The 115,343-nt window shown below is 51.1% G+C and carries 115 protein-coding genes and 4 tRNA genes; 51 read left to right on the forward strand and 68 right to left on the reverse strand.

Annotated elements, in window-relative coordinates:
* The first annotated feature begins 297 nt into the window (after window positions 1–297).
* Both ACLD11_RS06700 and ACLD11_RS06705 read left to right on the forward strand, forming a co-directional pair.
* A complete protein-coding gene (locus ACLD11_RS06700; RefSeq protein WP_411014701.1) occupies window positions 298–1,227 on the forward strand; it encodes a VirK family antimicrobial peptide resistance protein in 930 nt (309 codons plus the stop codon).
* A 293-nt stretch (window positions 1,228–1,520) separates the two neighbouring features.
* Window positions 1,521–2,417: an antimicrobial resistance protein Mig-14 gene (locus ACLD11_RS06705; protein ID WP_079943992.1), complete on the forward strand. Its 897-nt coding sequence runs from the start codon at window positions 1,521–1,523 to the stop codon at window positions 2,415–2,417.
* A gap of 721 nt (window positions 2,418–3,138) precedes the next feature.
* On the opposite strand, the gene ACLD11_RS06710 is transcribed toward ACLD11_RS06705, so the two are convergent.
* The 3 genes from ACLD11_RS06710 to tctD form a co-directional block, all read right to left on the reverse strand.
* Window positions 3,139–4,152, reverse strand: a complete 1,014-nt coding sequence (locus ACLD11_RS06710; RefSeq protein ID WP_076727043.1) for a HoxN/HupN/NixA family nickel/cobalt transporter — start codon at window positions 4,150–4,152, stop codon at window positions 3,139–3,141.
* 132 nt (window positions 4,153–4,284) lie between these two features.
* Window positions 4,285–5,700, reverse strand: coding sequence for a sensor histidine kinase (locus ACLD11_RS06715; RefSeq protein ID WP_411014742.1), 1,416 nt, complete (start codon window positions 5,698–5,700; stop codon window positions 4,285–4,287).
* Window positions 5,687–6,361 carry a transcriptional regulator TctD gene (gene tctD, locus ACLD11_RS06720; RefSeq protein WP_001237934.1) on the reverse strand — a complete coding sequence of 225 codons (675 nt, stop codon included), beginning with the start codon at window positions 6,359–6,361 and terminating at the stop codon, window positions 5,687–5,689. Before tctD ends, ACLD11_RS06715 begins: the two co-directional genes overlap by 14 nt.
* Before the next feature lie 154 nt (window positions 6,362–6,515).
* Between tctD and ACLD11_RS06725 the strand changes: the two genes are divergently transcribed.
* The 9 genes from ACLD11_RS06725 to csiR all read left to right on the forward strand — a co-directional run bounded on the left by ACLD11_RS06725 (window position 6,516) and on the right by csiR (window position 17,055).
* Window positions 6,516–7,493 (forward strand): Bug family tripartite tricarboxylate transporter substrate binding protein, encoded by a 978-nt coding sequence (locus ACLD11_RS06725; protein WP_000744416.1) that lies wholly within the window; start codon window positions 6,516–6,518, stop codon window positions 7,491–7,493.
* Window positions 7,494–7,504: 11 nt separating this feature from the next.
* On the forward strand, window positions 7,505–7,939 hold the full coding sequence (locus ACLD11_RS06730) for a tripartite tricarboxylate transporter TctB family protein (protein WP_001574835.1): 435 nt from the start codon (window positions 7,505–7,507) through the stop codon (window positions 7,937–7,939).
* A gap of 10 nt (window positions 7,940–7,949) precedes the next feature.
* On the forward strand, window positions 7,950–9,464 hold the full coding sequence (locus tag ACLD11_RS06735; RefSeq protein WP_000382034.1) for a tripartite tricarboxylate transporter permease: 1,515 nt from the start codon (window positions 7,950–7,952) through the stop codon (window positions 9,462–9,464).
* 302 nt (window positions 9,465–9,766) lie between these two features.
* On the forward strand, window positions 9,767–10,744 hold the full coding sequence (gene glaH, locus ACLD11_RS06740; RefSeq protein ID WP_411014702.1) for a glutarate dioxygenase GlaH: 978 nt from the start codon (window positions 9,767–9,769) through the stop codon (window positions 10,742–10,744).
* Between the two features lie 25 nt (window positions 10,745–10,769).
* Window positions 10,770–12,038, forward strand: coding sequence for an L-2-hydroxyglutarate oxidase (gene lhgO, locus ACLD11_RS06745; protein WP_023136556.1), 1,269 nt, complete (start codon window positions 10,770–10,772; stop codon window positions 12,036–12,038).
* A gap of 21 nt (window positions 12,039–12,059) precedes the next feature.
* Window positions 12,060–13,508 (forward strand): NADP-dependent succinate-semialdehyde dehydrogenase, encoded by a 1,449-nt coding sequence (gene gabD, locus ACLD11_RS06750; RefSeq protein WP_023136555.1) that lies wholly within the window; start codon window positions 12,060–12,062, stop codon window positions 13,506–13,508.
* Window positions 13,509–13,522: 14 nt separating this feature from the next.
* Window positions 13,523–14,806, forward strand: a complete 1,284-nt coding sequence (gene gabT, locus ACLD11_RS06755; RefSeq protein WP_023214629.1) for a 4-aminobutyrate--2-oxoglutarate transaminase — start codon at window positions 13,523–13,525, stop codon at window positions 14,804–14,806.
* Window positions 14,807–14,935: 129 nt separating this feature from the next.
* Window positions 14,936–16,336, forward strand: coding sequence for a GABA permease (gene gabP / locus ACLD11_RS06760; protein WP_000531288.1), 1,401 nt, complete (start codon window positions 14,936–14,938; stop codon window positions 16,334–16,336).
* Between the two features lie 41 nt (window positions 16,337–16,377).
* Window positions 16,378–17,055 carry a DNA-binding transcriptional regulator CsiR gene (csiR, locus tag ACLD11_RS06765; RefSeq protein ID WP_000126152.1) on the forward strand — a complete coding sequence of 226 codons (678 nt, stop codon included), beginning with the start codon at window positions 16,378–16,380 and terminating at the stop codon, window positions 17,053–17,055.
* Between the two features lie 21 nt (window positions 17,056–17,076).
* On the opposite strand, the gene lysM is transcribed toward csiR, so the two are convergent.
* Both lysM and ACLD11_RS06775 read right to left on the reverse strand, forming a co-directional pair.
* Window positions 17,077–17,526, reverse strand: a complete 450-nt coding sequence (gene lysM, locus ACLD11_RS06770; protein WP_000522406.1) for a peptidoglycan-binding protein LysM — start codon at window positions 17,524–17,526, stop codon at window positions 17,077–17,079.
* A gap of 99 nt (window positions 17,527–17,625) precedes the next feature.
* Window positions 17,626–17,784, reverse strand: a complete 159-nt coding sequence (locus tag ACLD11_RS06775; protein ID WP_000508175.1) for a YqaE/Pmp3 family membrane protein — start codon at window positions 17,782–17,784, stop codon at window positions 17,626–17,628.
* Between the two features lie 182 nt (window positions 17,785–17,966).
* Here ACLD11_RS06775 and ACLD11_RS06780 point away from each other — a divergent pair, with 182 nt between their 5' ends.
* The 3 genes from ACLD11_RS06780 to ACLD11_RS06790 all read left to right on the forward strand — a co-directional run bounded on the left by ACLD11_RS06780 (window position 17,967) and on the right by ACLD11_RS06790 (window position 19,061).
* Window positions 17,967–18,266 (forward strand): ArsR/SmtB family transcription factor, encoded by a 300-nt coding sequence (locus ACLD11_RS06780; RefSeq protein ID WP_000137433.1) that lies wholly within the window; start codon window positions 17,967–17,969, stop codon window positions 18,264–18,266.
* Between the two features lie 9 nt (window positions 18,267–18,275).
* A complete protein-coding gene (locus tag ACLD11_RS06785; RefSeq protein WP_000022011.1) occupies window positions 18,276–18,803 on the forward strand; it encodes a rhodanese family protein in 528 nt (175 codons plus the stop codon).
* A 78-nt stretch (window positions 18,804–18,881) separates the two neighbouring features.
* Window positions 18,882–19,061, forward strand: a complete 180-nt coding sequence (locus ACLD11_RS06790) for a hypothetical protein (RefSeq protein ID WP_000494935.1) — start codon at window positions 18,882–18,884, stop codon at window positions 19,059–19,061.
* Window positions 19,062–19,150: 89 nt separating this feature from the next.
* Here ACLD11_RS06790 and stpA read toward each other — a convergent pair whose 3' ends face one another.
* Entirely contained in the window at window positions 19,151–19,552 is a 402-nt protein-coding gene (gene stpA / locus ACLD11_RS06795) for a DNA-binding protein StpA (RefSeq protein WP_001051100.1), read from the reverse strand.
* Between the two features lie 1,024 nt (window positions 19,553–20,576).
* Between stpA and alaE the strand changes: the two genes are divergently transcribed.
* Window positions 20,577–21,026: an L-alanine exporter AlaE gene (gene alaE, locus ACLD11_RS06800; RefSeq protein WP_000492669.1), complete on the forward strand. Its 450-nt coding sequence runs from the start codon at window positions 20,577–20,579 to the stop codon at window positions 21,024–21,026.
* 34 nt (window positions 21,027–21,060) lie between these two features.
* Here the strand turns inward: alaE and ACLD11_RS06805 are convergent, their stop codons facing one another.
* The gene (locus ACLD11_RS06805; protein WP_000281304.1) at window positions 21,061–21,411 is read right to left on the reverse strand and encodes a DUF2002 family protein; all 351 of its coding nucleotides are present in this window, start codon (window positions 21,409–21,411) and stop codon (window positions 21,061–21,063) included.
* A 161-nt stretch (window positions 21,412–21,572) separates the two neighbouring features.
* On the opposite strand from ACLD11_RS06805, the gene ACLD11_RS06810 reads away from it, so the two are divergent.
* Complete coding sequence (locus ACLD11_RS06810) at window positions 21,573–21,899, forward strand: DUF883 domain-containing protein (RefSeq protein WP_001519557.1); 327 nt, start codon at window positions 21,573–21,575, stop codon at window positions 21,897–21,899.
* An 83-nt stretch (window positions 21,900–21,982) separates the two neighbouring features.
* On the opposite strand, the gene ACLD11_RS06815 is transcribed toward ACLD11_RS06810, so the two are convergent.
* Window positions 21,983–23,317: a PLP-dependent aminotransferase family protein gene (locus tag ACLD11_RS06815; RefSeq protein ID WP_108638751.1), complete on the reverse strand. Its 1,335-nt coding sequence runs from the start codon at window positions 23,315–23,317 to the stop codon at window positions 21,983–21,985.
* 88 nt (window positions 23,318–23,405) lie between these two features.
* On the opposite strand from ACLD11_RS06815, the gene ACLD11_RS06820 reads away from it, so the two are divergent.
* The 12 genes from ACLD11_RS06820 to emrB all read left to right on the forward strand — a co-directional run bounded on the left by ACLD11_RS06820 (window position 23,406) and on the right by emrB (window position 36,757).
* The gene (locus tag ACLD11_RS06820) at window positions 23,406–23,837 is read left to right on the forward strand and encodes a carboxymuconolactone decarboxylase family protein (protein ID WP_000209807.1); all 432 of its coding nucleotides are present in this window, start codon (window positions 23,406–23,408) and stop codon (window positions 23,835–23,837) included.
* 271 nt (window positions 23,838–24,108) lie between these two features.
* Window positions 24,109–24,354, forward strand: coding sequence for a glutaredoxin-like protein NrdH (nrdH, locus tag ACLD11_RS06825; RefSeq protein ID WP_000028870.1), 246 nt, complete (start codon window positions 24,109–24,111; stop codon window positions 24,352–24,354).
* Window positions 24,351–24,761: a class Ib ribonucleoside-diphosphate reductase assembly flavoprotein NrdI gene (nrdI, locus tag ACLD11_RS06830; RefSeq protein WP_001275401.1), complete on the forward strand. Its 411-nt coding sequence runs from the start codon at window positions 24,351–24,353 to the stop codon at window positions 24,759–24,761. Before nrdH ends, nrdI begins: the two co-directional genes overlap by 4 nt.
* Complete coding sequence (nrdE, locus tag ACLD11_RS06835; protein ID WP_411014703.1) at window positions 24,734–26,878, forward strand: class 1b ribonucleoside-diphosphate reductase subunit alpha; 2,145 nt, start codon at window positions 24,734–24,736, stop codon at window positions 26,876–26,878. Before nrdI ends, nrdE begins: the two co-directional genes overlap by 28 nt.
* Before the next feature lie 10 nt (window positions 26,879–26,888).
* A complete protein-coding gene (nrdF, locus tag ACLD11_RS06840; protein WP_000777903.1) occupies window positions 26,889–27,848 on the forward strand; it encodes a class 1b ribonucleoside-diphosphate reductase subunit beta in 960 nt (319 codons plus the stop codon).
* Between the two features lie 354 nt (window positions 27,849–28,202).
* Entirely contained in the window at window positions 28,203–29,405 is a 1,203-nt protein-coding gene (gene proV / locus ACLD11_RS06845; RefSeq protein WP_000985529.1) for a glycine betaine/L-proline ABC transporter ATP-binding protein ProV, read from the forward strand.
* Entirely contained in the window at window positions 29,398–30,462 is a 1,065-nt protein-coding gene (gene proW / locus ACLD11_RS06850) for a glycine betaine/L-proline ABC transporter permease ProW (RefSeq protein ID WP_000775021.1), read from the forward strand. Before proV ends, proW begins: the two co-directional genes overlap by 8 nt.
* 69 nt (window positions 30,463–30,531) lie before the next feature.
* A complete protein-coding gene (gene proX, locus ACLD11_RS06855) occupies window positions 30,532–31,527 on the forward strand; it encodes a glycine betaine/L-proline ABC transporter substrate-binding protein ProX (protein WP_001216613.1) in 996 nt (331 codons plus the stop codon).
* A 164-nt stretch (window positions 31,528–31,691) separates the two neighbouring features.
* Window positions 31,692–32,876: an MFS transporter gene (locus ACLD11_RS06860; protein ID WP_000165772.1), complete on the forward strand. Its 1,185-nt coding sequence runs from the start codon at window positions 31,692–31,694 to the stop codon at window positions 32,874–32,876.
* A gap of 496 nt (window positions 32,877–33,372) precedes the next feature.
* A complete protein-coding gene (gene mprA, locus ACLD11_RS06865) occupies window positions 33,373–33,903 on the forward strand; it encodes a transcriptional repressor MprA (protein WP_000378431.1) in 531 nt (176 codons plus the stop codon).
* A gap of 126 nt (window positions 33,904–34,029) precedes the next feature.
* On the forward strand, window positions 34,030–35,202 hold the full coding sequence (gene emrA, locus ACLD11_RS06870; RefSeq protein ID WP_001275602.1) for a multidrug efflux MFS transporter periplasmic adaptor subunit EmrA: 1,173 nt from the start codon (window positions 34,030–34,032) through the stop codon (window positions 35,200–35,202).
* A 16-nt stretch (window positions 35,203–35,218) separates the two neighbouring features.
* A complete protein-coding gene (emrB, locus tag ACLD11_RS06875; RefSeq protein ID WP_001187298.1) occupies window positions 35,219–36,757 on the forward strand; it encodes a multidrug efflux MFS transporter permease subunit EmrB in 1,539 nt (512 codons plus the stop codon).
* Window positions 36,758–36,805: 48 nt separating this feature from the next.
* On the opposite strand, the gene ACLD11_RS06880 is transcribed toward emrB, so the two are convergent.
* From ACLD11_RS06880 to pncC, 14 genes are all read right to left on the reverse strand, one after another.
* On the reverse strand, window positions 36,806–38,176 hold the full coding sequence (locus ACLD11_RS06880) for a carbohydrate porin (RefSeq protein ID WP_183060279.1): 1,371 nt from the start codon (window positions 38,174–38,176) through the stop codon (window positions 36,806–36,808).
* A gap of 346 nt (window positions 38,177–38,522) precedes the next feature.
* Window positions 38,523–39,038, reverse strand: a complete 516-nt coding sequence (gene luxS / locus ACLD11_RS06885) for an S-ribosylhomocysteine lyase (protein WP_001130194.1) — start codon at window positions 39,036–39,038, stop codon at window positions 38,523–38,525.
* Window positions 39,039–39,187: 149 nt separating this feature from the next.
* Window positions 39,188–40,744: a glutamate--cysteine ligase gene (gene gshA / locus ACLD11_RS06890; RefSeq protein WP_108638746.1), complete on the reverse strand. Its 1,557-nt coding sequence runs from the start codon at window positions 40,742–40,744 to the stop codon at window positions 39,188–39,190.
* Window positions 40,745–40,820: 76 nt separating this feature from the next.
* Window positions 40,821–41,246 (reverse strand): YqaA family protein, encoded by a 426-nt coding sequence (locus tag ACLD11_RS06895; protein WP_411014704.1) that lies wholly within the window; start codon window positions 41,244–41,246, stop codon window positions 40,821–40,823.
* The gene (gene yqaB, locus ACLD11_RS06900) at window positions 41,243–41,809 is read right to left on the reverse strand and encodes a fructose-1-phosphate/6-phosphogluconate phosphatase (protein ID WP_411014705.1); all 567 of its coding nucleotides are present in this window, start codon (window positions 41,807–41,809) and stop codon (window positions 41,243–41,245) included. Before yqaB ends, ACLD11_RS06895 begins: the two co-directional genes overlap by 4 nt.
* Before the next feature lie 230 nt (window positions 41,810–42,039).
* A tRNA-Arg gene (locus tag ACLD11_RS06905) sits at window positions 42,040–42,116 on the reverse strand.
* Between the two features lie 197 nt (window positions 42,117–42,313).
* Window positions 42,314–42,390: transfer RNA gene (locus ACLD11_RS06910), tRNA-Arg, on the reverse strand.
* A gap of 197 nt (window positions 42,391–42,587) precedes the next feature.
* Window positions 42,588–42,664 (reverse strand) — tRNA-Arg (locus ACLD11_RS06915).
* 3 nt (window positions 42,665–42,667) lie between these two features.
* Window positions 42,668–42,760: transfer RNA gene (locus tag ACLD11_RS06920), tRNA-Ser, on the reverse strand.
* A gap of 303 nt (window positions 42,761–43,063) precedes the next feature.
* Window positions 43,064–43,249, reverse strand: a complete 186-nt coding sequence (gene csrA / locus ACLD11_RS06925) for a carbon storage regulator CsrA (RefSeq protein WP_000906486.1) — start codon at window positions 43,247–43,249, stop codon at window positions 43,064–43,066.
* 234 nt (window positions 43,250–43,483) lie between these two features.
* Entirely contained in the window at window positions 43,484–46,114 is a 2,631-nt protein-coding gene (alaS, locus tag ACLD11_RS06930; protein ID WP_000047220.1) for an alanine--tRNA ligase, read from the reverse strand.
* A 235-nt stretch (window positions 46,115–46,349) separates the two neighbouring features.
* Window positions 46,350–46,850 (reverse strand): recombination regulator RecX, encoded by a 501-nt coding sequence (recX, locus tag ACLD11_RS06935; RefSeq protein ID WP_001294867.1) that lies wholly within the window; start codon window positions 46,848–46,850, stop codon window positions 46,350–46,352.
* A 116-nt stretch (window positions 46,851–46,966) separates the two neighbouring features.
* Window positions 46,967–48,028 (reverse strand): recombinase RecA, encoded by a 1,062-nt coding sequence (gene recA / locus ACLD11_RS06940; RefSeq protein WP_000963150.1) that lies wholly within the window; start codon window positions 48,026–48,028, stop codon window positions 46,967–46,969.
* A gap of 84 nt (window positions 48,029–48,112) precedes the next feature.
* A complete protein-coding gene (pncC, locus tag ACLD11_RS06945) occupies window positions 48,113–48,610 on the reverse strand; it encodes a nicotinamide-nucleotide amidase (protein ID WP_411014743.1) in 498 nt (165 codons plus the stop codon).
* 195 nt (window positions 48,611–48,805) lie between these two features.
* Here pncC and ACLD11_RS06950 point away from each other — a divergent pair, with 195 nt between their 5' ends.
* The gene (locus ACLD11_RS06950) at window positions 48,806–49,051 is read left to right on the forward strand and encodes a hypothetical protein (protein ID WP_411014706.1); all 246 of its coding nucleotides are present in this window, start codon (window positions 48,806–48,808) and stop codon (window positions 49,049–49,051) included.
* A gap of 42 nt (window positions 49,052–49,093) precedes the next feature.
* Here ACLD11_RS06950 and mltB read toward each other — a convergent pair whose 3' ends face one another.
* Complete coding sequence (gene mltB / locus ACLD11_RS06955) at window positions 49,094–50,173, reverse strand: lytic murein transglycosylase B (RefSeq protein ID WP_411014707.1); 1,080 nt, start codon at window positions 50,171–50,173, stop codon at window positions 49,094–49,096.
* 252 nt (window positions 50,174–50,425) lie between these two features.
* Between mltB and srlA the strand changes: the two genes are divergently transcribed.
* The 7 genes from srlA to gutQ all read left to right on the forward strand — a co-directional run bounded on the left by srlA (window position 50,426) and on the right by gutQ (window position 55,487).
* Window positions 50,426–50,989 (forward strand): PTS glucitol/sorbitol transporter subunit IIC, encoded by a 564-nt coding sequence (srlA, locus tag ACLD11_RS06960; protein ID WP_000573333.1) that lies wholly within the window; start codon window positions 50,426–50,428, stop codon window positions 50,987–50,989.
* A complete protein-coding gene (locus tag ACLD11_RS06965) occupies window positions 50,986–51,957 on the forward strand; it encodes a PTS glucitol/sorbitol transporter subunit IIB (protein ID WP_183060269.1) in 972 nt (323 codons plus the stop codon). Before srlA ends, ACLD11_RS06965 begins: the two co-directional genes overlap by 4 nt.
* A gap of 11 nt (window positions 51,958–51,968) precedes the next feature.
* Window positions 51,969–52,331 carry a PTS glucitol/sorbitol transporter subunit IIA gene (gene srlB / locus ACLD11_RS06970; RefSeq protein ID WP_000111553.1) on the forward strand — a complete coding sequence of 121 codons (363 nt, stop codon included), beginning with the start codon at window positions 51,969–51,971 and terminating at the stop codon, window positions 52,329–52,331.
* Window positions 52,332–52,342: 11 nt separating this feature from the next.
* The gene (gene srlD, locus ACLD11_RS06975) at window positions 52,343–53,122 is read left to right on the forward strand and encodes a sorbitol-6-phosphate dehydrogenase (protein ID WP_001077372.1); all 780 of its coding nucleotides are present in this window, start codon (window positions 52,343–52,345) and stop codon (window positions 53,120–53,122) included.
* Between the two features lie 76 nt (window positions 53,123–53,198).
* Window positions 53,199–53,558, forward strand: a complete 360-nt coding sequence (gene gutM / locus ACLD11_RS06980; RefSeq protein WP_000255198.1) for a transcriptional regulator GutM — start codon at window positions 53,199–53,201, stop codon at window positions 53,556–53,558.
* 197 nt (window positions 53,559–53,755) lie between these two features.
* Entirely contained in the window at window positions 53,756–54,529 is a 774-nt protein-coding gene (gene srlR, locus ACLD11_RS06985) for a glucitol operon DNA-binding transcriptional repressor SrlR (protein ID WP_183060267.1), read from the forward strand.
* Window positions 54,522–55,487 carry an arabinose-5-phosphate isomerase GutQ gene (gene gutQ / locus ACLD11_RS06990; RefSeq protein ID WP_411014708.1) on the forward strand — a complete coding sequence of 322 codons (966 nt, stop codon included), beginning with the start codon at window positions 54,522–54,524 and terminating at the stop codon, window positions 55,485–55,487. Before srlR ends, gutQ begins: the two co-directional genes overlap by 8 nt.
* On the opposite strand, the gene norR is transcribed toward gutQ, so the two are convergent.
* Window positions 55,484–57,004 carry a nitric oxide reductase transcriptional regulator NorR gene (gene norR, locus ACLD11_RS06995; RefSeq protein ID WP_411014709.1) on the reverse strand — a complete coding sequence of 507 codons (1,521 nt, stop codon included), beginning with the start codon at window positions 57,002–57,004 and terminating at the stop codon, window positions 55,484–55,486. The two genes, gutQ and norR, sit on opposite strands and share 4 nt — an antisense overlap.
* 184 nt (window positions 57,005–57,188) lie before the next feature.
* Here norR and norV point away from each other — a divergent pair, with 184 nt between their 5' ends.
* Window positions 57,189–58,628 (forward strand): anaerobic nitric oxide reductase flavorubredoxin, encoded by a 1,440-nt coding sequence (gene norV / locus ACLD11_RS07000; protein WP_411014710.1) that lies wholly within the window; start codon window positions 57,189–57,191, stop codon window positions 58,626–58,628.
* Window positions 58,625–59,758, forward strand: a complete 1,134-nt coding sequence (gene norW / locus ACLD11_RS07005; RefSeq protein WP_411014711.1) for an NADH:flavorubredoxin reductase NorW — start codon at window positions 58,625–58,627, stop codon at window positions 59,756–59,758. Before norV ends, norW begins: the two co-directional genes overlap by 4 nt.
* Before the next feature lie 96 nt (window positions 59,759–59,854).
* On the opposite strand, the gene hypF is transcribed toward norW, so the two are convergent.
* The 12 genes from hypF to hycA form a co-directional block, all read right to left on the reverse strand.
* The gene (gene hypF / locus ACLD11_RS07010; RefSeq protein ID WP_411014712.1) at window positions 59,855–62,095 is read right to left on the reverse strand and encodes a carbamoyltransferase HypF; all 2,241 of its coding nucleotides are present in this window, start codon (window positions 62,093–62,095) and stop codon (window positions 59,855–59,857) included.
* Between the two features lie 145 nt (window positions 62,096–62,240).
* On the reverse strand, window positions 62,241–62,786 hold the full coding sequence (gene hydN / locus ACLD11_RS07015; RefSeq protein WP_411014713.1) for an electron transport protein HydN: 546 nt from the start codon (window positions 62,784–62,786) through the stop codon (window positions 62,241–62,243).
* Between the two features lie 200 nt (window positions 62,787–62,986).
* Entirely contained in the window at window positions 62,987–63,796 is an 810-nt protein-coding gene (locus ACLD11_RS07020; RefSeq protein WP_411014714.1) for a hypothetical protein, read from the reverse strand.
* A gap of 26 nt (window positions 63,797–63,822) precedes the next feature.
* On the reverse strand, window positions 63,823–64,293 hold the full coding sequence (hycI, locus tag ACLD11_RS07025) for a hydrogenase maturation peptidase HycI (RefSeq protein ID WP_411014715.1): 471 nt from the start codon (window positions 64,291–64,293) through the stop codon (window positions 63,823–63,825).
* The gene (locus tag ACLD11_RS07030) at window positions 64,286–64,696 is read right to left on the reverse strand and encodes a formate hydrogenlyase maturation HycH family protein (protein ID WP_000003725.1); all 411 of its coding nucleotides are present in this window, start codon (window positions 64,694–64,696) and stop codon (window positions 64,286–64,288) included. The genes hycI and ACLD11_RS07030 overlap by 8 nt, the downstream gene beginning before the upstream one ends.
* On the reverse strand, window positions 64,693–65,460 hold the full coding sequence (hycG, locus tag ACLD11_RS07035) for a formate hydrogenlyase subunit HycG (protein ID WP_000067419.1): 768 nt from the start codon (window positions 65,458–65,460) through the stop codon (window positions 64,693–64,695). The genes ACLD11_RS07030 and hycG overlap by 4 nt, the downstream gene beginning before the upstream one ends.
* Window positions 65,460–66,002 (reverse strand): formate hydrogenlyase subunit HycF, encoded by a 543-nt coding sequence (hycF, locus tag ACLD11_RS07040; protein WP_000493767.1) that lies wholly within the window; start codon window positions 66,000–66,002, stop codon window positions 65,460–65,462. The genes hycG and hycF overlap by 1 nt, the downstream gene beginning before the upstream one ends.
* A gap of 9 nt (window positions 66,003–66,011) precedes the next feature.
* A complete protein-coding gene (hycE, locus tag ACLD11_RS07045) occupies window positions 66,012–67,721 on the reverse strand; it encodes a formate hydrogenlyase subunit HycE (protein WP_001288155.1) in 1,710 nt (569 codons plus the stop codon).
* Window positions 67,722–67,738: 17 nt separating this feature from the next.
* A complete protein-coding gene (locus ACLD11_RS07050; RefSeq protein WP_411014716.1) occupies window positions 67,739–68,662 on the reverse strand; it encodes a respiratory chain complex I subunit 1 family protein in 924 nt (307 codons plus the stop codon).
* Window positions 68,663–68,664: 2 nt separating this feature from the next.
* Window positions 68,665–70,491 carry a formate hydrogenlyase subunit 3 gene (gene hycC / locus ACLD11_RS07055; RefSeq protein WP_411014717.1) on the reverse strand — a complete coding sequence of 609 codons (1,827 nt, stop codon included), beginning with the start codon at window positions 70,489–70,491 and terminating at the stop codon, window positions 68,665–68,667.
* Window positions 70,491–71,099 carry a formate hydrogenlyase subunit HycB gene (hycB, locus tag ACLD11_RS07060; protein ID WP_001079163.1) on the reverse strand — a complete coding sequence of 203 codons (609 nt, stop codon included), beginning with the start codon at window positions 71,097–71,099 and terminating at the stop codon, window positions 70,491–70,493. Before hycB ends, hycC begins: the two co-directional genes overlap by 1 nt.
* Before the next feature lie 145 nt (window positions 71,100–71,244).
* On the reverse strand, window positions 71,245–71,706 hold the full coding sequence (gene hycA, locus ACLD11_RS07065) for a formate hydrogenlyase regulator HycA (protein WP_000158075.1): 462 nt from the start codon (window positions 71,704–71,706) through the stop codon (window positions 71,245–71,247).
* A gap of 209 nt (window positions 71,707–71,915) precedes the next feature.
* Here hycA and hypA point away from each other — a divergent pair, with 209 nt between their 5' ends.
* The 6 genes from hypA (at window position 71,916) to flhA (ending at window position 77,901) form a co-directional block, all read left to right on the forward strand.
* On the forward strand, window positions 71,916–72,272 hold the full coding sequence (hypA, locus tag ACLD11_RS07070; protein WP_000544461.1) for a hydrogenase maturation nickel metallochaperone HypA: 357 nt from the start codon (window positions 71,916–71,918) through the stop codon (window positions 72,270–72,272).
* A 68-nt stretch (window positions 72,273–72,340) separates the two neighbouring features.
* Window positions 72,341–73,213, forward strand: a complete 873-nt coding sequence (gene hypB / locus ACLD11_RS07075) for a hydrogenase nickel incorporation protein HypB (protein ID WP_000337631.1) — start codon at window positions 72,341–72,343, stop codon at window positions 73,211–73,213.
* The gene (hypC, locus tag ACLD11_RS07080) at window positions 73,204–73,476 is read left to right on the forward strand and encodes a hydrogenase 3 maturation protein HypC (RefSeq protein WP_000334871.1); all 273 of its coding nucleotides are present in this window, start codon (window positions 73,204–73,206) and stop codon (window positions 73,474–73,476) included. Before hypB ends, hypC begins: the two co-directional genes overlap by 10 nt.
* On the forward strand, window positions 73,476–74,597 hold the full coding sequence (gene hypD, locus ACLD11_RS07085) for a hydrogenase formation protein HypD (protein WP_001212962.1): 1,122 nt from the start codon (window positions 73,476–73,478) through the stop codon (window positions 74,595–74,597). The genes hypC and hypD overlap by 1 nt, the downstream gene beginning before the upstream one ends.
* Window positions 74,594–75,604, forward strand: coding sequence for a hydrogenase expression/formation protein HypE (gene hypE / locus ACLD11_RS07090; protein WP_001059962.1), 1,011 nt, complete (start codon window positions 74,594–74,596; stop codon window positions 75,602–75,604). The genes hypD and hypE overlap by 4 nt, the downstream gene beginning before the upstream one ends.
* A gap of 218 nt (window positions 75,605–75,822) precedes the next feature.
* A complete protein-coding gene (gene flhA / locus ACLD11_RS07095; RefSeq protein ID WP_411014718.1) occupies window positions 75,823–77,901 on the forward strand; it encodes a formate hydrogenlyase transcriptional activator FlhA in 2,079 nt (692 codons plus the stop codon).
* A 61-nt stretch (window positions 77,902–77,962) separates the two neighbouring features.
* Here the strand turns inward: flhA and ACLD11_RS07100 are convergent, their stop codons facing one another.
* A complete protein-coding gene (locus tag ACLD11_RS07100; protein WP_411014719.1) occupies window positions 77,963–78,307 on the reverse strand; it encodes a nitrous oxide-stimulated promoter family protein in 345 nt (114 codons plus the stop codon).
* 181 nt (window positions 78,308–78,488) lie between these two features.
* On the opposite strand from ACLD11_RS07100, the gene sitA reads away from it, so the two are divergent.
* The 4 genes from sitA to sitD are packed head-to-tail and all read left to right on the forward strand — an operon-like array spanning window position 78,489 to window position 81,920.
* Window positions 78,489–79,406: an iron/manganese ABC transporter substrate-binding protein SitA gene (gene sitA, locus ACLD11_RS07105; RefSeq protein ID WP_000182930.1), complete on the forward strand. Its 918-nt coding sequence runs from the start codon at window positions 78,489–78,491 to the stop codon at window positions 79,404–79,406.
* Window positions 79,403–80,224 carry an iron/manganese ABC transporter ATP-binding protein SitB gene (gene sitB / locus ACLD11_RS07110; protein ID WP_000083153.1) on the forward strand — a complete coding sequence of 274 codons (822 nt, stop codon included), beginning with the start codon at window positions 79,403–79,405 and terminating at the stop codon, window positions 80,222–80,224. The genes sitA and sitB overlap by 4 nt, the downstream gene beginning before the upstream one ends.
* On the forward strand, window positions 80,221–81,081 hold the full coding sequence (gene sitC / locus ACLD11_RS07115; protein ID WP_001104336.1) for an iron/manganese ABC transporter permease subunit SitC: 861 nt from the start codon (window positions 80,221–80,223) through the stop codon (window positions 81,079–81,081). Before sitB ends, sitC begins: the two co-directional genes overlap by 4 nt.
* The gene (gene sitD, locus ACLD11_RS07120) at window positions 81,072–81,920 is read left to right on the forward strand and encodes an iron/manganese ABC transporter permease subunit SitD (protein WP_076933146.1); all 849 of its coding nucleotides are present in this window, start codon (window positions 81,072–81,074) and stop codon (window positions 81,918–81,920) included. Before sitC ends, sitD begins: the two co-directional genes overlap by 10 nt.
* Window positions 81,921–82,195: 275 nt before the next feature.
* On the opposite strand, the gene sprB is transcribed toward sitD, so the two are convergent.
* The 9 genes from sprB to prgH form a co-directional block, all read right to left on the reverse strand.
* Window positions 82,196–82,951, reverse strand: a complete 756-nt coding sequence (gene sprB / locus ACLD11_RS07125; RefSeq protein ID WP_411014720.1) for a transcriptional regulator SprB — start codon at window positions 82,949–82,951, stop codon at window positions 82,196–82,198.
* Between the two features lie 384 nt (window positions 82,952–83,335).
* Window positions 83,336–84,223, reverse strand: coding sequence for an invasion transcriptional regulator HilC (gene hilC / locus ACLD11_RS07130; protein WP_411014721.1), 888 nt, complete (start codon window positions 84,221–84,223; stop codon window positions 83,336–83,338).
* A 344-nt stretch (window positions 84,224–84,567) separates the two neighbouring features.
* Window positions 84,568–85,020: a type III secretion system effector protein OrgC gene (locus ACLD11_RS07135; protein WP_411014722.1), complete on the reverse strand. Its 453-nt coding sequence runs from the start codon at window positions 85,018–85,020 to the stop codon at window positions 84,568–84,570.
* A gap of 15 nt (window positions 85,021–85,035) precedes the next feature.
* Complete coding sequence (gene orgB, locus ACLD11_RS07140; RefSeq protein ID WP_183060240.1) at window positions 85,036–85,707, reverse strand: type III secretion system linker protein OrgB; 672 nt, start codon at window positions 85,705–85,707, stop codon at window positions 85,036–85,038.
* Complete coding sequence (orgA, locus tag ACLD11_RS07145; RefSeq protein WP_094897821.1) at window positions 85,664–86,263, reverse strand: oxygen-regulated invasion protein OrgA; 600 nt, start codon at window positions 86,261–86,263, stop codon at window positions 85,664–85,666. Before orgA ends, orgB begins: the two co-directional genes overlap by 44 nt.
* Entirely contained in the window at window positions 86,235–86,993 is a 759-nt protein-coding gene (prgK, locus tag ACLD11_RS07150; protein ID WP_183060238.1) for a type III secretion system inner membrane ring lipoprotein PrgK, read from the reverse strand. Before prgK ends, orgA begins: the two co-directional genes overlap by 29 nt.
* Window positions 86,990–87,295 (reverse strand): type III secretion system inner rod protein PrgJ, encoded by a 306-nt coding sequence (prgJ, locus tag ACLD11_RS07155; protein WP_000020427.1) that lies wholly within the window; start codon window positions 87,293–87,295, stop codon window positions 86,990–86,992. The genes prgK and prgJ overlap by 4 nt, the downstream gene beginning before the upstream one ends.
* A gap of 18 nt (window positions 87,296–87,313) precedes the next feature.
* Window positions 87,314–87,556 carry a type III secretion system needle filament protein PrgI gene (gene prgI / locus ACLD11_RS07160; protein WP_001143300.1) on the reverse strand — a complete coding sequence of 81 codons (243 nt, stop codon included), beginning with the start codon at window positions 87,554–87,556 and terminating at the stop codon, window positions 87,314–87,316.
* A gap of 24 nt (window positions 87,557–87,580) precedes the next feature.
* Window positions 87,581–88,759, reverse strand: a complete 1,179-nt coding sequence (gene prgH / locus ACLD11_RS07165; protein WP_080220172.1) for a type III secretion system inner membrane ring protein PrgH — start codon at window positions 88,757–88,759, stop codon at window positions 87,581–87,583.
* A gap of 315 nt (window positions 88,760–89,074) precedes the next feature.
* Between prgH and hilD the strand changes: the two genes are divergently transcribed.
* The 3 genes from hilD to iagB all read left to right on the forward strand — a co-directional run bounded on the left by hilD (window position 89,075) and on the right by iagB (window position 93,256).
* Window positions 89,075–90,004 (forward strand): transcriptional regulator HilD, encoded by a 930-nt coding sequence (gene hilD, locus ACLD11_RS07170; protein ID WP_411014723.1) that lies wholly within the window; start codon window positions 89,075–89,077, stop codon window positions 90,002–90,004.
* 1,090 nt (window positions 90,005–91,094) lie between these two features.
* The gene (gene hilA / locus ACLD11_RS07175) at window positions 91,095–92,756 is read left to right on the forward strand and encodes a transcriptional regulator HilA (protein WP_411011730.1); all 1,662 of its coding nucleotides are present in this window, start codon (window positions 91,095–91,097) and stop codon (window positions 92,754–92,756) included.
* A gap of 17 nt (window positions 92,757–92,773) precedes the next feature.
* Complete coding sequence (iagB, locus tag ACLD11_RS07180) at window positions 92,774–93,256, forward strand: SPI-1 type III secretion system invasion protein IagB (protein WP_411011729.1); 483 nt, start codon at window positions 92,774–92,776, stop codon at window positions 93,254–93,256.
* Window positions 93,257–93,309: 53 nt separating this feature from the next.
* Here iagB and sptP read toward each other — a convergent pair whose 3' ends face one another.
* The 22 genes from sptP to invF form a co-directional block, all read right to left on the reverse strand.
* Window positions 93,310–94,941: an SPI-1 type III secretion system effector GTPase-activating protein SptP gene (gene sptP / locus ACLD11_RS07185; RefSeq protein ID WP_411014724.1), complete on the reverse strand. Its 1,632-nt coding sequence runs from the start codon at window positions 94,939–94,941 to the stop codon at window positions 93,310–93,312.
* Entirely contained in the window at window positions 94,928–95,320 is a 393-nt protein-coding gene (gene sicP / locus ACLD11_RS07190; RefSeq protein ID WP_001748715.1) for a chaperone SicP, read from the reverse strand. The genes sptP and sicP overlap by 14 nt, the downstream gene beginning before the upstream one ends.
* Window positions 95,321–95,346: 26 nt before the next feature.
* Window positions 95,347–95,607 (reverse strand): hypothetical protein, encoded by a 261-nt coding sequence (locus tag ACLD11_RS07195; protein WP_072206347.1) that lies wholly within the window; start codon window positions 95,605–95,607, stop codon window positions 95,347–95,349.
* A gap of 43 nt (window positions 95,608–95,650) precedes the next feature.
* Window positions 95,651–95,899 (reverse strand): acyl carrier protein, encoded by a 249-nt coding sequence (locus ACLD11_RS07200; protein ID WP_061376021.1) that lies wholly within the window; start codon window positions 95,897–95,899, stop codon window positions 95,651–95,653.
* A gap of 18 nt (window positions 95,900–95,917) precedes the next feature.
* Window positions 95,918–97,975: an SPI-1 type III secretion system effector SipA gene (sipA, locus tag ACLD11_RS07205; protein WP_411014725.1), complete on the reverse strand. Its 2,058-nt coding sequence runs from the start codon at window positions 97,973–97,975 to the stop codon at window positions 95,918–95,920.
* A gap of 18 nt (window positions 97,976–97,993) precedes the next feature.
* A complete protein-coding gene (gene sipD / locus ACLD11_RS07210; protein WP_411011726.1) occupies window positions 97,994–99,025 on the reverse strand; it encodes an SPI-1 type III secretion system needle tip complex protein SipD in 1,032 nt (343 codons plus the stop codon).
* A 70-nt stretch (window positions 99,026–99,095) separates the two neighbouring features.
* The gene (gene sipC, locus ACLD11_RS07215; RefSeq protein ID WP_000909019.1) at window positions 99,096–100,325 is read right to left on the reverse strand and encodes an SPI-1 type III secretion system needle tip complex protein SipC; all 1,230 of its coding nucleotides are present in this window, start codon (window positions 100,323–100,325) and stop codon (window positions 99,096–99,098) included.
* Between the two features lie 27 nt (window positions 100,326–100,352).
* Window positions 100,353–102,134 carry an SPI-1 type III secretion system needle tip complex protein SipB gene (sipB, locus tag ACLD11_RS07220; protein ID WP_411011725.1) on the reverse strand — a complete coding sequence of 594 codons (1,782 nt, stop codon included), beginning with the start codon at window positions 102,132–102,134 and terminating at the stop codon, window positions 100,353–100,355.
* Window positions 102,135–102,136: 2 nt separating this feature from the next.
* On the reverse strand, window positions 102,137–102,634 hold the full coding sequence (sicA, locus tag ACLD11_RS07225) for a SycD/LcrH family type III secretion system chaperone SicA (RefSeq protein WP_000386309.1): 498 nt from the start codon (window positions 102,632–102,634) through the stop codon (window positions 102,137–102,139).
* 137 nt (window positions 102,635–102,771) lie between these two features.
* Complete coding sequence (gene spaS / locus ACLD11_RS07230) at window positions 102,772–103,842, reverse strand: SPI-1 type III secretion system export apparatus protein SpaS (RefSeq protein WP_080087148.1); 1,071 nt, start codon at window positions 103,840–103,842, stop codon at window positions 102,772–102,774.
* A complete protein-coding gene (gene spaR, locus ACLD11_RS07235; protein WP_183058836.1) occupies window positions 103,829–104,620 on the reverse strand; it encodes an SPI-1 type III secretion system export apparatus protein SpaR in 792 nt (263 codons plus the stop codon). Before spaR ends, spaS begins: the two co-directional genes overlap by 14 nt.
* 3 nt (window positions 104,621–104,623) lie before the next feature.
* Window positions 104,624–104,884: an SPI-1 type III secretion system export apparatus protein SpaQ gene (gene spaQ / locus ACLD11_RS07240; protein WP_000342503.1), complete on the reverse strand. Its 261-nt coding sequence runs from the start codon at window positions 104,882–104,884 to the stop codon at window positions 104,624–104,626.
* A gap of 25 nt (window positions 104,885–104,909) precedes the next feature.
* Entirely contained in the window at window positions 104,910–105,584 is a 675-nt protein-coding gene (gene spaP, locus ACLD11_RS07245; RefSeq protein ID WP_000526016.1) for an SPI-1 type III secretion system export apparatus protein SpaP, read from the reverse strand.
* On the reverse strand, window positions 105,574–106,485 hold the full coding sequence (spaO, locus tag ACLD11_RS07250) for an SPI-1 type III secretion system protein SpaO (protein WP_411014726.1): 912 nt from the start codon (window positions 106,483–106,485) through the stop codon (window positions 105,574–105,576). Before spaO ends, spaP begins: the two co-directional genes overlap by 11 nt.
* The gene (spaN, locus tag ACLD11_RS07255) at window positions 106,485–107,495 is read right to left on the reverse strand and encodes an SPI-1 type III secretion system protein SpaN (protein ID WP_411014727.1); all 1,011 of its coding nucleotides are present in this window, start codon (window positions 107,493–107,495) and stop codon (window positions 106,485–106,487) included. The genes spaO and spaN overlap by 1 nt, the downstream gene beginning before the upstream one ends.
* A complete protein-coding gene (gene spaM, locus ACLD11_RS07260; protein WP_000555884.1) occupies window positions 107,495–107,938 on the reverse strand; it encodes an SPI-1 type III secretion system protein SpaM in 444 nt (147 codons plus the stop codon). The genes spaN and spaM overlap by 1 nt, the downstream gene beginning before the upstream one ends.
* Window positions 107,916–109,211 (reverse strand): SctN family type III secretion system ATPase InvC, encoded by a 1,296-nt coding sequence (gene invC, locus ACLD11_RS07265; protein ID WP_183057800.1) that lies wholly within the window; start codon window positions 109,209–109,211, stop codon window positions 107,916–107,918. Before invC ends, spaM begins: the two co-directional genes overlap by 23 nt.
* Window positions 109,208–109,615, reverse strand: a complete 408-nt coding sequence (spaK, locus tag ACLD11_RS07270; protein ID WP_001164066.1) for an SPI-1 type III secretion system chaperone SpaK — start codon at window positions 109,613–109,615, stop codon at window positions 109,208–109,210. Before spaK ends, invC begins: the two co-directional genes overlap by 4 nt.
* Window positions 109,616–109,638: 23 nt before the next feature.
* Window positions 109,639–111,696, reverse strand: coding sequence for a type III secretion system export apparatus protein InvA (invA, locus tag ACLD11_RS07275; protein ID WP_000927219.1), 2,058 nt, complete (start codon window positions 111,694–111,696; stop codon window positions 109,639–109,641).
* A gap of 24 nt (window positions 111,697–111,720) precedes the next feature.
* Window positions 111,721–112,839 carry a type III secretion system gatekeeper InvE gene (gene invE / locus ACLD11_RS07280; protein WP_000612166.1) on the reverse strand — a complete coding sequence of 373 codons (1,119 nt, stop codon included), beginning with the start codon at window positions 112,837–112,839 and terminating at the stop codon, window positions 111,721–111,723.
* Window positions 112,836–114,524, reverse strand: a complete 1,689-nt coding sequence (invG, locus tag ACLD11_RS07285; protein ID WP_411014728.1) for a type III secretion system outer membrane ring protein InvG — start codon at window positions 114,522–114,524, stop codon at window positions 112,836–112,838. The genes invE and invG overlap by 4 nt, the downstream gene beginning before the upstream one ends.
* A complete protein-coding gene (gene invF / locus ACLD11_RS07290; protein ID WP_001674874.1) occupies window positions 114,521–115,171 on the reverse strand; it encodes a type III secretion system transcriptional activator InvF in 651 nt (216 codons plus the stop codon). Before invF ends, invG begins: the two co-directional genes overlap by 4 nt.
* Window positions 115,172–115,343 lie beyond the last annotated feature (172 nt).

Genomic DNA, 115,343 nt, shown 5'->3' on the forward strand with positions numbered 1-115,343 from the left:
TCCCGAATTAATGATCACTTTCAGGTGCTGAAATCTGCATCTTGAGGTTTATTGGGTATATATTGGCTTATAACATTGTTTAAAATAATAAACACGGCATTCGTTTTAATACTACGTTCAGGACTCATCCCATTCATTAGCAGAAAACCTATTAAAAAGCGTGTTCAGGCGTTTTATTACTTCCATTGATAAACCGTTTAACAACATCGTCTGTACAGGCCCTCTTCGTTGCCTTTATGTTTAACTCAATCAGGCTATCGTCTCGGTTATAAGTCTATCGAGTAACAGGGCCGTAGTATGACGATGCAGCAAAGTAATATGGAAAGATATACTCCATTATTAATGTTAAAAGAAGTCATGGCACAGACGCCTTATCGCCATAAACGCTGGGGAGAGCGTAAGTTTCGCTATAAGTTTGTATTACGTTGCCTTACTAACCCCGTAACGACAATTAAATACTTCAATGAATTATGCCATCTGTCTCAGCCCAGAACGCTGATCATTCATCGTCCACTGTTGCCGGCAAAAATCCAGCGGCCCTATTTGTATACCGGGCTTAGTATACGTTGCCGGGCAAAAGCTATTCTGGAACACTACCAGTTCGTTCAGTCCTTTCCGGAAAATGAAATTAAAAAGATCCTCCTGTCCGAGGAACAAATCTTGCTCGCTCACCTGGAAGGAAAAAACGGTGCTCTGGTAGATATCTACTGCGGTCCCTGTGGTTATGACAGGGAAGGTGAACTGACATTAACGCTGTGCTTCAATGATACGCCGTTGGCACGTTTATCATTTTCCTTTATCCGCCATGAAGGGAAGCAAATAGCGCTGGTTGCCGGGTTACAAGGGCCCAGTAAACATGTCGGCCCACAAGTCATACGTAATGCCACCAAAGATTGTTACGGTCTCTTTCCTAAGCGGATGCTGTATGAAGCATTTACGACATTGATGCAGGCCTGTAATGTCGCCGAGATTTATGCGGTCAGTGAAAACAACCATGTTTATCGTCAACTCAGGTACTTATTCCAGAAGAAAAAAACTTTTGTGGCCAGCTATAGTGAATTCTGGGAGTCGCTAAACGGCGTTAAGAAAGGTGCCTTATATCATCTGCCATCACAGGTGATGCGTAAAGCGCCTGAAAGTATCCCCAGCAAAAAACGCGCAGAGTATCGGAAACGCTATCATATTCTGGATACAATAATACAAGAGGTTAACAGCCTCTCCCGATAGAACTATTTCATACGCGGATGTGCAGATCCTGCTACCGTTCAGCGGAGCTCTTTGAAATCTGTATCGCTACTGGATGGTTAAATACAGAATGGCTTGCGAGTGAAAAGCGCGGCATTAAACCGTCGCTTTCACTCATGCTATGATCAACATCTTAATCTTATTCCCTTCACCATAACGTCATCGATTAGCATGTTAACCATTAAATACAAGCTAAACATTTTTCACTTTTTTATTTGGTTGAGCGAAAAAATAATACAAAATAGAATTTTCAGTAAGCTAAGTCAGGAGTTTTGGTGAAAATACAAGAAGTTAAGCGTATATTAACCCGCTGGCAACCGTCTTCCTTTTCCCTATACCGGGAGGTGTTTACGCAATACGGCGGTAGTATCAATATGCACCCAGATATTGTGGATTATTTCATGAAGCGCCATAACTGGCATTTTAAATTCTTCCACTATAAAGAAGATGATAAGATTAAAGGCGCCTACTTTATCTGTAATGATCAGAATATTGGCATCCTGACGCGCAGAACCTTCCCGCTATCTTCAGATGAGATACTTATTCCGATGGCGCCAGATTTACGCTGCTTCTTGCCCGATCGTACTAACCGACTTTCGGCGTTGCATCAGCCACAAATACGCAATGCCATATGGAAACTCGCCAGAAAGAAACAAAATTGTCTGGTCAAAGAAACGTTCTCTTCTAAGTTTGAAAAAACACGCCGTAATGAATATCAGCGGTTTCTTAAAAAAGGCGGAAGTGTAAAAAGCGTTGCTGATTGTTCTTCTGATGAACTGACTCATATTTTTATCGAGTTATTTCGGTCTCGTTTCGGCAATACTTCATCCTGCTATCCCGCTGATAACCTTGCCAACTTTTTTAGTCAACTGCATCACCTTCTGTTTGGGCATATTCTTTATATTGAAGGGATACCCTGTGCATTTGATATCGTACTGAAATCTGAAAGCCAGATGAACGTCTACTTTGACGTATCTAATGGTGCAATTAAAAATGAGTTCAGGCCACTCAGTCCCGGCAGCATACTAATGTGGCTAAATATTAACCGCGCCAGACATTACTGCCAGGAAAGACAAAAAAAATTACTTTTTTCCATCGGCATACTAAGGCCTGAATGGGAATATAAGCGCATGTGGTCGAACCCCTATTTTACCGGAAAATCGATTTGCTAAAAAGAAAGCCTGGACGTAAATATGTTTTTTACGTCCAGATTTTTCATAAGTCCTGATGAACTGATAAAAAACGAAAGTTTAATCATAATTTGAAAAATAAGTTAACCACCATATAATCATAATGACAATTACTCGAAATTCACTTACACTACACTCGGTTTTACGGAATTGATTAACACAGTATGTTACAGATAACGTGCTAAAAAGCGTGCAGCGGTTATACATTTTCATATGTGTGTGTCATTAACCTGGCGTCAGGAACAGATGATGATGACAACCACCATTTTATCTCTTCTGCCCTGGCATACCGTCAGTAGATTAAAGGTGTAGCCTTGTTTTATGGCATTACAAAAATGTGGGTGAGGTCTATGCTCAATGTATACGTTATTTGTAACAACGCTCTTGTGCATAAACAATACGTTATTGCCAACAGCACTGAACGGGTACAGTGGTTCTTGCTGACAACAGGCTTAAAGATCGCCTTAACACGGGATACCTGATAACTGGATTATATTATGACACATGCAGACTGGCTGATTCTTGGGTATACAACTGTTATTATTATTTTTGGTATTGTATGTTATATCGGATTGCTTAAATTGATAACGAAAGGCAAGCATGAAAAATAACGCACTTACCGGGAAGAATATACTCTCAGGAGATAAAATTCTTCGGCAATGATGCGACACCACTGCCGAAATGCTATTTTTACAGAAATCAATCAGGTATTGAGGGTGATTTTATCATAGCCGCGCCAGCGATAATTCAACAACGAGAGCAGCCAGAATAGCACAAAAGCGCCCACTACCCAGAAGCCCACATTCCCCATATGATCGTTAAGCGTGCTTACGGTCTGCCAAAATGTTCCGCTTAACTGTAACGCATCATCAATCAACCCCAGCGCCTCAAGCCCGCCAATCGCCAGCGCGACAATGACGGATGCGGCGGTAATGGTCATATTATAATAAAGCTTACGTAATGGATGCGAGAAAGCCCAACCGTAAGCGCCGACCATGACAAAGTTATCCAGGGAATCCACCAGCGCCATCCCGGCGGTAAACAGCACAGGAAAAATCATCATCGACCAGAGAGATAGCCCCTGGTTGGCTGCTGAAGCGGAAATGCCCAGCAACCCAACCTCGGTTGCGGTATCAAATCCCAGACCAAACAGAAAACCGACAAAATACATATGCCAACTGGAAGTGACCAAACGAAACGTACGCTGAAATATACGCGTCATCAGCCCGCCAGGTATCGCCTCGTCATGCGCCCTCACTGACTCGCCGCGGGTAACCGAGCGAAATTGCCGCCAGACGTTGAACAAAATAAACAGGTTAAGCAGGGCCATCGCCAGCAGAAAAAAAGCGGAAACAGCCGTACCAATCAACGAACCATATTGATGCAAAACATCAATACGATCGCGAAATGCCATCGACGTCACAACAATCGCCAGACATGCCAGAACGACAATGGTCGAATGACCCAATGAAAAAAACGCCCCCACGCCTAAAGGCGTTTTACCCTGCTGCATCAGTTTACGGGTGACGGTATCGATGGCTGCGATATGATCGGCATCAACCGCATGACGCAGCCCAAAGCTATACGCCAGTATGGCTGCGCTTAGCATGACGGCATGGTGATGAAAAACACAGAACGCCCAAATCCAGGCCAGGAGGTTAACCCCGACAAGAAAGACGGTTAATGCTATTCCCCGTCGTTTAGTATGATTATTCATGCCCCTGCACCCACTATATTTTTAATTAACGCTACGGTTTGTAGGGGGAATGTATGATCATTTGATTAAAACGTCACACCTCAAGATGCGACTTTTTGTAAACGTGCTTTACCGCTGACACATTTGTGCGCATTACTGCGGAACAAGGCTTAAAAAGCGTATCCGAACGTATAACCCTCCCAACGCTTCACTACGGGAAAAATGGGGATGAGTACGGTGCAGGCGTGCGATATCATTGACCAAAGCCAGACCAATGCCCGCCCCGGCCACATTTCCTACGTTATCGAGCCGGTGGAACGGCTGTAGCGCCAGATGGATGTGTTCATCATCAATGCCGGGGCCGCTATCTTCGACAACCAGCGTCACGGCATCGCCATCCCGTTCAAGCCGCGCGGTGACGATGCCTTGCTCAGGCGTGTATTTCAGCGCATTATCCAGCAAGTTTCCGCACAGCTCGCTAAGCAGTACCTCATCCCCCTCGATCCACATCGCTTCCTGTTCGCCTTCGTAGCCCAGGTCGATATGTTTACTCCGCGCCTGCGCCAGGCGGGTAAAGCAGCCGCTCTGTACGATATCGTACAGATTCACCGGTGAAAAGCGCCGCTCTCCCTGCTCTTTATGCTTTACCGCAGAAAGTTGCAACAATCTTTCCGTGAGCTGAATGGTACTATCCAGCGTTACGCTCATCGCCTGCAGACTTTCGTACCAGTGATGAGGGTGCTGGCTGGCTAACGCCACCGCCGCCTGCGTTTTTAACACCGCCAGCGGCGTTTTTAACTGGTGAGAAGCATCGGCACTAAAGCGTTCCTGCCGGGAAAGGATGCCGCGGAGCCTGTCAATGTAGCGATTAAACGCCACGATTAACAAGCGTGTTTCCGACCACGGCAGCAGTTCCGGCAGCGGCGTTAACAAACCCGGTTCGCGGCGTATCATTAATGACGAAAGTTGCCGCATAGGCCGCAGGATCCGGCGTAATAACCAGCCAACCAGCACCAGGGTCAGCAACACCAGCAGACCCTGTGAGATCCAGGAGGAGAACAGCAGTTGGCCCGCCAGATAACGACGGGACTGCAGCGTCTCTGCGACATAAATCTCCGCCATGCCGATAATGCCGCCTTCGTTGACCGGCTGTAGCAAACGCGCCACGCGGATCGCCTCGCCGCGATACTCGGTATGATAGAACCACGCCAGCGCCGGATAAAGCCGGGTACGGGGCGTAGCAGGCGGCATGGCGGGCAGATCGTCATAACCGGAAATGACCTTTCCGGAAGGGTCGACGACTTTGTAATAGAGTCGATCATTCATATTAAGCTCGAAGCTATCCAGCACCACCCAGGGCACGTTAACTTCCAGATGGTTATTGCGCACCACCAGCCGTTCCGATACCGTTCGCGCCGAGGAGAGCAACGTACGATCATAAGCCTGCGTGGCGGCCTGTAGCGCATTGACATAACTGTTAAACGCCGACAGCCCCCATAGCAGAATCAGCGGCAACCCCAGGAATAGCAAGAGTTGTAGGTACAACGATTGCGGCTTAACCCACTTCATCGCCGCGCTCCAGCACATAACCCAGGCCGCGCAGCGTCGTAATTCGTACATCGCTTCCCTGGAGTTTTTTACGCAGTCGATGAATATAAAGTTCGATGCTTTCAGGACTTACCTCATCGTTCAGGCTGAACACCTGTTCAAAAAGCTGCTGACGCGAAACCGGCCGCGTTCGTCGGTACATCAATACGGTTAAGAGCGCCTGCTCACGCGGCGTCAGCGCTAACGGCTGTCCCTGTAACAGAAAATACCCTTCATCATGAAAGATCAATTCCCCCAGTTGCTGAACTTCATGAACCTGCCCAGCGCTGCGTCGGAGCAAGGCCCGTAAACGGGCATCCAGCTCTTCCAGTTCAAAGGGTTTCGGCAGATAGTCATCGGCACCGACGTTGAGACCTTTTACGCGATCCGCCACCGCGCTTCGCGCCGTGAGCAGCAAAACGGGCAAGGTCTGACCGCGTTTACGCAGCCGTTGCACCACCTCCAGCCCATCCATTCCCGGCATATTGATATCCAGCACCGCCAGCGCGTACATTTCACTGTGCAGAAGATGGTCAGCCGCCAGGCCGTCAAATACGCAGTCCACGGCAAAGCCGTTTTGCACCAGCGCTTTCTCCAGCCAGTGAGCCAGCTCACGGTTATCTTCCGCCAATAAGAGACGCATATCACATCCTGTAAAGTTTCTGCCGCATTGAAAGGGAATTGAAAGGTTATTGTTTTAACAATCACGCAACCGAACTGCTACATGTCGGCTCACATAATCACAAAAATCTTCTTCCGAACCTGAAAAATCCGGACGTCCGGCGTGAGGATAAAAAATGAAAAAACAATTACTTCGTACCCTTACTGCAAGCATTTTATTAATGAGTACCTCTGTTCTGGCGCAGGAGGCGCCGTCGCGAACGGAATGTATCGCGCCAGCCAAACCTGGCGGCGGTTTCGACCTCACCTGTAAGCTGATTCAGGTGAGTTTGCTGGAGACTGGCGCGATCGAGAAACCCATGCGGGTAACGTATATGCCCGGCGGCGTCGGCGCTGTGGCCTATAACGCGATAGTCGCCCAACGCCCTGGCGAACCCGGGACAGTGGTCGCCTTTTCCGGCGGTTCGCTGCTCAACCTGTCGCAGGGGAAATTTGGTCGCTACGGCGTGGATGATGTGCGCTGGCTGGCCAGCGTGGGCACTGATTACGGCATGATCGCCGTGCGTGCGGATTCCCCGTGGAAAACGCTGAAAGATCTGATGACGGCGATGGAAAAAGATCCCAACAGCGTGGTCATTGGCGCTGGCGCCTCTATTGGCAGCCAGGACTGGATGAAGTCGGCGTTGCTGGCGCAAAAGGCGAACGTCGACCCGCACAAGATGCGCTACGTTGCCTTTGAGGGCGGCGGCGAGCCGGTGACGGCATTAATGGGCAACCATGTTCAGGTTGTCTCCGGCGATCTCAGTGAAATGGTGCCTTATCTGGGCGGCGACAAAATCCGCGTGCTTGCCGTCTTTTCAGAAAATCGTCTGCCGGGCCAGCTTGCCAATGTCCCTACCGCTAAAGAACAGGGCTACGACCTGGTGTGGCCGATTATTCGCGGCTTCTACGTCGGCCCCAAAGTCAGCGATGCCGATTACCAGTGGTGGGTGGATACCTTCAAGAAGCTCCAGCAAACCGACGAGTTTAAAAAGCAGCGCGATCTGCGCGGCCTGTTTGAGTTCGACATGACCGGCCAGCAGCTCGATGACTACGTGAAAAAACAGGTTACTGATTACCGTGAACAGGCGAAAGCCTTCGGACTCGCGAAATAATCGCGGAGGCAATGATGAGCGATCGTATCTTTGCGGGTATCTGGCTGTTGCTCTGTATCGCCGGGCTATTCATCGCCTGGCAGATCCAAAGCGAATACAGCTATGAACCCGTCGGCCCCCGCCCTTTTCCGCTGGGGATTATCGGCCTGATGGCGCTCTGCGCGCTGGCGCTGTTATTACGCCATCCCGACACGGTTAGCTGGCCGCGCCGCCATGTTCTGCAAAAGCTAATTACCATGATCATCATCCTGTTGATGTATGCCTGGGGATTCGAATGGCTGGGTTTTCCCATCGCCACCGCGCTTCTCACCATGGTTATCGGGATGCTGTTCGGCGCCACGATTCCGGCGGCGGGTATCTCCGGCGCGGTATTGGGCATTCTGCTGTGGTATGCCTTTGACCGGCTGCTTGATGTCACCTTACCTCTCGGCGCCTGGCTGAGTTAACGGAGCAACGATGGATACCTGGATATATCTTTCTCAGGGCTTTGCGGTGGCGATGACGCCGGAAAACCTGGTTATCGCGTTGATTGGCTGCTTCGTGGGCACGATCGTCGGTCTGCTGCCGGGTCTGGGACCGATCAACGGCGTGGCAATCTTACTGCCGCTGGCCTTTGCGTTGCATCTGCCTGCGGAGTCGGCGCTAATTCTGCTGGCGACGGTGTACATTGGCTGTGAGTATGGCGGCAGGATCTCCTCCATATTGCTCAACGTCCCAGGCGATGCGGCGGCGATCATGACGGCGCTGGACGGTTACCCGATGGCGCAGCAAGGGAAAGGCGGCGTGGCGCTGTCGATTTCCGCAGTCAGCTCATTTTTCGGTTCATTAATCGCTATCGGCGGCATCATTCTGTTCGCCCCTTTACTGGCGCAATGGTCGCTGGCCTTTGGCCCGGCGGAATATTTCGCCTTAATGGTTTTTGCTATCGCCTGTCTTGGCAGCATGATGGCACAAAACCCGCTTAAATCATTTCTGGCAGCGCTGATCGGTCTTGGCCTGGCGACCGTCGGCGTGGACGCCAACACCGGGGTTTATCGCTTTACCTTTGACAGCGTTCATCTTTCCGACGGCGTACAGTTTATCGTCGTGGTGATCGGCCTGTTCTCGGTATCAGAAATACTTTTAATGCTGGAACATACCAGCAGCGGGCAAACAATGGTCCGCAAAACGGGTCGAATGTTGTTCAACCTGAAAGAAGGCGCGCAGTGTATCGGCACCACCCTGCGTTCTTCGGTAATCGGCTTTTTTGTCGGCGTATTGCCCGGCGCCGGGGCGACCATCGCCAGCGCCATTACCTATATGACCGAGAAAAAACTCAGCGGCAACAGCGATAGCTTCGGCAAAGGGGATATTCGCGGCGTCGCGGCGCCGGAGGCGGCAAACAACGCCTCAGCCTGCGGCTCCTTCATCCCGATGCTGACGCTGGGCGTTCCCGGTTCCGGTACTACGGCAGTGATGATGGGGGCGCTGACGCTGTACAACATCACGCCAGGCCCGGCGATGTTCACCGAACAGCCGGATATCGTCTGGGGACTCATCGCTGCGCTGCTGATTGCGAACGTGATGCTGCTGATCATGAATATCCCGTTGATCGGTCTGTTCACCCGTATGCTCACCATTCCGCTGTGGTTCCTGGTACCCGCCATCGCTGCCGTATCGGCGGTAGGGGTGTATGCGGTACACAGCACCACCTTCGATCTGGTGCTGATGGTCGCGCTCGGCGTGTTAGGGTACATTTTACGTAAAATGCACTTCCCCATGTCGCCGCTGATCCTGGGATTCGTACTGGGGGAAATGCTGGAGCAGAACCTGCGTCGCGCACTCTCCATCAGTAACGGCAATATGGCGATTTTGTGGCAAAGCGGCGTTGCCAAAGCCCTGCTGATCATGGCGATCATGGTCATTGTCGTACCGCCAGTGTTACGTCTGATCCGTAAACACAGCCGTAAACCGCAGGTTGACGCCGGTTAATTGACTGCTGAAATACGTTGTACTTGTCCGGCCTACGCGCTCATGTGCCAGGCCGGGCAACCCCGCCAGCATCACTCTTTCCATAACTCGCTCATTTTACACCCCTTCTTGCCGTTGTCAGGCTCGTGGCGCCGTTAACCTCACCTTTCGCATTGTTAAATATTTGTTGTTTTTGATCACAATAATTAAACAAAAGCGGTTATTTCATACGCGTTCCTGGAAAATGTCGATATTTTTAATTTATGGCTACGAAATGAGCATCGCCATGTCTCCCTGACCATCTACCGAGAGGAATGATTCTGATGAATGCACTGACTGCCGTAAAAGCGAACACAGATGATTTAGCCCAATGCCATACTGGTTTCACCCTTGCCCCTTCGGCGCAGTCGCCGCGCCTGCTGGCGTTAACGTTTACGGCGGATACCACAAGACAATTTCTCCATCAGGTTGCGCAGTGGCCGGTGCAGGCGCTGGAATACAAATCTTTCTTACGTTTCAAAATCGGCAAGATCCTCGACGATCTGTGCGGCAATCAGCTACAACCGCTGTTGATCAAAACGCTCCTCAACCGTGCACAAGGCGCGCTGTTAATCAGCGCCGAAGGGATCGATGATGTCGCACAGGCAGAAGAGATGGTCAAACTGGCGACGGCGGTGGCGCATCTTATTGGTCGCTCCAACTACGATGCGATGAGCGGCCAGTATTACGCGCGTTTCGTGGTCAAAAACGTCGACAACTCCGACAGTTATCTGCGCCAGCCCCACCGCGTAATGGAACTGCACAATGACGGCACCTATGTTGAGGAGGTGACCGACTACGTGCTGATGATGAAAATCGACGAACAAAATATGGAAGGCGGTAATTCGCTGCTGCTGCACCTTGATGACTGGGAACATCTGGAGTCGTTTTTTACCCATCCTCTGGCGCGTCGCGTCATGCGCTGGGCGGCGCCGCCAAGCAAGAATGTTAGCCATGACGTCTGGCACCCGGTGTTTGATGTCGACCAACAAGGCCGCCCGGTCATGCGTTATATCGACCAGTTCGTCCAGCCAAAAGACTTTGAAGAAGGCGTCTGGCTCAGCGAGCTTTCAGACGCGCTGGAAACCAGTCAAAACATCCTCTCCGTACCGGTACCGGTCGGCAAATTCCTGCTGATTAACAATCTGTTCTGGCTACATGGACGCGATCGTTTTACGCCGCATCCTGACTTGCGTCGCGAACTGATGCGCCAGCGCGGTTACTTCGCCTACGCCGTCAGCCATTATCAAACTCACCAATAAGCGCCACGGCGAAGGAATTACGCGGATGTATGATTTTGTGATTATCGGCGGCGGCATTATCGGCATGTCGACCGCCATGCAACTTATTGATGTCTACCCGGATGCGCGCATCGCGTTGCTGGAAAAAGAGTCCGCGCCAGCTTGCCACCAGACCGGGCATAACAGCGGCGTGATCCATGCCGGGGTGTACTACACGCCCGGCAGCCTCAAAGCGCAGTTTTGTCTGGCAGGCAATCAGGCGACCAAAACCTTTTGCGATCAAAACAACATCCGCTACGACACCTGCGGCAAAATGTTGGTCGCCACCTCGGAGCTGGAAATGGCGCGGATGCGTGCGCTATGGGAGCGGACGGCGGCCAACGGCTTAGAGCGCGAGTGGTTAAGCGCGGCGGAGCTGCGTGAACGCGAACCCAATATCATTGGCCTGGGCGGGATTTTTGTCCCTTCCAGCGGGATTGTCAGCTATCGCGATGTCGCGACGGCCATGGCGAACCGCTTTCAGGCCAAAGGCGGCGAGATCATCTACCATGCCGAGGTCAGCGCGCTAACAGAACATGCCGCTGGCGTTGTCATTCGCACCTCGCAAGGTCGGGAAATCGAAACCGCTACGCTTATCGGCTGTGCAGGACTGATGGCGGATCGGCTGGTCAAAATGCTGGGCGTGGAGCCCGGTTTTATTATCTGCCCTTTCCGCGGCGAGTACTTTCGTCTGGCCCCGCGACACAACCGGATCGTTAACCATTTGATCTACCCGATCCCCGATCCGGCAATGCCGTTTCTCGGCGTCCATCTTACCCGCATGATCGACGGCAGCGTTACGGTCGGGCCGAATGCGGTGCTGGCGCTTAAACGCGAAGGCTACCGTAAGCGCGACGTTTCCTTCACCGACACCCTGGAGATTTTCCGCTCCGCCGGCATTCGCCGCGTACTGCAAAACCATCTGCTTTCCGGACTGGGCGAGATGAAAAACTCGCTGTGCAAAAGCGGCTATTTGCGGCGAGTACAAAAGTATTGCCCCAGCCTGACCGTCAACGATCTCCAGCCCTGGCCGGCAGGCGTGCGGGCGCAGGCGGTTTCGCCGGACGGCAAACTGATTGATGATTTTCTGTTTGTCACGACGCCGCGTTCCATTCACACCTGTAACGCCCCCTCCCCGGCGGCGACATCCGCGATACCTATCGGCGCGCATATCGTCAGCAAAGTTCAGGCGCTACGCGCAAGCCAGAGCAACCCCGGACGTGCGCTGCGTGCGGCACGCAGCGTGGACGCATTACACGCCGCATTTACCCGTTAACCCTTCAGACAGGAAGCAATTATGCAACTTAACGACTCTACCCTGTTCCGCCAGCAGGCCTTTATCGATGGCGACTGGCGCGACGCGCGCGGCGGCGATGTCATCCCCGTGAGCAACCCCGCCAACGGGAAACCGATCGGCAATGTGCCCAAAATGGGGGCGGAAGAGACTCGCGACGCCATCAATGCCGCCAATCGCGCCCTGCCCGCCTGGCGCGCGCTCACCGCCAAAGAGCGAGCCAATATCCTGCGTCGCTGGTTCAATCTGATGATGGAAAATCAGGACGATTTGGCGCGTCTGATGACGCTGGAACAGGGCAAACCGCTGGCGGAAGCGAAAGGCGAAATTAGCTACGCCGCCTCGTTTATTGAATGGTTCGCCGAAGAGGGGAAACGTATCTATGGCGACACGATTCCAGGTCATCAGGCCGATAAACGGCTGCTGGTGATTAAGCAGCCCATCGGCGTCACCGCCGCGATTACCCCGTGGAACTTTCCCTCGGCAATGATCACCCGTAAAGCCGGCCCCGCGCTGGCCGCAGGCTGCACAATGGTACTCAAACCCGCCAGCCAGACGCCGTTTTCCGCGCTAGCGCTGGCGGAACTGGCCCGGCGCGCCGGAATTCCCGCAGGCGTATTTAACGTCGTTACCGGTTCGGCAGGCGATATCGGCGGCGAGCTGACCAGCAACCCGCTGGTACGCAAACTGTCGTTTACCGGCTCGACGGAGATTGGCCGCCAGCTAATGGAACAATGCGCCAAAGACATTAAAAAAGTGTCGCTGGAGTTGGGCGGCAATGCGCCGTTTATCGTCTTTGACGATGCCGATCTGGATAAAGCCGTCGAAGGCGCGCTGGCTTCGAAGTTTCGCAACGCCGGGCAGACCTGTGTCTGCGCCAATAGATTGTATGTACAGGACGGCGTTTACGATCGTTTTGCGGAAAAACTCAACCAGGCGGTAAATAAGCTCGCGGTCGGCGACGGCCTGCAAGCCGACGTTGCTATCGGGCCGCTGATTGATGAAAAAGCCGTGGCGAAAGTCCAGGAGCATATCGCCGATGCGCTGGAAAAAGGCGCCCGCGTCATTACGGGTGGTGAAGCGCACAAATTGGGCGGCAACTTCTTTCAACCGACCATTCTGGCGGATGTTCCTGATAACGCGAAAGTCGCCAAAGAAGAGACATTCGGGCCGCTCGCGCCTCTGTTCCGCTTCAGCGACGAGGCGGATGTCATCAGGCAGGCTAACGATACCGAGTTCGGCCTGGCAGCCTATTTTTATGCACGCGATTTAAGCCGCGTTTTCCGCGTCGGCGAAGCGCTGGAATACGGCATCGTCGGTATTAATACCGGCATTATCTCCAACGAAGTCGCGCCTTTCGGCGGTATTAAGGCCTCCGGATTAGGCCGTGAAGGTTCCAAATACGGCATCGAAGATTATTTAGAAATCAAATATATGTGCATCGGCCTTTAACAGGAGAGTCGCTAATGAATACCAATCACGCTTTAATGCAGCGCCGTCATAACGCCGTTCCTCGCGGCGTGGGCCAGATTCACCCGATTTTCGCCGAGCGGGCGGAAAATTGTCGGGTCTGGGATGTCGAAGGCCGTGAGTATCTCGATTTCGCGGGCGGCATTGCCGTCCTGAACACCGGTCATTTACATCCGGGCATTGTTTCAGCGGTGGAAGCGCAGCTGAAGAAATTGTCGCATACCTGTTTTCAGGTGCTGGCCTATGAACCGTATCTGGCGTTGTGCGAACGCATGAACCAGAAGGTACCAGGCGATTTCGCCAAAAAAACGTTGCTGGTCACGACCGGTTCAGAAGCGGTTGAAAACGCGGTGAAAATCGCCCGCGCGGCGACAAAACGCAGCGGCGCTATCGCGTTTAGCGGCGCTTACCACGGTCGTACCCACTACACGCTCTCTCTGACCGGGAAAGTACACCCGTACTCTGCTGGTATGGGATTGATGCCAGGCCATGTCTACCGCGCGCTTTATCCTTGCCCGCTACACAACATCAGCGACGACGACGCCATCGCCAGCATTGAACGCATCTTTAAAAATGATGCCGCGCCGGAAGATATCGCCGCCATTATTATTGAGCCGGTACAGGGCGAAGGCGGATTTTACGCCGCCTCTCCCGCGTTTATGCAGCGACTGCGCGCGCTATGCGACCAACACGGCATTATGTTGATTGCCGACGAAGTGCAAAGCGGCGCGGGCCGGACCGGTACGCTGTTCGCCATGGAACAGATGGGCGTTGCGGCAGATATTACCACGTTTGCGAAATCGATCGCCGGCGGCTTTCCGCTGGCAGGCGTTACCGGTCGGGCAGACGTGATGGACGCTATCGCGCCGGGCGGTCTGGGCGGCACCTATGCCGGAAACCCGATTGCCTGCGCCGCCGCGCTGGCGGTACTGGACATTTTCGAGCAGGAAAATCTACTGCAAAAGGCGAATACGCTTGGCAACACGCTGCGCGATGGCCTGATGGAGATAGCGGAAACGCACCGTGAGATTGGCGACGTGCGCGGACTGGGCGCCATGATCGCCATTGAGTTGTTCGAAAATGGCGACCCCGGCAAACCGAACGCGGCTCTGACCGCCGACATTGTGACCCGCGCCCGCGAGAAAGGGTTAATTCTGCTCTCCTGCGGTCCTTACTACAACATCTTGCGCATCCTCGTTCCACTCACTATTGAGGCCTCGCAGATTCGGCAAGGCCTGGAGATTATCGCCCAGTGCTTTGATGAGGCGAAACAAGCGTAATGTCCAATAAGCAGCGTCGGATGGCGACGTAACTGTCTTATCCGGCCTACAAAACCGTTTCGATTGTAGGCCGAATTAAGCCAGGCGCCATCCGGTAAACGAGCGCAATAACAATAAAGAGGTTTTAGGATGGGGCAATTGTCAGAATCACATGCATTAGGGGGCGGGCTGAAATCACGCCACGTCACCATGTTATCGATCGCCGGCGTCATCGGCGCCAGCCTGTTTGTCGGCTCCAGCGTGGCGATTGCGGAGGCCGGCCCTGCGGTACTGCTGGCCTATCTGTTCGCAGGACTTTTAGTCGTCATGATTATGCGAATGCTGGCTGAAATGGCCGTCGCCACGCCGGATACCGGTTCTTTTTCCACCTATGCGGATAAAGCGATCGGCCCCTGGGCCGGGTATACCATCGGCTGGTTATACTGGTGGTTTTGGGTGCTGGTTATTCCGCTGGAGGCCAATATTGCCGCCATTATTCTGAATTCATGGATACCGGGTATTCCGGTGTGGCTATTTTCATTAGTGATTACGCTTGCCTTAACCGGAAGCAATTTATTGAGCGTCAAAAATTACGGCGAATTCGAATTCTGGCTGGCGCTATGTAAAGTAATTGCCATTCTGGCGTTTATCGCGCTGGGCGCGACGGCGATTAGCGGTTTTTATCCATATGCCGAGGTAAGCGGTATCTCCCGGCTATGGGATCACGGCGGTTTTATGCCTAACGGCTTCGGCGCGGTGTTAAGCGCCATGTTGATCACCATGTTCTCTTTTATGGGCGCGGAAATCGTCACTATTGCTGCCGCGGAATCCGATACGCCGGATAAACATATCGTACGCGCCACCAATTCTGTTATCTGGCGAATTTCCATCTTTTACCTGTGTTCCATTTTTGTGGTGGTGGCGCTGATCCCGTGGAATATGCCGGGTCTGAAAAGTGTAGGTTCGTACCGTTCGGTACTGGAGCTGCTTCATATTCCGCACGCAAAATTCATTATGGACTGCGTGATTTTGTTGTCGGTGACCAGTTGTCTGAACTCCGCATTATATACCGCCTCCCGGATGCTCTATTCCCTTAGTCGCCGCGGCGATGCGCCTGCGATAATGGGAAAAACTAACCGTAGCAAAACGCCCTGGGTGGCGGTTCTCCTCTCTACCGGCGCGGCCTTTTTAACCGTTGTCGTCAATTATTACGCCCCGGCAAAAGTGTTTAAATTTCTTATCGACAGTTCTGGCGCCATCGCGCTGCTGGTCTATCTGGTGATTGCGATTTCGCAATTGCGGATGCGTAAAATTCTGCTGGCGCAGGGCGGAGAAATTAAGTTGAAAATGTGGCTTTATCCGTGGCTCACCTGGCTGGTTATCGGCTTTATCTGCTTTGTTCTGGTGGTGATGCTATTTCGACCGGCACAGCAATTAGAAGTCATTTCGACGGGGCTGTTAGGGCTGGGCATAATAGGTACTGTCCCCATTATGTCTCGCTGGAAAAAACTGATAAGGTGGCAAAAAGCCCCCCTGCAAAACCTACGTTAGTTATTCCCGGCGTCAGCCGGGAAGCTTCTCAGGAGTAAAAGATGACCGCCCTTTCCCAACCGACGGCCATAGATGGCTATCGCTGGCTTAAAAATGACATTATTCGCGGCACTTATCAGCCGGATGAGAAACTGCGGATGAGTTTATTAACCGCCCGCTATGCGCTCGGCGTAGGGCCGCTGCGCGAGGCGCTGTCACAACTGGTGGCGGAACGGCTGGTCACCGTGGTGAATCAAAAAGGCTATCGCGTGGCATCCATGTCAGAGGCGGAACTCCTCGATATTTTTGACGCGCGCGCCAATATGGAAGCGATGCTGGTACGCCTGGCGATTGAACGCGGCGATGATGCGTGGGAGGCGGAGATCCTGGCGCGAGCGCATATGCTCAGTAAACTGGAAGCCAGCGATGCCAGTGAACATATGCTCGATGAATGGGACCAGCGCCACCAGGCGTTCCATTCCGCCATTGTCGCCGGGTGCGGCTCCCACTATCTGCTACAGATGCGTGAACGCTTATTTGACCTGGCGGCCCGCTACCGCTTTATTTGGTTACGTGAAACCGTTCTGTCCGTCGAGATGCTGGAAGATAAACATATTCAGCATCACACGCTAACCGAAGCGATACTGGCGCGCGAGGCGGCACGCGCCAGCGAATTAATGCGTCAGCATTTGCTGACGCCGATTCCCATTATTCGCCAGGCGATGGCAGGAAAAATGTAGCCTGGCGCGGCCTGATAGCCATTATTCTTCAGGAATACGCAACACTTGTCCCGGATATATTTTTTCCGGGCTTTTCAGCATCGGTTTATTTGCCTCGAAGATTTTATTATACAGATTGGCGTTACCATACACTTGCTTTGAAATAGCGCTCAGGGTGTCGCCTGATTTTACGGTATAAAACTGACTTTCAGCCGCTGGCGTCGTGGTTTTAACCTGATCGTCAACGCTGCTAATCCCGGCGATATTCCCCACGGCAACCAGAATTTTTTCTTTTGCCTCCTGACTCAGCCCATCACCCGTCACTGTCGCTTTTCCATCCGCAATTTGCACATTCACTTTGTCAGCGTCGGGTATTCCCGTTTTATTTAAATGTTCCTGGACTTTTTTCGCCTGATCGTCCTTATCATGATTAGCGGTTACCGCGTCCCAGAGTTTTTCACCTGCATCTTTTACAAAATTGAAAAGTCCCATATTCACCTCGCTTGTCAAAAATACACACAAAGAAAAGTGTAGCAGAGGGAATGAGGTTATCCTGATAAGCGGCGCTTATGCGCCGCCGGTGGCCGGTAATTAATGACGCATCTGAACCCAAAATGCGTGGATAAGCCCCGGAATATATCCGAGTAATGTCAGCAGGATATTAAGGATAAATGCCCAACCGAACCCTTTTCCTAAAAGTACGCCGAGCGGAGGCAAAATAATCGTAAATACAATTCTCCAGAAACCCATATACACTCCATACAAGCAAAATTAGTCTTTGTTTAAAAAGAGATTTTATCTCTAAGCATAGTCAGTTTACCTGAGCCTGCCAGTCGCGCACCGCGCTTTTACCCTCCTTTACGCTCTTTACGCTGGCATTAGGTTGACGTTTATTTTAGAATTAACTAAATTTAGAAAATGCTTAAATAGCTATGACAGAGCTTGAACAACTTCAGGCCAGCGCAGAACAGGCGGCGGCCCTGCTCAAAGCGATGAGCCACCCAAAAAGATTACTGATTTTATGTATGCTTTGCGGTTCGCCAAAAACCAGCGCAGGCGAACTGGCGCGCATTACCGGGCTAAGCCCCTCCGCGACGTCGCAACATCTGGCGCGGATGCGGGAAGAAGGGCTGATTGATAGTCAACGCGATGCCCAGCGCATTCACTATTTCATTAAAAATGAGGCGGTTAATACGCTTATCGCCACGTTAAAGAATCTCTATTGTCCATAAGGAGGCACGATGTCCATTGGGATAGTTTCCCCCCGTGAGGCGCAAGCGCTGATAGCGCAAGGCGCGAAACTGATTGATGTGCGCGACGCCGATGAATATCTGCGCGAGCATATTCCACATGCGCAACTGGCGCCGCTTTCCCGGCTTGAACAGGGCGATTTACCCGCCAACCTGCGAGCGGAACAGATTATTTTTCACTGTCAGTCAGGTAAACGAACCAGCAGCAATGCAGCAAAACTACAGGCCATTGCCGCCCCTGCTCAGGTCAGTTTACTGGAAGGCGGTATCGACGGATGGAAAGCGGCAGGATTGCCCGTCACAGAAGACAAATCGCAACCGCTGCCGCTGATGCGTCAGGTGCAAATCGCCGCCGGCGGGTTGACGTTGCTTGGGGTGATTCTGGGCTATACGGTCCACGGCGGCTTTTTCCTCATTAGCGGTTTTGTCGGGGCCGGGTTAATGCTGGCAGGCATGACCGGCTTCTGCGGAATGGCGCGACTACTGGAAAAAATGCCCTGGAATACCCGTACTCATTAAGCGGTACCTTCACCACGCGTCGGTAAGTGTGTAGTAGACTGAAGGCGGGTTTATAGCATTGTTCAACAGGAGGGCGTGATGTTCACACCAGGCGATTTTGTACAGCCCCGAATGGGGGGGCCGAAACTGAAAGTGATTGAAGTCAACGAGGATCATATTGTCGCGGTACAGGCCAGCAATGAGCAGGGCGAAAAATTGATCCTCAAAGCGGAAGATGTCACCCCCTATTGCGAAGAGGGCGATTTTGGCGTGTGCTGATTTATCAGAATGAGCATGGCGCAACGTTCCCTGAGTCCCGGTTAATAGAGACAGGAAACGAAGCGCCATCCGTTAAAGGTTATCCGTGATTAGATTAAGAAATCATCCAGAGATTTCCCCGCCGCCAGCGCCTGGGCAATCGGTTTAGGCGTACGACCTTGTCCGGTCCAGGTTTTTTCTTCGCCATTGAAATCAGTAAAACGATATTTTGCCGGACGCGGCTGGCGCTTTTTAGCAGAACGCGGCATTGCTGAATCCATGGCAAATAACTCTTCCGGGTTAATACCGTCTGCTTTCATCAGCTCCAGAAAGGCATTAATTTTCTCCTGCTTCTCGGCAAGCTGGCGTTGCTGCAATTCTTCTTCTTCGCGTCTTTCTTTAGTGACAACCCTGAATTTTTCGAGCATTTCTTCAAGAACGTCAATGGAGAATTCGCGAGCCATAGCACGCAGCGTGCGGATATTATTTAAGTTCTGTAACATCAAATTCATATCAATAAAAACCTTTTAACGCAGAAAACAAAAAACTATTACAGGCGGTATTGTATGCGATTATTGATTATATTTCCAGATCCTAAAGTTCATACAGATATACTCAGTATAACTCCATTAATTATATTAATCTGTTAACCAGAAGGTTATATTCATTACCCCCTGTGTATTTCAGGTTATTCTGCCTACGTATATCTGTAGGTTTCCCGTTCGGCTGTTTATCCCCTTCATTCTTCAAGTTGCTTATGTGTTGGCTACGCTCGTTCACCCCAGTCACATAGTTATCTATGCTCCTGGGGACTCACTCCCTTGCCGCCTTTAAGCAACTCGAATTATTTTGGGTATATACCCTTCATTCTTCAAGTTGCTTATGTGTTGGCTACGGATTACCCGGCCCATCCATGGGTCTCGCCCTGACGGGCCGTCGCACGCGACGTTCAAATCTGTTCCCGGCAGATTTGTCGCTCCCCCCCAGTCACATCGTTATCTATGCTCCCGGGGACTCACTCCCTTGCCGCCTTTAAGCAACTCAAAATCCATAGAATATATAGCGTATTGCGTATCTCAGTAACCACGGTGGCCCTCACGGTGGCTGACCTTATACAGAAGTGAATATTTCAGCACAATAATAGATTAACCATTCAAAAATGATCATCAGAGCTTTATGCTAAAAATCAGCCTGCAATAGCTATAATTATGCTGAGAAAAGTAGAGCGCGTGCCGTTAGCCGAGAATACATCGCATCTGACAACATTTGGAATGTGGCTGAAAATAGCCAGAAAAACAATGCATTATAATACATTGATTTAAAAGTAATTAATAACTAACAACAACGAAAATCTCGCCGCGAGCAAAAAACACACAATCGTAGAGTATTTTATCGACAAAAAGCCTATAAATAAAAATATTACACTAGTTGATAGTTATTATATAGGGATATACTCTATGCAAAGACAAAAGTGCTTTATGATTTCACTACCAACCATCACCTCATTCTGATCGATACGCTACAAGGAGCATTAACATGTTCTCTCCACAGTCACGCTTGCGTCATGCCGTAGCAGACACGTTTGCGATGGTTGTTTACTGTTCTGTTGTGAACATGTTGATCGAGATATTCCTCTCCGGAATGAGCTTTGAGCAGTCGCTTTCTTCCAGGCTGGTGGCGATACCTGTCAACATTTTGATTGCATGGCCATACGGCGTTTACCGCGATCTGATTATGCGCGTCGCGCGTAAGGCAAGCCCGGCGGGATGGGCCAAAAACCTGGCGGATGTATTGGCTTATGTCACCTTTCAGTCACCCGTTTATATTATCATCTTGCTGACCGTCGGCGCCGGCTGGCATCAGATAGTGGCCGCCGTGAGTTCAAACATTGTTGTTTCAATGTTAATGGGCGCGGTTTATGGCTACTTCCTGGATTATTGTCGTCGCCTGTTTAAAGTGAGCAGCTATCATCAGGCTAAGGCATAAGTTAACGTCGCGACTGGCATTGCCAGTCGCGCTTTTAGTCGCTTTTTTCGTCGCCAAAAAGCCCGTTCAGATAACGTTCTAACGCTATTCGGGAGCTAAAGCCGTGGGGAATACCGTAATGTTCGTGGGTCTCGCCGCCTAAATAGAGCGGAAAATTTTGGTAGTGATCGCAGGTTTTAATATCCGAAGCCGGGTCAGCCAGTGATGAGCTACGGTCTTTTAATCTGGGGTGAATGATCAGCGCGGTACGCCCCATACGCGCCTCGCGGTTAACATAAACATAATTCTCGCCGCGTCGATAACCATACGTCTTATTCGTCACCACATCGACGGTAAACCCTGCCTTTTCCAGTACCCGCGCCACCTCGTCAGGTCGTAAATACATATTTTATCCTCATTCTCTTTTACTGCGGGCTTACCTTACCCGATAGCGCGTTATCAACGCTTTCAGAAAAGTCCAGAAACGCATGATATCGCCGTAACAAGCCTCAGCAGGTAAAAATATGAACTACACTGAAAGCTACATCGAAATCAATGGAGGATCATATGCTTAACAAACCGAACCGAAACGACGTCGATGATGGTGTTCAGGATATTCAGAATGATGTCAATCGATTAGCCGACAGTCTGGAAGATGTCCTTAAATCCTGGGGAAGCGATGCGAAAGACGAAGCCGAGGCTGCGCGACGTAAAGCACAGGCGTTGCTGAAAGAGACCCGGGCGCGGATGCAGGGTCGTACTCGCGTAAAACAAGCCGCCTGTGATGCGATGGGGTGCGCGGATACGTTTGTGCGTGAAAAACCCTGGTGTAGCGTAGGAACCGCCGCAGCGGTAGGGATTTTTATCGGGGCGCTGCTCAGCCTGCGTCGCTAACGACGTGCGCTGCCGGATGGCGACATACTTTATTGGGCCTGCATCATTGCCGCAGGCCCAGGTCGCGCCATTCGGCGAAACGGTTACTGTATCGCCTGTCGAAGCTGCCATGCGACCTGTTTCGCCATGCCAGCGGAAGTAATATTGGTAAACGACAGTAAAATGCCCCCCTTTCCTGACGAAACCACTCGCCAACGGCTTAGCGCCTGTACCGCCAGTCCGGCCTGATTCGCTTTCGCTACCTGCGCTTTATCATCGCCTTCAACCTCAATAACCAATTGAATACCGCCTTTCTGTAATGTCACGACAAATCCCTGTTCTGCCAGCGCCTCTTCAATCCATAACCGTCGCTGAGCATAATGTTGACGCATCTTTTTCAGATGCCGCCAGAAATGACCATCACGGATAAAATCAGCCAACGTGTGCTGCCATAACAACGGTACGCTACAGGGCATCAGCGACGCCTGCTGGCGGAAATGCTCAATCTGCTTTATCGGCACCACCAGCCAGGCGGTACGTAATGCCGGAAAGAGCGACTTACTGAACGTTCCGGCGTAAATCACTCGCTGCGGGGCATCCAGACTCTTGAGCGGCGGAAGCGGTTTACCGTGATAACGAAATTCGCTGTCGTAGTCATCTTCAATAATCCAGGCCTGCACATTCGCCGCCCATGCCAGAAGTTGCCGTCGGCGAGTTAACGACAGCGCTACCCCCAACGGACTTTGGTGGGCGGGCGTCACCAATGCAAAGCGTCCCTGCGGGCAATCCCGCATCCCCGCCGCGACATTCAGCCCATCGGCATCGACCGGAATCGGCGTCAGCGTAATTCCCTCCTGCGTTATCACCGGGCGAATTAACGGAAAGCCGGGATCTTCCACCCACATGCTGTCTCCCGGCACAGACAATGTACGCAGGATTAGCCGCATAGAATCCGCATAACCGGAGGTAATAAATACCTGTTCCGGCAGACATTCAATGCTACGTGAAACCCGCAGGTAATCGACTATCGCCTGGCGCAAAATCGCCTCGCCGCAGACGTCGCCTAATGCCAGATCGAAGCGCGTCTGCGTGCGCAACCGACGCCCCATTACTCGCGCCCACTTCTCGCGTGGAAAGAGATCCAGCGCCGGTAACCCCATCTGAAAGGGTTTCGGTTCCGGACTTTCTCCGGCAAAAACAGCGGGTATCGGCGGCGCCGTCTCAAACCGTAGAGCGTTGCTCACAAACGTGCCTGCCTGGCCACGTCGCTCCAGCCAGCCCTGCGCCACCAGCTCGCCATAGGCATTTTCCACCGTGGCGCGAGAAACACCCAGTTCCTGCGCCCACGTTCGGCTGGAAGGCAAACGCGTTCCTGGCGCGAGTTCTCCTTGCTCAATGGCCGTTTTTAACTGACGAGCGATGTGCTGATAGCGCGGCATATGGTCTTCTTTTTCTGTAAAAATATGGCTCTCTTTTACAGACCATTATAGTGCTACAGTGCTCGTCATCAACACGAGGAGAAACATGATGACGACGTTACGCCAACCCTATTATGAACTGAGCCCGGAGGTTTACAGCGCTCTGGTGCAGGCGAAAAACGCGCTGGAAAAGAGCACGCTTGACCTCACTCTGATGGAGCTGATTTACCTGCGTGTTTCGCAAATAAATGGTTGTGCATTTTGCCTGGAGATGCACAGTAAAGCGCTGCGTAAGGCTGGCGTAAATCAAGCTAAATTAGATGCGCTGGCAGGATGGCGGGTAAGCCACCATTTCAGCGAGCAAGAGTGCGCAGCGTTAGCCTGGGCGGAATCGGTGACGCACATTGCTGAAACCCACGCCGAAGATAATGTTTACCTGCCGCTGCTCGATCATTTCAGCGCGCGTGAAATCAGCGATCTGACCTTCGCTATTGGTTTAATGAACTGCTTTAACCGTCTGGCGATCGGTATGCGAATGTGACGCATTGTTGCCGGATGGCGCTGATGTCAGCCAACTCTGTTATGCGTGAACCTGCAGGCCGGATCGGGCATTCACGCCGCCATCCGGCAAAAATTAGCCATGCCGCCCCTACCCCACTGCGTTCATCAGCGGCGTTAAAATCAATCGAAAATTCCCATATCTTGTATGGTTGAATCTTAATTCAACTACATCTAGTATTTCCTGTATCAACACCCGACAATCCGACGCGTTTCATCGCGCCGTTTTCTCATTTTAAATGGAAATACGAATCATGAGCATTACTATTTACACTCGCAATAACTGTGTTCAGTGCCACGCCACAAAGCGGGCGATGGAAAGCCGTGGATTTGAATTTGAGATGGTGAACGTCGATCTGGTGCCGGATGCAGCGGATACGCTCCGGGCGCAAGGGTTTCGTCAATTACCGGTGGTGATGGCGGGCGATTTGAGCTGGTCTGGCTTCCGCCCGGACATGATTAACCGTCTGCACCCGACACCCCACGCGGCAAACGCATGAGCGCGCTCGTCTACTTCTCCAGCAGCTCTGAAAATACGCACCGCTTTATGCAGCGTCTGGGGCTGCCTGCCACGCGTATTCCGCTCAATGAGCGGGAGCGAATTCAGGTAGACGAACCGTACATTCTGGTTGTGCCGTCATACGGCGGCGGCGGGATGGCCGGTGCGGTGCCGCGACAGGTGATCCGCTTTTTAAATGATGAACACAACCGGGCGCGCATTCGCGGCGTTATTGCCTCCGGTAACCGCAATTTCGGCGATGCCTGGGGATGCGCTGGCGATGTGATAGCACAAAAATGCGGCGTTCCCTGGCTGTACCGCTTTGAGCTCATGGGCACACAACGCGACATCGATAACGTCCGAAAAGGAGTAAATGAATTTTGGCAACAACTACCCCGGAGCGCGTAATGCAAGAAACTATGGATTACCACGCCCTGAACGCGATGCTGAATCTTTATGATAAAGCAGGCCATATTCAGTTCGACAAGGACCAGCAGGCGATCGACGCCTTCTTTGCCGCCCACGTCCGCCCGCATTCCGTGACGTTTGCCAGCCAGCATGAACGTCTGGAGACGCTGGTTCGGGAAGGGTATTACGATGACGCCGTCCTCGCGCGTTACGACCGCGCCTTCGTCCTTCGCCTGTTCGAGCACGCCCATGCCAGCGGCTTTCGCTTCCAGACGTTTCTTGGCGCCTGGAAGTTCTATACCAGTTACACGCTGAAAACCTTCGACGGCAAACGTTATCTGGAACACTTTGAAGATCGGATGACAATGGTGGCGTTGACGCTGGCGCAGGGTGACGAAACGCTGGCCACCCAACTGACCAATGAAATGCTTTCTGGTCGCTTTCAGCCCGCCACCCCGACTTTTTTAAATTGCGGTAAACAGCAGCGTGGGGAACTGGTCTCCTGCTTCCTGCTCCGTATCGAAGACAATATGGAGTCGATCGGGCGGGCGGTGAATTCGGCGCTACAACTCTCCAAACGCGGCGGCGGCGTCGCGTTTTTACTCTCCAATCTGCGCGAGGCGGGCGCGCCGATCAAACGCATTGAGAATCAGTCTTCCGGCGTGATCCCGGTGATGAAAATGCTGGAAGACGCGTTTTCGTATGCCAACCAGCTTGGCGCGCGCCAGGGGGCCGGCGCGGTTTATCTCCATGCGCACCATCCGGATATTCTGCGTTTTCTGGATACCAAACGGGAAAATGCTGACGAAAAAATCCGGATCAAAACGCTCTCTCTCGGCGTGGTGATCCCGGATATCACCTTCCGGCTGGCGAAAGAAAACGCGCAAATGGCGCTCTTTTCACCCTATGACGTACAACGACGCTACGGCAAACCGTTTGGCGATATCGCCATTAGCGAACGGTACAATGAATTAATTGCCGATCCGCACGTGCGTAAAACCTATATTAACGCCCGTGACTTTTTTCAAACACTGGCGGAGATTCAGTTCGAATCCGGGTATCCCTACATCATGTTTGAAGATACGGTAAACCGCGCAAATCCCATTGCTGGTCGCATTAATATGAGCAACCTGTGCTCGGAAATTTTACAGGTCAATAGCGCCTCCCGTTACGACGATAACCTTGACTATACCCACATCGGGCATGACATCTCCTGCAATCTCGGCTCGCTGAATATCGCTCACGTCATGGATTCACCGGACATTGGCCGTACCGTAGAAACCGCTATTCGCGGCCTGACGGCGGTGTCTGACATGAGCCATATACGCAGCGTGCCCTCAATAGCCGCCGGTAATGCCGCCTCTCATGCCATCGGTCTGGGCCAAATGAATCTGCACGGCTATCTGGCGAGAGAAGGCATTGCCTACGGTTCGCCGGAGGCGTTGGATTTTACCAATCTCTATTTTTACACCATTACCTGGCATGCCGTGCATACTTCAATGCGGCTGGCCCGCGAACGCGGCAAAACCTTCGCCGGATTTGCGCAGTCGCGCTATGCCAGCGGCGACTATTTTACGCAGTATTTACAGGACGACTGGCAACCGAAAACGGCGAAAGTCAGAACGCTATTTGCCCGCAGCGGCATTACGCTACCCACACGAGAAATGTGGCTAAAGCTGCGCGACGATGTGATGCGCTATGGCATCTATAACCAAAATTTGCAGGCGGTGCCGCCGACCGGTTCGATTTCTTACATTAATCATGCGACCTCCAGCATTCATCCGATTGTGGCCAAAATTGAGATTCGCAAAGAGGGCAAAACCGGGCGTGTGTATTACCCCGCGCCGTTTATGACCAATGAAAATCTGGACATGTATCAGGATGCTTACGATATCGGTCCGGAAAAAATTATTGATACCTATGCCGAGGCCACGCGCCACGTCGATCAAGGACTGTCGCTCACCCTGTTTTTCCCCGATACCGCCACGACCCGCGATATCAACAAAGCGCAGATCTATGCCTGGCGAAAAGGTATTAAGTCCCTGTATTACATCCGGCTTCGCCAGTTGGCGCTGGAAGGTACTGAAATTGAAGGCTGCGTATCCTGCGCGCTATAAGGAAAGCCATATGAAATTATCTCGTATTAGCGCCATCAACTGGAACAAGATCCAGGACGACAAAGATCTGGAGGTGTGGAACCGGCTGACCAGTAACTTCTGGCTGCCGGAAAAAGTGCCGTTGTCGAATGATATTCCGGCCTGGCAGACGCTGAGCGCCGCCGAACAGCAGCTCACCATTCGCGTGTTTACGGGACTTACGCTGCTCGACACTATCCAGAACATCGCAGGCGCGCCGTCGTTAATGGCAGATGCCATCACGCCGCATGAAGAGGCAGTGCTGTCGAACATCAGCTTTATGGAAGCGGTACACGCCCGCTCTTACAGTTCTATTTTTTCCACGCTGTGCCAGACGAAAGAGGTTGATGCCGCCTACGCCTGGAGCGAAGAAAACCCGCCGCTACAGCGTAAGGCGCAGATTATTTTGGCTCATTACGTCAGCGATGAACCGCTAAAGAAAAAGATTGCCAGCGTCTTTTTAGAGTCTTTTCTGTTCTATTCCGGCTTCTGGCTGCCGATGTATTTCTCCAGCCGCGGTAAGCTCACGAACACTGCCGACCTGATTCGTTTAATCATTCGCGATGAAGCGGTTCACGGTTATTATATTGGCTATAAGTATCAGATAGCGCTACAAAAACTATCGGCAATCGAGCGCGAAGAGTTAAAGCTTTTCGCGCTGGATTTATTGATGGAACTGTACGACAACGAAATCCGCTACACAGAAGCATTATATGCGGAAACCGGCTGGGTTAACGACGTCAAAGCCTTCTTGTGCTACAACGCCAATAAAGCCTTAATGAACCTGGGTTATGAGGCGTTATTTCCGCCGGAGATGGCAGACGTGAATCCCGCAATCCTTGCCGCGCTCTCGCCGAATGCCGACGAAAACCATGATTTCTTTTCCGGCTCAGGTTCATCTTATGTGATGGGGAAAACAGTCGAAACCGAAGACGAAGACTGGAATTTTTAACCTTATGGGCATGGGAAATAACGTTACATTTTCCATGCCTTTATTTCAGGCAATAGGGAGTCAAATCGCGCAAATATTACAACATGTCCTACACTCAATACGAGTGAGATTATTCACCTGGATTCCCCCAGTTCAGGTGGATTTTTGCTGGTTGTCCCAAAAAATATCTCTCCCTCTCCATTCGCGTTCAGCCCTTATATCATGGGAAATCACAGCCGATAGCACCTCGCAATATTCATGCCAGAAGCAAATTCAGGGTTGTCTCAGATTCTGAGTATGTTAGGGTAGAAAAAGGTAACTATTTCTATCAGGTAACATATCGACATAAGTAAATAACAGGAATCATTCTATTGCATGGCAATTAAATTAGAAGTGAAGAATCTGTATAAAATATTTGGAGAGCATCCGCAGCGTGCCTTCAAATATATTGAAAAGGGACTATCGAAAGAGCAAATACTGGAAAAAACGGGGCTATCGCTTGGCGTTAAAGACGCCAGTCTGGCCATTGAAGAAGGCGAGATATTTGTCATCATGGGATTATCCGGCTCGGGTAAATCCACAATGGTACGCCTTCTCAATCGCCTGATTGAACCCACCCGCGGACAGGTACTGATTGACGGCGTTGATATTGCCAAAATATCAGACGCTGAGCTTCGCGAGGTGCGCAGGAAAAAGATTGCGATGGTCTTCCAGTCATTTGCGCTCATGCCGCATATGACCGTGCTGGATAATACGGCATTCGGTATGGAATTAGCGGGCATCGCGGCGCAAGAGCGTCGCGAAAAAGCGCTGGACGCCTTGCGTCAGGTAGGGCTTGAGAATTACGCTCACGCCTATCCGGATGAACTTTCCGGTGGGATGCGTCAGCGTGTTGGACTTGCCCGCGCGCTGGCAATCAACCCTGATATCTTATTAATGGATGAAGCGTTTTCCGCCCTCGATCCATTAATTCGTACCGAAATGCAGGATGAGCTGGTGAAATTACAGGCGAAACATCAGCGCACCATTGTCTTTATTTCCCACGATCTTGATGAGGCTATGCGTATTGGCGACAGGATTGCCATTATGCAAAATGGCGAGGTCGTACAGGTTGGTACGCCGGATGAGATCCTGAATAATCCGGCAAATGATTATGTCCGCACGTTCTTCCGTGGCGTGGATATTAGTCAGGTCTTTAGCGCCAAAGATATTGCCCGTCGCAGTCCGGTCGGCTTAATTCGTAAAACGCCAGGTTTCGGTCCCCGTTCGGCACTGAAATTATTACAGGACGAAGACCGTGAATATGGTTACGTCATTGAGCGTGGCAATAAATTCGTGGGCGTCGTGTCCATCGACTCATTAAAAGCGGCATTAAGCCAGGCGCAAGGGATTGAAGCGGCGCTTATCGACGACCCTTTAGTCGTTGATGCGCAAACCCCACTCAGCGAGTTGCTCTCTCACGTCGGTCAGGCGCCCTGCGCGGTGCCGGTTGTCGATGAAGAACACCAGTATGTTGGCATTATTTCAAAACGTATGTTGCTACAGGCTTTAGATCGCGAGGGGGGTAACAATGGCTGATCAAACGAATCCGTGGGATACCGCACAGGTGGCCGATACTACGACGCAAACGGCTGATGCCTGGGGAACACCGGCAGGCGTAGCCACGGACGGCGGCAGTACCGACTGGTTGAACAGCGCGCCCGCGCCAGCCCCTGAACACTTTTCTCTTCTGGACCCGTTCCATAAGACGCTAATCCCGCTGGATAGCTGGGTCACAGAGGGAATCGACTGGGTCGTCACCCATTTCCGTCCCCTTTTTCAGGGGATTCGTGTGCCGGTGGATTACATCCTTAACGGCTTTCAGCAACTGCTGCTGGGAATGCCCGCCCCTGTGGCGATTATTCTCTTTGCGCTGATTGCCTGGCAGGTTTCCGGCGTGGGCATGGGGATCGCAACGCTGATATCGCTGATCGCCATCGGCGCGATCGGCGCCTGGTCGCAGGCGATGATTACCCTGGCGCTGGTGCTGACCGCCCTGTTGTTCTGCGTCGTGATCGGATTACCGATGGGAATCTGGCTGGCGCGCAGCCCGCGCGCGGCCAAAATAGTTCGTCCGCTGCTGGATGCGATGCAGACCACGCCCGCGTTTGTCTATCTGGTGCCGATTGTCATGTTATTCGGCATCGGTAACGTGCCGGGCGTGGTGGTGACGATTATTTTTGCTCTACCGCCAATTATACGCCTGACGATCCTGGGCATTAACCAGGTGCCTGCCGACTTAATTGAAGCGTCGCGCTCGTTCGGCGCCAGCCCGCGCCAAATGTTGTTCAAAGTGCAGCTACCGCTGGCGATGCCCACCATTATGGCAGGCGTTAATCAGACGCTGATGCTGGCTCTCTCGATGGTCGTCATCGCCTCGATGATTGCGGTCGGCGGGCTTGGCCAGATGGTACTACGCGGCATTGGTCGTCTTGATATGGGGCTGGCAACCGTCGGCGGCGTCGGCATTGTGATTCTCGCCATCATCCTGGATCGTCTGACGCAGGCCGTCGGGCGCGATTCGCGTAGCCGCGGTAACCGCCGCTGGTATACCACCGGTCCTGTTGGGCTAATCACCCGCCCTTTCGTTAAGTAACTCTCCTGACGCCCGGTGACGCTGCGCTTACCGGGCTTACAACTCCCTACCATAATTAAAGGAACAACGATGCGACATACCGTGATATTTGCCTCAGCGTTTGCCACCCTTGTCACCGCCAGCGCTTTCGCTGCCGACCTGCCTGGCAAAGGCATTACCGTTCAACCTATCCAAAGCACGATTTCTGAAGAGTCCTTCCAGACGTTACTGGTCAGCCGGGCGCTGGAAAAGTTGGGTTATACCGTAAATAAGCCGAGTGAAGTCGATTACAACGTAGGCTATACCTCCATCGCCTCTGGCGATGCGACGTTTACCGCCGTGAACTGGCAGCCGCTGCATGATGATATGTATGCCGCAGCAGGCGGAGACAAAAAGTTTTACCGCGAGGGCGTCTTCGTCTCCGGCGCTGCGCAGGGCTATCTGATCGATAAAAAAACCGCCGAGCAGTACAACATCACCAATATCGCTCAGCTAAAAGATCCGAAAATCGCCAAAATCTTCGATACCAATGGCGACGGAAAAGCGGACATGATGGGCTGCTCGCCGGGCTGGGGCTGCGAAGCCGTGATCAATCACCAGAATAAAGCGTTTGATCTGCAAAAAACCGTTGAGGTCAGCCACGGTAACTATGCGGCGATGATGGCTGATACCATTACCCGTTTTAAAGAAGGCAAGCCGGTGCTGTATTACACCTGGACTCCGTACTGGGTGAGCGACGTAATGAAGCCGGGTAAAGATGTCGTCTGGCTACAGGTACCGTTCTCCTCCCTGCCGGGCGAACAGAAAAATATTGATACTAAACTGCCGAACGGCGCGAACTATGGGTTCCCGGTTAATACCATGCATATTGTCGCCAATAAGGCATGGGCGGAGAAAAACCCGGCGGCGGCGAAACTGTTCGCCATCATGAAGCTGCCGCTGGCGGATATCAACGCTCAGAACGCCATGATGCATGCCGGTAAATCGTCTGAAGCCGATGTTCAGGGCCACGTAGACGGCTGGATCAACGCCCACCAGCAGCAGTTTGACGGCTGGGTGAAAGAAGCGCTGGCCGCGCAGAAATAAGATCGTTTTTTATGCCGGATAAGGCGCAGTTCATGCGCCGCTATCCGGCCAACGCAATCTCTCCTCAAAGCGCACGATTCATCACGTCACCGTTCCCCTTTATTCATCAACATCCGCTATGATTGTTTTCCCAGGAAATAATTATCTGAATCACGATTACCATCATGACGAAACCCACCCATGGGCTTAGCCCGGCGCTGATCGTTTTAATGTCTGTGGCCACGGGTCTGGCGGTCGCCAGCAACTACTACGCCCAGCCGCTGCTTGATACCATCGCGCATCACTTTTCGCTTTCCGCCAGCTCCGCAGGGTTTATCGTTACCGCCGCGCAGTTGGGCTATGCCGCTGGCCTGTTGTTTCTGGTGCCGCTCGGCGACATGTTTGAACGCCGAACGCTGATTGTCTCCATGACGTTGCTGGCGGCTGGCGGAATGCTAATCACCGCCAGCAGTCAGTCGCTTAGCATGATGATACTCGGAACGGCCTTAACCGGACTGTTCTCCGTGGTGGCGCAGATTCTGGTTCCGCTGGCCGCCACGCTTGCGACGCCCGCCACCCGCGGTAAAGTGGTCGGCACCATTATGAGCGGCCTGTTGCTGGGGATCCTGCTGGCGCGAACGGTCGCCGGACTGCTGGCAAACCTCGGCGGTTGGCGCACCGTATTTTGGGTAGCGTCGGCGCTGATGGCGCTGATGGCCGTCGCGTTATGGCGCGGACTGCCAAAGCTCAAATCCGACACCCATCTTAACTACCCGCAACTGTTGGGTTCTGTATTCAGCCTGTTTATTCACGATAAGCTGCTGCGTACCCGCGCAATGCTGGGCTGCCTGACCTTTGCTAATTTCAGCATCCTCTGGACGTCAATGGCCTTTTTGCTCGCCGCGCCGCCGTTTAGCTATTCCGAGGGGATGATTGGCCTGTTTGGCCTGGCGGGGGCCGCCGGCGCTTTAGGCGCGCGTCCGGCTGGCGGATTTGCCGATAAAGGTAAATCTCACCTCACCACCACGTTCGGCTTACTGCTGCTGTTACTCTCCTGGCTGGCTATCTGGCTTGGGCACACCTCGGTACTGGCGCTGATTATTGGCATTCTGGTACTGGACCTCACCGTTCAGGGGGTACATATCACCAATCAGACGGTCATCTATCGTTTGCATCCGGATGCGCGTAACCGGCTCACCGCCGGCTATATGACCAGCTACTTTATCGGTGGCGCTGCAGGGTCGCTGATTTCCGCCTCCGCCTGGCAACATGCCGGCTGGGCCGGCGTTTGTCTGGCGGGTGTCACGGTAGCCTTACTTAATTTACTGGTCTGGTGGCGAGGTTTTCACCGACAGGAAGCCGTAAATTAAGCGGATAGTGAGCGTTTACCTTTGTTTAAGCTCCTTAGGGTGTTAAGGAGCTCCCCAGTCTGTTAAGGTTATGCTATTCATTTATCATGGTTATTTTTATACCGGTGAAGAATAATATAATTCTATGGAAAGCCCTGCATCCCCATCTGCTCCCAGGCCAATAGCGCCCGTTCAAGGATTCGAAGGTCGTTCACCGATAGCTATCCGTGATATTCCGGTGGCTTTTGCATCGGGTTGTAAGGCCGTTTACCCGGCTTTCGCCCCTCCCGCTTATCGTTCTCTCCTGATTTTTTCATGCAGGCACTCACGCTTTTCTCGTCATTCCTGGATTTGCCGCAGGCGGCGCTTTACCGGGCCCAATGTTCCCGCTGGCGTCTCAGTCTGCGTATCATTGGTTGCTTTATAGCCTGAAAGAATGATTTTGTATTAATAATACATTTACTTTATTTGTCACTGTCGTTACTATATCGGCTGAAATTAATGAGGTCATGCCCAAATGGATAGTTCGTTTACGCCCATTGAACAAATGCTAAAATTTCGCGCCAGCCGTCACGAAGACTTTCCTTACCAGGAAATTCTTTTGACTCGTCTTTGTATGCACATGCAAGGCAAGCTCCTGGAAAACCGCAATAAAATGCTGAAGGCTCAAGGGATTAACGAGACGTTGTTTATGGCGTTGATTACGCTGGAGTCTCAGGAAAACCACAGTATTCAGCCGTCTGAATTAAGCTGCGCGCTGGGTTCATCTCGCACCAATGCGACACGCATTGCAGATGAGCTGGAAAAACGCGGCTGGATTGAGCGTCGTGAGAGCGATAACGACCGCCGTTGCCTGCATCTGCAATTAACGGAGAAAGGCCAGGCATTTTTGCAAGAAGTGCTTCCACCTCAGCATCATTGTCTGCATCAACTCTGGTCATCACTTAGCACTGCCGAAAAAGATCAACTTGAGCACATCACTCGTAAACTCCTGACGCGTCTTGATCAAATGGAGCAGGAAGGCACTGTTCTTGAGGCGCTGCGCTAAAGCGCCGACCCGCTCAAAAATCCAGATTAATAACAGGAAAGCGGACAGGCCGGCACGCGTTACTGCTGGCCTTTCTGACAACAGGTCGGCTCAGCCGATGTGAATAATAAGATCGTGGAGAACAACATGAGCGCAAATGCGGAGATCCAAACCCCGCAGCAACCGGCTAAGAAGAAAGGCAAACGCAAAACAGCGCTGCTACTTCTTACCTTGCTCTTTGTTATTATTGCCGTGGCATATGGAATTTATTGGTTTTTAGTATTGCGTCATATTGAAGAGACAGATGATGCTTACGTGGCAGGGAACCAGGTTCAAATCATGGCGCAGGTGTCAGGCAGCGTGACGAAAGTCTGGGCTGATAACACCGACTTTGTAAAAGAGGGCGATGTTCTGGTCACGCTCGATCAGACTGACGCCAAACAAGCGTTTGAAAAAGCCAAAACGGCGCTGGCCTCCAGCGTGCGCCAGACGCACCAGTTGATGATTAACAGCAAGCAGTTGCAGGCGAATATCGACGTGCAAAAAACCGCCCTGGCGCAAGCGCAAAGCGACCTTAACCGTCGTGTGCCGCTGGGTAATGCCAATCTTATTGGCCGTGAAGAACTGCAACACGCCCGCGATGCCGTCGCCAGCGCGCAGGCACAGCTGGATGTCGCCATTCAACAGTACAATGCCAACCAGGCAATGATACTCAACAGTAATCTGGAAGATCAGCCTGCGGTTCAACAAGCGGCGACCGAAGTGCGTAACGCCTGGCTGGCGCTGGAGCGTACTCGCATCGTCAGCCCAATGACCGGTTATGTCTCCCGCCGCGCCGTCCAGCCTGGCGCGCAAATCAGCCCCACCACGCCGCTGATGGCCGTGGTGCCTGCAACCGATCTGTGGGTGGACGCTAACTTTAAAGAGACCCAATTAGCGAATATGCGCATTGGGCAGCCAGTGACGATTATTACTGACATTTATGGCGACGACGTAAAATACACCGGTAAAGTCGTCGGTCTGGATATGGGAACAGGCAGCGCCTTCTCCCTGCTGCCCGCGCAAAATGCGACGGGTAACTGGATTAAAGTGGTTCAACGTCTGCCGGTACGCGTCGAACTGGACGCCCGCCAGTTAGAACAACATCCGCTGCGTATTGGTTTATCGACGCTGGTCACCGTGGATACCGCTAATCGCGACGGTCAGGTACTGGCCAGCCAGGTACGAACGACGCCGGTTGCCGAAAGTAACGCACGCGAAATTAATCTCGCGCCGGTCAATAAACTGATCGACGACATCGTACAGGCTAACGCGGGTTAATCCTGAGGTGCGTGTGATACAACAGCAAAAACCGCTGGAAGGCGCGCAGCTCGTCATCATGACGATCGCGCTGTCGCTGGCGACATTCATGCAGGTGCTGGACTCCACCATTGCCAACGTGGCGATTCCGACCATCGCCGGGAACCTGGGTTCTTCCCTAAGCCAGGGGACATGGGTTATCACCTCTTTCGGGGTGGCGAACGCTATCTCGATTCCCTTAACCGGCTGGCTGGCGAAACGTTTTGGCGAAGTCAAACTGTTCATGTGGTCGACGGTCGCCTTTGCCGCAGCCTCCTGGGCCTGTGGCGTATCCAGCAGCCTGAATATGCTGATCTTCTTCCGCGTGGTGCAGGGCGTGGTCGCCGGGCCGCTGATTCCGCTCTCGCAAAGCCTGTTGCTGAATAACTATCCGCCTGCAAAGCGCTCCATTGCGCTGGCGCTCTGGTCAATGACCGTCATTGTCGCGCCGATTTGCGGCCCGATTCTGGGGGGCTATATCAGTGATAATTACCACTGGGGATGGATTTTCTTCATCAACGTGCCGATTGGCATCGCCGTCGTCCTGATGACGTTACACACGCTGCGCGGACGTGAAACGCATACCGAACGGCGACGTATTGACGCCGTCGGGCTGGCGTTACTGGTGATTGGCATCGGCAGCCTGCAAATTATGCTCGACCGCGGTAAAGAGCTGGACTGGTTCTCCTCACAGGAAATTATCATCCTGACCGTGGTCGCCGTCATCGCCATCAGTTTCCTGATCGTCTGGGAACTGACCGACGATCACCCTATCGTCGATCTTTCTCTTTTTAAATCGCGTAACTTCACTATTGGCTGCTTGTGCATCAGCCTTGCCTATATGCTCTATTTCGGCGCCATTGTTCTACTGCCGCAGCTTTTGCAAGAGGTGTACGGCTATACCGCAACGTGGGCAGGTCTGGCGTCGGCGCCAGTCGGTATTATTCCGGTAATTTTGTCGCCGATTATCGGACGCTTCGCGCATAAACTGGATATGCGCAGGCTGGTCACGTTCAGCTTCATTATGTACGCCGTCTGTTTTTACTGGCGCGCCTGGACGTTCGAACCGGGTATGGATTTCGGCGCTTCCGCATGGCCGCAGTTTATTCAGGGATTTGCCGTCGCCTGCTTCTTTATGCCGCTGACCACCATTACGCTCTCCGGGTTACCGCCCGAACGGCTGGCGGCGGCATCAAGCCTGTCGAACTTCACGCGAACGCTGGCGGGCTCCATCGGCACCTCGATTACCACCACTATGTGGACCGATCGTGAGTCGCTACACCATGCTCAGCTCACGGAGTCGGTTACAGCGTATAATCCAAACGCTCAGGCTATGTACGATAAACTGGAAGGCTTAGGGATGACGCACCAACAGGCGTCAGGCTGGATAGCCCAGCAAATCACGAATCAGGGGCTGATTATTTCCGCCAACGAAATCTTCTGGATGTCGGCGGGGATCTTCCTGGTGCTGCTCGGCCTGGTGTGGTTCGCCAAACCGCCCTTCGGTGCGGGCGGCGGCGGTGGCGGCGCGCACTAACTATCTGATAAAAGGGATCTGCGGATCCCTTTTTTAGTAGACCAACAATCAGAAGAAATATTTGAATCTCAGACGCCCGCCGTAACGCGCATCTTCACTGTTATCGCCATTATTCGGATTGGCCTCTACCCATGAAGCATAGGCACCGAGATAGATGTTAAAGTTTTTCATATCCATCACGTTGGGGAATAAATATGAGGCATGAATAGTGTGAATGTCATAATTGCCGGGATCGGTGATCCAACAATCGTCCTCACAAACGGCATCGATATTGGTAGCATTGAAGGCTTCGATTTTGTTATGCGCATAGATATAACCCAGTTCAAATCGATGCCACAGCGCATTCACCCCAGCGGTAAAATCTGTCTCATCGGTCGCATCCATATAGGCGGTATTCAGGTTAATCACTGCGCCATCTTCCGGGTCAGTTTTTTGACCATTCCAGGTCATGGTAAAACCATAGCCCGTACGATCTGACTGATCGATCCACTTCCCATTCTCATAATAGCCATAGGCGTTGTTAACGACGTTACTTTCCATCGCTATCGCCGTTGAAAAACGCCCGTTTTGCCAGGCGATAACCGGACGGACGTAAGCCGCGTTTTTATCGTTGGTTAAATCCATTCCGTGGTACTGCTTCTCGGTATATAACGTACTGCCATTTTCCAGCAATGTGTTAACTTCGAAATACCAGTTGTCGATGGTTTTACTCAGCAGGAAGTTACCCCCACTGTCGCTACGTCCCCGTCCTTCTTTCATCATATAGATATAGCCGTAACCGTCACTGTAAAGATCGTTCGCTGTATTCCCCGAATATTCAATAAACGTATCCTGATTCAGCGGGAACATATCGTAGGCTTCAAAACGACCAACCTTAATTTTCCAGTCATTCTCACGACCAAAGAAGAAAACAGCATCATCAAGGTTCATTTTTCCGGTCAGGTCCGCCAGTGGCTGTACAGAGAATCCGGCAAAATTACCATTGTCCAGCCGCTGGTAGCCATCAAAGCCCAGCAACAGGCGTCCGTTAATATCCCAGCGTTCATTGGTTCCTGATGCCCAATCTTTATTCGCTGACGTTCTCATCGATGTCAGGCTACCGGAACGGCTTGCCGCATCCATATTAAATTCGACATCGCCATAGAACTTAATATCGCTGAATCCGGATAAGGTCAGCTTCGGCGGCTTTTTACCTGCTGCTATGGGCTCGGCGGACTGGACATTCACCGTCGGCGTAGCGGCGACCTGCTGCTGTTTCAGCGAGCGAATTTGCGCCTCGGCATCGGATGCCCGTTTTTCAGCATTAACAACACGTTGCTCCAGTTCAGCCAGACGCTGCTCAATAGTGATATTATTCGCTGCCCAAAGGTTATGAGAAAAGCAAGCACCGATCAGCAGCGCCAAATATTTAGCCTTCATTTTTTATCCCTTAAGTTTGATGTATACCAGATAAGATTTGCTAAAAACCCCATCTACCGGCTATTAGTAGAGTCTTGTTATTACCTGGATATCTGGCGCATTCCATTATGTTTTTCTATTAATTATTTATGATTTTTAGTTTATGTGATCAATACACTCTGGCATCGTTAATTATGCCGCCTTTTCTGTTTACCAGATCACACTTTATTATTTAACAGGCCAGGCACTACTTAATTTAAAATGTATTCTCGCCGCAAATATAATAAACAAAAATTATATTAAGCAATAAAAAACCCCGGACATAAACCGGGGTTAATTTAAATACTGGAACCGCTTACCAATAAGACTAAATATGCAGTTCCTGCAGTTTTTCTTTCGGTAGCGCCAGCTCTTTATTGCTGTTCACGCGTACATCACGCTCCAGAATATGACGGGCAATGTCCTGCGCTTCACTGAGCGAGTGCATCTGATACGTACCGCACTGGTAAACGTTCAGCTCCGGGATCTGGTTTTGATCCTGCACTTTCAGCACATCCGCCATCGCCGCTTTCCAGGCGTCGGCAACACGCTGCTCGTCCGGCGTGCCAATCAGGCTCATGTAAAAGCCGGTACGGCAGCCCATCGGCGAGATATCGATAATCTCAACGCCGTTACCATTAAGGTGGTCGCGCATAAAGCCAGCAAACAGATGCTCAAGCGTATGAATCCCTTTTTCCGGCATCACTTCTTTGTTCGGAATGCAAAAACGCAGATCAAATACGGTGATTGCGTCGCCATGCGGGGTGTTCATCGTTTTTGCCACGCGGACCGCCGGCGCTTGCATCCGGGTATGATCGACTGCGAAGCTATCTAATAATGGCATTTAGTCACCTCCGATAATTTTTTAAAAATAAACTGAACTCTTTGTTCCGGGGCGAGTCTGAGTATATGAAAGACGCGCATTTGTTATCATCATCCCTGTTTTCAGCGATGAAATTTTGGCCACTCAGTGAGTGGCCTTTTTCTTTTGGGTCAGGCGTGTTTTGCAAGCCACGCGGCAAACGGCTCGGTATCCGCCGCCTCAATCTCCTGCTGACGACGTACTGAAGCGTCACGTTCAGCAATAAACTCTTCTTCCTGTAAAATCTCCAGCGGCTCTTCGCGTAACAGATTACGGTAAGCCTCACCGAACGCTTTCCCGGTGCCGCCAATGCCTTCATCAATCATAGACCGTAGGATCCGGGCGGAGAATGTCAGTTCAGGATTATCAAAGCAGGCGACCAACTCGTCACACACCTTTTGATACTCCTCTCCCCCGTGGATACTGTCCAGCGTTTGCGCCACGCGTTTCAGATCGCGGAAGAGATCTTTTCCTACTTTGGGCAGCGGGAATTGCGCAGTTTCACAGCCAATGCCTAACGTCAGGCCCGGCTTACGCCCTTCCAGAATAACGCGATTCCAGTTAGTACGCGTACATAACAGCTCATCGCTACTCATTTCCGGCGCATCGGCCAATACGCACCAGACCATAAACAGATCGAGGAAGCGCACCTGTTGCTCGTCTACGCCGATCGGTGAGAACGGGTTAATATCGAGAGAACGAACTTCGATGTACTCAATACCACCACGCAGAAGCGCGTCAGAAGGCGATTCGCCACTGCGCGTCACGCGCTTGGGACGAATGGGCGCGTACAGCTCATTTTCAATTTGCAGAACGTTGCTGTTAATCTGTAGCCGCTTGCCGTCTTTTTCCAGACCAATCCGCGCGTACTCTTCGGAAGGGGTTTTAATTGCCCGCTTCAGACCTGCCACATACTCATGCAAATCGTTAAACGTAATTCCGAGATTGCTTTGCGACTTATTGGTATAACCCAAATCACTCAAACGCAGCGACGTCGCATACGGCAGGTAGTACATGCCGCAGTCCGTTTTTTCAAACGGTAATGTGGTTGGCTTTCCTTGCAGGAAAGAGGAACAAATGGCCGGAGACGCGCCAAATAGATAGGGGATGACCCAGCCAAAACGGTAATAGTTGCGAATCAGACGAAAATAGCCGGCAGAAATTTTTTCTTTTGCCGCTTCGCCTTCCGTAACGCCGCATTTCGCCTGCCAGAACGCCATCGGTAATGAAAAATTGTAATGTACGCCGGAGATGGTTTGCATCAAAGCGCCATAACGATTTTTCAGCCCTTCGCGATAGAGCGTCTTAAAGCGCCCGGTATTGGATGTGCCGTACTGCGCCAGCTCTATGTCCTGCCCTTCCGCAATATAGCAGGGCATACTTAATGGCCACATCCGCTCATCGCCCAGTTTCCTGGCCGTATACCGATGGAGATCGCGCATAAAAGTGAGCATATGCTGGATATCGCCATCGACTGGCGTAATAAACTCCAGTAGGGCTTCCGCAAAATCCGTGGTAATCCATTTATGGGTCAGCGCTGAACCTAACGCTTCAGGATGACCTGTTGTCGCCAGCGTGCCATCAGCATTGACACGCAGCGTTTCGCGCTCTAACCCGCGCTGTATCCCCTTTAACGCCTGAGGATGTTTTTCCAGCCAGGCCAGAGCCTGTGATACGTCCGGGATCAAATTGACCTCCCGCCTGTCCAAATCGTTTTAATAAGCATAACTGTAATGGCGGCCATACATGCCAAACCTACAATTATTACCACCACATAATGCCCTGAACCGTCGCCGCTGCGAGCGCAACATAGCGCAGCGCCTTACCAAGACACAAAAAAAAGATCGTCCGCCCCCACGGGATGCGCATCCATCCCGCTAACAGGCACAACAAATCACCGATAACCGGCATCCAGCTTAATAATAGTGTGGCTGCGCCATAACGCTTTAGCCAGCCAGTCGCTTTTTCCTGCCAGCGCGACGTTTTGCGCAGCGGAAAGAAACGCCCAAGAATAACGTTAGTTACCCCTCCAAGGCTATTCCCCATTGTTGCTGTTAAGACTAAGACCCAGGGATGACTGACGCCGGAGACCAGCATAGCAACCAAAACCACCTCAGAATTACCGGGTAACAGCGTCGCGCTGAGAAAACTGCTGGCAAACAGAGACAGGAGCGACAGTCCGTCACTCACAATAGTCGAACATCCACGGCATCCATTCCCGCCGCCCGCGCCGCCTGTAAACCAAAATCGGCATCTTCAAATACCACGCACTGCGTCGGCATGACGCCCATCCGCTGGGCGCACAGTAGGAAGGTGTCAGGCGCGGGTTTGTGATGCTGTACGTGATCTGCCGCCACAACCGCATCAAAATAACGACGCAGTCCCAGATGCGCTAACAAGGCTTCCGCGATAGTGCTTTCGCTACCGGTACCGACCGACATGGGACGCCGCCCATGCCACGCTTTAACCACCTCAACCAGCGGCAGCGGTTCTACGCAGTCCAGCAGGATGCTTTTTACCGCGTCGGTTTTCTCGCGCGCCAGTGACAGGGGATCAAGATCGGCATGGTTAAGCTCAATGATTGACTGGGCGATAAGCCAGGTTGGCGAACCGTTAAGCGCGACCATTGCCTGTTCATCAAAACGAAGACCATAGCGCCCCAAAACCTCACGCCACGCTTTGCGATGCGTGGGTTCGGTATCCAGGAGAGTACCGTCCATATCAAAAATCAAACCAGCATAACGTGCGTACATCGTGTTCTCGCAAACCGAATAACCAGACAGTACTTTATCGCAATTGGTTGATTTTGTCGCTAATAGAGATGAAGAGGTATGTTCAGGATAAGGGGAAAAGCGATTGCAGGGCAGGAACGTATCCGGGAGGATTATTCGCCTTATGGGCCGTTGCTGACGCAACGTTATCCTTCCTGGTGCCAGCGGTGATTATAGCTATCTTATCTTCATCGCTGAAAGTACGGAGAATATGGTGCATCCGGGAGGATTCGAACCTCCGACCGCTCGGTTCGTAGCCGAGTACTCTATCCAGCTGAGCTACGGATGCATTGGGAAACTTGCTTTACTGCTGATATTGATACCGCGGTGAAAGCCGTATCAATTAAGAGATGGTGCATCCGGGAGGATTACTCGCCTTACGGCTCGCCCTTTGGGCCGTTGCTGACGCAACGTTATCCTTCCTGGTGCCAGCGGTGATTACCGCTTATCTTATCCGTATCTTCATCACTGAAAGTACGGAGAATATGGTGCATCCGGGAGGATTCGAACCTCCGACCGCTCGGTTCGTAGCCGAGTACTCTATCCAGCTGAGCTACGGATGCATTGGGAAACTTGCTTTACTGCTGATATTGATACCGCGGTGAAAGCCGTATCAATTAAGAGATGGTGCATCCGGGAGGATTACTCGCCTTACGGCTCGCCCTTTGGGCCGTTGCTGACGCAACGTTATCCTTCCTGGTGCCAGCGGTGATTACCGCTTATCTTATCCGTATCTTCATCACTGAAAGTACGGAGAATATGGTGCATCCGGGAGGATTCGAACCTCCGACCGCTCGGTTCGTAGCCGAGTACTCTATCCAGCTGAGCTACGGATGCAAATGGCGGTGAGGCGGGGATTCGAACCCCGGATGCAGCTTTTGACCGCATACTCCCTTAGCAGGGGAGCGCCTTCAGCCTCTCGGCCACCTCACCACACGCCTCTTACGAGTGCTTCGAAGAACTTGTTCTGCTCATCGTCGCTGCGTGGCGCACATATTACTTTCTGGGACTTATAAGTCAAACAATTTTTCCAGAGCTTTTATCGTTTGCACACTTCACGCTCAATTAGTCTGTAAAAAAGCCAAAAAGAGTGTTTTATCAACAGATAATTTGATGACACGCTGGCCGCCAAAAGCGCACCATATCAACAGTGAGGTTGAAAAAAGTCATGAAGGGACAACGCGGGCGAGCGAGAAGAGAGGCTGCGTCTCACCCGAAAAGTGAGACGCGAAAACCTTAGTAACTGGACTGCTGGGATTTTTCAGCCTGGATACGCTGGTAGATCTCTTCACGATGGACAGAAACTTCTTTCGGGGCGTTCACGCCAATACGCACCTGGTTGCCCTTCACCCCTAAAACTGTCACGGTGACCTCATCGCCAATCATGAGGGTCTCACCAACTCGACGAGTCAGAATCAGCATTCTTTGCTCCTTGAAAGATTAAAAGAGTCGGGTCTCTCTGTATCCCGGCATTATCCATCATATAACGCCAAAAAGTAAGCGATGACAAACACCTTAGGTGTAAGCAGTCATGGCATTACATTCTGTTAAACCTAAGTTTAGCCGATATACAAAACTTCAACCTGACTTTATCGTTGTCGATAGCGTTGACGTAAACGCCGCAGCACGGGCTGCGGCGCCAACGAACGCTTATAATTATTGCAATTTTGCGCTGACCCAGCCTTGTACACTGGCTAACGCTGCAGGCAGAGCTGCCGCATCCGTACCACCGGCTTGCGCCATGTCCGGACGACCGCCACCCTTACCGCCCACCTGCTGAGCGACCATACCAATCAATTCCCCTGCTTTAACCCGGTCGGTCACATCCTTCGACACGCCAGCAATCAGAGAAACCTTACCTTCAACAACCGTTGCCAGTACGATAACGGTAGACCCCAGTTGATTTTTCAGATCATCAACCATGGTTCGCAGCATTTTCGGCTCAATACCAGCAAGCTCGCTGACCAGGAGCTTCACGCCGTTGAGATCGACCGCTTTACTGGAAAGATTTGCACTCTCCTGCGCTGCGGCCTGGTCCTTCAACTGCTGCAACTCTTTTTCCAGCTGACGTGTACGTTCCAGCACGGCACGCACTTTGTCGCCCAAATTCTGGCTGTCGCCCTTCAGCAGATGCGCAATATCGTTTAAACGATCGCTTTGCGCGTGAACGGTGGCCATAGCGCCTTCACCGGTTACCGCCTCAATACGACGAATGCCCGCTGCGGTGCCGGACTCAGAGATAATACGGAATAGACCGATATCACCGGTACGACTGGCGTGAGTACCGCCGCACAGTTCGGTAGAGAAATCGCCCATGCTCAGAACGCGTACACGTTCGTCATATTTCTCGCCAAACAGCGCCATGGCCCCTTTCGCCTTCGCCGCGTCGAGATCCATGATGTTCGTTTCAATCGGCAGGTTGCGGCGAATTTGCGCATTCACCAAATCTTCAACCTGACGAATCTCCGACGGCTTCATCGCTTCATTGTGCGAGAAGTCGAAGCGCAGCACTTTATCGCTAACCAGCGAACCTTTCTGCGCAACGTGTGTCCCAAGCACCTGGCGCAACGCCGCGTGCATCAGGTGCGTGGCGGAGTGGTTCAGACGGATACGTGCGCGGCGCGCTTCATCTACGTCAGCCTGTACCGCATCGCCCACTTTCAGAGCGCCCGCAGACAATTTGCCGATATGACCAATCGCCTGACCATATTTTTGCGTGTCGTCCACAGCGAAAGTAAATCCAGCGCCTTTCAGCTCGCCTTTATCGCCAACCTGACCGCCTGATTCCGCATAGAATGGGGTCTGATCCAGCACGACAACAGCTTCCTGTCCCGCGTTAATCGCTTCAACCGCTTTACCATCGACAAACAGCGCAGTCACTTTGCCGTTCAGTTCCAGATGGTCATAACCTTTAAATTCAGAAGCGCTATCAACGCGGATCATCGCGTTGTAGTCCGCGCCAAAACCGCTAGCTTCGCGCGCACGACGGCGTTGCTCTTCCATAGCGGCTTCAAAACCGGCTTCGTCGACTTTGATGTTGCGCTCACGGCAGACGTCCGCCGTTAGATCGACCGGGAAACCATAAGTATCATACAGACGGAAAGCGGTTTCGCCGTCCAGGGTGTCGCCCTGCAATTTCGCCAGTTCTTCATCCAGCAGCGCCAGACCGCGCTCCAGCGTACGGGCGAACTGCTCTTCTTCCGTTTTCAGAACCTGCTCGACCTGCGCCTGCTGACGTTTCAACTCTTCGCCTGCGGAGCCCATTACCTCAATCAGCGGCCCAACCAGCTTGTAGAAGAAGGTCTCTTTCGCGCCCAGCATGTTGCCGTGACGAACCGCGCGACGAATAATGCGACGCAGCACATAGCCACGGTTTTCATTCGACGGCAGCACGCCATCGGCAACCAGGAATGCGCAGGAACGGATGTGGTCGGCGATAACGCGCAGCGATTTATTACCCAGATCGGTGGCGCCGGTGACTTTCGCTACCGCTTCAATCAACGTGCGGAACAGGTCGATATCATAGTTAGAGTTAACGTGTTGCAGTACCGCGGCAATACGCTCCAGCCCCATACCGGTATCTACAGACGGTTTCGGCAATGGTTCCATAGTCCCGTCAGCCTGACGGTTGAACTGCATAAAGACGATGTTCCAGATCTCAATATAGCGATCGCCGTCTTCTTCCGGGCTTCCCGGAGGGCCGCCCCAGATGTGGTCGCCATGATCGTAGAAGATTTCGGTGCACGGACCGCAGGGACCGGTATCACCCATCTGCCAGAAGTTATCCGATGCGTATGGCGCGCCTTTATTGTCGCCGATACGGATGATACGCTCGCGCGGGATGCCGACTTCTTTTTCCCAGATCTCATAGGCTTCGTCGTCGGTTTCATAGACGGTGACCCATAAACGCTCTTTTGGCAGAGCAAACCAGTTTTCACCGGTCAGTAATTCCCATGCGAACTGAATGGCGTCGTGTTTGAAGTAATCGCCGAAGCTGAAGTTGCCCAGCATTTCGAAGAAAGTATGGTGACGTGCAGTGTATCCGACGTTTTCCAGATCGTTGTGTTTACCCCCCGCGCGTACGCAACGCTGGGAAGTGGTTGCACGGGAATAATTACGTTTATCGAGCCCAAGGAAAACATCCTTGAACTGGTTCATCCCGGCATTGGTAAACAACAGAGTGGGGTCATTGTTAGGCACCAGGGAACTGCTGGCAACTACCTGATGCCCTTTACTATGGAAAAAGTCGAGAAACGCCTGACGGATCTCAGCGGTGCTCTTGCTCATAATTATCCTGAAATCAAGCTACACTTCATCCTTCAGGCCGCCTCTGCGTTGGCTGCGAGTTTCCCGGTCACGCGTTCCCGAGGCTCACTTGCCGCTTTGATGCGGCTTGAATGATTTTGTGTATTTAAGGAATATTCGTCGCAGACGCTGTTCGCCGTTAAGCAACCCGCGTCCAGACGGAAAAAGTGGGAATAAGATAAGTTTTCTTTACCGGGAAGTAAAATCCCGTATGCGCTCAATCTGCAAAATTTCGCCATATTTGCTGGATATCGTCCATCAGATACCCGCGATAGAGCAAAAAGCGCTGTACCTTAACCTTTTCTGAAAAGTTTGAAGGGAGCGGCTCGCCATATTTGCGAATGGCCTGTTCACGTGCCATTTCACTCCAGTCAATTTCACATTCTCGCATTGCTTTTTCAGTCGATTCACGGGAAATGCCTTTCTGATTCAACTCCTGGCGAATACGCGCCGGGCCATAACCTTTGCGGCTACGACTGGCGATAAAGCGCATCACGAAGCGCTCGTCATCAAGATAGCGATGTTCGTGGCACCAGGCGATCACGCGTTCATAATCGTCTGCCGTCGCATCAATCTCTTCCGGCCCATTTTTGCCCATCACCGGCGCGGAGAGTTTACGCCGTAATTCCTGCTCGCTGTGATCGCGGACAGCAAGAATACGTACCGCACGATCAAGGAGACGAGCATAAGCGGGACGGCGCGATGTGGGTTCACTCATAAAAAACCTTAACAGGGAGAAATGCCAAAAGGGCCGCATAAATGCAGCCCTTGATGGTAATTTAACGTTTTGCTGAATGGCGGCTTCGTTTTGTCCGACCCACCATCACCTGATGATTAAAAATCTTCGTTGGTTTCGGCAACGCCTTCGCTATCGTCAACGGCGAAATCGGGCGTGGCATTCTGATTACTCAACAGTAATTCACGAACCCTTTTCTCAATCTCTTTCGCTGTCGCCGGGTTCTCTTTCAGCCAGGTAGTCGCGTTCGCTTTACCCTGGCCAATCTTCTCGCCGTTGTAGCTGTACCATGCGCCCGCTTTCTCGATCAGCTTCTCTTTCACGCCCAGGTCAACCAGTTCGCCATAGAAGTTGATGCCTTCGCCGTAGAGGATCTGGAACTCGGCCTGCTTAAACGGCGCGGCGATTTTGTTTTTCACCACTTTCACACGCGTTTCGCTACCCACGACATTATCGCCCTCTTTCACCGCGCCAATACGACGGATATCAAGACGAACAGAGGCGTAGAATTTCAGCGCGTTACCGCCGGTGGTGGTTTCCGGGTTACCGAACATCACGCCAATCTTCATACGAATCTGGTTGATGAAAATCAACAGCGTGTTGGACTGTTTCAGGTTCCCCGCCAGCTTACGCATCGCCTGGCTCATCATACGCGCCGCGAGGCCCATATGAGAGTCGCCGATTTCGCCTTCGATTTCCGCTTTCGGCGTTAGCGCCGCTACGGAGTCGACCACAATGACGTCCACCGCGCCTGAACGCGCCAGCGCGTCACAGATTTCCAGCGCCTGCTCGCCGGTATCCGGCTGAGAACAGAGCAGGTTATCGATATCGACGCCCAGCTTGCGTGCGTAAACAGGGTCAAGCGCGTGTTCCGCATCGATAAACGCACAGGTTTTACCTTCACGCTGCGCAGCGGCAATCACCTGTAGCGTCAGGGTCGTTTTACCGGAAGATTCCGGCCCGTAAATTTCGACGATACGCCCCATCGGCAGACCGCCCGCACCGAGTGCGATGTCCAGTGAAAGCGAACCGGTGGAGATAGTTTCCACATCCATAGAACGGTCTTCACCCAGACGCATGATGGAGCCTTTACCAAATTGCTTTTCAATTTGGCCCAGTGCTGCCGCCAACGCTTTCTGTTTGTTTTCGTCGATAGCCATTATTACTCCTGTCATGCAACTTGGTATTGAACCGGATAGTGAATTCGTACTGTTGAAGCAATTATACTGTATGCTCATACAGTATCAAGTGTTTTGTAGAAATTGTTGCCACAGGGTGTGTAGCGCGTACGTCGTCGCCTGTCGACGCACCGATTCACGGTCGCCGTTGAAGCATTCCTGACGCGTAATCCCTTCTCCGCTGACGCTGGCGAAAGCAAACCACACCGTACCAACCGGCTTTTCTTCACTGCCGCCATCCGGCCCGGCAATCCCGCTAATAGCGACAGCAAAATCGGCGCGAGCGGCCTTCAGCGCCCCGATCGCCATTTCGACCACTACGGGTTCGCTGACCGCGCCATGCTGCGCCAGGGTCTCTTCACGCACGCCAATCATCTGCGCTTTGGCTTCATTACTATAGGTGACAAAGCCGCGTTCAAACCAGGCGGAGCTTCCGGCGATGTCGGTAATGGCTTTCGCCAGCCAGCCGCCGGTACAGGACTCTGCTGTCGTTACGGTCGCCCCGCACGCTTTTAACGCCAGTCCGACCTGTTCGCTAAGCCGCATCAGTTCACTGTCAGTCATCATGACCTCTGTCAGTTAGAAATCCTGCCGCACAAGATAGCACTTTCTCACCAGAGGTGGGGACGAGCAGTCGATTTTACGAGTCGGATTCCGAAAAAATGCCAGCAGGTTATTTATGCAGAATGAAATGAGGTAGCACATGACTAAATAGCAGTACCATGTCGCTAAATTTACACGCACGGAGAGAAAGCAAGGATGTCACTCAAAAAAACGGAAAGCACACAGCACAAACTGAAACAAACCTGTCAACTACGGCTGTGGTTAATTGTGGGTGGAGTATGTTCATTAGGAATGGGAGTACTGAATATATTGTCGTCAGGCTATTTTGAACCGTATGACGGCGGTCAAATTATCTTAGGCCTGGGATGTCTGGGATATAGTCTGGCCCTATCAAAGAAGATATCCCACTTGCAGGCAGAGAATCAGCCCAACAAGCCATAATATAATAATAGCGGAGGGGGGGCTCCCCTCCCTAAGCGTAAATTAGCGCACCCGCGCCAGCGCTACCGCCTGCCCCAGTTGCCAAACCGCCATCGCATAATGCGTGCTGTGGTTATATCGGGTAATGGTGTAGAAGTTCGGCAGGCCGTACCAGTACTGGTAGCCCGTACCGATATCCAGACGCAGCAGGCTGGCTTCCTGATGATTGCCCAACGATTGCTGCGGCGTTAAGCCTGCGGCGGCAAGCTGAGAGAGGCTGTATTTTGTTTTGAAACCATTCGCCAGTCCCGGCGCCTGACCATTCGCCGGCACCGCAACCGTATCGCCTTTCACCCAACCATGCGCCTTGAAGTAGTTCGCCACACTGCCGATGGCATCTACCGGATCCCACAAGTTAATGTGCCCATCGCCATTGAAATCGACCGCATATTCTTTATAGGAAGATGGCATAAACTGGCCGTAGCCCATCGCACCCGCAAAGGAACCTTTCAGATTGAGCGGATCGTCTTGCTCATCGCGCGCCATGAGCAGGAACGTTTCCAGCTCGCCGGAGAAATATTCCGCCCGGCGCGGATAGTTAAATGACAGCGTCGCCAGCGCGTCCAGAATCCGCGTTTTCCCCATGATACGTCCCCAGCGGGTTTCCACGCCGATAATCCCCACGATGATTTCCGGCGGTACGCCGTATACCTGCCAGGCGCGGTTCAGCGCGTCTTCATACTGATTCCAGAACACGACGCCGTTTTGCACGTTATCCGGCGTAATAAATTGTTTGCGATAGCGCAGCCAGGCGCCATTTGGTCCGGCGGGCGGCTGAGTGGTCGGCGCTTGTCTGTCCATCAGACGCAGGACGTAATCCAGTCTTTTAGACTGCGAGAGGATCTCCTGCAGCTGCTGACGGTCGAAACCGTGTTTACTGACCATGTTATCAATGAACTGCTGCGCATGAGGGTTGTTGGCGAAGTCGCCGCCCATTTGCATGACGTTATGCTGCGGCTCAAGCAGGAAGCCGCCGGAAGACGTGCCCGTCGTCGCTTGAGTCTCGGAAGATTTTGGCGTGCTGCTACAGGCAGCAAGCAATACGCAAAGTGGAAGTAACGCTACATAACGACGCTTGAACATGAGACATCCATTAAACAAATTCAGCCAGGGAGAAGTATGGTAAAGCATCCCCCGCCGCACAAGGAAGCGGCACAAGAGAATAAATCACCTTTCTCCTCTTTTCAGTTTATATCTGCTCCCTCACCCCACAAACTTTCAACTTAAAATATTTTTCTTTTATTTTGCGATCACAATAACACTTTTGAATCTTTCAACATGATTAAAATGAATAGGAAATTAGCAAGAAAACTAAAAACCCTACAGGAGAGAACAATGATCGAAACCATTACACATGGTGCGGAGTGGTTCATCGGGTTATTCCAGAAAGGCGGAGAGGTGTTTACCGGTATGGTGACAGGTATTCTTCCGCTACTGATAAGCCTGCTGGTTATCATGAATGCGCTCATCAATTTTATCGGCCAGCAGCGTATTGAGCGTTTTGCCCAACGTTGCGCCGGAAATCCGCTATCTCGTTACCTGCTTTTACCGTGTATCGGGACGTTTGTTTTTTGTAATCCGATGACCCTGAGTCTGGGACGCTTTATGCCGGAGAAGTACAAGCCGAGCTATTACGCGGCGGCCTCCTATAGCTGTCACTCCATGAACGGTCTGTTTCCGCATATCAATCCCGGCGAACTGTTTGTTTATCTGGGTATCGCCAGCGGACTCACCACGTTAGGGCTTCCTCTCGGCCCGCTCGCGGTGAGCTATCTGCTGGTAGGTCTGGTGACGAACTTCTTCCGCGGTTGGGTAACCGATCTCACCACCGCTATTTTTGAGAAAAAAATGGGGATTCAACTTGAGCAGAAAGTTCATCTGACAGGAGCGGTATCATGACACGGGTTCGTATTGAGAAAGGCGCCGGCGGCTGGGGCGGCCCGCTTGAACTGGACGTTACGCCAGGCAAAAAGATCGTCTATATCACAGCCGGTACGCGCCCGGCGATCGTCGACAAACTGGCGCAACTAACAGGCTGGCAAGCGGTGGACGGCTTTAAAGAAGGCGAACCGCCGGAAGCGGAGATCGGCGCGGCCATTATCGACTGCGGCGGTACGCTGCGCTGCGGTATCTATCCGAAACGCCGGATTCCAACCATTAATATTCACTCGACGGGTAAGTCCGGCCCACTGGCGCAGTATATTGTTGAGGATATTTATGTCTCCGGCGTAAAAGAAGAAAACATTACTCTTGTCGGCGAAACGCCTGCCAGTCCTCAGCCTGCCAAAACGACATCAGGACGTGACTACGACACCAGCAAAAAAATCACCGAACAGAGTGACGGGCTGCTGGCAAAAGTCGGTATGGGAATGGGCTCCGCCGTGGCGGTACTGTTCCAGTCCGGTCGCGACACCATTGATACGGTCCTGAAAACAATCCTGCCGTTTATGGCGTTCGTTTCGGCGCTGATCGGCATCATTATGGCCTCAGGTCTTGGCGACTGGATCGCCCACGGCCTGGCGCCATTAGCCAGCCATCCACTGGGGCTAGTGACGCTGGCATTGATCTGCTCTTTCCCACTGCTGTCGCCCTTTCTCGGCCCTGGCGCGGTTATCGCTCAGGTCATTGGCGTCCTGATTGGCGTTCAGATAGGCCTGGGCAATATCCCCCCGCATCTGGCGCTTCCCGCCCTGTTCGCGATTAACGCGCAGGCGGCCTGCGACTTTATCCCGGTCGGCCTGTCGCTGGCGGAAGCGAAACAAGACACCGTTCGCGTCGGCGTACCTTCTGTGCTGGTCGGACGCTTCCTGACTGGCGCGCCCACGGTACTTATCGCCTGGTTTGTTTCCGGCTTTATCTATCAATAAGAGGTTCAGACATGAGCGTGATTTATCAAACCACCATCACCCGTATCGGCCAGAGCGCGAAGGAGGCGCTCGGCGAACAGATGCTGATTACGTTTCGGGAAGGCGCGCCGGCGGATATCGAAGAATTTTGCTTCATCCATTGTCATGGCGAACTGACCGGCGCGCTGCAGCCTGGCGCGCGGTGTGAATTGGGCCAACATTGCTATCCGGTCACGGCGGTCGGCAGCGTAGCCGAGCAAAACCTGCGTGAACTGGGGCATATCACTTTGCGCTTCGATGGTCTGCGCGAAGCGGAATTTCCCGGCACCGTACACGTTGCGGGGCCTGTACCGGACGATATCGCGCCGGGCTGTATTTTGACGTTTGTCGCTTAAGGAGAAAAAACATGAATCAAGTTGCCGTTGTCATTGGCGGAGGCCAGACCCTGGGGGCATTCCTTTGCCGTGGGCTTGCAGAAGAAGGATACCGCGTGGCGGTGGTTGATATTCAAAGCGATAAAGCCGCGAATGTCGCCCAGGAAATTAACGCCGATTTTGGCGAAGGTATGGCGTACGGTTTTGGTGCCGACGCCACCAGCGAGCAGAGCGTGCTGGCGCTGTCCCGCGGCGTAGACGAGATTTTCGGGCGCGTCGATCTGCTGGTTTACAGCGCGGGTATCGCCAAAGCGGCGTTTATCAGCGATTTCCAGTTGGGCGATTTTGACCGCTCGCTACAGGTGAATCTGGTGGGCTATTTCCTCTGCGCCCGGGAGTTTTCCCGCCTGATGATCCGCGACGGCATTCAGGGGCGCATTATTCAGATTAACTCTAAATCCGGCAAAGTGGGCAGTAAACACAACTCCGGCTACAGCGCGGCGAAATTCGGCGGCGTGGGGTTAACCCAGTCTCTGGCGCTGGATCTGGCGGAATACGGCATTACCGTACACTCGTTGATGCTCGGCAACCTGTTGAAATCGCCAATGTTCCAGTCACTGCTGCCGCAATACGCCACTAAACTGGGCATTAAGCCCGACGAGGTGGAGCAGTATTACATTGATAAGGTACCGCTCAAACGCGGGTGTGATTATCAGGATGTGCTGAACATGCTGCTATTTTATGCCAGCCCGAAAGCGTCTTATTGCACCGGGCAGTCGATCAACGTAACCGGCGGTCAAGTGATGTTCTGACCGTGAATTGCCGGATGGCGCCGTAAGCCGGATAAGACGGTTACGCCGCCATCAGGCAAAACAACAGGAGCACATTATGGTTTCCACTCTGATTACCGTCGCCGTTATCGCCTGGTGTGCACAACTGGCGCTGGGCGGCTGGCAGATTTCCCGCTTTAATCGGGCTTTCGATAAACTTAGCCAACAGGGACGGGTCGGCGTCGGGCGCTCCGGCGGGCGTTTTAAGCCCCGGGTGGTGGTTGCCGTGGCGCTGGACGAACAGCAGCGGGTGACGGACACTTTATTGATGAAAGGCCTTACGGTATTCGCCAGACCGGTTAAAATTGCCGCAATGCAAGGAAAACATTTGCATGAATTACAGCCTGATGTGATCTTTCCCCATGATTCGCTCGCGCAGAATGCACTATCATTGGCGCTTAAACTGAAACATGGGTAATTTCGTTGTGAATGCGTATAGCTTGCGAAATTATCATTTTGCAACCAATACCCTAAATAATTCGAGTTGCAGGAAGGCGGCGACGCAGTGAATCCCAGGAGCGTACATCAGTACGTGACCGGGGTGAGCGAGGAAAGCCAACGCACATGCAGCGTGAAGTATGACGGGTAAATACATAAGTCAGGGTAATCACGCCTATGAAACCTCGTCAGCGTCAGGCCGCGATTCTGGAGCACCTGCAAAAACAGGGAAAATGCTCGGTTGAAGAACTGGCCCAGTACTTTGACACGACAGGCACCACTATCCGTAAAGATCTGGTCATTCTGGAAAATGCCGGAACCGTCATCCGCACCTATGGCGGCGTGGTGTTGAATAAAGAAGAGTCCGATCCGCCTATTGATCACAAAACGCTTATCAACACCCACAAAAAAGCGCTGATAGCCGCAGCCGCCGTAAAATATATCCATGATGGCGATTCCATTATTCTGGACGCCGGAAGTACCGTGTTACAGATGGTGCCGCTGCTTTCGCGTTTTAGCAACATCACGGTGATGACCAACAGCCTCCATATTGTCAACGCGCTATCGGAACTGGACAACGAACAAACTATCCTGATGCCCGGCGGTACCTTCCGTAAAAAATCGGCGTCGTTTCACGGTCAACTGGCGGAAAACGCCTTTGAGCAATTCAGCTTTGATAAACTTTTCATGGGAACTGACGGTATTGACCTGAACGTCGGTGTGACCACATTCAATGAGGTTTACACCGTCAGTAAGGCAATGTGCAATGCAGCACGCGAGGTGATTCTGATGGCGGACTCCTCAAAATTTGGTCGTAAAAGCCCCAATGTGGTATGCAGTCTGGAAAGTGTCGACAAACTGATCACGGACGCGGGGATCGATCCGGCATTTCGTCAGGCGCTGGAAGCAAAAGGGATTGAAGTAATCATAACCGGAGAAAGCAATGAGTAATGCACTACTAAACGCGGGCCGTCAGACCTTAATGCTGGAGCTACAGGAAGCCAGCCGTCTGCCGGAGCGTCTGGGCGATGATTTTGTCCGTGCCGCCAATATCATTATTCACTGTGAAGGCAAAGTGATCGTTTCCGGCATTGGCAAGTCAGGTCATATTGGTAAAAAAATCGCCGCGACGCTTGCCAGTACCGGTACTCCCGCTTTTTTTGTTCATCCGGCGGAAGCACTGCATGGCGATCTGGGGATGATTGAAAGCCGCGACGTGATGTTATTTATCTCCTATTCCGGCGGCGCAAAAGAACTCGACCTCATCATCCCGCGTCTGGAAGATAAATCCGTCGCGCTGCTGGCGATGACCGGTAAACCTCACTCTCCGCTGGGGCGAGCGGCAAAAGCCGTTCTGGATATTTCCGTCGAGCGTGAAGCCTGCCCGATGCATCTGGCACCAACGTCCAGTACCGTCAATACGCTGATGATGGGCGATGCGCTGGCGATGGCGGTCATGCAGGCGCGCGGTTTTAACGAAGAAGATTTCGCCCGTTCGCATCCGGCTGGCGCACTGGGCGCGCGTTTGCTCAATAATGTGCATCACCTGATGCGCCAGGGCGATGCAATACCGCAGGTGATGCTCGCCACCAGCGTGATGGATGCCATGCTGGAACTTAGCCGTACCGGGCTGGGGCTGGTGGCGGTTTGCGATGAGCAACATGTTGTGAAAGGCGTCTTTACCGACGGCGACCTGCGTCGCTGGCTGGTGGGCGGCGGCGCGCTCACCACGCCGGTAAGCGAAGCCATGACGCCCAACGGTATTACGCTCCAGGCGCAAAGCCGCGCCATTGACGCCAAAGAGCTCCTGATGAAACGCAAAATTACCGCCGCGCCGGTGGTCGATGAAAACGGCAAACTCACCGGTGCCATTAACCTGCAGGATTTCTACCAGGCGGGGATTATCTAATCCTTCAATCCCAGACGCTTCGCCAGCCGATGCAGGTTGGCGACGTCGGTTTCCAGCGCCCGCGCGCTGGCCGCCCAGTTATGATTATTTTGCGCCAGCGCCTGGCGAATCATCTCTCGCTGGAAGTTCTCCGTCGATTCGCGCAAATTGCGGCAAGTCGGCAGCGCCAGAAAGCTTTCCGCAGGCGGCGCGGGTAAAACGTCCTCTGACAAGGCAAAATGCTGCGCCTCCAGTACCACCTCATCCCCTGCCCGGGTCGCTCTCGCCAGTACAACCGCACGGTGAATGGCATGTTCCAGCTCCCGGACGTTGCCCGGCCAGCCATAGTTGAGCAAATGGCGGCGCGCGCCGGGACTCAGCACCACGCGGGACAGCCCCAGCCGCAGTCGGCACTGCTCGCAAAAATAGCCCGCCAGCAGCACCACATCATCGCCGCGCTCGCGCAGCGGTGGCACAAAGAGCGGGAAAACGCTCAGGCGATGGAACAGATCGGCGCGAAAGCGCCCCGCCAGCACCTCTTCACGCAGGTCACGGTTGGTCGCCGCCAACACCCGCACATCCACGCGCAGGCTACGATCGTCACCGACGCGCTGAATATCGCCATACTGCAACACGCGAAGTAGTTTGGCCTGTAGCGCCAGCGACAGTTCACCAATCTCATCCAGAAACAGCGTACCGTTATCTGCCATTTCGAACTTTCCGCTACGGTGGCTGATAGCCCCGGTAAAAGCCCCTTTTACATGGCCAAACAACTCGCTCTCCGCCACGCTTTCCGGCAGCGCGGCGCAGTTGAGATAGACCAGCGGATTGACCGCTCTGGGGGAGCCCTTGTGAATAGCTTTCGCCACCAGCTCTTTACCGGTCCCCGTTTCACCGCCGATCAGCACGTTAAGATCGGAGCCCGCCACAATCTCGATCTCTTTTTTCAACTGCGTCATCGCCGGCGACAGGCCGATCATGTGCGTCTCTTTTATCGGCTCAAACACGTCTGACGACCCCGGCAGCATGTTCTGGCTTTCCAGTTGTTCAATTAACAGCGCATTACTCAATGCCCCGGCGGCCAGCGCGGCGACAAGCCGTAGTTCTTCATCGCTAAATACCTCGAACTGCTCCGGCGTCATAGCATCAAGGGTCAGCGCACCGATGAGGTTCTGTCCGGCAAACAGCGGCAGACCAACACAGGCGTGGACTTTCAGGCTTTCCTGTCCGGGAATTAACCCGTCATACGGATCGGGTAAATCGCTATCAGCCGGAAAACGCACCACGTCCCCCGCGCGGGCGATGGCTTCCAGGCGCGGATGGCCTTCCAGGGTAAAACGTCTGCCGAGGACGTCCTGCGCCAGGCCATCAATCGCCAGTGGAATAAATTGTCGTGATTCATAGCGCAGCAGCGCCGAGGCGTCACACGCCAGCACCTGACGCAGCGTAGTAATCAGCCGCTGAAAACGATCCTGATGCCCAATACCGCGTTGTAACTCAATGGCGATGCCCGCCAATACCTCCACGGAAAAACTCATGATTACCTCATTGTCATTTTGACAACCTATAGTGTCATATTGACAGCATCATTTATAGTCTTTTTGACTATACCAAAAATACAAATTATTATAAATCCATATAAATCAATAAGATGTAAAATTGGCACGCTACCTGCAATAAGCAAAACAACTTTTTGCAAACATTGAATGAATTGAGGTGGTTATGTCTATTCTGGTTAAAAATAATATTCATTGGGTTGGCCAGCGCGACTGGGAAGTACGTAATTTTCACGGCACTGAATACAAAACTCTGCGCGGCAGCAGCTATAACAGCTATCTCATTCGTGAAGAAAAGAATGTGCTGATCGATACCGTCGATCATAAGTTTAGCCGTGAGTTTGTGCAAAACCTGCGCAGTGAAATCGACCTCGCGGATATCGACTACATCATCATTAACCATGCCGAAGAAGACCATGCGGGCGCGCTGACCGAACTGATGGCGCAGATCCCGGACACACCTATCTATTGTACCGCCAACGCCATTGATTCTATCAACGGCCATCACCATCACCCGGAATGGAATTTTAAGGTGGTGAAAACCGGCGATACGCTGGATATCGGCAACGGCAAGCAGTTGATCTTCGTGGAAACGCCGATGCTGCACTGGCCGGACAGCATGATGACCTATATGACCGGCGACGCGGTGTTATTCAGCAACGACGCCTTTGGTCAGCACTACTGCGACGAGCGCCTGTTCAATGATGAAGTGGACCAAACCGAACTGTTTGAACAATGCCAGCGCTACTACGCCAATATCCTGACGCCGTTCAGCCGTCTGGTAACGCCAAAAATTACCGAAATCCTCGGCTTCAATCTGCCGGTGGATATGATTGCCACCTCACACGGCGTGGTATGGCGCGACAACCCAACGCAAATCGTGGAACTGTATCTGAAATGGGCGGCAGATTATCAGGAAGATCGTATCACTATTTTCTACGATACCATGTCGAACAATACTCGCATGATGGCGGATGCCATCGCACAGGGTATCAATGAAGTGGACCCCAACGTGGCGGTAAAAATCTTTAACGTCGCCCGCAGCGATAAAAATGAAATATTGACCAACGTCTTCCGTTCGAAAGGCGTGCTGGTCGGCACTTCTACCATGAACAACGTGATGATGCCGAAAATCGCTGGTCTGGTGGAAGAGATGACCGGCCTGCGCTTTCGCAACAAACGCGCCAGCGCCTTCGGTTCTCATGGCTGGAGCGGCGGCGCGGTGGATCGACTGTCCACGCGCTTACAGGATGCCGGTTTTGAAATGTCCCTGAGCCTGAAAGCGAAATGGCGTCCGGATCTGGATGCGCTGGAGCTGTGCCGTCAGCATGGTCGCGACATCGCGCGTCAGTGGGCGCTTGCTCCGCTGCCGGAAACCACACAGAAAACCGCGCCAGTCGAAGAAACCACAACCTGCGCCGCCGCAGACCTCGGCCCTAAAATGCAATGCAGCGTATGCCAGTGGATTTACGACCCTGCGCAGGGCGAGCCGTTGCAGGATGTCGCGCCGGGTACGCCGTGGAGCGACGTGCCGGATAACTTCCTGTGCCCGGAATGTTCATTAGGTAAAGACGTGTTCGACGTACTGGCGACGGAGGCAAAATGAGTCGGGGGATCATCATTATTGGGTCGGGCTTCGCCGCCCGCCAGCTCGTCAAAAATATCCGTAAACAAGATGCGCATGTGCCGTTAACTCTGATTGCGGCAGACAGCATGGATGAGTACAACAAGCCCGATCTCAGCTACGTTATCAGCCAGTCGCAGCGCGCCGATGATCTCACCCGCCAGTTAGCGGGGGAATTTGCTGAACAGTTTAATCTGCGACTGTTCCCGCATACCTGGGTTGCTGACATTGATGCCGATGCCCATGTGGTGAAAAGTCAGGATAAGCAGTGGCAGTACGACAAGCTGGTACTGGCAACCGGGGCGACAGCCTTTGTGCCGCCGATTGCAGGACGTGAGTTAATGCTTACTTTGAATAGCCAGCAGGAGTACCGCGCCTGTGAGACACAACTGCGCGACGCGCAGCGAGTGCTGATTGTCGGCGGCGGTCTCATTGGCAGTGAATTAGCGATGGATTTCTGCCGCGCCGGAAAAACGGTAACGCTGATGGATAACGCCGCCAGCCTTCTCGCCTCACTGATGCCACCGGAAGTGAGTAGTCGCTTACAGCATCACCTGACCGATATGGGGGTGCATCTGCTGCTGAAATCGCAGTTGCAAAAACTGGAGAAAACCGAAGCCGGTATCCGCGCTACGCTGGTAAGCCAGCATAGTATTGAGGTCGATGCGGTGATTGCCGCCACCGGCTTACGCCCGGAAACCGCTCTGGCGCGCCGCGCCGGAGTAGCCGTCAACCGCGGCGTCTGCGTGGATAGCTATCTACAGACCAGTCACCCGGATATTTATGCGATCGGCGATTGCGCGGAAATCAACGGTCAGGTGCTGCCCTTCCTGCAACCGATCCAGTTAAGCGCGATGTACCTGGCGAAAAATCTGTTTGGCGGCAACGCGCCGCTGAAGCTACCGGCGATGCTGGTCAAAGTCAAAACGCCGGAACTGCCGCTGCATCTGGCGGGAGAGACTCAGCGCCGCGATTTGAGCTGGCAGATTACCGCAGAATCTGACGGTATGATTGCCAAAGGCATGAGCGGAGAAGGCCAACTACGCGCCTTTGTGGTGAGTGAAGACCGCATGAAAGAGGCCTTTGCACTGCTGAAAACGTTGTCCGTATAAGCCTGTGATGCCGGATGGCGCCGCTTCGCGTCTTATCCGGCCTACGAGTGAGCATCTATTTACAGGCCGGATAAGGCGCAGCCGCCATCCGGCGCCCTACACTTCACTTAACGCTCGCGCTGCGGCAATCACGCCCTGTCCAAACGACAGCCCGCCGTCGCCCGCTGGTAACCGCTGCGGAAATAACAATTTAAAATCAGAAAGATAAAAGGCAAGACGCGCGCGCAGTAAGCGGTTGTGTATCACCCCGCCGCTGAAGACCAGAGTGGTTATCCCCCGCGCCGTAGCCTGCTGGCGCATTAGCGTGGCAAACCCGCACGCCAGCGCATCATGAAAAGCCCAGGCGCGTTGCGCGGGCGTGGCCTGCCAGTTCAACCATTGCCGCCAGAAAACGGCGACGTCCAGTTGAGCGCCGTTAAGCGGCATCGTTACCGGATGCTCAACGTTAGCGCATTGAGAGGCCAACGCCTCCAGCGCGCAGGCGGCCTCGCCCTCATAGCTAAGCGATGCTGGCGCGCAGCGAAGCGCGGCAGCCACCGCGTCAAACAACCGCCCGCTGGAAGAGGCCAACGGGGCATTGACGCCGCGCTCAATGGCGCGCGCCAGGACATTCCAGTTTTGCTGTTGCAGCCCCGCTGTCTCCGGGTAATCCTGCCAGTCCGGCACAAAGCGCAGGCACTGCGCTAACAGATTACGCCACGGCTGTTTGGCAGCCAGATCGCCTCCCGGCAGCGCCACGGCGGGTAAACCACCTAAATGTTCGCATTCGCGATAATTGACCCGCAGACATTCTCCGCCCCATAGCGCACCATTCTCACCCATGCCGATACCGTCTACCGTCAGGGCAATCACCTCTCCGCCGTCCAGCGGCCAACCATGCTCGGCCAGGCAAGCCGCCGCATGGGCATGATGGTGTAGCACCGTCTCTGTCGGCAGACGCATCTCACTGGCCCACTGACTGGAAACATAGCCCGGATGCGCATCACAGACGATACGCTCTGGGGTAAAATCGTAAATTGACTGGATCAGACGCAATGCCTCGCGCCACTGCGCCTGGATACCGTCATCGCTGAGATCGCCCAAATGCTGGCTGACAACCGCCTGTTCGCCGCGTACCAGACAGAACGTGTTTTTCAGATCCGCGCCCAGACAAAGTATCGGCGGCACATCGCGAAATCCAGGCGGCAACGCAATCGCGTCCGGCACGTATCCCCGCGAACGACGCAGCATTTCGCCGCTGTCGCGCACGACAGAGTCGTCCATACGCTGTACAATGTCGCGATTGTGCAACAGAAAACCATCGGCAATATCGTGTAAATCGTCCAGCGCCTGTTCGTTGGTGATGGCGGGCGGTCTGCCGCTCAGGTTGCCGGATGTCATCACCAGCGGGTAATTGAGCGCCTGCAACAAGAGATGTTGCAATGGGTTGGCTGGCAGCATCACGCCCACTTCCGTAAGTCCTGGCGCGATGCCCTCACCCAGCGAAGGCACATACTGCTTATCCACCAGCACAATCGGGGCCGCTGGCGTGGTCAGCAGCGAACGCGCCGCGCTCGGCAGCGTTTGCGCCGTGGGCAACATCACCGCCAATGGTTTCGCCGGGCGATGTTTACGCGCCCGCAGCATCGCCACTGCGTTATCGTTGCGCGCATCGCAGGCCAGATGAAAACCACCCAGCCCTTTAACGGCAATAATGCCTCCGGCGTTCAGTTGGGCGACCGCCGCCTGCAAAGCCGCCTCTTTTTCCGCTCGTTCATGTTGGCTCCGCCACTCAAGATGCGGCCCGCATGACGGACAGGCAACGGGCTGGGCATGAAAACGGCGATCGTACGGATCGCGGTATTCGCTGTCGCATTCCGGACACAAGGGAAACGCCGCCATCACCGTAAATGGTCGGTCATAGGGCATAGCGCGAATAATGGTAAAGCGTGGTCCGCAGTGGGTGCAATTGATGAAAGGATAACGGTAGCGCCGCTCGCCTGGGGTATTCATCTCGGCAAGACATGCCGGGCAGGTCGCCGCATCCGGCACGATTTGCGTGTTCATCGCACCGCCTGCGCTCTGACGAATGGCGAAATCCGTCGGTGCGCGCTCCCATACCAACGACGCGTGTTCAACGCTGTCAATGCGCGCCAGCGGCGGGCAATCCTGATAGAGCGCGGCAATAAATTGCGACGGCTCTTCCAGCAGCCGAACGACGACGCCGTCGCCGTCATTACACACGTCGCCGTGTAATCGCAACTGCTGCGCCAGCTGCCAGACAAAAGGACGAAAACCGACGCCCTGTACTTTGCCCCGAATGCGTAGCTGTACGCCGGAAGGTGTGTCTATCGCCATCTTATTTTCCCGCCATCATCGAACCCGGATGCCTGATGGCGCGACGCTTATCAGGCCTACAACCGCACGGACCGTAGACCGGATAAGGCATTGATGCCGCCATCCGGCAATGCTTTGTGGCGTATTCTACGCGCAATCGCAGAAATCAGAAAAACAGCGATGCCGTTGAATCCAGCGCCGCACGACGGCGTTTTTCCGCGCTTAGCTGTTCGAGCTTATTGCGGTCCACGCAGATGAGGGCGTGCGTTGGGCAAGCGGCCATACAGGCCGGACCGGCTTCACGGTGGTGACACAGATCGCACTTGTTGGCTTCGGCTTTTTCGGCACGCACGTTCAGCCCCGCGCCGCTATTGCGAACCACCGGACGTACCACCACTTCCATGGCGCCGTAAGGACATGCCACTACGCAAGTTTTACAGCCAATGCAGCGTTCCTGCATCACATGAACAAAGCCTTTGTCACGGCTGATGGCGCCATTCGGGCAAACGTTGGCACACGGCGCATCTTCACACTGACGACACAGCGTTGCCGTGGAAACGTTCACGCCTTTGATGACATGGATACGAGGTAAAAAGGTTTCAGGGGTCAGCGATGCGCAATCCTGATTTTCCTGATGGGATACGACGCAAGCCACTTCACAGGTACGGCAACCAATGCACTTACTCGCGTCTGCAATGATGAAACGGTTCATCAAATTCTCCAGCAATAACAGATGATGTGCCGATATATACACGAATCGTGCCAATTTTTATTTCATTGTTATTTAAGAATATTATTTCTATTTTCGTGAGCATTTACGTGTCATCGTCACAAGTGTCGATGACACGTAATGTCGCCAGTGGTGGTCAAGATTTGCAGTGATAGCCAGCCAACTCTGCACCGCAACTGGCATCAATCCTGATTAACACCTGGCAATACGTTACCGCGTATTAAACAGCGCTGCGTAAGGGAAAGATCGTCCGTTTGCGGATGCCTTCCGGCAATAGGTTTGATAATTAATTTACGGCCAGGATAGTGATTAAAACGGGTCAGCGCCGGATAACTCAACCGGCCAAACCAGCCGTGTACGCACTGCCAGCGGGCGTCCTTCACCTGATATAAATTGGTTATCCAGTAGCCTGAGTCAAACTGCATATCCAACAGTTGCGTACGCCCATTGCCCTGTAAATCAAGCAAATCATCGACGCCAGTATCGCTGGCGGTATAAAACCCCCACGGTTCAAAGACGCAGGGGCGGCCATTATTGAGAAAGGTGAAAATGATGTATTGCGCGCTCGGCGCCAGGCCTAACCCAGGATTGCCCAACCAGATAACCAGATCCTGAATGCCATTACGATCGAGGTCAGCGCGATAAAATTGCGCATTACCCGCCACATTAATCAGCATTCCCACCGGGACAACCCACGAATTACCGGCGCTGTCTTTTCCGCTAATCCGCCATTCGTTATCTTTTTTCGGCTCCGGCAGTAGCGTCACGCCACTGACTCCGACCTGGCGAAAATGCCAGGTCTGGTCGGGCGATACAGAATAAGGCAGGGTCAACAGCGGCTTCAGCGCACGCTTTTGCGCATATTCACCGTCGCTCATCGGCAGGTAACCGACAAAATCGGTGGCCAGTGCGCGCGCGGCGATGCAGAAAAATAGCAATCCGCACCATACGATAATCTTCACGTCCTTCTTACAACCTTTGCCGGGTAACACAAATTCTCCCTAAATATGTGCGCATTTTACGCCTCCGGCGCTTCCAGCGCGGCAAATCCGCCATTTCCCTGCCAGCTTTCCAGGCGCTGATAGACGATGTTTACCGCGTCCTTAATCGGTTGAGTCATCGGATAATAAAACCCGACGATATCCGGCTGGATACCAAGAAAAATCACCTCGCCGACATCCTCTTTGAGCTGATCGATAAGGTAGTTCAGCGGCATATTGTGGGTGGTCATCATAAACATTTCGGCGATATCATCCGGATCGATAATGCGGATCTCGCCCGGATTAAGTCCCATGTCGGTGGCGTCGACAATCAACAGACGCTGCGGGCGCACTTCGCGAATCGCCACAATGTCGTTTTCCGGCGCGCTGCCGCCATCAATCACCACCCAATTACCCTTCGGCTGCGCCGCGCACATTTCCGCCAGTAACGGGCCTGCGCCGTCGTCGCCCATCATGCTGTTGCCGACACAGAGTAAAACGTCAGTCACGAAGCCTCCTCACCATCAGGTAGATGGCGCTTTCCTGATGAATGTCATGCAGCATACTGAGCATCAGTTTGCTCCATTCTTGCTGCTGCGGGGTCTGCGCGGCGCGCGCCTCATCAAACGCGCGCGCCAGCATCTGCACATGGTTGAAATCGATGACGATCTCGCCATACTTCGGCACGCCTTCCATTTTACGCCGGGCATCGCTACCGGCTTCCAGGGTGGCGATCCACGCCAGATACTCATCCCATGGGCAGGTGAGCGCGGCCTCCAGACAATCGATGACCCCCAGGTGGTGACCAATCGCCAGGCTGTAATAGACAACCTGCTGCGCCTCGGCAGGCGTCGCATCGTTCTCATCAATAAACTTACGGCTCAGTTGACTGAACACCACCTGTTCGCTCATCGGATACGCGCCTCTTCAACAACATGATTAAGATGGGTGACAATTTCGGTTAAACGCGGATCGTTTTCCGCTTCCAGCCAGCGCGCTACTTGCTGCTCGCCCTGCCCCAACTGTGTCAGGTAATCATCGGCGATCTGACGACCATAGCGATAACCCGCCAGCCGGCGCGCCGCGCGATCCACCTTCACGCGCAGCGGCTGCACCATATCCGGATGCAGGATCTCTGCGGGCTGATCGTCCAACTCACCCGGCGCGCGGGCGTGGATTTTCTGCTCCAGCAGGCCAAGCGCCATCGCAAAGCCATACAGCGTGGCGGCAGGCGTTGGCGGGCAGCCTGGAATGTACACATCCACCGGGACGATTTTGTCGGTACCGCCCCACACGCAGTAGAGATCGTGGAAGATGCCGCCGCTGTTGCCGCAGGCGCCGTAAGAGATACAAATTTTCGGGTCCGGCGCCGACTGCCAGGCGCGCAGCGCCGGAGAGCGCATGGCGCGGGTCACTGCGCCGGTAAACAGCAGAATATCGGCATGACGCGGCGACGGTACCACTTTGATACCGAAACGCTCGGCATCAAACAGCGGCGAAAGCGTTGCAAAGATTTCGATTTCACAGCCGTTACAGCCGCCGCAGTCCACGCGGTAAACGTATGCCGAACGCTTAATATTTTTCAGTAGAGACGCTTTCATGCTGGCGATGGATTCATCCACCGTCATCGGTACCGGAATGCCGTTGGCGTCACGCGGGCCTAATAAATTGCTCATTAGCTGACCTCTTTCATATGGCGAGTCAGTTCAATACGGTCGGACGGCACCAGGCATTTCTGACGCTTACAGTCCGGGCAGGTCTCAAAGCTTTCGCGGTGGTTTTCCGCGCGGCTGTCGCCGTTGTGCGCAAGCAGCGCAATGGCGTAGTCGATTTCTTTCTGTACCGCGAAAGGACGATTGCACACGCGGCAGTTGCACAGCGCAAAGCGGGACTGTTGCAGGAAATCTTCTTTCTTCCACACCGCCAGTTCGTACTCTTGCGACAGTTTAATCGCCGCCGTCGGGCACACCTCTTCGCAGCGACCGCAGAAGATACAGCGGCCAAGATTGAACTGCCACGCCAGCTCATTGGTCGCAAGATCGGTTTCCACCGTCAGCGCGTTCGACGGGCAGGCATTAACGCAGGCGGCGCAGCCGATGCACTGCTGCGGATTATGTTCCGGCTTGCCGCGGAAGTTTTTATCAACCGCAATCGGCTCCAGCGGATAAGACGAGGTCGCCGTGCCGGTTTTGATAACTTTTTTGATAAAGGTAAACATGGCGATTCCTTATTTCAGCGGCGAGTTTTTACGCTCAATGCTGTAGCGCTCAAGTTCTTTGTACGGCACGACTTTGCTCTTCTTCTTACGCACATCGACCACGGTCATCCGGTCGGTACAGGAGTAGCACGGGTCGAGGCTGCCGATAATCAGCGGCGCGTCGGAGACGGTGTTGCCGCGCAGCATATAGCGCAGCGTCGGCCAGTTGGCGTAGGTCGCCGCACGGCAGCGCCAGCGGTACAGCTTCTGGTTGTCGCCGGTCATGCTCCAGTGGATATCGTCACCACGCGGCGCTTCAGCGAAGCCGAGCGCAAAACGGTGCGGAATATAGGTAAAGCCTTCCACCATCAGCGGGCCACCCGGTAGATTATCCAGACCGAAATCGATCATATTCAGCGAGGTGTAGACTTCGTTGATACGGACTTTCAGACGAGAAATGACGTCGCAACCCTGCTCGCTATGTACTTCCATCGGCAGCAGACCGTAACCGACAAACGGGTGGTCGGCGCGGGTGTCGCGGGCGTGGCCACTGGCGCGCACCATCGGGCCGACATTACTGAAGTCGCGGGCAATTTCCGGGTCCAGACGACCGATACCCACGGTACGCTGTTCCATATTCGGCGTGCTCAGCAGCATGTCCACCAGCTCCTGCACGTCACGACGCATCTGCTGCGCCAGTTGACGGGTCTGGATCATGTCCTCTTTGAGCAGATCGCGGCGAATCCCGCCGATCAGGTTCAGGCCGTAGGTTTTACGCGCCCCGGTCAGTATCTCTGCCATTTTCATGGAGGTTTCACGCACGCGGAAGAACTGCATAAAGCCGGAGTCAAAGCCGGTAAAGTGGCAGGCCAGGCCGAGGTTGAGCAGATGCGAGTGCAGACGTTCCACTTCCAGCAGAATAGCGCGAATCATTTGCGCACGTTCCGGCACCTGAATGCCCATCGCGTTTTCCACGGAAGTGGTGTAGGCGGTGCTGTGGGCGAAGCCGCAGATACCACACACGCGATCCGACAGGAAGGTGACTTCGTTATAACCCATGCGGGTTTCCGCCAGTTTTTCCATACCGCGGTGGACATAGAACAGACGGTAGTCGGCGTCGATGATGTTCTCGCCGTCAACAAACAGACGGAAGTGTCCCGGCTCATCGGAGGTCACGTGCAGCGGGCCAATCGGCACCACATTATTTTTCTTGTCGCCCAGTTCGTTGATGAACTCGTAGGTTTCCGCATCGGTGGTCGGCGCCGGGCGCTGACGATAATCCATACTGTCTTTACGCAGCGGATAGAGTTCATCCGGCCAGTCGTCCGGCAGCACCAGACGGCGCTCGTCCGGCAGACCGACCGGGATTAAACCGTACATGTCGCGTACTTCGCGCTCACCCCACACGGCAGCCGGCACGCGCGGCGTAACGGATGGGAATTCCAGCTTATTGGCATCCACTTCAACGCGGACGGTGATCCAGCACTTGGTGCCCTGCTCCATCGACAGCACGTAATAAACGGCATAGTGGCCGCACAACTGGCGTTCGTCATTACCGAACAGCACCGACAACCACCCACCCTGCTGGTAGTAAAGAAACTCCACCACTTCCGGCAGATAGTTCACTTTTACCGTAATAGTCAGCTGATCTTTGGTCTGCCAGGCTTCGTCCAGCACGACGCCCGGAAAGGCCTGGTGCAGCGCCGCAAGGTATTGTTGACCTAATTTTTCTTCAGACATGCTCAAACTCTCTTAAATCACGCCGCCAGCAAGGAGACGAAGGCTAAAAACGCAAACCCAAAACCGGCCCAGGTCACGCGTGAAGTGGCGCAAAAACGCAGTCGCGCCATGCTGTTTTCAAACAGGGCGATCACCAGTACGCCGACAATCAGCTTGACGACGGCAATCACCAGCGCCAGCAACAGTCCGCCTACGCTGAAGGTTTCCATCTGTCCCCACGGCAGAAACACGCCGACGAACATTTGCAGCACCACCAGTTGCTTAAGGCTGATGCCCCATTTCAGCACCGCAAAGCCGCTACCGCTGTATTCGGTCAACGGCCCTTCCTGCAACTCCTGCTCCGCTTCCGCCAGGTCGAACGGTAGCTTGCCCATTTCGATAAAGGTGGCGAAGGCGCAGGCGCACAGCGCCAGAATCAGCGGAATACTGCGCGCGACAGGCCAGTGATAAATGGTATCGGCGATATTGCTGATATGAGTTGAACCCGCCACCTGCGCAGCAACCCACAGACCCAGCAGCAGAATCGGCTCCACCAGCACGCCGAGCATCGCTTCACGGCTGGCGCCGATCGCGGTGAACGGGCTGCCGGTATCCAGGCCTGCAATAGAGAAGAAGAAGCGCGCGATGGCGAACAGGTAAATCAGGGTGATTAAATCACCCAGTTGCGGCAACGGAGATCCAACGGTGACGACCGGCAGCGCGGTGGCGATAGTCAGCATCACGCCGACCATCACAAACGGCGTCAGGCGAAAAACCCAGCCGGAATCCGCGGGCGCAATACTCTGACGACCGAGCAGTTTGATAATGTCGCGGTACTCCTGCAACACGCCCGGCCCTCGGCGATTGTGTAGACGGGCGCGCGCCACGCGAGTAATACCGGACAGCAATGGCGCAACGGCAAATAGCACCAGCGCCTGAATTAACGGATAAAACACACTCATTTTCAGGCTCCTCGTGAAACCACAATCACCACCAGCACCGCCAGCTCAATCAGCGCCAGACGACGGAACAGCACCGCGGCCGCCGCGTTCTGCCAGCCCGGCACCAGCGATACCGGGTTAAGCCATTTACGCAGTTTAAGTACCGGGGCAAAGGCCTCTTTCACCGGCATGGCGAAACCGTGCGCGGTAATCACCATCGACTGCTCATGGTCGTAGCCACACACCCAGGCCGCGCCGCGAGAACGCGACGGCAGACGGTTGCCTTTGAACATCACCATAATGATGAACGGCAGTAGCGGACAGGCGACCAACAGCAGCGTGATCATCGGCTGCGATACGGTGGTGTGCGCGGTTTCCAGCGGCAACGGTACCGCAGTGGAAATCATCGGCAGCAGCCACGGCGCGGCAACCCCGCCCAGTACACAGCAAATCGCCAATGCCACCACGCTGACGCCCATCAGGATCGGCGCGCAGCTGGCATTTTCAGCTTCCTTCGTGCGCGGCGCGCCAAGGAACGTCACGCCATACACTTTCGCCATACACATCACCGCCAGCGCGCCGGTAATCGCCAGGCCAACCGCCAGCAGCGGTCCTAACAGACGACCAACAAACGCGCCGCTGTTGCCCAGTTTGAAGAAGGACTGGTAAATCACCCACTCGCCGGCAAAGCCGTTCAGCGGCGGCAACGCCGCCATCGCCATCAGACCGACCAGCATGGCGATAGAAATAACCGGCATCCGTTTACCAATACCGCCCAGTTTTTCGATATCGCGATGACCGGTACGGAACCAGATGCTGCCCGCGCCCAGAAACAGCACGCTTTTGAACAGGCTATGGTTCAGCAGGTGATAGAGCCCGCCGGTCAGACCCAGCGCGATCAGTACCGGCTGATTGAGAGCAATCCCGGTAACGCCTGCGCCCAGACCGAGCAAAATGATGCCGATATTTTCCAGCGTGTGATAGGCCAGCAGGCGCTGAATGTTATGCTCCATCAGCGCGTACAAACCACCGACAAAGGCGGTGATCATCCCAAGCACCAACAGCGCCACGCCCCACCACAGCGGCGCATTGCCGCCAAGCAGAGATAGCGTGAGAATGCCCAGCAGCCCGATTTTCATCACCACGGTCGAGAACAGCGCGGCGGCGGGAGCGCTGGCGTTGGCGTGCGCCTGCGGCACCCAACCGTGTAGCGGGATAATCCCGGCCAGCAGACCAAAACCGATAACGCCGAGCAGCCAGATATCGGAGCCCAGCGGCAGTTGCTGAGCGCGTTGATCCAGCAGCCCCAGATCCAGCGTGCCGTAGCGCTGCCACACCAGCCAGCAGGCGATTGCCAGCAGCAGCGTACCGAGACGGCCCAGCGCAAACCACAGTTTGCCCTCTTTGCTACCGCCGGTGAGGAACACGGCGCAGAGCGCCATGATTTCCGCCATCACCACCATCGTCCCCAGATTACTGGCGACCACGGCGCAGACGGCTGCCGCCATTAGCAGGTTGACCAACAGTCCGTTGGCTTTTACCTGTGGATGGCGATGCCAGTCGATATTGAACAGGCTGACGAACAGACCGCACAGCCCCAGCGTAATCAGCCAGATAGCATTCAGCGGCGTAATTTGCAGCATGTGACCGGTAAACGGCATCACGCCGCTCACCGTAACGGCGCTGGTCAGTGCGGTGAACCCCGCGCCAGCCGTACACAGGCTGCCGACCGCGCCGCCGATACCGGCAATCCAGCCGCTCAGCGCTTTATGAAACGAAAACAGAAACGCCAGAACGGCGGCGGCGGCAAACCACGCGACGCCGCTAGTAATCAGTGAAAGTGAACTCATTATGCATCCCCACTCTGAGCCTGCTGAAACAAGGTGAGATCGCCAAAATCGGTATTAAACGTCAGCTCACGTTTACGTTTGCTGGCGCGGGCGATGTCCGTGTTATCCACCAGGTGTAGCGCTTTAGTCGGGCACATCCGCACACAGGCCGGGCCTTGCTCGTCAAAGCTGCACAGGTCGCATTTCACCGCGATAGCGCGTACGCCCGGCACCCAGTCGAGCAACGTACTGACGCGCGCAGGCGCTGGCGGCGCGGGCGGCGCTTTCGGCGTATTGGCGTTCGCCGGAATATGCAGCGGGCGGCTGCCGGAAAACTCAATAGCGCCAAACGGACAGGCAATACCGCACAGTTTGCAGCTCACGCACAGGCTTTCATTAAGCTGGACAGCGCCGTCAACGCGATTAATCGCGTTAACCGGGCATACCGTGGCGCATGGCGCATCTTCACAGTGGTGACAAAGCTGCGGCGCAGATTCTTTTTCATTCAGCATCACTTTCAGGCGCGGCATTGACTGCAGGCCATGCTGGCGATGCGTCTCTGAACAGGCGGCCTCACAGGTGTGGCAGCCGATACAGAGAGTGGAGTCAGCAATTACAAAACGATTCACCAGGCATTCCTCAGGTGATTGTCATTTTTGACGAAAACATGCCGTTGAAATGTCATTTTCGACACTTATCGACACGCCCATCCCCAAAACATTCATGACATGGCGCAACGCCATATCGAGAATCAAAGCGGGCAACACCTCAGGCTTATACCGCCGGGCTGTTTCCCTTTACCAATTGACGCAAATTAACCGGCGAGTTGGTTTCTACAGCGGTATAGAGGCTGTCGTAAACGCTGGCGATTTTTTCCAGATAGTGCTCCAGCACCTGCTCGCGATCGCGGTTGTTAACCCGTTCATCAACCTTGCCGTCGATATCGAGCTGCGCCTGTGCAATCAATTGTTTATCTTCGCCATCTTTGGTTTCAACGTAGTACTCAATGGTGTGGCTGTTAAAACCATCCGCCAACGCGACGTAAATACGAAAGTGCTCAAACAGGACAAAGCAAAGATCCCTTTCCGGCGCGCAGCTCATTGCGTGATGCAGGCGCGCTTTCGAGAGGGTGATCCCCTGAACCAGCGAGTTGCAGTAAATATGCCACTGGTCCTGTAGGCGACGATGCCGTTGCGCGATGTAATCGGCCTTTTCGCTTATTTCCCAAATAGTCATGTCAGGTTACCCGTTTAACAGAGATGCCTGCGTTAAGCATTTTCCATGCCAATTTTTAACTTATTGTTTTTAATGGCAGACGAGCGCAGTTACTGCCGTTTCGACGCGGTGACGACATGTCATTTCGTCATCGTCGACATTAACCTGCCAGGGGATAAAAATATTGGCATAAATATTGCTTTACAGGGGCAACCACTACGGGAGGCGATATGCACGAAATCACCCTCTGCCAACGGGCACTGGAATTGATTGAACAACAGGCTTCAGCATACGGTGCAAAACGTGTGACAGCCGTCTGGATCAAAATTGGCGCATTTTCTTGCGTGGAAACCAGCGCTCTTTCCTTTTGTTTTGATCTGGTATGCCGCGGCACGATAGCAGAAGGTTGTAAACTGCACCTCGAAGAACAGGAAGCCGAATGCTGGTGTGAGCATTGTCAACAATATGTCACGTTGTTAACCCACCGTGTACGTCGTTGTCCGCAATGTCATAGCGATACGCTGCGAATTGTGGCCGATGACGGCTTACAAATTCGGCGCATAGAGATTGATGAAACTGAAGATTAATGCCGGATAGACGCTCGCGTCGCCATCCGGCAGAAAGCCTGTAACAAGAAAAAGATCAGGAGTAAGCGATGTGTACGACTTGCGGTTGCGCTGAAGGCAACCTTTATATAGAAGGCGATGAACATAATCCGCACTCAGCGTTTCGTAGCGCGCCCTTTGCCCCAGCGGCTCGCCCGGCGCTGAATATTACCGGCATTAAAAAGCCTGACTTTGCCCCAAGTCAGACCGCAGAAGGCGATCTGCATTACGGCCACGGCGAAGCCGGAACCCACGCGCCTGGTATGAGTCAGCGGCGGATGCTGGAGGTTGAAATCGACGTGCTGGACAAAAATAATCGTCTGGCTGAGCGCAACCGCGCCCGTTTCGCCGCCCGCCAGCAACTGGTGCTCAACCTGGTGTCCAGCCCCGGGTCCGGTAAAACCACCCTGCTGACCGAAACGCTGATGAAATTGAAAGACCGTGTACCGTGCGCGGTGATTGAAGGCGACCAGCAGACAGTGAACGACGCCGCCCGCATCCGAGCTACCGGCACGCCCGCCATTCAGGTCAACACCGGTAAAGGCTGCCATCTTGACGCGCAAATGATCGCCGACGCCGCGCCGCGCCTGCCGCTGGATGACCATGGTATTCTGTTTATCGAAAACGTCGGTAATCTTGTCTGCCCGGCCAGCTTCGATCTGGGCGAAAAGCATAAAGTCGCAGTGCTTTCCGTAACCGAAGGTGAAGATAAACCGCTGAAATATCCCCATATGTTTGCCGCTGCGTCGCTCATGCTGCTCAATAAAGTCGATCTGCTGCCCTACCTCAATTTTGACGTTGAGAAGTGCATCGCCAGCGCGCGTGAAGTGAACCCGGAGATTGAAATTATCCTGATTTCCGCCACCAGCGGCGAAGGCATGGATCAGTGGCTGGCCTGGCTGGAGGCGCAGCGATGTGCATAGGCGTGCCGGGTCAAATCCGCGCCATTGACGGCAATCAGGCAAAAGTTGACGTCTGCGGCATTCAGCGCGACGTCGATCTCACATTAGTCGGCAGTTGTGATGAAAACGGTCAGCCGCGTCTGGGTCAGTGGGTGCTGGTTCATGTCGGATTCGCCATGAGCGTCATTAACGAAGCGGAAGCGCGCGACACGCTCGACGCGCTACAAAATATGTTTGATGTTGAGCCGGACGTCGGCGCACTGCTGTATGGTGAGGAGAGATAATGCGTTTTGTTGACGAGTACCGTGCGCCGGAACAGGTGATGCAGCTCATTGAACACCTGCGTGAACGCGCCGCCCTTCTTCCTTACACTGCCGAACGTCCGTTGCGCATTATGGAAGTCTGCGGGGGTCATACCCACGCAATTTTTAAATTTGGTCTCGATCAGTTACTGCCCGAAAACGTGGAGTTTATTCACGGTCCCGGTTGTCCGGTCTGCGTGCTGCCGATGGGACGCATCGACAGTTGCGTGGAAATCGCCAGCCATCCGGAGGTGATTTTCTGCACCTTTGGCGATGCCATGCGCGTGCCGGGGAAACAGGGTTCTCTGTTGCAGGCTAAAGCGCGCGGCGCGGATGTCCGTATTGTTTACTCTCCGATGGACGCGCTGAAGCTGGCGCAGGATAACCCGACCCGCAAAGTGGTATTTTTCGGGCTGGGCTTTGAAACCACCATGCCGACCACCGCCATCACGCTACAGCAGGCAAAACAGCGTGACGTGCGAAACTTCTACTTTTTCTGCCAACACATTACGCTGATCCCGACGCTGCGTAGCCTACTGGAGCAGCCGGACAACGGCATTGACGCCTTTCTTGCGCCAGGCCACGTCAGCATGGTCATCGGCACCGAGGCGTACCAGTTTATCGCCGCCGATTTTAATCGCCCGCTGGTGGTAGCTGGATTCGAACCGCTTGATCTACTGCAAGGCGTGGTCATGCTGGTTGAGCAGAAAATAGCGGCCCTAAGCCAGGTTGAAAACCAATACCGTCGCGTGGTGCCGGATGCCGGAAACATGCTGGCGCAGCAGGCCATCGCCGATGTGTTCTGCGTTAATGGCGATAGCGAGTGGCGCGGTCTGGGCGTGATTGAATCCTCCGGCGTCCACCTGACGCCAGAGTATCAGCGCTTTGACGCCGAAGCGCATTTCCGCCCAGCGCCGCAGCAGGTCTATGACGATCCGCGCGCCCGCTGCGGCGAAGTGCTGACCGGCAGATGCAAGCCGCATCAGTGCCCGCTATTTGGTAAAACATGTAATCCAGAGACCGCGTTCGGCGCGCTGATGGTCTCTTCCGAAGGCGCATGCGCCGCCTGGTATCAGTATCGTCAGCAGGAGTGTGAAGTTTGAACAATATACAACTCGCCCACGGCAGCGGCGGCCAGGCTATGCAACAGTTGATTAATAGCCTGTTTATGGAGGCCTTTGCCAACCCGTGGCTGGCGGAACAAGAAGATCAGGCGCGTCTGGAGCTGGCGCAGCTGACGGCGGAGGGCGACCGTCTGGCGTTTTCTACCGATAGCTATGTGATCGATCCGCTCTTTTTCCCCGGCGGCAATATCGGCAAACTGGCGATTTGCGGTACGGCGAACGACGTTGCGGTGAGCGGCGCGATCCCCCGCTATCTCTCCTGCGGCTTTATCCTTGAAGAAGGGCTGCCGATGGAGACGTTAAAAAGCGTGGTCAATAGCATGGCGGCGACCGCGCGGGAAGCGGGTATCGCCATTGTAACCGGCGACACCAAAGTTGTGCAGCGCGGCGCGGCGGATAAATTATTTATCAACACTGCCGGCATGGGGGCGATTCCCGCCGATATTCGCTGGGGCGCGCAAACGCTGAGCGTTGGCGATGTGCTGTTAGTCAGCGGTACGCTTGGCGATCACGGCGCCACTATCCTCAACCTGCGTGAGCAACTGGGACTGGATGGCGAGCTGGCGAGCGACTGCGCAGTATTAACGCCGCTTATTCAGACGCTGCGTCATATTGACGGAGTGAAGGCATTGCGTGACGCCACGCGCGGCGGCGTGAATGCGGTCGCCCATGAGTTTGCGGCGTCCTGCGGTTACGGTATTGAATTGTCCGAATCCGCACTGCCGCTCAAACCTGCCGTGCGCGGCGTCTGCGAGCTGTTGGGGCTGGATGCCCTGAACTTTGCCAACGAAGGAAAACTGGTGATTGCCGTTGAACGGCAGGCCGCAGATCGGGCGTTGGCGGCATTACGCGCGCATCCGCTGGGACGTGATGCAGCGCTGATTGGCGAAGTCGTGGAACGCAAAGGCGTTCGCTTAGCCGGACTCTATGGCGTGAAGCGAACCCTTGATTTGCCACACGCCGAACCATTACCTCGTATATGCTAGCAGCCTGTTGGCAGCATACTGTAGGCCGGATAAGACGCATTTGCGTCGACATCCGGCATTAACGCTGCATTAACGCCTGATGGCGCTTTGCTTATCAGGCCTACGGAGTGTGTGACCAGCGAGTTTGCGGTCAGCCATCCGGCAATAACTTACGACTTATACCTATAATTCATTTACCGTTTTCGCACCGTTTTGCGGTATTTTCCTGGAAAAGCAACATGTCGTATACACCCATGAGCGATCTTGGACAGCAAGGCTTGTTCGATATCACTCGTACCTTATTGCAGCAGCCCGATTTGGCGTCGCTCAGTGAAGCGCTTTCGCAACTGGTAAAGCGTTCAGCGCTCGCCGACAGCGCCGGCATTGTGCTATGGCAGGCGCTGTCGCAACGCGCACAATATTATGCGACGCGAGAAAATGGCCGTCCTGTTGAATATGAAGATGAAACCGTACTGGCGCACGGCCCGGTACGTCGCATCCTTTCTCGCCCCGATGCATTGCACTGTAATTTCCATGAGTTTACCGAAACCTGGCCGCAGCTTGCCGCGAGCGGCCTCTACCCTGAATTTGGTCATTATTGTCTGCTTCCTTTAGCCGCGGAGGGCCGTATTTTCGGCGGCTGCGAATTCATCCGTCAGGAAGATCGCCCCTGGAGTGAAAAGGAATATGACCGCCTGCATACGTTTACCCAAATTGTCGGCGTGGTCGCCGAGCAAATTCAAAACCGGGTAAACAATAATGTCGATTATGATCTGTTGTGCCGCGAACGCGATAACTTCCGTATTCTGGTTGCGATTACCAACGCCGTCCTGTCGCGTCTGGATATTGATGAGCTGGTAAGCGAAGTCGCAAAAGAGATCCACCACTATTTCAATATCGACGCAATCAGCATCGTGTTGCGCAGCCATCGCAAAAATAAGCTGAATATCTACTCCACCCACTACCTTGATGAGCATCATCCGGCGCACGAACAGAGTGAAGTCGACGAAGCCGGCACGCTCACGGAGCGCGTCTTTAAAAGTAAAGAGATGCTGCTTATCAACCTCAACGAACGCGATCCGCTTGCCCCCTACGAACGCATGCTGTTCGATACCTGGGGCAATCAGATCCAGACGCTTTGCCTGCTGCCGTTGATGTCCGGCAAGACGATGCTTGGCGTGCTCAAACTGGCCCAGTGCGAAGAAAAAGTGTTTACCACCGCCAACCTCAAGCTGCTGCGTCAGATTGCCGAACGGGTAGCCATTGCCGTGGATAATGCGCTGGCCTATCAGGAAATCCACCGCCTGAAGGAACGCCTGGTCGACGAAAATCTGGCGCTCACGGAGCAGCTTAATAACGTCGACAGCGAGTTTGGCGAGATCATCGGGCGCAGCGAAGCGATGTACAACGTGCTAAAGCAGGTTGAGATGGTGGCGCAGAGCGACAGTACCGTACTGATTCTGGGCGAAACGGGAACCGGTAAAGAGTTGATTGCCCGCGCCATTCACAACCTGAGCGGACGTAGCGGGCGCAGGATGGTAAAGATGAACTGCGCCGCGATGCCGGCGGGGCTGCTGGAAAGCGATTTGTTTGGTCATGAGCGCGGCGCGTTTACCGGCGCCAGCGCGCAGCGGATTGGCCGTTTCGAGCTGGCGGATAAAAGCTCGCTGTTTCTGGATGAAGTGGGCGACATGCCGCTGGAGCTACAGCCTAAGCTGCTGCGCGTCCTTCAGGAGCAAGAGTTTGAACGTCTCGGCAGCAATAAACTGATCCAGACCGACGTGCGGCTGATCGCCGCGACTAACCGCGATCTGAAAAAAATGGTCGCCGATCGCGAATTCCGTAACGATCTCTACTATCGGCTGAATGTTTTTCCGATCCAGCTTCCTCCGTTACGCGAACGTCCGGAAGATATTCCACTACTGGTCAAAGCGTTCACCTTCAAAATCGCCCGCCGAATGGGGCGTAATATCGACAGCATTCCCGCTGAAACGCTGCGCACGCTCAGCAGCATGGAATGGCCGGGGAACGTTCGCGAGCTGGAGAATGTCGTCGAACGCGCCGTGCTGCTGACACGCGGCAATGTGCTACAACTGTCGCTGCCGGATATTACCGCCGTAACGCCCGATACCTCGCCTGTTGCGACGGAAAGCGCCAAAGAAGGCGAAGATGAATATCAGCTTATTATACGCGTGCTGAAAGAGACCAATGGCGTAGTGGCTGGACCAAAAGGCGCGGCGCAGCGTCTGGGGCTTAAACGAACCACCCTGCTGTCGCGTATGAAGCGATTGGGTATTGATAAAGGCGCGTTAGCGTAACGGGTTGCCGGATCTGATCCGGCCTGGAGATGATGCGCGCCGTAGGCCTGACGCTTCCCCTTCACTTCTTGCGCTGATATTTTTCCGGCAATTCCGGAACGGGGCGCTTATCGTCGATAAGGTGCCGCATGGTCAGGACAGGGTGTCGCCAAAGCATTCGCGGACCTGCCCAACGCATAATCTGCTTCATCTCCTCGCGTTTAGCCGGCTGATAGCAGTGTACCGGGCACTGCTTACAGGCTGGTTTCTCCTCGCCAAATACGCACTTATCAAGACGTTTTTGCGCGTAGGCGAACAGCGCGTCGTAATGCCCCTGCACCGCTGACGCCTGTGGGCACTGGCTTTCATACAGCGCGATCATTTTTTTGATCGTCAGTTTTTCACGAGCGATACGTTTACCAGGCATCGTGCTCTCTCCGAACATTAAGGTGTATTTATTTTACACCTTATCCCTCTTTAGCACTATCACTGCATATCGTCGCCATTACGCAAATAAGAATTATTTTCATTTATTCATGCCTTGTGCTATATAACATAGCAAAGGCTATATTCGATGATTAATTAACCACATTGTTGCGAGGGATACTATGACGAATCTACATCGTCTGAAAACACTCCTGATTGCCGGTATTGTCGCGATACTCGCGCTATCGCCAGCCTATGCAAAAGAGAAATTTAAAGTCATCACCACGTTTACCGTTATTGCCGACATGGCGAAAAACGTGGCGGGCGACGCAGCGGAAGTCAGCTCAATTACCAAGCCCGGCGCTGAAATCCATGAGTATCAGCCAACGCCCGGCGATATTAAACGAGCGCAGGGGGCACAGCTTATCCTCGCGAATGGTCTGAACCTGGAGCGATGGTTCGCCCGATTTTATCAGCACCTTTCCGGCGTACCGGAAGTCGTCGTCTCTACCGGCGTCAAACCGATGGGCATTACCGAAGGCCCGTATAACGGTAAACCGAACCCGCACGCCTGGATGTCGGCAGAAAACGCGCTGATTTATGTCGATAACATTCGCGACGCCCTGGTGAAGTACGATCCGGATAATGCGCAGATCTATAAGCAAAATGCCGAACGCTATAAAGCGAAAATTCGCCAGATGGCCGATCCGTTGCGTGCCGAGCTGGAAAAAATTCCCGCCGATCAGCGCTGGCTGGTCACCAGTGAAGGCGCGTTCTCTTACCTGGCGCGCGATAATGACATGAAAGAGCTTTATCTCTGGCCAATTAACGCCGATCAACAGGGGACGCCAAAACAGGTGCGTAAAGTGATTGATACCATTAAAAAGCACCATATTCCCGCCATCTTTAGCGAGAGTACGGTTTCCGATAAACCCGCCCGCCAGGTCGCGCGTGAATCCGGCGCGCATTATGGCGGCGTGCTGTATGTCGATTCTCTGAGCGCAGCTGACGGCCCTGTGCCAACCTATCTGGATCTGCTGCGCGTCACGACCGAAACCATCGTCAACGGCATTAACGACGGACTGAGGAGTCAACAATGAGTCAATCTGCGATTACCGTTGATCAAGTCACGGTGACGTATCGCAACGGTCATACCGCCCTACGGGACGCCACTTTTCAGGTGCCTGGCGGTTCAATCGCCGCGCTGGTAGGCGTAAATGGTTCCGGTAAGTCTACGTTATTTAAAGCGTTAATGGGCTTTGTGCATCTTGCGCAGGGCGATATCACTATCCTGCAACAGTCAGTCAACAAGGCGCTGAAAAAAAACCTCATTGCTTATGTTCCGCAATCGGAAGAAGTGGACTGGTCATTTCCGGTGCTGGTAGAAGATGTGGTGATGATGGGACGCTACGGCCATATGGGCTGGCTACGCCGTCCCACTGCGCATGATCACGCCTGTGTTGACGCCGCGCTGGCGCGGGTGGATATGCAGGAATATCGTCACCGGCAGATTGGCGAGCTGTCCGGCGGGCAGAAAAAACGTGTGTTTCTTGCCAGGGCCATCGCTCAGGATGGACAGGTGATCCTGCTGGATGAACCTTTTACCGGCGTGGATGTAAAAACCGAAGCGCGAATCATCGATCTACTGCGGGAACTGCGCGATGAAGGCCGCACGATGCTGGTCTCAACGCATAATCTCGGCTCCGTCACCGAGTTTTGCGACTATACGGTAATGATTAAAGGAACCGTACTGGCCAGCGGCCCTACCGAAACCACGTTTACCGCCGCAAATCTGGAACAGGCCTTTAGCGGCGTTCTACGTCATATCGCGCTAAGCGGAGGTGAAGAGCACATCATCACCGATGACGAGCGCCCCTTTATTTCCCGGCGCGTGGCCAGCGGAGGAAAATCGTCATGAACTGGCTTGTTGAGCCGTTTGGCTACCAGTATATGCTCAACGCGATGTGGGTCTCCGCGATGGTGGGCGGTCTGTGCGCGTTTCTCTCCTGCTATTTGATGCTCAAAGGCTGGTCGCTCATTGGCGATGCGCTATCTCACTCTATTGTGCCTGGCGTCGCTGGCGCCTGGATGTTAGGGCTGCCCTTCTCGCTCGGCGCGTTTCTTTCCGGCGGACTGGCGGCAGGCAGTATGCTCTTTCTTAACCAACGCTCACGCCTGAAAGAAGACGCGATTATCGGGCTTATCTTCTCCTCTTTTTTTGGCGTCGGCCTTTTTATGGTGTCGCTCAATCCGATGTCGGTGAATATCCAGACGATTATTCTCGGCAACGTGCTGGCGATCGCGCCAGCGGATATTGCGCAACTGGCGATTATCGGCGCAGTCTCGCTGACGATTCTGCTGTTAAAGTGGAAAGATCTGATGGTCGTCTTTTTCGATGAGACCCATGCGCGTTCTATCGGGCTTAATCCGGGTCGACTGAAGCTGTTGTTTTTCACTCTATTGTCCGTCTCTACCGTAGCGGCCCTGCAAACCGTTGGGGCGTTCCTGGTGATCTGTCTCGTCGTCACGCCGGGCGCGACGGCCTGGTTACTCACCGACCGTTTTCCACGTCTGCTCATGATTGCCGTCGTGATTGGCAGCCTGACCAGTTTTCTGGGCGCATGGCTTAGCTACTGGCTGGATGGCGCCACGGGTGGAATTATTGTCGTCATGCAAACCTTACTGTTCATCACAGCCTTTATTTTCGCCCCGAAACACGGTCTGTTAGCCAACCGTCGACGCGCCCGCCTGCAGAAGGAGCCGACATGTTCTTAACAACGTTACTGGAACCCTTTCAGTTTGATTTTATGGTGAACGCCCTTATGGTTTCGGTCATTGTGGCGATTCCCTGCGCCTTACTGTCCGTGTTTTTAGTGTTAAAAGGCTGGGCGTTAATGGGCGACGCAATGAGTCATGCGGTATTCCCCGGGGTCGTGCTGGCATATATTGTGGGGATCCCCCTGGCGATTGGCGCTTTCATTGCCGGATTATTTTGCGCTATCGCGACCGGTTATCTGGACGATAACAGCCGCATCAAACGTGATACGGTGATGGGCATCGTCTTTTCCGGGATGTTTGGCGCAGGTCTGGTGCTCTATGTTTCTATTCAATCGGAAGTGCATCTGGATCACATCCTGTTTGGGGATATGCTGGGCGTATCGCTGGGGGATATCGTACAAACGTCAGTTATTGCACTGGGTATTGCGTTAATCATTGGGCTGAAATGGAAAGATCTCCTGCTACACGCTTTTGACCCGCACCAGGCGAAAGCCAGCGGGCTGAATACCACACTACTGCATTATGGCCTGCTATGTATGATTGCGCTGACTATCGTCGCCACGCTGAAATCGGTGGGCATTATTCTGTCGATTTCATTGCTTATCGCCCCCGGCGCAATTGCCATTTTGCTGACGCGACGCTTTGCGCGCGCGCTGGGATTAGCGGTGAGTCTGTCAGTTATTACCGCTTTTGCGGGCGTCTATCTGTCTTTTTATCTTGATAGCGCGCCAGCGCCGACCATCGTGGTATTATTTGCCATCGTGTTTATTGTGGTATTTATTTACGCAACATGGCGCGACAGGCGTAATGAAATCGTACCAGAGGCGCAAGGTTAACAGCAGCGTTCAGAAAATAAATACGGCAGCTGTAGTAGAAAGCCACCCTATATCTGTTGTTGGTTAGTATGGTAAGCAGCTATCTTTAAATTTCTTTGCAACAAGCGTAAAGATAAGCTGCTTTACTCCCCATGTTTTTCCTGTTTCGAATTTTTTCAGAGTTTGGCTAACCCAGCATAATGTGATTATTACTCACAAGATCTGTAATATCTCAGAAAAAAAATAAATTTATAACTACACGTAATATAAGAGAATGATTTTCAAATAAAAATATTTTAATTCATTCCTACTGCAATCGGTAACGCGCAATTATCATCCGGTACACCAGGGTTATGTGCAAAAGCAGTGCGCTGTAAATGCGCGTTTAATTTCAATCCCCGGAACAGCGATAGCGGTGAAGAATCCATCCCCAAACGATACATAACCTTCTTACGATAAATACTGACGGTTTTTGTTCCCAGACCAAATTTTTTCGCCAGTTCAATTGCCGGATGTCCGGAGGATAATAATATCAGCAGCGCATATTTCGCCTGAGTGACGCCGGGAGGTAGATTCCACCAGGCGTATTGATTGATATTAAACAATACCTCTTCCGGCGTCTCACCGGCATTAAAAGCATACGTAGCAACCACGGTTTTCTTTTGTGGCCTGTGGCAAAAACGCAGCCAGGCTTCCGGAAGACGAAGCTTCTCTCGATCCGAGCGGATAGCGCAGGATAGTTCGTCTTTTAAAACATAATCCATAACGCCAAAATATTGCAGCACACAGCGATCGATATAATACAAGCGATCTGCCACTACCAAGACTTTACGGTTCTGCAACCGCGTCTGCAACGCATGAAAAAGATAAACATGCTCATGCGGGTTCAAAGCTAAAATCAGCCCAGCGTCCGGCATATCGGATAGAGAATGCAAAAGTGCGGTTAATGAGTTACACGTTTTAACGCACTTTTCCGGATACTTTTGCTTAAAAATAGACTGAAGGGCATAACAATTAGTCCAGTTAATACCGTATATAATTACATTTTTCATTTATTTATCCTTTTTTGAAAACTGACCACAGCTTCGGTAAAGATTTTTCTTCCTGGGCGACTACTGCGCAAGTGGATAACGTCCTCTTACTACAAAGGTAATAAGACCAGATACGTTATTACATGTGCAATGTCGTTACCGAAATGAATTCCTTTTACAAATCTGATAATGATTAAATTTTCTGTTTTACTTTACTGTAATTTCTTAGAGTGAAACGATTGCCCGGCGCCTGGTGGCCATGTATGTCTGACAATGAACGCTTTCGATTCTCTTTCATTAACTACATATCACTGGTGTAGCGATACTGAAATATACACTACGATTAAAAAAATATTTGGTATCTGTAACGCAAACAGATAGTAACGTTTAAAATAATTTCACAAATCAATGGTTCATTGTACGCATAAAGCTAAGCGGTGTAATCTTAAAATGCCGTTTAAAAATAGCGATAAAATAAGAAGGCGTATCATAGCCACACATCGTCGCGACTTGTGAAATATTTCCAGCCCCCATTCGTAATAATTTTATAGCCTGATTCATACGAGCATCCAGGTATATTTTGCTAAAACTCACCTCTTCAGCGGCCAGTTTTCGCTTCAGACTTGATACGCTCATAAACAGCTTTCCTGCCACCTCAGCCTGTGACCATTTGCGGGTGAGATCGCTGATAATAATGTTATAAACTTTCTCTTTTGTCGTAATTTTTATTGCTCGCTCAAGGAAATCAAACCCACTGGGCTTACGTACAAATGCCGATATAAGATACATCAATGAGAAATATGAATAATCATGATCATCAATACTCACATTACTACAAATCCGTGGACATGCCACACCATGCAAAATAGAGTCAAAAGTATCACTCATCCCTGGCAACAAGTCCGCATGAAAAAAATACTTTGGTTTCGTTTTTAATGATGGCTCTCGATCATTATAGTTTCTTGTACTGTAAAAAACTTTATAGAATTTTTGCATTAAGTCATAGGAAACTTCCAGTGAAGAAAAATCAATATGCCCTTCTATTTCGCTCATACTAAGCGTGATTGTTTGATCTTTTTCCAATAAAAATAAACACGGCGCAGATTGTTCGATGAACTCCCCAAATTCGTTTTCAACTCGCAAACTGCCTTTATTAAGTTTAATCAATAAGCAGTTTGCGACATAATAGTCTCTTACGTCAGCTAATCCATTTATTAATGGAAATTTTTTCGGCTGTTGAAGGTGATTATTGCTAATGGCCTCAACTGATTTATTCATTGAAGGCAATACCATATTTTATCCTGTGTGCTATAAGGAACTTAAAATCGTTATATTCTTATAAAGAAATAATTAAAACTCACAGAAATGATTTAAATCCGATTTTTTTATTATCATAGCCAATAATTACATTCCAACGCGCGCTCATTTCATCATAAAAAGATACTCTTACAAACCTTATGCAAAATTTTGTAATAAAACCTTACAATATTAATATAATTCTTTCAGAATAAAACGCCTGGCAGAGACCTTAATAATCCATATATATCATTAAGATAGACACACCGGCATGGTGCATTTTCTGCATTATTTGCTGATATATACACCATACCTTATCACAAATCGCCAGCAATGGGGGTTCACCAGTCAATTGCCTCTTTGTTTTCCCCGCCCGATAAAATAATCTCCTGCATCCAGGAGGTCATTTGTGACTGCGCATTCATTGTGCCAACTAATACCCCGTTTAAAGCCTCATATAAATGGGGGCCCGATTCAACTTTTGCTAACATATTTTGTAGCATAGCCGTTTGCTGCTCAAAAGAGACAAATGCCGAATCGCCACTTTTGGGATCTTTGAAGGCATTCATCTCTTGATAAATGCTATCTTTAAGCGTTTCAGAAGAGGCTGACTCAGGAAGCGACAAAAGTCGTTGGTAGAATGCATCATAAAGATCAACGTCGCCGCCCTTGCTTAAAGGCGCGCTATCCACATTATTCAGCATAGCGGCCCTGGCACTCAACGAAACAACACTCGTCGCTTCAGTATCCGCTGTCGGGACCAAATAAGAAGTCGAAATCGTACCCGGTATCACCTTATAGCCTCCATTTTACAATGCTTGCGTTTTTGTCTTCCACTCATCAATAAGTGCGTTAATGGCGTTATCAGAAATCGTCCGGCAGTCTTGTGGAAGTTCATCAAGATGATGCTTAATGACGCCTACAGCCGTTTCAACAAACTGTTCAGGTGAAAATTCAGCGATCTGATCGCCGCAACTCATGATAAAGCGCTGTTCCTGATGATATTTAAGATTAAAAGTGCCTGGCCAGTTCTCCATAAGCAACACCATCAGCTTTTGGTGATCTTTTTTCGCATTAACTGGCAGTGTTAAAAAAAGTTGCCCCTCAGGCTTAGCAAAATCTCTCAGCCACTCATCCAGTACGGTTAAAAGCGTTTCGGGATGGTCGACCGCTGCTGAAAATAAGTCGCGGGCATAAATCTGTATTTTTTCCATCCACTTCCAGGCCATTGTCTGATTATCAGTAAGATAAGCTGCAACCTGCTGTAACGCGTCTATCATTCCCTGCTCGTAACCTTCCTGGTAGGCGTACATCCGCAAGGTCTTTGCCTCTTCTTCCGCCTCTCGCAAAATACGCTTAGCCCGTTGATGCGCCTGCTGTTCTAATCTTTCAATAGAGAAATAACGTTCCAGCGTTTTACGCTTTATCAGTATCCCCTCAACAGGCGAAAGCGGGGACGGAATTGGGATATTTTTGAGCATATTGTAAGGCCAGTAGCAAAATTGACATTTCTACAGCATCCTGCTTCGATGCCTCCTCAATAAATGGAGGAAAAAGCAAAGGAAAACGCTGTGCTAAAGATTCAGGTAAAAATTCATTCAGGGCATTTAACTGTGCATACCCGACGCTAAGTAAAAACCGGTGATTCGGCGCCTTATTGCAGACAGATAAACTTGTTCCCTGATGCATTGCCAAAAATGCTTGCGCCCAATCCGGCAGGCCAAGCAAGGCTCCCTGCCTTGCCAGATCGGCTCTCAGTTTATGGCAACCGAGTAAATACGCTACTTGCGGCAGTCGGCGCCACTGACGCAGCCACAGCTGCGTCAGTGAGTTTTGAATACACTCCTTTTCTCCGTTCTTAAGCCGCCATGCCGCCAGTATTAACTCATTCGCTGCCGCCCTGGCGGCGGGTCTGACAATCATTTCTGGGGCTATCTGCAACCGCTGAGGATGAATATACGACAACGGATCAAAAATGATTTTTTGCCAGATAATGGGTAATGGCTGCCTATTCATTTGACGATTTCGCCTTATCATCAGCCGTTATGCCTTTCTTATTGCGGGCATAATGGTTTTTGTAATACCAGACGCCAAAGCCTGCTGACATCGCGGATAACAAAATAATCAACACAATCCAACTGGTTGCAAAAGAATTACGTTTTACTGGTGTGCCGGGAGCCTGTAATTGGGCATCAGAACGTTCTGACAACACAACAGAAATGTTGTCATAATCCACATCGGCAAAACTATTCTTTAAGAAACGCTTGATATCGCTGATCTGATGCGCAAGCGGCGAACCTCGTTCATATACGGCTAATGCCGACAGATGAACCGGTTTTGGCGGGCGGCCATTTTCACCAGCATCAATATCATAACTAATATGGACCCTGGCGGAGAGCACGCCCTCCATCGTCTGTAATGACTGCTCCAGTCGCTGTTCAATAGCCGAATATAACCTGGCTTTTTCAGCTCGCGGAGACGATACCAGCGAATCCGCTGGGAACATCTGCGCAATTTCCACCCGTGGCCGGGGAGGAAGCTGATAGGTTTTAATCCAGTAAACTGCGGCGGTAAAATCAGGCTCAGCAACGGTAATGCTATAGCCCAATTTTCCGCTATCAATTTTATTCGCCTCTATATTGTGCATTTGCAGAACGGCAATGACCTCATTAGCCTGTTCCTGGTCCAGTCCTTTTAAAAGATCCTTATCCTTACAGCCGGCAAGGGTCACTACCAGCAGAAAGGTATATAGATATCGACGAATCATGAGCGTAATAGCGTTTCAACAGCCCCGACTCCTTTACGAGTCAGGGTACTTACCATAGAAACATACAGGTTATAATCTGAAATCATCTCTTGCGAAATAGCCAGCTCTTTAGGGTCCGTCACCAGATTAGGGTCCTCAATCCTGTTGGTAATCGTCTGTTTATCCACAGCCGTGGCAATCGCCGAACCAGAAAAAGCCTGGAGTAGCCGATCATCCAGCGAGACAATGTCTGTTTCCATAGGTCTGATATTGACCGCCTGCCCTATAACGGCATTCTCAGGGACAATAGTTGCAATCGACATAATCCACCTTATAACTGATTAACGGAAGTTCTGAATAATGGCAGCATCAATATCCTTAAAGACTTTTACCGTGTTCGATTGCGCGTTACGGTACAAGTTATATTCCGAGAGCTTACTCTGATACGCCGCCAGTAGCGCCGGATCGGAGGGTTTTGCTGCTAATTTATCCAGCGCCTCTGTTACCTGCGTTTGTAGATCATCAACGCCCGTATCAAATTTTGCTGAAACTTCATCCAGATAACCTGACCAAGATGTTGGCATAATGACTTCCTTATTTGCGTTAAATTAAAGTGGACTTGGGAAATACCAATGGCCTGGGCTCATTTTGATATATCCTTCCGCCCCGTACTGAAATGAGCGCCCCTTGAGCCAGTCATCTTTTAATTCGATCGCAAACTGCACATAGCGTCCTCCCCATGTGCGGTAATAGCTATCGACAAATTGACGAGCTCTGAGTATTTCTACATCATCGAGCGCCCCCTGAATAACAAACGTTACGCCCCCCTTATGATTCCTGCGGGAATAAGGTAACGCCTGCTGTTTTAGCCCCGCTTCCGCCTGGCCTGCTGCGGTAACATCGTCCATCAACGTGATGTTAACCGAATCCGCGTAAGGCATTAGCGCTCTCAGCTTTTGACTTAACACCTCGAGCTCTTTCTTGCTCATCGTGTTTCGCTGGCGGCTTAGCCAGAAAACGGGTTTACGCGGCTCATCGAAATGAAGCCGATAATAAGCCAGCTGCGGATAATAGGTATCCAGCCAGGTAGAGATACGTTTATTTTCTTCGTTTTCGTTAATCACTCGCGCATTTTTATCATAATCGCCCCTGGCTAAAACCTGACGAGCCCACAGCGTATCTCTTTCATTTTGCGCAGCGACATAGAGCATTTTGTCCCGTCCTGGCAACACCTGAAAGCGCTCCTTCTCCTGTCCCAATAGCGAATCGAGCTCTGCGGCCTGCCGCTGCGGCGAGTTAAGTATCCATAACGTTCCCACCGTCCCAATCCCTAATATAAAAAACCCGGCCAGTGCGGCTACAATTCCGTTTTTAAAACGCGGCTCGTTCTTTTTTGCAGACGTTTCTAACTTCTCAGGCTGCTCGGGCACCCACGGCTCGCTTTCCGGGCGAATCAGGATAAGCAATTCGCCGACCTGTATTGGCGTATTTAATTGCACTGAACGAGATTCGGAATTTCCTTCTTTTAGCTCATGGAGTATAATTTCGGTCGCATCCGTGTCCACCTGGATTTCAAAATTTACTCCGCCATGGTCCAGCGGGATAAAAAAGCTATCGGCAGGTATATCAGGGAGTTGGCCTGAAGCAGTGAGCACATCACTCTGACCTACCACAAAGAGTGTTCGGCCTGTCAGCAATGGAAACTCACAGCCGTTCAGTGAGCTGTTAAGTAATCGAACTATGTATGGCCCAGGGCTTGTTATCGTCTTCTCTTTTGATGTTTCCATATATACTGTTAGCGATGTCTGTCGTTCTCGATAGCAGCAGAGTACCGCACAGGACACAGGGATTCCTGATGAAAATAGAATGAAAAGTGAGAAATAAAATCAATTTATTCTGTATAATGCGTCTCAACACATATTAAAAGAACCATCGTCCCCATTGAGGCTTAAACTACTGTAGATAAATTACCCAAATTTGGGTTCTTTTGGTGTAACAATCAGACCATTGCCAACACACGCTAATAAAGAGCATTTACAACTCAGATTTTTTCAGTAGGATACCAGTAAGGAACATTAAAATAACATCAACAAAGGGATAATATGGAAAATGTAACCTTTGTAAGTAATAGTCATCAGCGTCCTGCCGCAGATAACTTACAGAAATTAAAATCACTTTTGACAAATACCCAGCAGCAAATTAAAAGTCAGGCTCAGCAGGTTACCATCAGAAATCTTTATGTAAGCAGTTTCACTTTAGTTTGCTTTCGGAGCGGTAAACTGACGATTAGCAATAATCACGATACGATTTACTGTGACGAACCTGGGATGTTGGTGCTCAAAAAAGAGCAGGTAGTTAGCGTGACGCTTGAAGAGGTCAATGGCCACATGGATTTCGATATACTCGAGATACCGACGCAACGACTTGGCGCTCTCTATGCACTTATCCCAAACGAGCAGCAAACCAAAATGGCGGTACCCACAGAGAAAGCGCAGAAAATCTTCTATACGCCTGACTTTCCTGCCAGAAGAGAGGTATTTGAACATCTGAAAACGGCGTTCTCCTGTACGAAGGATACAAGCAAAGGTTGCAGTAACTGTAACAACAAGAGTTGTATTGAAAATGAAGAGTTAATTCCTTATTTTCTGCTGTTCCTGCTTACTGCTTTTCTCCGACTCCCGGAGAGTTATGAGATCATCCTTAGCTCGGCTCAGATAACGTTAAAGGAGCGCGTTTACAACATTCTATCTTCGTCACCCAGTAGACAGTGGAAGCTTACGGATGTTGCCGATCATATATTTATGAGTACGTCAACGCTCAAACGGAAACTTGCAGAAGAAGGTACCAGCTTTAGCGACATCTACTTATCGGCAAGAATGAATCAGGCAGCAAAACTTTTACGCATAGGCAACCATAATGTTAATGCTGTAGCATTAAAATGTGGTTATGATAGCACATCCTACTTCATTCAATGTTTCAAAAAATATTTTAAAACTACGCCATCGACATTCATAAAAATGGCGAACCATTAACATTTTTTGTATCTATCACTCAAGTAAAGATTTTTATTAAAATTGTAATAATTTAAAATTCAGACTGCGCATTAACACGCTCTATCAGGATGGGAGGCTATTCAACATCATTGTTCTGTCCGGAAGACAGCTTATACTGATATCTCTGGTAATTTAAAGTAATGCTGATTATATAAACGATTTTTGTGAACTTGTCATCGCTATGATGACTGGTAAACCGATATTGCCTTATTCACAGCGTAAGAATCCGTCCAGATGACACTATCTCCTTCCGGCTTTAACCCTGTGGATTAAGGCCGGCATTTTATTCATATTTATACATCATCCGTTCCCTCTGAGAACTATTTGCCTGAACGGTCTACACCGAAACAGTCACGCTTGTTAGCTTTCTGCCAGGCATACCTCTTCTCTTCCTACTGATATCGATATAATGCCTGTGGGCCAGCCTGAGGATGATACTGCTCATAAACCCCCTGCCTTTTTGACGCTATAGCTGAAGGGAGTAAAGAAAAGACGATATCATTATTTTGCAAAAAAATATAAAAATAAGCGCATCATTAAAAACAGTCTTTCATTTATATTTTGGCACCTAAGCCAAATTACACTCTTAAACTTTCAACGAATGGTCATTTAGTGGAAATCTTCGAGAAAAATGGTTCTGATGGTGTAATTATCAGACCATTAACCATGAAGATATAATAAGCAGCATTTACACCCCCAAAAAATGCAGTAAGATAGCTACAAAACTAATCTCTATTGCAATGAGGCCAAGTTAAATATGTAAATATTTAGATGCCAGACGCTGACTCTCTCTGCAACAGGACATACGGCAGGGCCCATTCGATAATCACAGTCAGTTATAATAATATCATTACCAACATGTCAGTTATTTAAAGCACAGACATAAGCTAAATAATCAAATGTTAAAAACATATAAACCCGAGCCCGTAGAATATGACATTAAGCTCATAATAAAAGCTCAATCTGACCGTTAGTACTAACAGCAGAATTACTGAAACAGTAGACTCTATCCTAACGACTTGTATTAACTATTATAACTTTTCACCCTGTAAGAGAATACACTATTATCATGCCACATTTTAATCCTGTTCCTGTATCTAATAAAAAATTCGTCTTTGATGATTTCATACTAAACATGGACGGCTCCCTGCTACGATCAGAAAAGAAAGTCAATATTCCGCCAAAAGAATATGCCGTTCTGGTCATCCTGCTCGAAGCCGCCGGCGAGATTGTGAGTAAAAACACCTTACTGGACCAGGTATGGGGCGACGCGGAAGTTAACGAAGAATCTCTTACCCGCTGTATTTATGCCTTACGACGTATTCTGTCGGAAGATAAAGATCATCGTTACATTGAAACACTGTACGGACAGGGCTATCGGTTTAATCGTCCGGTCGTAGTGGTGTCTCCGCCAGCGCCGCAACCTACGACTCATACATTGGCGATACTTCCTTTTCAGATGCAGGATCAGGTTCAATCAGAGAGTCTGCATTACTCTATCGTGAAGGGATTATCGCAGTATGCGCCCTTTGGCCTAAGCGTGCTGCCGGTGACCATTACGAAGAACTGCCGCAGTGTTAAAGATATTCTTGAGCTTATGGATCAATTACGCCCCGATTATTATATCTCCGGGCAGATGATACCCGATGGCAATGATAATATTGTACAGATCGAGATAGTTCGGGTTAAAGGCTACCACCTGCTGCACCAGGAAAGCATTAAGTTGATAGCAAACCAACCCGCTTCTCTCTTGCAAAACAAAATTGCGAATCTTTTGCTCAGATGTATTCCCGGACTTCGCTGGGACACAAAGCAGATTAGCGAGCTAAATTCGATTGACAGTACCATGGTTTACTTACGCGGTAAGCATGAGTTAAATCAATATACTCCCTATAGCTTACAGCAAGCGCTTAAATTGCTGACTCAATGCGTTAACATGTCGCCAAACAGCATTGCGCCTTACTGTGCGCTGGCAGAATGCTACCTCAGTATGGCGCAAATGGGGATTTTTGATAAACAAAACGCCATGATCAAAGCTAAAGAACATGCGATTAAGGCGACAGAGCTGGACCACAATAATCCACAAGCTTTAGGATTACTGGGGCTAATTAATACAATTCATTCAGAATACATCGTCGGGAGTTTGCTATTCAAACAAGCTAACTTACTTTCGCCCATCTCTGCAGATATTAAATATTATTATGGCTGGAATCTCTTCATGGCTGGCCAGTTGGAGGAGGCCTTACAAACGATTAACGAGTGTTTAAAATTGGACCCAACGCGCGCAGCCGCAGGGATCACTAAGCTGTGGATTACCTATTATCATACCGGTATTGATGATGCTATACGTTTAGGCGATGAATTACGCTCACAACACCTGCAGGATAATCCAATATTATTAAGTATGCAGGTTATGTTTCTTTCGCTTAAAGGTAAACATGAACTGGCACGAAAATTAACTAAAGAAATATCCACGCAGGAAATAACAGGGCTTATTGCTGTTAATCTTCTTTATGCTGAATACTGTCAGAATAGTGAGCGTGCCTTACCAACGATAAGAGAATTTCTGGAAAGTGAACAGCGTATTGATAATAATCCAGGATTATTACCGTTAGTGCTGATTGCCCACGGCGAAGCTATTGCCGAGAAAATGTGGAATAAATTTAAAAACGAAGATAATATTTGGTTCAAAAGATGGAAACAGGATCCCCGCTTGATTAAATTACGGTAAAATCTGAGAGAGGAGATATGTATTATTTTTTTATCATCGTAATCTGGTTGCTTAACATAAATACGGCATGGGCTGATTGCTGGCTTCAGGCTGAAAAAATGTTCAATATTGAATCCGAACTACTTTACGCTATCGCCCAGCAGGAATCGGCGATGAAACCAGGCGCCATTGGTCATAACCGAGATGGTTCAACCGATCTTGGCCTGATGCAAATTAACAGCTTCCATATGAAAAGGCTGAAAAAAATGGGGATTAGTGAAAAACAGTTGTTACAGGACCCCTGCATTTCTGTCATTGTTGGCGCATCCATTTTATCAGATATGATGAAAATCTACGGTTATAGCTGGGAGGCCGTTGGCGCTTATAATGCCGGGACGTCGCCGAAACGATCGGATATAAGGAAACGTTATGCTAAAAAAATTTGGGAGAATTACAGAAAATTAAAAGGGATGTCAGCAGAAGAGAAAAACAAAAGACTTTCTATCGCGGTAAACAAATAATGAGACAGGAATAGCTTACTTTCAGATAGTTCTAAAAGTAAGCTATATTTTTATCAGCTTGCCGTCGTCATAAGCAACTGGGCTTGCATTGCTTTTAATTGTACAAACTGTGAGGCGTCTTCCAGCATTCTATTGTTCCGTGAATTCCGGAAATCTGCACGTACCTGCTCCAGATTACTATGAGGATTATCCTTAAGTACAAGGGCCGCCGCCATCGTTCCGGTTCTCCCCACTCCGCCCAGACAATGAATCATCGGTAAATGCTTATCTGATGAACTACGCCCCGGCGCGCCATTTTGGTTACTATTTTTCACCCTATCCGCCAGGTATTCTAACTGATCAGTAGACGGTAACGGCTGGTGATCTGGCCAATTTTTCACATGCAATACCGGGATTGTATACTGCTTTTCCCCGCAGGACAGGTGCATATTGTATTGGTCTATCGCTCCTCCCTGACTGGCTGAGCTCACTTTTTGGCTGTTGGTATGCACCTCGCCAAAGGTGTAGCTCCCTCTGAAATAGGCTGGTAATTGTTTTGCCTGCATCTGATCTTCCGGCGTTAACACCACCAGGCATGAGCATTCTTTTTCAAGAAGCATTTTCATATGCGCTTCCAGCGCATCCGGCGTATTTTTAGGGTACGAACCGGCTAATGCCACAGGCTTACCATCAAAAGTTAACGCATTCACTGGCACAGGCATTCCATCGCTCAGTTTCACCTGGGTTTGCTGATTAATTGGAATGCTGCTGACCGCAAACCGTGCCAGGCCCAGTGTCGGTCCGCTCATCGTCTGTGGCATTGACGCGCCGGCTTCTATTTTCTCAAGTTCAGCTGTAACGTTTTTCAGTTCTTTAGCAATAACGTGCATTTTTTTTACAGCCTGGGTTAATTCATGAGTAGAGGCTTTATCAATCCACCTCTCAACCTCTCCCCCACAGGTTCCCCATTGTGAGAACCGGGCTACACCTACCTGAATATTTGTTAACGTTACAGCATAATCATTAAGTTGTTTAGCCTCTGGAATTTTATTTAAATTCTGTAAATTCGTCATTAATGAACGCAGCGGGCCGTTACCTGAAGCCATCTCCTGGAAGTTTTCTCGCAGGCTATTTCCATCCATTTGTTCCAGCTGCGGTAATGTTCTTTTAAGTCCCTTTAGCGCGATATCGAGTAAAGGTTGCTTCCTTTCTGCACCAACATCGTTATTTTGTTCTGTCGCTTTTGTATCGCCGCCTTTTATGACTAAAGCGGCATTCATGACTCCAACATTATCCTTGCTCTTAATAAGGTTTATAAATCCTTCGTCAGCAGCTTTTACACACTCCGTGATCTGCACTGCTAAACGTTGGGTAAGGGGTTTGTTCATATTTATACGGGACATTAACAGTGCGTCATTAACTGCTGTTTCCCCATATTTTTCCGTTAGTGCCTGGAGAAATGTCTGTAAAATCTTTTGATCCTGTACTCTGATATTTTCCGTATGTTTTTGCACCACTTCAGTGTTTTTAAATAACGGCATTTTTCCAAGCCAGGTTAATACTTTTGACGAAAATTTTTCAGGCGCAACATATGCCTTATCAGTATTTTCCTTAGCAATATAAAGTCGGGCATCATTCGACACACCAACTTTTGAAAACGAAGACAACGTTAAATTATTCAATTTTCTCTCCTCATACTTTAGCATATTCCTGCAGTATGTTTTTGAGCGCTTCCTGCTGATTCACAAATGACTCAAGCTGCGATATAATATGGTAAGTATTTGTCAGATCGGTAATTGCATGTATAAACAACAACGTCTCTGCGGCATCAATATACGCTAACGTACCTTCATTATTCGCAGCCAGTTCACCATTAATCACCATAATCTGCCGCCAGATAGAATCGCCACAAAAAGGCGATAACGGTATAATCATACCGTTCAATAACCAGATATCATCTTTAGCTTCAATAGACGTAAAAATATCGCTATCGAGTAGTAATAAGCACTGATTGTTGTCGTCAAAAGTGAGCGGTAAACCCAATTTCTCACCAATATTAGCGATAATATCCTGGTGTGCTTGCAATTTACTTTCCTCTTGAATTATATCTTTTATAAGATTGCTTCTTCAAATTTAATCTGGTTACACAATGACTTGATACTTTTTCGCGCCCATCGCCGGGCGCAATATTTCTCTCCTTTAATCCAGTAGAATAGCCATTCACTACGCATCGGAACACATATCAGCAGCTCCTTCGGATCATTTTCAACATGACGTAACTTGCCTTTAATAACAAAACGCGGACTGTCAGCAATATCATCATATATTGCAGCCATACCTGAACCGGGTACTACGTGTGTGATGATTTTCATAACAATTAATCTTGTTCAATTGTTGTCGAGCGAGAGAAAAATACTACACCCTGGACTCAAGACTTTTTTTAACAACACGGCATATATCCGCAAAGGTCGTCATATCCGGAAGATCGTTTTCATTACAACTAATGTCAAACTCCTCACTAAGACCAAATACAATATCAATTAAATCCAATGAGTCAGCGTAAAGATCCTCAACCAGATGGGTCTGACCATTGATACTATCAATATCAACGGCAATACAGGAGGTGATCACTTTTTTGACTCTTGCTTCAATATCCATATTCATCGCATCTTTTCCAATTAATTAACGCTGCATGTGCAAGCCATCAACGGTAGTAATAACCCGATCCACGCCAGGTTTATTCAGGTATGACTCGTAAGCCGGGCCAGCTCGCCAGCTACCGTCTCCGATAAGGCCGTCCAACACATTACTTAACACATAGTCAGTTTCCCCTTTTTGCCTGGTCAACCCCGCCTCTCTGGCAAACTGCAGTGCAATCTCAGCCAGTTTTTCTTTTTGTGGATGATGAGTAATGACCTCTTTGAGCGTATCCATTTTCGCTTTCAATTCTGGGTGCTTGTCAATATCGCTACATTGCGCTTTCAACGCTGCACTCTTTATCGTGTCATTGGGTAATATTTCCGCACGCAAGCCGTCAAACGCTCTGCGTACAGGAAACGGTGTGGAGGTATCCGGCTCCAGCGCTTTACGTATCACACCCAAAAACGCCTCACGGGCGTTGAAATGCATTGAATGCATATTCGTAACGCTCGGTACCGTTGAGAGGAAACTATTTTGCTTAAACTTCAAACCAGAAAATGGGCCAGTCTTATCTGTCTGGCTATTATCATTATCGGTCGTACCGGCTTTATTACCTGTAATTACCGTCGAGTCTGATTGTAAGGTATCGATTTTAACATTCTCGACGCCAGCCAGTTGACTGGCAAGCGGCTTCACATTCACAATCTCTGCCGTCTGGCTTTGCTGTTTATTATCATCAACGCCGTGCACCGTGGCCAGTACCGGCTTGCCGATAATGTTCTTGCTGGTTACGCCATCAACTTCATCAAAAGAGGTTGTTTCACCCGTAGTGCCCTTTTCTGACGTGACCACCTTTCCATTTTTACTTTCGGAAGAAGCGATGGTCACAGCCTCTGCCGTCGCATGAGCCGTGATGTCAATTTTACCTGCGATGCCATGGTCAATTGCCCCTGTGCTGGCGCTGTGTGCCGTCTCCGTTTGATGCGTAGTCGAATCCACACGCGAATGACTATGACTTACGTTACTGCTGTTAGTCGAATGGTGTGACTCGCCATGGCGTTGGCTGTTATCAATAAATGTTCGGCTATTATCAATCGTCTTCCGGCTATTATCATGGTTGCTATTATCGATATGGCGCTGGCTATTATCGACATGGCTTCGGCTATTGTTAATATGCTTACTGTTATCCACGCTATGGTTACTGCTATCAATATTAATATTGATATTAATACCCGAAGGTTCTGCTTTTTTCCCACCATCAGGTACTGGTCCAGCCGCAGGTTCCGGAATTTTAGGGTCGGGCAGTTTATCTGCAGGAATTTGTGCAAAAACATTACGTAGCAGCAGGGGTATCAACGTTTGCATTTCAAGGTGCCGGGCTTCCCGTCCAACGCTGGTACCCTGCTCTTGCGTTAATTTTTGGTGGCACATATCAAGCGCCTCAACCGCCTTCGCCGCCGCTTTGTCAACAAGCTGCGTAAGATTGCTGCGGGTTAACGGATCCAACGTACAGCCAAAGTTATGTTCAATGCAGCTGGCAATATAGGGCATCACCTCCTGCATAACAAAATTCGTCGATAATTTACTTAATTCACCGCCAGTGTTATTTTTGATGATATTTAACAGCTGCTTTTCCAGGTTTTCCAGCTTCGCTTCCGCTTTCTTTGTTTCTGGCATCCATGGCCCAAAAGCTGACTTTTCTTTCAGGCCATCTTTTATGATTTGCGCGGTATACTCTGCCCCCACCTTCATTAGTAGCGTCTTCGCCTCAGTAGAATCACTGGTGGCGTTGAGCGCTGAACGAAAGAGCCCGGCAAACTCCATTATCGCTTTCTTACTGGCGACATTATTTGAATTGGTAAAAACTTCTTTTAACGCCTCGGCGTCTTTCCCGCATTTAAACAATGCATCCAGACTCGCCTGTTTGGTCAGCGCGGGAAAATCTTCCAGTTGCGGGCCTTTAATTTCCCCTGACAGCGTCGCTGTGGCACTTTCCCTGACTGCGGAAAGATTCGCCGCAAGATTAGTGGCCTGTGTTTTGATCTCGGTCTGCATACCTGGCATTATGACGGGAGGCTGAATCCTTACACTTGTAACCATTATTAATATCCTCTTCTGTTATCCTTGCAGGAAGCTTTTGGCGGTTTCCAGGCTGCTACTTATCGTACTGCTCAGCACTTTTACCAGGTTGTCGTACAATGAATTGGCATTGCTATATTTTTGCGTCAGCGTCTGTAATGTGGTTTTCAGGTTTTCTTCCTGCGCTTTAAAACCCGACTGCCAGGCTTGATATTTGGCGTTATCCATTTCGAGTTTTGAATCTTTTCCCGGCGCGCCTAAGCCACCAATATCCTGAACCATTTTTTGTAATGGCGTCAGATCAACGGTGACGACATAACCGGATCCATAAGATTTCAGGCAGCTATTCGGTAAATTCAATTCACTGAGCCACTGTCTCGCTTCCGCTTCAGTTGCTACTTTAACGCCGCTGCCTGACTGCGTTGGAAATAAAACAGTATTACTGTTTATTTGATTATATTTACTGACTAAACTGTTTAAATCATTTTTGAGTGAGGTAACATCTAGCTTAACGGTATTACCGTCCTTACCTGGTAATAACCAGCCTCCCATTTTGGAAAGAATATCACTGAAGGCCTGATAAAAATCGGTATAGACTGCGACAACGTTTTCATAAACGCCCAGATAGCTGTCACCTATCGCCGATATATTTTGGGAAACCATATCCCAAATCTCAGCATCAGAAATGGTTGTTCTCGGCTGCGCCATAGGCGAAGCGCTAAATAAGGCCGACGTCGGCGCAGAAAACGCGCTCCGCAGGTTCTCATTTTGTTCTGCGGATAATGACACGCCAGACTTCGCCAGCGCATTCAGGCTGCTGGTCAACTGTTGGCGCGCCAGCGTGCGCTCGTCATTATTCTCTTCAGAGATCGGTGGCGTTGACTGCAGCGTCTGCTGTGCCTGCTGGATTTTAGTAGCCGCCTGCGATAATGAAATGATCTCTGTACCGCGATGTTCTGTGGTAGACGGTACCACGGCAGTCTCGACGTGCTCGCTCGCCGAGGGAGTCTGCGGCCGTTCGGCAACAATCCCCGGATGAGGAGAAGCGGAATAATTTTGAATATTAAGCATAATATCCCCAGTTCGCCATCAGGAGCGCGATTAAATCACACCCCTGATGGCGTATAGATGACCTTTCAGATTAAGCGCGAATATTGCCTGCGATAGCAGCGAGTGCGGATGCTTTCGACTGGTTAATGCTCTCCATTGTTTTCAGCATTTCCTGAATCAGGCTGGTCGATTTACGTGAACTTTCACGGGCTTCGTCCGATGCGGTGCTGGCAACCCGGTTGTTCACCTGGCTAATTTGCTGCTCGGAACGTTCCTGAGTAGCGGCGTACTGCCCGGACGCCCCTGCAATACCACCGACCGTGACTGAGTTCTTCATAATCAGATCGCCCGTCATCTGCATCTTGCGCGCATCGATTCGAGTCATATCCATGGTATTCTGCTCAAGACGAATATCGGATTCGACAGACTCAAGACGTTTCGACAGAATAGCCTGATGTTCAGGGGAGATTTGTTTATTACTGTCTTTAATACCCAGACTTTCCGTGGCGCTGGTTCCGGCATTAGATTTAAGCGTCGCATCATTAAGATTTTTCGTCGCATCGGTACCGGTTTTCTTCATATTTAACGATTTCAGAGAATCGACGCCTTCAGCACCGAGTTTGACGCTATTCTGCCCGTTCAGCACGTTTTTAATACTGTGGCTTTCGGTGGTCAGTTTATCGATCTTCGCGGCATTATGTTTAAGCGCGCCTCTTTCATTCTGCAGCCCCTTATATTCCAGTTTTGCGCCCACGCCAGTGATCCCCAACTGAAGCGCGCTCTGGGAAATACTACCGGACAACGCATTCATCCCTTCGCGCATCATGGAGCTTGCCGTCGTTTTAGCTGCATCAAAACTGACTAATGACAACTTACCAGACAGTTTGCTATCAGCCTGGTTCAACGTCAGCATTAACGTATTCGCGGCAGCCAACAGCGCAACGGCACTGGAAGACATCCCGCTAATATCAAAAAACTTTCCGACTTCTGCCTGCTGCTCGCGTAACTGGGTTTGCACAACCTCATTCGCTTTAGTCGTGACATTATTTGCCAGGGCATTCAAATCCTGATTCATGTCGGTATTTTGAATACTGGCTTTTAAAAAGGACGTGATCGTTCCGGGGGTTTGCGTTAATACCCCTGGCGCAGGCGCGCTCAGTGTAGGACTCAACCCCAGGTCACTGACTTTACTGCTGCTAATACCAATACTATTCAGAATATCTTTAGCGCTAACGGATTGCGAAGCTGTCTGTGAACTATTCTCAACAGAATGATTATTTAAATAAGCGGCGGGATTTATTCCCACATTACTAATTAACATATTTTTCTCCCTTTATTTTGGCAGTTTTTATGCGCGACTCTGGCGCAGAATAAAACGCGAAGCATCCGCATTTTGCTGTACCGCAGAAGACATGACTTTTTGTAGTTCCGCCGTTACCTTCTGGTTTTCACCAAATATTTCTACGGATTGTTTAAGCCACTGCTGAATCTGATCCATGGCAAAACGGGCGAGCATAAAATCAGCAAGCGCCTCGCTGGCATTTTTAATAAATACGCCCTCGGCAACACCACCGGCTGACTGGGCTGCGGTATTCGTGACTTCCATGCCCAACGCCACTTTATTTAGGGTATTACCTACCAGCTCTTTACTTAAGGTATTCGTTTGCAGGCCCATCTTGCTACCCACATTACCCAGACCGCTAGTAATACGTTGCATCCCCTGGGTAAAGAGTTTGCTGCCGTTTTGCGCCATCTGTTTCAGCACGTTAGGCACCAACTTCTTAATCGTTTCGCCCATCATTTTGCTCAACGCGTTACCCAGTTTCGCCGCTGCGCCTTTCCCGACAACTGCGACCACCACAATGACCGCCACCATCGCAATGGCTGCAACAATCGCGCCAACAATGCTACCGGCCATCTCCGCCGTTTTCTTATCGACGCCTAATCCTTCCAGCGCTTTGGTAATCGCCTTGCCAATCAGCTCCATTAACGGCTTCAGCACATGCTCCATAATGGGATTCAGCGCTTGCTGGATAAACGACACCCCCGTCGTCGCCTTCACAATCTCGTCGGCGACCATAACCGCAAGCCCTACTGCAGCCAGCGCCAGACTCGCCCCGCCGGTAAAAATAGCGCCAACCACGCTGACAATGGTCAACAACGCGCCGAGGACTTTCCCAACACATCCCATAATGCGGTTCGTTTCCTCGGCTTTGCGCGTCTCTTCCTGGAATTCAGCCGATTTCTTTTCCATCTCCGCCTGACGGCCTTCCTGCAAGGAGCTGAAAAGCGCAAGATCGTTTTGCAGGCTTTCTTCCGTATTTTTGCCCACAATCTCAATAAACATGGCCATGAGCATAGTGAGGCGGGCGACATTTGACAGATTATCCTGCTCACCCTGGGAAACCTGATTCTGAGGGGCGGCATTAGCCATTCCCTGGAATTTGGTCAGAATGTTATCCGCTTTCTCGGCTTTCGCTTTGGCGTCTGTGCCTGCTTTAACCGTCGCATCCGTGGCCTTATCTAATGCCTCTTTCGCCTCTGTCGCTTCTTTTCCGGCCTGTTCTACCGCGGCTTCAGCTTGTGCATAGCCGGGGTCAGCCGGGTCCAGCGATTGCAATTTATTTTGCGCCTGCGTCAGTTTTTTGGCCGCAGCGTCATAAACACTCTTGGCGGTATCCGTTTTTTTGATACTGGCTTCATAGAGATCCGTCGCCTCCTGAGCCTCTCCCAGAGCCGTCTGAAACTCCTTCGATACCTGAACCCCCATCTCTTTTTGTGACTCAATCATCGCCTGCCATACCGCCAGACGAGACTCCAGTTGAGACAGCGAAACATCGCCCAGTAGCGTCATTAACTTGCCAAGCAGTAACGTCAATTGCCCTTCGCTGGAGAGTTTTTCACGGGCGGCGTCCGTAGGCGGCTTCAGACCCACCGTATTAATAGTACTCTCGCCGGACTTTGTTCCGGCTTTAAGGTCGCCCGCTTTCGTTGCCACCACATCTTTAAAAGCTTTATCCGCCGCTTTTAAAAAGTCCGTGTTCTTACGAACGCCTTCAAAAGCCGCCTCAGCGAGACGCGGATTTTGGGTATATCCGCTACGGCTAATGCTACTTGCGTCATTTACCATAATTATTCCTTTTCTTGTTCACTGTGCTGCTCTGTCTCCGCCGTTTTTAGCGCCTCCAGATAGACCAACGCTTTTGCCCGCAGAGACTCATCTTCAGTACGTTCATTGACAAGTTCAAAACACTGCCTGGCTTTTGCCGCCTTACGCATTAATAATTGACACTGCCCGGTAAAAAAAACGGGGCGATAATCATTTTTAAGTAACGTAAACGCTACTGCATAAAGGTCACATGCTTTCTGAAATTGTTTTTTCAGTTGGCATACCGCCGCCAGTCCCATGGTGTAATCGGGATTGTAAAAATCATAAATGCATAAGAAACGAAAGAATGTCTCAGCTTCATCCAGTCGTCCCTGGTTATAAAACTCATAAGCATGAGCATATAAACCGTCCATCATATCTTGAGGGATCCCGTGAACGTCTTTTAGCGTGGCGCCTTCACTAACGGCATCCCAAATCATTTCCGCAACACGTTCTTCGCTGACATTATTTTGATAATCCATTACTTACTCCTGTTATCTGTCACCGACTTTGTAGAACTTAACGACTGCGTTTATCTGATGCAGTTATTAAACCCCGACGGTGGTTAGTGAACATTCAAAAAACGCCCAATGAATACATCGCTACTGCTTTACGCGGCTCAATGTCGTACTTCATTTTCTTGTGGCTGAATAACGTCTTTGCCCGCGTTTTCTACCTCTTCCAGCCAAACCAGAAGACGTAAAACCTCATCAATTTCTTCCAGACTCACCAGATCATAACGGCGATGGGTTTTGAAAAGACTGCGCGCCAGTTTGATATCGACGATCACAGGTACGCCAACCTTCTCCGCATAGGCGCGGACGGCCAGTGCGCGCTGATTCGTTTCATACACCGAGATCATCGGAATCGGCATCAGTTCAGGTTTAAAATAAATCCCGATCGTAATATGCGTGGGGTTGGCAACAATCAGGCGTGAGTTTTCAATATCGGATTTCACCTGTTCAGACAGAATTTCCATATGAACTTCACGTCTTTTAGATTTAACCTCTGGGTTCCCTTCCTGCTCCTTCATTTCACGCTTCACTTCTTCCTTATCCATTTTCATATCTTTCATGGTCAGGAAATATTCCGCAATAGCATCCAATAATAAGACAATCAATGCACAAGCAAGGCAAGTTAATACCAGCGCGAGGAGAAGTTCACGCCAAATGACGGCAATACCCACAACATTGCCATTTAATTGAGAAAAGATTTCAACCTTATATTTCTTCCAACAAATGATGGCGGCCACCACAAAGGATGAGAGATACAGTAAGGTTTTGACCGTATCTTTAACCGTTCTCATACTAAAAAGTTTTTTTGCACCTTCTACCGGGTTTAACGCCGATAAATTAGGTTTTAATGCTTCTGTCGCCAGCACGAAACCGGCCTGTAATAACGCCGGTAATGCGGAACACACTAAGCAGAGCAGCATAAATGGAATCAGATATTTTAACCCTATCCCAAAAACGGCCAAACTGTAGTCAGCCATGCTCTGATCAAAATTATCCGCAATAATGATCTTAATTATCCCCATAAACTCATTAAATGAGCCATACGACACCAGATAGGCAATTCCTCCCAGCGTCAGGCAGGCGATAATGAGATCTTTACTTTTAAATGACTGGCCTTTTTTAGCGGAGTCTTCCAGCCGTTTTTTAGTCGGTTTTTCTGTTTTATTCGAGGACATGCGTCGCCCCTCGCTCGTAAAACCAACTGCTTAATCCTGTGGCCTGGAAAGAGAGTCGCAGTACATTGTCCGGTAGTACCGGAGAGAAATAAAGCAGCATAATTAAAACAGCAATACCGCTTTTTACCGTCAGTGAAATCGCAAAGGCGTTCATTTGTGGAGCAAAGCGCGACAATAAACCCAGGAATACTTCTGACAGCAACAGCACTAATACCACCGGACTGGCCAGAACCAACGCGTTTTGAGCCACCTGATTAATAAACGTTAATAGCGGCGGTAATGAAGGCGTGCACTCGTTCATCGGATCGCATAGCTGATAGCTTTTATTTAACACGTCAACCATCGTGACCAGACCGCCGTTTTGTAAATAAATGACAGCGGCAAACATATTCAGGAAATTAGCCATTTCCGAGGTATCAATGCCATTTGCCGGATCGATACTGCTACTTAGCGTTGCCCCTCGCTGGTTATCGATAATACAACCCAGCGCATGCATAACCCAAAAAGGCCATGACAGCAGACAGCCCAGCATGACGCCAACCGCCGCTTCTTGCAGAACTAACGGAATCATCGCCACCGATAAAAACGGCGGCGCCTCGTTCAATGCATGCGGCCATACTCCCAATGCCACCAGGATGATAATGGCGTTTCTCGGCGCGCCGCTTAATACCCCGCTATTCAAAAACGGCAGAAAGAAAAAAATCGGCGCCACGCGAGCAAACCCTAGTGCTGCAGACGCAACCAGGTGATGAATTTCAAAGTACAACGCGTAAAGCATTTTTTACCCCTTAGCCAACGCCAGGAATATCACCTGACGCCCGTAAGAGAGTAAAACTTCGCCATACCAGCCAGACAGTAAAAACAAGCACAAACACACGCCAAGTAATTTAATGCCAAAAGGCAGCGTCTGTTCCTGTAATTGCGTTACCGTCTGGAATAACCCTACCAGGAGGCCGATAATCGTTGCGACAATCGTCGGCCACCCTGACAGGATTAAAACAAGATAGAGCGCCTTATTACCTGCAAACACTAAATCATCCATTTAACTATCCCGTCTCGTAATGATGTCATGTTGCAATGTCCATATACTGTAATATCAATCCCTTAGACAGTAAGGTCCAGCCATCAAGCGCGACAAAAAGCACCAGCTTAATAGGCGTAGATATCGTCACCGGACTCATCATCATCATCCCCAGCGCCAGTAGCACGCTGGATACCACCAGGTCGACGACGACAAAGGGCAAATAGAGATAAAAACCAATTTTAAACGCGCTTTTTATTTCACTCAGCGCATAAGCAGGTAATAACGCAAATATTGAAGGTTTTTCAATTTCATCTTTGTCACGCTTTACCGTCTCGGTCTCTTCTCCATACTGACGCTTCAGTTGCGCGTTTTCAAAAAACTGAACTAACTCGCGATCTGAATATTTGATCAGATAATCGCGATAGCCATCCAGACCTTCATCAACGTGTTTACTTAATGACGAAATATCATTAAAGGTGACATCTTCGTCCTCAAAATAGACGTAGGCATCATGCATTATTGGCCACATAACAAACATAGAAAGCAGCAATGCGACGCCGTTAAGCGTCATATTTGAAGGTATCTGCTGCAATCCCAGGGCGTTACGCACCATGACAAATACAATAGAAAATTTAACGAAACAGGTTCCTGACGCAATAATAAATGGCAACAGGGTGGAAAATGCCAGTAAGGCAATTAATGAGATATCATTCCCCATTACCAGACTCGCTCAGCCATTCATGGATCTCAACGCCTAAGGTGTCATTCATCTGTACCAGTTCGCCATTACCCAGCAAAACACCATTCGCCATAATTTCAACGTTAAGTTCAGCATTGGTCGGCAGTGATAATAGCTGCTGCTGCCCCATGGCTTCGAGTTCGGCGAGGGTAGCGTTCTTACGATACAAAACAAATTCCAGTTTGACGGGCAATTGATTCAAGCCAGGCAGAGTTTCTGCAGTTTCAGTTGTATTATTTTCTTCTTCGATATGTTGAATATCTAACGTTTCCACAATAATTCCCCCTTCAACACGGTTGAAATGACCTAACTTTTTCGCGTAGCAATAAACTTCCGCACGGGAAGTACGAATCAGGAGTACATCTCCGATCCCGATTCGGCCCAGCAACGAACGCTGCGTATCACTGCTACCGATTACAAAGCGCAACGGCCAACGCAGCATTTTCGGCCTGCCGCCCCCGACTGCAGGCAGTTCAGGAAGATGCTCAAACCACAGGCCGCCCCGATCGCTCATAATGTGCAACAATTTCCCTTCCGGCAGCGCGCTTCCCGGCACGGGGTTCTCTACGCATAAACGCCGACAGGACAAATGCGGCACGGGCAACTCAAACGGTCGCTCTGTTGCAGCAAGCCAGGGAACGACCAGGTGCTCAGCGCCAGCAGAAACCGCCGCCCCCGCCAGAGCGGGAGAGACATGCTCAAGCCAGTCCCCAGGTTTAATCCAGGCCGACCACCGTTTTTCTGCATCGCTCAACCGAACCCACATTCCCTGTCGCGTCGGATATTCCAGCGTAGCTTCCCGGCCATGGCGCTGGCATTCTGTCGCGGTTTGCGCCAATAGCCATTCGCGACGATCAATCTGTCTCACACGCAATGACATCAGGCGTCATCCTCCTCGCCAGATTGCTGTCTGTGCTGTTGCTGCTGCGGATTTTGTTGATCGTCTCGCGTCAGGTGCCAGCGCTGGGGATTACCGTTTTGCCATTGATCATGCAAACGATGTTCAACCTGCGTATTTGACGGTATTAACGAAAACTCCCCTGCTTGCCGCGCCTGAATATTGACGGAATAGTCATTTCCCCAGCGCTGAAAACGGTAAGTCAGCGAGCTATCCTCTCCTTTCACGCCATCGGCAGTGGGAAAAATAGTCATCATCGGCTTTGATTGCGCCGCTAAAGGCATTTTTTCATCGCCGCCGGTTAATTGGCTAAGATCGGCGATAGTGGTTGGTTGCAGCGGAAGCTGAGAAACATCTTTAACCTTTTTATGATCTTTATCGTCAGGCTTACCGGTATTGGCTGCGGCCATTCGGGCAGGTGCGACATCCCGCGCCAGCGGCGCGCCCTCTTTACGAACGCCTTCGCCCGCGATGGCTTTATTATCTCCAGGCAATGCCTTGATATTATCGTCAGAGATTCCCGTGGCGTTATCGGCTACTTCACTAGCGGATTCCACGGCTTTTAAATCAGCAGATAATTTTTTACCGCTTACGCTTTCTAACGGCCTATTTTTAGACGATAGCAACGCTGCGGATTTATCTACTTTGGCCTCCGCAGAAATCAAACCGACAGATTTTTCAGCAGTGACTTTCAACAGTTTTTCAGCAATCCTGAGTTCGCCTTTTCCGTTATGATGCAGACCAGAAACGTTGCCATTGTGATGTTCTGATTTCGCTGGCGCGCCATGTCGCCATGCCGCCAGCAATACCGGTAAAGCCGTTTCTTTATGCATTACGAAAGCATCGCCATAGTCGCGATCTTTTTTATCATCGGAATATTCTGTCTTATGTTTTTCCACCGCTTTTTTTAATGCTTCTGATAAACCGCCAACCTCATCCTGCTGCGGCAGTAAAATGTTCCCGGATGAACTGACAGCTGACACATCGCCCATTAAATTATCTCCTCTGACTCGGCCTCTTCCTGCTGTATCTCTCGCTGGATATAGTGTCTTTTCTGACGGATTATCCAGCGTTGATAGTTCCCTTCTTTGCGCAACCAATATTTACTTTTTTTCTGAAACTCTTCCCTTTTCTTTTCCAGCTCGCTCCGTTTTTCCTGAATTTGTATAATCTGGAGTTCTAAATCTTTTATCTGCCGGCGAACAATAGACTGCTTACGTAATAACGTATAAATTTCCTCACGACTGAGCTGTCTGTTTTCTGCACGCAGCGTATCTAATAACAATTTCAGACCCGCTATTTGTTCAAGGATCGCCTCCTCCTCGGCCTGCAGCCCGCGGTCCTCATCCTGATAGCGAAGTAATATCGACTCACACTGTGAATGAAATACCGTACAGCGCCGCTGCAATACTTTAATTCTGGTCAGCGAATGCATTCATACCGCTCAACGTGTCATCAAAGGATGAATACTGCGCTACCGGCTGGCATAACCAGGCTTTCAGGCTATCCCGCATCTGCATCGCCCGATCGTTATCGATATTTTCGCCAGGACGATATTCTCCCAAGTCAATGAAAAGCTGGAGCTCTTCCAGACGCGTCATTAATTTACGCACGGCAGATGCCTGTTCAGCATGTTTCGGCGTCGTGACTTGTCCAAAAACGCGGCTTACGCTTTTCAGTACATCGATTGCCGGGTAATGTCCCTGCCCGGCCAGCTTTCTGCTCAGATACAGGTGACCGTCAAGGATAGAGCGAATTTCATCCGCCATCGGGTCCGCCTCTTCCTCGCTTTCCAGCAGTACCGTATAAAAGGCAGTAATGCTTCCCTCGCTGGTCGCCCCGGGGCGTTCCAGCAAGCGGGGCAAATTATCGAATACGGAGGCGGGATAACCTCGACGGGCCGGACGCTCGCCCGACGCCAGTGCCACATCTCGCAAAGCACGCGCATAACGGGTCATGGAATCGATAAAAAGCACGACCCGTTTTCCCTGGTCGCGAAAATATTCCGCTACGGTTGTCGCCAGTTGCGCCGCATTGCAGCGATCGACCGAGGGGAAATCGGAAGTGGCAAAAACCAGCACGCATTTTTCTTTCTTATGCGAAGCGCGCAACATATCCACGAATTCAGTGACCTCGCGGCCTCGTTCACCGATAAGACCGATAACAAAGACATCCGCCTCCGTTTGCTCGATCAGCATATGCATCAGCATGGTCTTACCGCATCCTGCGGAGGCAAAAATGCCCATTCGCTGGCCTACGCCACAGGTCAATAACCCGTCAATCGCGCGCACACCGGTAATCAGCGGTTCACGGACGCCAACACGCGAAGCGTAAGAAGGCGGTGCGACATCAATAACGCGTTCTTCGCTAATTGGCGCCACTTCAGGGGTAAAACGCTCAACGATTTTCCCCGTCGGATCCAACACCGCGCCTAATACCGAGTATCCCACCCACGCCGATAACGCACGTCCAGTGGGATAAAGCACGACATCGCGGCTCAGCCCCTGGGCATTGCCGATAAGGCTTAGCACGGTGCGTTCCCGCTGTAAGCCAACCACCTGCGCACGTGCAACAACCTGTTTTTGGTGCCAGCCACGGCGTATTTCACACAGTTCGCCAATGGCCACATCGCGCAATTCCGCCTCAATAATTGGGCCGGTTATTTTTTGTGGGTAGGCCAGATATTGCAGTAAACGAGGTGTTTTCATCTCATTAGCGACCGACTAAAAACTTCCAGATAGTTGTAAAACCCATTCAAGGCAGTAGAGAACTTTTCACCGTCAGATAAAAAATCCGGATGCACTAAGGCTTTAAGCGTTAGCTCCCCATTCTGCTCCCCCAGTAGTAATTGCCCGCCGCGGGCAAAATGGCATCCTTCCATTATGGTCATTAAGATTTCATAAGCCCGCTGTTGTAATACCACCATGCTGTCAGCACCCAATTGCGCCCAGATCCATACATCATCGTCCTTGACGCTGATACAGATACTTGGCAATGCAAATAAATCCAGAACAATTGTTGAATGGCTATCTATTCCTCCGATGAGTGAAGGATCGCAACCACTTACTTCCAGTGCGGAACGAACTAATTCAGCGATATCCAAATGTTGCATAGATCTTTTCCTTAATTAAGCCCTTATATTGTTTTTATAACATTCACTGACTTGCTATCTGCTATCTCACCGAAAGATAAAACCTCCAGATCTGGAAAACGACCTTCAATCATTTTCTTAATAAATCGACGGACATCGACAGACGTAAGGAGGACAAGATCTTTATGTGCAATCAATAAATCATCCAACTTAAGTGTAATGAGATCCATCAAATTAGCGGAGGCTTCCGGGTCAAGGCTGAGGAAGGTACTGCCAGAGGTCTGACGGATCCCTTTGCGAATAACATCCTCAACTTCAGCAGATACCATTACTGCTCGTAATTCGCCGCCATTGGCGAATTTATGACAAATATAACGCGCCATTGCTCCACGAATATGCTCCACAAGGTTAATGACATCTTTTTCTCTTGGCGCCCACAATGCGAGCGCTTCCATAATTAATTTCATATTACGCACGGAAACACGTTCGCTTAACAAACGCTGCAAAACTTCAGATATACGTTGTACCGTGGCATGTCTGAGCACTTCTTTAAGTAAATCAGGGAATTTCGCTTCCAGTTGGTCCAGCATATGTTTTGTTTCCTGAATACCGAAATATTCATTGACGTTGCGCGCCAGCGTCACCGCCAGACAGTGGTAAAGCTCATCAAGCGCGTTCCGCAACACATAGCCAAGCTCCCGGAGTTTCTCCCCCTCTTCATGCGTTACCCAGAAATACTGACTGCTACCTTGCTGATGGATTGTTGGATTAATGCCAAAGGAAACAACTTCATCGGAATAATTTACCACTCGCATCAAATCAAAATAGACCGTAAATTGTTCAACACGGATCTCATTAATCAACAATACGATGCTGTTATCGTCCAGACCCTCGCCATCGCGTAACAATACTTCCGGCAGGCGCACGCCATAATCAATAAAGAACTGACTACGTAGACGCTCCGCAAGTTGAGCTTTTTCCAGATCTTCACGCCGGCTCTTCGGCACAAGTAATATCAACGGTACGGTCTCTGTAGAGACTTTATCGAGATCGCCAATCAGTCCCAACGACGACCCTTCTTTTTCCTCAATACTGAGCGGCTGCTCGCCTTTGCTGGTTTTAGGTTTGGCGGCGCTACGTTTTGCTTCACGGAATTTAAAATAGAAGAGTACGCTTAAAACCACCGATAAAATAACAAATACCGGCAGCGGGAATCCCGGCAGAGTTCCCATTGAAATGGTCAAAATAGCCGTAACAACCAATACAAATGGGTTGTTCAACAGCTGCGTCATGATATTCCGCCCCATATTATCGCTATCGCCATTTACGCGAGTCACGATAAAACCGGCACTAATCGCAATCAACAATGCGGGGATCTGGGCGACAAGACCATCACCAATGGTCAGCATGGTATAAGTAGACAGAGCGGAGGACAAATCCATACCATGGCGGGTCATCCCCACCGAAATACCGCCAATAAAGTTCACAAAGATAATAATGATGCCGGCAATAGCGTCACCTTTGATAAACTTCATCGCACCGTCAAAGGAACCGTAAAGCTGGCTTTCCCTTTCCAGTACACTTCGCCGTTCGCGCGCGGCATCCGCATCAATAATACCGGCCTTCAAATCGGCATCAATACTCATCTGTTTACCGGGCATACCATCCAGAGAAAATCGGGCCGCGACTTCCGCGACGCGTTCTGAACCTTTGGTAATAACGATAAACTGGACCACGGTGACAATAGAGAAGACAACAAAACCCACCGCCAGGCTATCGCCAATAACGAATTGCCCGAACGTGGCGATAATTTCACCGGCATCGGCTTCAATCAAGATAAGACGGCTGGTACTGATCGATAATGCCAGACGAAAGAGCGTGGTAATTAACAGTACCGCAGGAAACGTTGAAAAACTGAGGATTCTGTCAATGTAGAACGACCCCATAAACACCAATATCGCCAGTACGATATTCAGTGCGATCAGGAAATCAACCAGATAGGTAGGTAATGGAATGACGAACATAGAAATGATCATCACCATTAGTACCAGAATCAGTAATTCAGGTCGTAAACGAGCACTGTTAAGTAGAGAAAGCAGCACTATAGGTATCCTGTTAATATTAAATTAAGACAGCTTTTCAATAGTACGACGCTGTTCTGCCATTTCATGCTTGTAGGCAATATCGGTCATACTACGTAACGCCATTAACAATTCTTCCTGCCAATATTCTTCATAAAAGAGTGAAGAGGGTATGGCTTTACATACTTGATAAAATATCTGCAAAAAGGATGCATGTTCTTTATGACTAAGCAATAACGCATTCAAACCTATAATATCGGCTAACAGCGAATCCACTTCATGTGGCTGTTGCAATAGCGAAAGCATCAGTAGTAGCCACGACGACTCCTCCGCATTAAACGCTTTGGTAAACGAATACGATAACAACGTACTCACAAACAGTAGATCAGCGGAGCGCAACATTTTAAGTTGCGTCAGACGTCGTAAAAGCTGGCCAAACTCCAGACGCGAACAGCTGGCGTCATTCGCGTCAATATCGGTTAATAGCGAACCCTCGATAAAATCCAGTACCACCAGTCGACGTTGATAGCCATAACTGGCTATCCAGTCAGAGTAAATCTCCACTTCATGTGATTCACTCTGGATAAATTGCCGATAGCTGGCGCGCAATAAGCCTGGTTTTAACGATAATGTTTTCCCAAAAAGCCGGGCCTTCAACGCACAATTAATCCCTGCCTTGAGGGTCTTCGGATCGGTTTGCTCTTCAACGTGCTTAAGTAACGACTCCAGCTTTTTCCGCACGATCTCTTCCAGGTCTTTACGACGAAGCAATTCGCGTAACACAAGGACTAAATCACTGGGGTCAGGAAATAAGCTACGCGCCTGACGTAAAAAATCTTCTAACGCGCCGCCATGTACGCTAATTAGCTTTAATATTTGCTTCGCCTTCGGTAAAGCCTCATCCTCCAGCACGCGTTCAAAACTGTTAGATAAATTACTGGATTTTTTTTCATAATCGCGACGGTTACGAAATTGCGCCAGCGCCGCTGACATTTCGTCCGTCGACTGGACAAATTTTTGTACTTCCGCCCCTGGAGACGAATCCTCTGCGGCCTGTTGTATTTCCGCCTGTTGCGCATCAGTATGCTGGGTCGCATCCTGATGAGATGCCTGCCGGGACAATATTCTGGAAAATGAAATACCAGAGGTTGAGCCAGGAATCATTTAATTACCTCCTGACCTCTATCCAGATAAACACGAACCCATTTCTGTAACTTATCGTCCCCACTCCAGGCACCGCTTTGCTTCAGAATATTGTTTACCGATTCGCTGGCATCCGGCGTTAACGGGTCGACAATTTCTTTTGGTTCAATCATGAACACACGAACAACATTACTTTTATTCTTACTGGAATAACGGAACAGGCTACCAATAAGCGGTAATTTGCCTAAAAACGGAATACTTTGGACAGTATCGGTATTTGCATCCCGTGTATAACCACCGACCAGCAAACTTTTTCCGTGCGGAACTCTTGCAATAGTGCTAATTAACGTTCGCCCGACTTCGGGTAACGCATCTACGGAGGTGGTAGTATCGGATTGCGGCGTCTTATCGTTGCCATCTTCAATGTCCAGCGACATTTCTATCTGACCATCTGCGGAAAAACGGGGCAGCACTCGGATCATTGTTCCGTATGTTACATGCTCAAGCGCCACATTACGTTCCCCAATCAGCTTGGTGTAAAACGTTCTGTTGTTATCAAAAATAGCGGGAACATTTTCCTGAGTCAGTAATACCGGGCGCGAAACCACCGTCGCCTGTTTCTTCTCTTCTAACGCATTGACCGCGGCGATGAATCGACTGCCATCGAGGGTACTTATTGAAGACTGGTTTAATGACACGCCAAGTTTGTCCCCAATAGTAATGCTGCCGCTCCATGAAGTGCCCAAACGCTCCAGATCGCTTTTATTAAGATCGACAATCCACAGGGATAATTCTACGTGACGTTTGGCGACATCCAGCGCTTTAACCAGCATTTCGATAAAATGCACCTGCTCAGCCGTTCCCTTTACTAACAAACTGTTGGTATCCGGATAGGCCACGATTTTAATATTGCCCGCCGCGGCATTTTGCTTTAAGGCTTCCTGCAGACTCATGCCACCGGCATAATTTGCTGCTTTACCTTTTTCTCCATTCGCTGAAAATGCTGGCATCGCCGGGGGTTCGCTACTGACAATATTACCTAAGGGTTGCTCTTCTCCCTGCAATAACCTTTCAATGGCCGTAGCAATACCGGGAATAACCATTTTCTGATCGCGCAGATTGTAGGTACGATCGCCCACGAAGGTATTGTTCAGACGCATCACCCCTATTTTCTGGCGTCCCAGCTCAATACCATCGTTTTGCTTGTCCATCATGGTGGCGGCGTTGACCACCATATCAACATAGACGGGTGGCCCTGAAACATAGAATGTTCCTTTACGGTTATCGCCACGTAGCGGGTAATTTTTGTTATATAAACCTGAGCGTTTTAGAAAATTGTTGAACTCACTGAGTGAGACGTTGCGTAAAGAAACCACGGCATTGCGCATTTCACTGGCGTCATAAATATAGATAGCCTGCCCATCGAAATACCAAATCAGCCCCAGTTGTAGGGAAAGCTTCTCCAGTAATGCGTTAGGATCGTGAAACTCAAAGTTGCCCGTAATTTTTTTTCGTGCCGCCATTTTGCTAACAATGACAGGCTCCTTTAGCTGTAGCGCCATGGCATCGAAAAATGTCCGCAGGCTATCGTCTTTCGCAACAAACCCACTTCCCGTTACAGGTATTTTTTCACTAGAATAACCAGGTGCAACCAGAACAAGCGCGGCACATGCCAGCACTCTGGCCAAAAGAATATGTGTCTTCATTTGTCTGCCAATTGAATAATATTTGATAATTTCCGCGGCGAAACGCCGATCAGCTCTTTGATCTCACTAGAAAAATGTGAAGGCGATGAGTAACCATGATTAACGGCTAATTGGGTGATGTTCTCGTGGCCTTCTACACTATTCAGCAGCGATTGCGCCATACGCCAGTTTCGTAATTCACTCTTCGCTTTTCCGCCCAACGCTCTGCTGCACAAACGACGAAAATGGGTATAAGAAACGCCATAGTCTTCTCCCAGCATTCTCATCGTGTTGCCGCTGGTTGACTGAGCGAGTAAATAGCCAACCAACCAGTAACTCTCGCTTTTTCGTAACAGCGCCAGTACCTTATTGAAGGCCGGAGAAGGCGTAATAATTTGCTGCAAAAACCAGTACTCGCAGCGTTTACGATCTTGCCAAATAGCGCGAAACTCAGGACTCAGCAAAACCCATTTATCGGATTCAGCATATGTCGTGTCCACTAATCCTGCGCCATCGATAAATGCCAGTAATTTGCTGAGTACTTCAATTTTTAACGGTCGAAAAACCAGGTCTCCTGATACTGGTGCGACAACGGCCTGCTCGCAAAAAAGCAGCGCGCCTTCCTGAATCAGGCAGTTTTCATTGTGTCGGCTTTCAGAAAATGACATATGCAGCTTTTGCGCGGAACACGTCTGTATAAACCATGCTTCCGGGCTGCGGATTTTCCGCTTCTCTCCTTCTTTAAGTACTTCCTGCGTATTTAGCATAGTTGTCAGCACCAGTTAAAAATCATTTTAATATGTAAACAATACCGGGAGCGAGTGGCAAAATCCTGATGCA

This window comes from Salmonella sp. 741265116_PST (assembly GCF_046567715.1).
Classification (GTDB): Bacteria; Pseudomonadota; Gammaproteobacteria; order Enterobacterales; family Enterobacteriaceae; genus Salmonella; species Salmonella enterica.

Excerpts from the sequence above, each read along its gene's own strand:
- lhgO (WP_023136556.1), top strand. The coding sequence starts at position 10,770 with ATGTATGATTTTGTGATTATCGGCGGCGGCATTATCGGCATGTCGACC.
- spaM (WP_000555884.1), bottom strand. The coding sequence starts at position 107,938 with ATGCATTCGCTGACCAGAATTAAAGTATTGCAGCGGCGCTGTACGGTA.
- sitA (WP_000182930.1), top strand. The coding sequence starts at position 78,489 with ATGACGAATCTACATCGTCTGAAAACACTCCTGATTGCCGGTATTGTC.
- ACLD11_RS06780 (WP_000137433.1), top strand. The coding sequence starts at position 17,967 with ATGACAGAGCTTGAACAACTTCAGGCCAGCGCAGAACAGGCGGCGGCC.
- ACLD11_RS06810 (WP_001519557.1), top strand. The coding sequence starts at position 21,573 with ATGCTTAACAAACCGAACCGAAACGACGTCGATGATGGTGTTCAGGAT.
- hycF (WP_000493767.1), bottom strand. The coding sequence starts at position 66,002 with ATGTTTACCTTTATCAAAAAAGTTATCAAAACCGGCACGGCGACCTCG.
- hypB (WP_000337631.1), top strand. The coding sequence starts at position 72,341 with ATGTGTACGACTTGCGGTTGCGCTGAAGGCAACCTTTATATAGAAGGC.
- recX (WP_001294867.1), bottom strand. The coding sequence starts at position 46,850 with ATGAGTGAACCCACATCGCGCCGTCCCGCTTATGCTCGTCTCCTTGAT.
- gutQ (WP_411014708.1), top strand. The coding sequence starts at position 54,522 with ATGAGTAATGCACTACTAAACGCGGGCCGTCAGACCTTAATGCTGGAG.
- spaP (WP_000526016.1), bottom strand. The coding sequence starts at position 105,584 with ATGGGGAATGATATCTCATTAATTGCCTTACTGGCATTTTCCACCCTG.
- invE (WP_000612166.1), bottom strand. The coding sequence starts at position 112,839 with ATGATTCCTGGCTCAACCTCTGGTATTTCATTTTCCAGAATATTGTCC.
- ACLD11_RS06715 (WP_411014742.1), bottom strand. The coding sequence starts at position 5,700 with ATGAAGTGGGTTAAGCCGCAATCGTTGTACCTACAACTCTTGCTATTC.
- ACLD11_RS07200 (WP_061376021.1), bottom strand. The coding sequence starts at position 95,899 with ATGAATATGGATATTGAAGCAAGAGTCAAAAAAGTGATCACCTCCTGT.
- lysM (WP_000522406.1), bottom strand. The coding sequence starts at position 17,526 with ATGGGACTTTTCAATTTTGTAAAAGATGCAGGTGAAAAACTCTGGGAC.
- hypF (WP_411014712.1), bottom strand. The coding sequence starts at position 62,095 with ATGGCGATAGACACACCTTCCGGCGTACAGCTACGCATTCGGGGCAAA.
- orgA (WP_094897821.1), bottom strand. The coding sequence starts at position 86,263 with ATGATAAGGCGAAATCGTCAAATGAATAGGCAGCCATTACCCATTATC.
- spaN (WP_411014727.1), bottom strand. The coding sequence starts at position 107,495 with ATGGGCGATGTGTCAGCTGTCAGTTCATCCGGGAACATTTTACTGCCG.
- orgB (WP_183060240.1), bottom strand. The coding sequence starts at position 85,707 with ATGCTCAAAAATATCCCAATTCCGTCCCCGCTTTCGCCTGTTGAGGGG.
- ACLD11_RS06880 (WP_183060279.1), bottom strand. The coding sequence starts at position 38,176 with ATGAAGGCTAAATATTTGGCGCTGCTGATCGGTGCTTGCTTTTCTCAT.
- hypD (WP_001212962.1), top strand. The coding sequence starts at position 73,476 with ATGCGTTTTGTTGACGAGTACCGTGCGCCGGAACAGGTGATGCAGCTC.
- csrA (WP_000906486.1), bottom strand. The coding sequence starts at position 43,249 with ATGCTGATTCTGACTCGTCGAGTTGGTGAGACCCTCATGATTGGCGAT.
- sprB (WP_411014720.1), bottom strand. The coding sequence starts at position 82,951 with ATGAAAAATGTAATTATATACGGTATTAACTGGACTAATTGTTATGCC.
- ACLD11_RS07100 (WP_411014719.1), bottom strand. The coding sequence starts at position 78,307 with ATGCCTGGTAAACGTATCGCTCGTGAAAAACTGACGATCAAAAAAATG.
- sipB (WP_411011725.1), bottom strand. The coding sequence starts at position 102,134 with ATGGTAAATGACGCAAGTAGCATTAGCCGTAGCGGATATACCCAAAAT.
- iagB (WP_411011729.1), top strand. The coding sequence starts at position 92,774 with ATGTATTATTTTTTTATCATCGTAATCTGGTTGCTTAACATAAATACG.
- prgH (WP_080220172.1), bottom strand. The coding sequence starts at position 88,759 with ATGGAAACATCAAAAGAGAAGACGATAACAAGCCCTGGGCCATACATA.
- luxS (WP_001130194.1), bottom strand. The coding sequence starts at position 39,038 with ATGCCATTATTAGATAGCTTCGCAGTCGATCATACCCGGATGCAAGCG.
- srlB (WP_000111553.1), top strand. The coding sequence starts at position 51,969 with ATGAGCGTGATTTATCAAACCACCATCACCCGTATCGGCCAGAGCGCG.
- norV (WP_411014710.1), top strand. The coding sequence starts at position 57,189 with ATGTCTATTCTGGTTAAAAATAATATTCATTGGGTTGGCCAGCGCGAC.
- srlR (WP_183060267.1), top strand. The coding sequence starts at position 53,756 with ATGAAACCTCGTCAGCGTCAGGCCGCGATTCTGGAGCACCTGCAAAAA.
- spaR (WP_183058836.1), bottom strand. The coding sequence starts at position 104,620 with ATGCTTTACGCGTTGTACTTTGAAATTCATCACCTGGTTGCGTCTGCA.
- emrA (WP_001275602.1), top strand. The coding sequence starts at position 34,030 with ATGAGCGCAAATGCGGAGATCCAAACCCCGCAGCAACCGGCTAAGAAG.
- hycA (WP_000158075.1), bottom strand. The coding sequence starts at position 71,706 with ATGACTATTTGGGAAATAAGCGAAAAGGCCGATTACATCGCGCAACGG.
- sitB (WP_000083153.1), top strand. The coding sequence starts at position 79,403 with ATGAGTCAATCTGCGATTACCGTTGATCAAGTCACGGTGACGTATCGC.
- prgI (WP_001143300.1), bottom strand. The coding sequence starts at position 87,556 with ATGCCAACATCTTGGTCAGGTTATCTGGATGAAGTTTCAGCAAAATTT.
- ACLD11_RS06730 (WP_001574835.1), top strand. The coding sequence starts at position 7,505 with ATGATGAGCGATCGTATCTTTGCGGGTATCTGGCTGTTGCTCTGTATC.
- gutM (WP_000255198.1), top strand. The coding sequence starts at position 53,199 with ATGGTTTCCACTCTGATTACCGTCGCCGTTATCGCCTGGTGTGCACAA.
- ACLD11_RS06950 (WP_411014706.1), top strand. The coding sequence starts at position 48,806 with ATGTCACTCAAAAAAACGGAAAGCACACAGCACAAACTGAAACAAACC.
- srlA (WP_000573333.1), top strand. The coding sequence starts at position 50,426 with ATGATCGAAACCATTACACATGGTGCGGAGTGGTTCATCGGGTTATTC.
- gabT (WP_023214629.1), top strand. The coding sequence starts at position 13,523 with ATGAATACCAATCACGCTTTAATGCAGCGCCGTCATAACGCCGTTCCT.
- hydN (WP_411014713.1), bottom strand. The coding sequence starts at position 62,786 with ATGAACCGTTTCATCATTGCAGACGCGAGTAAGTGCATTGGTTGCCGT.
- ACLD11_RS06815 (WP_108638751.1), bottom strand. The coding sequence starts at position 23,317 with ATGCCGCGCTATCAGCACATCGCTCGTCAGTTAAAAACGGCCATTGAG.
- stpA (WP_001051100.1), bottom strand. The coding sequence starts at position 19,552 with ATGAATTTGATGTTACAGAACTTAAATAATATCCGCACGCTGCGTGCT.
- recA (WP_000963150.1), bottom strand. The coding sequence starts at position 48,028 with ATGGCTATCGACGAAAACAAACAGAAAGCGTTGGCGGCAGCACTGGGC.
- proX (WP_001216613.1), top strand. The coding sequence starts at position 30,532 with ATGCGACATACCGTGATATTTGCCTCAGCGTTTGCCACCCTTGTCACC.
- pncC (WP_411014743.1), bottom strand. The coding sequence starts at position 48,610 with ATGACTGACAGTGAACTGATGCGGCTTAGCGAACAGGTCGGACTGGCG.
- mltB (WP_411014707.1), bottom strand. The coding sequence starts at position 50,173 with ATGTTCAAGCGTCGTTATGTAGCGTTACTTCCACTTTGCGTATTGCTT.
- ACLD11_RS06860 (WP_000165772.1), top strand. The coding sequence starts at position 31,692 with ATGACGAAACCCACCCATGGGCTTAGCCCGGCGCTGATCGTTTTAATG.
- invF (WP_001674874.1), bottom strand. The coding sequence starts at position 115,171 with ATGTCATTTTCTGAAAGCCGACACAATGAAAACTGCCTGATTCAGGAA.
- srlD (WP_001077372.1), top strand. The coding sequence starts at position 52,343 with ATGAATCAAGTTGCCGTTGTCATTGGCGGAGGCCAGACCCTGGGGGCA.
- invG (WP_411014728.1), bottom strand. The coding sequence starts at position 114,524 with ATGAAGACACATATTCTTTTGGCCAGAGTGCTGGCATGTGCCGCGCTT.
- csiR (WP_000126152.1), top strand. The coding sequence starts at position 16,378 with ATGACCGCCCTTTCCCAACCGACGGCCATAGATGGCTATCGCTGGCTT.
- norR (WP_411014709.1), bottom strand. The coding sequence starts at position 57,004 with ATGAGTTTTTCCGTGGAGGTATTGGCGGGCATCGCCATTGAGTTACAA.
- sipC (WP_000909019.1), bottom strand. The coding sequence starts at position 100,325 with ATGTTAATTAGTAATGTGGGAATAAATCCCGCCGCTTATTTAAATAAT.
- spaQ (WP_000342503.1), bottom strand. The coding sequence starts at position 104,884 with ATGGATGATTTAGTGTTTGCAGGTAATAAGGCGCTCTATCTTGTTTTA.
- ACLD11_RS07050 (WP_411014716.1), bottom strand. The coding sequence starts at position 68,662 with ATGAGTGTGTTTTATCCGTTAATTCAGGCGCTGGTGCTATTTGCCGTT.
- hycC (WP_411014717.1), bottom strand. The coding sequence starts at position 70,491 with ATGAGTTCACTTTCACTGATTACTAGCGGCGTCGCGTGGTTTGCCGCC.
- glaH (WP_411014702.1), top strand. The coding sequence starts at position 9,767 with ATGAATGCACTGACTGCCGTAAAAGCGAACACAGATGATTTAGCCCAA.
- gabD (WP_023136555.1), top strand. The coding sequence starts at position 12,060 with ATGCAACTTAACGACTCTACCCTGTTCCGCCAGCAGGCCTTTATCGAT.
- ACLD11_RS07195 (WP_072206347.1), bottom strand. The coding sequence starts at position 95,607 with ATGAAAATCATCACACACGTAGTACCCGGTTCAGGTATGGCTGCAATA.
- hilC (WP_411014721.1), bottom strand. The coding sequence starts at position 84,223 with ATGGTATTGCCTTCAATGAATAAATCAGTTGAGGCCATTAGCAATAAT.
- hilD (WP_411014723.1), top strand. The coding sequence starts at position 89,075 with ATGGAAAATGTAACCTTTGTAAGTAATAGTCATCAGCGTCCTGCCGCA.
- ACLD11_RS06785 (WP_000022011.1), top strand. The coding sequence starts at position 18,276 with ATGTCCATTGGGATAGTTTCCCCCCGTGAGGCGCAAGCGCTGATAGCG.
- sptP (WP_411014724.1), bottom strand. The coding sequence starts at position 94,941 with ATGCTAAAGTATGAGGAGAGAAAATTGAATAATTTAACGTTGTCTTCG.
- sitC (WP_001104336.1), top strand. The coding sequence starts at position 80,221 with ATGAACTGGCTTGTTGAGCCGTTTGGCTACCAGTATATGCTCAACGCG.
- ACLD11_RS06775 (WP_000508175.1), bottom strand. The coding sequence starts at position 17,784 with ATGGGTTTCTGGAGAATTGTATTTACGATTATTTTGCCTCCGCTCGGC.
- hypC (WP_000334871.1), top strand. The coding sequence starts at position 73,204 with ATGTGCATAGGCGTGCCGGGTCAAATCCGCGCCATTGACGGCAATCAG.
- nrdH (WP_000028870.1), top strand. The coding sequence starts at position 24,109 with ATGAGCATTACTATTTACACTCGCAATAACTGTGTTCAGTGCCACGCC.
- ACLD11_RS06965 (WP_183060269.1), top strand. The coding sequence starts at position 50,986 with ATGACACGGGTTCGTATTGAGAAAGGCGCCGGCGGCTGGGGCGGCCCG.
- prgJ (WP_000020427.1), bottom strand. The coding sequence starts at position 87,295 with ATGTCGATTGCAACTATTGTCCCTGAGAATGCCGTTATAGGGCAGGCG.
- tctD (WP_001237934.1), bottom strand. The coding sequence starts at position 6,361 with ATGCGTCTCTTATTGGCGGAAGATAACCGTGAGCTGGCTCACTGGCTG.
- nrdI (WP_001275401.1), top strand. The coding sequence starts at position 24,351 with ATGAGCGCGCTCGTCTACTTCTCCAGCAGCTCTGAAAATACGCACCGC.
- sitD (WP_076933146.1), top strand. The coding sequence starts at position 81,072 with ATGTTCTTAACAACGTTACTGGAACCCTTTCAGTTTGATTTTATGGTG.
- ACLD11_RS06710 (WP_076727043.1), bottom strand. The coding sequence starts at position 4,152 with ATGAATAATCATACTAAACGACGGGGAATAGCATTAACCGTCTTTCTT.
- hycE (WP_001288155.1), bottom strand. The coding sequence starts at position 67,721 with ATGTCTGAAGAAAAATTAGGTCAACAATACCTTGCGGCGCTGCACCAG.
- gabP (WP_000531288.1), top strand. The coding sequence starts at position 14,936 with ATGGGGCAATTGTCAGAATCACATGCATTAGGGGGCGGGCTGAAATCA.
- ACLD11_RS06700 (WP_411014701.1), top strand. The coding sequence starts at position 298 with ATGACGATGCAGCAAAGTAATATGGAAAGATATACTCCATTATTAATG.
- spaS (WP_080087148.1), bottom strand. The coding sequence starts at position 103,842 with ATGTCCTCGAATAAAACAGAAAAACCGACTAAAAAACGGCTGGAAGAC.
- sipA (WP_411014725.1), bottom strand. The coding sequence starts at position 97,975 with ATGGTTACAAGTGTAAGGATTCAGCCTCCCGTCATAATGCCAGGTATG.
- norW (WP_411014711.1), top strand. The coding sequence starts at position 58,625 with ATGAGTCGGGGGATCATCATTATTGGGTCGGGCTTCGCCGCCCGCCAG.
- ACLD11_RS06805 (WP_000281304.1), bottom strand. The coding sequence starts at position 21,411 with ATGTATTTACGACCTGACGAGGTGGCGCGGGTACTGGAAAAGGCAGGG.
- nrdF (WP_000777903.1), top strand. The coding sequence starts at position 26,889 with ATGAAATTATCTCGTATTAGCGCCATCAACTGGAACAAGATCCAGGAC.
- ACLD11_RS06725 (WP_000744416.1), top strand. The coding sequence starts at position 6,516 with ATGAAAAAACAATTACTTCGTACCCTTACTGCAAGCATTTTATTAATG.
- alaE (WP_000492669.1), top strand. The coding sequence starts at position 20,577 with ATGTTCTCTCCACAGTCACGCTTGCGTCATGCCGTAGCAGACACGTTT.
- ACLD11_RS06820 (WP_000209807.1), top strand. The coding sequence starts at position 23,406 with ATGACGACGTTACGCCAACCCTATTATGAACTGAGCCCGGAGGTTTAC.
- invC (WP_183057800.1), bottom strand. The coding sequence starts at position 109,211 with ATGAAAACACCTCGTTTACTGCAATATCTGGCCTACCCACAAAAAATA.
- sipD (WP_411011726.1), bottom strand. The coding sequence starts at position 99,025 with ATGCTTAATATTCAAAATTATTCCGCTTCTCCTCATCCGGGGATTGTT.
- proV (WP_000985529.1), top strand. The coding sequence starts at position 28,203 with ATGGCAATTAAATTAGAAGTGAAGAATCTGTATAAAATATTTGGAGAG.
- yqaB (WP_411014705.1), bottom strand. The coding sequence starts at position 41,809 with ATGTACGCACGTTATGCTGGTTTGATTTTTGATATGGACGGTACTCTC.
- hypA (WP_000544461.1), top strand. The coding sequence starts at position 71,916 with ATGCACGAAATCACCCTCTGCCAACGGGCACTGGAATTGATTGAACAA.
- sicA (WP_000386309.1), bottom strand. The coding sequence starts at position 102,634 with ATGGATTATCAAAATAATGTCAGCGAAGAACGTGTTGCGGAAATGATT.
- mprA (WP_000378431.1), top strand. The coding sequence starts at position 33,373 with ATGGATAGTTCGTTTACGCCCATTGAACAAATGCTAAAATTTCGCGCC.
- proW (WP_000775021.1), top strand. The coding sequence starts at position 29,398 with ATGGCTGATCAAACGAATCCGTGGGATACCGCACAGGTGGCCGATACT.
- alaS (WP_000047220.1), bottom strand. The coding sequence starts at position 46,114 with ATGAGCAAGAGCACCGCTGAGATCCGTCAGGCGTTTCTCGACTTTTTC.
- hycG (WP_000067419.1), bottom strand. The coding sequence starts at position 65,460 with ATGAGCAATTTATTAGGCCCGCGTGACGCCAACGGCATTCCGGTACCG.
- spaO (WP_411014726.1), bottom strand. The coding sequence starts at position 106,485 with ATGTCATTGCGTGTGAGACAGATTGATCGTCGCGAATGGCTATTGGCG.
- hilA (WP_411011730.1), top strand. The coding sequence starts at position 91,095 with ATGCCACATTTTAATCCTGTTCCTGTATCTAATAAAAAATTCGTCTTT.
- spaK (WP_001164066.1), bottom strand. The coding sequence starts at position 109,615 with ATGCAACATTTGGATATCGCTGAATTAGTTCGTTCCGCACTGGAAGTA.
- ACLD11_RS06735 (WP_000382034.1), top strand. The coding sequence starts at position 7,950 with ATGGATACCTGGATATATCTTTCTCAGGGCTTTGCGGTGGCGATGACG.
- prgK (WP_183060238.1), bottom strand. The coding sequence starts at position 86,993 with ATGATTCGTCGATATCTATATACCTTTCTGCTGGTAGTGACCCTTGCC.
- ACLD11_RS06790 (WP_000494935.1), top strand. The coding sequence starts at position 18,882 with ATGTTCACACCAGGCGATTTTGTACAGCCCCGAATGGGGGGGCCGAAA.
- ACLD11_RS07030 (WP_000003725.1), bottom strand. The coding sequence starts at position 64,696 with ATGAGCGAACAGGTGGTGTTCAGTCAACTGAGCCGTAAGTTTATTGAT.
- flhA (WP_411014718.1), top strand. The coding sequence starts at position 75,823 with ATGTCGTATACACCCATGAGCGATCTTGGACAGCAAGGCTTGTTCGAT.